The sequence below is a fragment of the Staphylococcus sp. Marseille-Q1834 genome (assembly GCF_916858875.1).
In the GTDB taxonomy this organism is placed as follows: domain Bacteria; phylum Bacillota; class Bacilli; order Staphylococcales; family Staphylococcaceae; genus Staphylococcus; species Staphylococcus pragensis.
Map to the genome: position 1 here is coordinate 230,687 of NZ_CAKASN010000002.1, position 115,343 is coordinate 346,029.

General features: G+C 31.8%; 120 protein-coding genes, 1 other RNA gene, 1 pseudogene and 2 riboswitches (2 of these 124 running past the window's edge). Of the genes and pseudogenes, 15 read left to right on the forward strand and 107 right to left on the reverse strand.

Annotation, left to right across the window (positions count from 1 at the left end; translation table 11 throughout):
* The 21 genes and pseudogenes from LIX58_RS10230 to LIX58_RS10330 all read right to left on the reverse strand — a co-directional run.
* Positions 1–741, reverse strand: the 5' portion of a protein-coding gene (locus LIX58_RS10230) for a VOC family protein (protein ID WP_154836802.1). It extends 66 nt beyond the left edge of the window; the window shows 741 of its 807 coding nt (coding positions 1–741); its start codon is at positions 739–741; the stop codon falls past the left edge of the window.
* A gap of 670 nt (positions 742–1,411) precedes the next feature.
* Positions 1,412–2,692 (reverse strand): dihydrolipoyllysine-residue succinyltransferase, encoded by a 1,281-nt coding sequence (gene sucB / locus LIX58_RS10235; protein WP_126566859.1) that lies wholly within the window; start codon positions 2,690–2,692, stop codon positions 1,412–1,414.
* Between the two features lie 11 nt (positions 2,693–2,703).
* Complete coding sequence (locus tag LIX58_RS10240) at positions 2,704–5,511, reverse strand: 2-oxoglutarate dehydrogenase E1 component (RefSeq protein ID WP_154836804.1); 2,808 nt, start codon at positions 5,509–5,511, stop codon at positions 2,704–2,706.
* 345 nt (positions 5,512–5,856) lie between these two features.
* The gene (locus LIX58_RS10245) at positions 5,857–7,218 is read right to left on the reverse strand and encodes a HAMP domain-containing histidine kinase (RefSeq protein ID WP_154836806.1); all 1,362 of its coding nucleotides are present in this window, start codon (positions 7,216–7,218) and stop codon (positions 5,857–5,859) included.
* The gene (locus LIX58_RS10250) at positions 7,215–7,874 is read right to left on the reverse strand and encodes a response regulator transcription factor (protein WP_226386312.1); all 660 of its coding nucleotides are present in this window, start codon (positions 7,872–7,874) and stop codon (positions 7,215–7,217) included. Before LIX58_RS10250 ends, LIX58_RS10245 begins: the two co-directional genes overlap by 4 nt.
* Positions 7,875–8,090: 216 nt before the next feature.
* Positions 8,091–8,200: pseudogene (locus LIX58_RS10255) on the reverse strand (hypothetical protein); the annotation flags it as partial.
* Positions 8,201–8,404: 204 nt separating this feature from the next.
* Positions 8,405–9,028, reverse strand: coding sequence for a phosphatase PAP2 family protein (locus LIX58_RS10260; protein ID WP_126566863.1), 624 nt, complete (start codon positions 9,026–9,028; stop codon positions 8,405–8,407).
* A gap of 18 nt (positions 9,029–9,046) precedes the next feature.
* Positions 9,047–10,114: an undecaprenyldiphospho-muramoylpentapeptide beta-N-acetylglucosaminyltransferase gene (locus LIX58_RS10265; RefSeq protein ID WP_226386313.1), complete on the reverse strand. Its 1,068-nt coding sequence runs from the start codon at positions 10,112–10,114 to the stop codon at positions 9,047–9,049.
* A gap of 18 nt (positions 10,115–10,132) precedes the next feature.
* Positions 10,133–10,639, reverse strand: coding sequence for a GNAT family N-acetyltransferase (locus LIX58_RS10270; protein ID WP_126566865.1), 507 nt, complete (start codon positions 10,637–10,639; stop codon positions 10,133–10,135).
* 15 nt (positions 10,640–10,654) lie between these two features.
* The gene (locus tag LIX58_RS10275; protein WP_154836811.1) at positions 10,655–12,127 is read right to left on the reverse strand and encodes a S41 family peptidase; all 1,473 of its coding nucleotides are present in this window, start codon (positions 12,125–12,127) and stop codon (positions 10,655–10,657) included.
* Positions 12,128–12,308: 181 nt separating this feature from the next.
* The gene (locus LIX58_RS10280; RefSeq protein WP_103298404.1) at positions 12,309–12,530 is read right to left on the reverse strand and encodes a YozE family protein; all 222 of its coding nucleotides are present in this window, start codon (positions 12,528–12,530) and stop codon (positions 12,309–12,311) included.
* On the reverse strand, positions 12,530–13,030 hold the full coding sequence (locus tag LIX58_RS10285; RefSeq protein WP_126566867.1) for a PTS glucose transporter subunit IIA: 501 nt from the start codon (positions 13,028–13,030) through the stop codon (positions 12,530–12,532). Before LIX58_RS10285 ends, LIX58_RS10280 begins: the two co-directional genes overlap by 1 nt.
* A 15-nt stretch (positions 13,031–13,045) precedes the next feature.
* Positions 13,046–13,474 (reverse strand): peptide-methionine (R)-S-oxide reductase MsrB, encoded by a 429-nt coding sequence (gene msrB / locus LIX58_RS10290; protein ID WP_154836812.1) that lies wholly within the window; start codon positions 13,472–13,474, stop codon positions 13,046–13,048.
* Entirely contained in the window at positions 13,467–13,994 is a 528-nt protein-coding gene (msrA, locus tag LIX58_RS10295) for a peptide-methionine (S)-S-oxide reductase MsrA (protein WP_154836814.1), read from the reverse strand. The genes msrB and msrA overlap by 8 nt, the downstream gene beginning before the upstream one ends.
* Before the next feature lie 85 nt (positions 13,995–14,079).
* Positions 14,080–14,919: a fatty acid kinase binding subunit FakB2 gene (gene fakB2, locus LIX58_RS10300; protein WP_226386314.1), complete on the reverse strand. Its 840-nt coding sequence runs from the start codon at positions 14,917–14,919 to the stop codon at positions 14,080–14,082.
* Positions 14,920–14,940: 21 nt separating this feature from the next.
* Positions 14,941–15,426 (reverse strand): dihydrofolate reductase, encoded by a 486-nt coding sequence (locus tag LIX58_RS10305; protein ID WP_126566871.1) that lies wholly within the window; start codon positions 15,424–15,426, stop codon positions 14,941–14,943.
* Between the two features lie 126 nt (positions 15,427–15,552).
* Positions 15,553–16,509: a thymidylate synthase gene (locus LIX58_RS10310; RefSeq protein WP_126566872.1), complete on the reverse strand. Its 957-nt coding sequence runs from the start codon at positions 16,507–16,509 to the stop codon at positions 15,553–15,555.
* A 228-nt stretch (positions 16,510–16,737) separates the two neighbouring features.
* A complete protein-coding gene (gene brxA, locus LIX58_RS10315; RefSeq protein ID WP_126566873.1) occupies positions 16,738–17,172 on the reverse strand; it encodes a bacilliredoxin BrxA in 435 nt (144 codons plus the stop codon).
* Between the two features lie 38 nt (positions 17,173–17,210).
* Positions 17,211–18,326 (reverse strand): conserved virulence factor C family protein, encoded by a 1,116-nt coding sequence (locus LIX58_RS10320; protein ID WP_154836818.1) that lies wholly within the window; start codon positions 18,324–18,326, stop codon positions 17,211–17,213.
* A 27-nt stretch (positions 18,327–18,353) separates the two neighbouring features.
* Positions 18,354–18,605, reverse strand: a complete 252-nt coding sequence (locus LIX58_RS10325; protein WP_126566875.1) for a NifU N-terminal domain-containing protein — start codon at positions 18,603–18,605, stop codon at positions 18,354–18,356.
* Between the two features lie 175 nt (positions 18,606–18,780).
* Positions 18,781–18,975, reverse strand: a complete 195-nt coding sequence (locus tag LIX58_RS10330) for a zinc-finger domain-containing protein (RefSeq protein WP_126566876.1) — start codon at positions 18,973–18,975, stop codon at positions 18,781–18,783.
* Positions 18,976–19,173: 198 nt separating this feature from the next.
* Between LIX58_RS10330 and LIX58_RS10335 the strand changes: the two genes are divergently transcribed.
* Entirely contained in the window at positions 19,174–19,878 is a 705-nt protein-coding gene (locus LIX58_RS10335; RefSeq protein ID WP_126566877.1) for a queuosine precursor transporter, read from the forward strand.
* A gap of 177 nt (positions 19,879–20,055) precedes the next feature.
* Positions 20,056–20,454: a ribonuclease HI family protein gene (locus LIX58_RS10340; protein WP_126566878.1), complete on the forward strand. Its 399-nt coding sequence runs from the start codon at positions 20,056–20,058 to the stop codon at positions 20,452–20,454.
* Positions 20,455–20,541: 87 nt separating this feature from the next.
* Here the strand turns inward: LIX58_RS10340 and LIX58_RS10345 are convergent, their stop codons facing one another.
* From LIX58_RS10345 to LIX58_RS10380, 8 genes are all read right to left on the reverse strand, one after another.
* Positions 20,542–21,420, reverse strand: a complete 879-nt coding sequence (locus LIX58_RS10345; RefSeq protein ID WP_154836822.1) for a 5'-3' exonuclease — start codon at positions 21,418–21,420, stop codon at positions 20,542–20,544.
* 16 nt (positions 21,421–21,436) lie between these two features.
* Positions 21,437–24,883, reverse strand: coding sequence for a dynamin family protein (locus LIX58_RS10350; protein WP_154836824.1), 3,447 nt, complete (start codon positions 24,881–24,883; stop codon positions 21,437–21,439).
* Between the two features lie 173 nt (positions 24,884–25,056).
* Positions 25,057–25,695, reverse strand: coding sequence for an SDR family oxidoreductase (locus LIX58_RS10355; RefSeq protein WP_126566881.1), 639 nt, complete (start codon positions 25,693–25,695; stop codon positions 25,057–25,059).
* A gap of 198 nt (positions 25,696–25,893) precedes the next feature.
* Positions 25,894–27,027, reverse strand: coding sequence for a THUMP domain-containing class I SAM-dependent RNA methyltransferase (locus LIX58_RS10360; RefSeq protein ID WP_226386315.1), 1,134 nt, complete (start codon positions 27,025–27,027; stop codon positions 25,894–25,896).
* Positions 27,028–27,157: 130 nt separating this feature from the next.
* Positions 27,158–27,541: RNase P RNA component class B (gene rnpB / locus LIX58_RS10365), an RNA gene on the reverse strand.
* Positions 27,542–27,654: 113 nt separating this feature from the next.
* Positions 27,655–27,990 (reverse strand): cell division regulator GpsB, encoded by a 336-nt coding sequence (gene gpsB / locus LIX58_RS10370; protein WP_126566883.1) that lies wholly within the window; start codon positions 27,988–27,990, stop codon positions 27,655–27,657.
* A gap of 10 nt (positions 27,991–28,000) precedes the next feature.
* Positions 28,001–28,564: a DUF1273 domain-containing protein gene (locus LIX58_RS10375; RefSeq protein WP_413470818.1), complete on the reverse strand. Its 564-nt coding sequence runs from the start codon at positions 28,562–28,564 to the stop codon at positions 28,001–28,003.
* A 13-nt stretch (positions 28,565–28,577) separates the two neighbouring features.
* Positions 28,578–28,913 (reverse strand): DUF1798 family protein, encoded by a 336-nt coding sequence (locus tag LIX58_RS10380; RefSeq protein WP_226386316.1) that lies wholly within the window; start codon positions 28,911–28,913, stop codon positions 28,578–28,580.
* A gap of 305 nt (positions 28,914–29,218) precedes the next feature.
* On the opposite strand from LIX58_RS10380, the gene recU reads away from it, so the two are divergent.
* Together recU and LIX58_RS10390 are read left to right on the forward strand one after the other, a co-directional pair.
* Positions 29,219–29,845, forward strand: coding sequence for a Holliday junction resolvase RecU (gene recU / locus LIX58_RS10385; RefSeq protein ID WP_126566886.1), 627 nt, complete (start codon positions 29,219–29,221; stop codon positions 29,843–29,845).
* Positions 29,842–32,124: a transglycosylase domain-containing protein gene (locus LIX58_RS10390; protein WP_154836832.1), complete on the forward strand. Its 2,283-nt coding sequence runs from the start codon at positions 29,842–29,844 to the stop codon at positions 32,122–32,124. Before recU ends, LIX58_RS10390 begins: the two co-directional genes overlap by 4 nt.
* A gap of 102 nt (positions 32,125–32,226) precedes the next feature.
* Here the strand turns inward: LIX58_RS10390 and LIX58_RS10395 are convergent, their stop codons facing one another.
* From LIX58_RS10395 to cmk, 25 genes are all read right to left on the reverse strand, one after another.
* Complete coding sequence (locus LIX58_RS10395) at positions 32,227–32,550, reverse strand: YpoC family protein (protein WP_154836834.1); 324 nt, start codon at positions 32,548–32,550, stop codon at positions 32,227–32,229.
* Between the two features lie 19 nt (positions 32,551–32,569).
* On the reverse strand, positions 32,570–33,214 hold the full coding sequence (gene nth / locus LIX58_RS10400; protein ID WP_154836836.1) for an endonuclease III: 645 nt from the start codon (positions 33,212–33,214) through the stop codon (positions 32,570–32,572).
* On the reverse strand, positions 33,204–33,890 hold the full coding sequence (locus LIX58_RS10405; RefSeq protein WP_154836838.1) for a DnaD domain-containing protein: 687 nt from the start codon (positions 33,888–33,890) through the stop codon (positions 33,204–33,206). Before LIX58_RS10405 ends, nth begins: the two co-directional genes overlap by 11 nt.
* A gap of 93 nt (positions 33,891–33,983) precedes the next feature.
* Positions 33,984–35,276 (reverse strand): asparagine--tRNA ligase, encoded by a 1,293-nt coding sequence (asnS, locus tag LIX58_RS10410; protein ID WP_154836840.1) that lies wholly within the window; start codon positions 35,274–35,276, stop codon positions 33,984–33,986.
* A gap of 111 nt (positions 35,277–35,387) precedes the next feature.
* Positions 35,388–38,090 (reverse strand): helicase C-terminal domain-containing protein, encoded by a 2,703-nt coding sequence (locus LIX58_RS10415; protein WP_226386317.1) that lies wholly within the window; start codon positions 38,088–38,090, stop codon positions 35,388–35,390.
* Between the two features lie 31 nt (positions 38,091–38,121).
* Positions 38,122–39,093 carry a biotin--[acetyl-CoA-carboxylase] ligase gene (locus LIX58_RS10420; RefSeq protein ID WP_154836844.1) on the reverse strand — a complete coding sequence of 324 codons (972 nt, stop codon included), beginning with the start codon at positions 39,091–39,093 and terminating at the stop codon, positions 38,122–38,124.
* Positions 39,080–40,282 (reverse strand): CCA tRNA nucleotidyltransferase, encoded by a 1,203-nt coding sequence (locus LIX58_RS10425; protein WP_154836846.1) that lies wholly within the window; start codon positions 40,280–40,282, stop codon positions 39,080–39,082. The genes LIX58_RS10420 and LIX58_RS10425 overlap by 14 nt, the downstream gene beginning before the upstream one ends.
* Before the next feature lies 1 nt (position 40,283).
* Positions 40,284–41,414 carry an N-acetyl-alpha-D-glucosaminyl L-malate synthase BshA gene (bshA, locus tag LIX58_RS10430; RefSeq protein WP_126566895.1) on the reverse strand — a complete coding sequence of 377 codons (1,131 nt, stop codon included), beginning with the start codon at positions 41,412–41,414 and terminating at the stop codon, positions 40,284–40,286.
* A gap of 32 nt (positions 41,415–41,446) precedes the next feature.
* Positions 41,447–41,764: a nucleotide pyrophosphohydrolase gene (locus LIX58_RS10435; protein ID WP_126566896.1), complete on the reverse strand. Its 318-nt coding sequence runs from the start codon at positions 41,762–41,764 to the stop codon at positions 41,447–41,449.
* 190 nt (positions 41,765–41,954) lie between these two features.
* Positions 41,955–42,656: a zinc metallopeptidase gene (locus LIX58_RS10440; protein ID WP_126566897.1), complete on the reverse strand. Its 702-nt coding sequence runs from the start codon at positions 42,654–42,656 to the stop codon at positions 41,955–41,957.
* 26 nt (positions 42,657–42,682) lie between these two features.
* Complete coding sequence (locus LIX58_RS10445; protein ID WP_154836849.1) at positions 42,683–43,300, reverse strand: DUF1405 domain-containing protein; 618 nt, start codon at positions 43,298–43,300, stop codon at positions 42,683–42,685.
* Between the two features lie 6 nt (positions 43,301–43,306).
* Positions 43,307–43,867, reverse strand: coding sequence for a YpiB family protein (locus LIX58_RS10450; RefSeq protein WP_154836851.1), 561 nt, complete (start codon positions 43,865–43,867; stop codon positions 43,307–43,309).
* A gap of 14 nt (positions 43,868–43,881) precedes the next feature.
* Positions 43,882–45,126 (reverse strand): tetratricopeptide repeat protein, encoded by a 1,245-nt coding sequence (locus LIX58_RS10455; protein ID WP_126566900.1) that lies wholly within the window; start codon positions 45,124–45,126, stop codon positions 43,882–43,884.
* Positions 45,127–45,132: 6 nt separating this feature from the next.
* Entirely contained in the window at positions 45,133–46,431 is a 1,299-nt protein-coding gene (aroA, locus tag LIX58_RS10460; protein WP_154836853.1) for a 3-phosphoshikimate 1-carboxyvinyltransferase, read from the reverse strand.
* 9 nt (positions 46,432–46,440) lie between these two features.
* Positions 46,441–47,505 (reverse strand): 3-dehydroquinate synthase, encoded by a 1,065-nt coding sequence (gene aroB / locus LIX58_RS10465; RefSeq protein WP_126566902.1) that lies wholly within the window; start codon positions 47,503–47,505, stop codon positions 46,441–46,443.
* Positions 47,506–47,540: 35 nt separating this feature from the next.
* Entirely contained in the window at positions 47,541–48,707 is a 1,167-nt protein-coding gene (gene aroC / locus LIX58_RS10470; protein WP_226386318.1) for a chorismate synthase, read from the reverse strand.
* A 205-nt stretch (positions 48,708–48,912) separates the two neighbouring features.
* Positions 48,913–49,362 (reverse strand): nucleoside-diphosphate kinase, encoded by a 450-nt coding sequence (gene ndk / locus LIX58_RS10475; RefSeq protein WP_126566904.1) that lies wholly within the window; start codon positions 49,360–49,362, stop codon positions 48,913–48,915.
* A 159-nt stretch (positions 49,363–49,521) separates the two neighbouring features.
* Positions 49,522–50,478: a polyprenyl synthetase family protein gene (locus LIX58_RS10480; protein WP_126566905.1), complete on the reverse strand. Its 957-nt coding sequence runs from the start codon at positions 50,476–50,478 to the stop codon at positions 49,522–49,524.
* A gap of 12 nt (positions 50,479–50,490) precedes the next feature.
* A complete protein-coding gene (locus LIX58_RS10485) occupies positions 50,491–51,210 on the reverse strand; it encodes a demethylmenaquinone methyltransferase (protein ID WP_154836855.1) in 720 nt (239 codons plus the stop codon).
* 11 nt (positions 51,211–51,221) lie between these two features.
* Positions 51,222–51,791: a heptaprenyl pyrophosphate synthase subunit A gene (locus LIX58_RS10490; protein ID WP_154836857.1), complete on the reverse strand. Its 570-nt coding sequence runs from the start codon at positions 51,789–51,791 to the stop codon at positions 51,222–51,224.
* A 224-nt stretch (positions 51,792–52,015) separates the two neighbouring features.
* Positions 52,016–52,288: an HU family DNA-binding protein gene (locus LIX58_RS10495; RefSeq protein ID WP_103298232.1), complete on the reverse strand. Its 273-nt coding sequence runs from the start codon at positions 52,286–52,288 to the stop codon at positions 52,016–52,018.
* 170 nt (positions 52,289–52,458) lie between these two features.
* On the reverse strand, positions 52,459–53,457 hold the full coding sequence (locus LIX58_RS10500) for an NAD(P)H-dependent glycerol-3-phosphate dehydrogenase (RefSeq protein WP_126566908.1): 999 nt from the start codon (positions 53,455–53,457) through the stop codon (positions 52,459–52,461).
* Between the two features lie 15 nt (positions 53,458–53,472).
* Positions 53,473–54,783: a ribosome biogenesis GTPase Der gene (gene der, locus LIX58_RS10505; protein ID WP_154836859.1), complete on the reverse strand. Its 1,311-nt coding sequence runs from the start codon at positions 54,781–54,783 to the stop codon at positions 53,473–53,475.
* A gap of 213 nt (positions 54,784–54,996) precedes the next feature.
* The gene (rpsA, locus tag LIX58_RS10510; RefSeq protein ID WP_226386319.1) at positions 54,997–56,175 is read right to left on the reverse strand and encodes a 30S ribosomal protein S1; all 1,179 of its coding nucleotides are present in this window, start codon (positions 56,173–56,175) and stop codon (positions 54,997–54,999) included.
* Between the two features lie 309 nt (positions 56,176–56,484).
* Positions 56,485–57,147, reverse strand: coding sequence for a (d)CMP kinase (gene cmk / locus LIX58_RS10515; protein WP_154836861.1), 663 nt, complete (start codon positions 57,145–57,147; stop codon positions 56,485–56,487).
* Between the two features lie 76 nt (positions 57,148–57,223).
* Here cmk and LIX58_RS10520 point away from each other — a divergent pair, with 76 nt between their 5' ends.
* Entirely contained in the window at positions 57,224–58,192 is a 969-nt protein-coding gene (locus LIX58_RS10520; RefSeq protein WP_126566912.1) for an asparaginase, read from the forward strand.
* A 56-nt stretch (positions 58,193–58,248) separates the two neighbouring features.
* Here the strand turns inward: LIX58_RS10520 and ypdA are convergent, their stop codons facing one another.
* The 4 genes from ypdA to LIX58_RS10540 form a co-directional block, all read right to left on the reverse strand.
* Entirely contained in the window at positions 58,249–59,235 is a 987-nt protein-coding gene (gene ypdA, locus LIX58_RS10525) for a bacillithiol disulfide reductase YpdA (protein ID WP_126566913.1), read from the reverse strand.
* A gap of 285 nt (positions 59,236–59,520) precedes the next feature.
* Positions 59,521–61,161, reverse strand: coding sequence for an elastin-binding protein EbpS (gene ebpS, locus LIX58_RS10530; RefSeq protein WP_154836863.1), 1,641 nt, complete (start codon positions 61,159–61,161; stop codon positions 59,521–59,523).
* 148 nt (positions 61,162–61,309) lie between these two features.
* Positions 61,310–62,689, reverse strand: a complete 1,380-nt coding sequence (locus LIX58_RS10535; protein WP_154836865.1) for a RecQ family ATP-dependent DNA helicase — start codon at positions 62,687–62,689, stop codon at positions 61,310–61,312.
* On the reverse strand, positions 62,676–63,635 hold the full coding sequence (locus LIX58_RS10540; RefSeq protein ID WP_154836867.1) for a helix-turn-helix domain-containing protein: 960 nt from the start codon (positions 63,633–63,635) through the stop codon (positions 62,676–62,678). Before LIX58_RS10540 ends, LIX58_RS10535 begins: the two co-directional genes overlap by 14 nt.
* Before the next feature lie 109 nt (positions 63,636–63,744).
* Between LIX58_RS10540 and LIX58_RS10545 the strand changes: the two genes are divergently transcribed.
* Positions 63,745–63,993: a ferredoxin gene (locus LIX58_RS10545; protein ID WP_002449743.1), complete on the forward strand. Its 249-nt coding sequence runs from the start codon at positions 63,745–63,747 to the stop codon at positions 63,991–63,993.
* Positions 63,994–64,160: 167 nt separating this feature from the next.
* On the opposite strand, the gene LIX58_RS10550 is transcribed toward LIX58_RS10545, so the two are convergent.
* The 6 genes from LIX58_RS10550 to LIX58_RS10575 all read right to left on the reverse strand — a co-directional run bounded on the left by LIX58_RS10550 (position 64,161) and on the right by LIX58_RS10575 (position 69,631).
* A complete protein-coding gene (locus LIX58_RS10550; protein ID WP_126566917.1) occupies positions 64,161–64,706 on the reverse strand; it encodes an ECF transporter S component in 546 nt (181 codons plus the stop codon).
* A 64-nt stretch (positions 64,707–64,770) separates the two neighbouring features.
* Positions 64,771–64,897, reverse strand: a riboswitch (FMN riboswitch).
* 128 nt (positions 64,898–65,025) lie between these two features.
* Complete coding sequence (locus LIX58_RS10555) at positions 65,026–66,780, reverse strand: ATP-binding protein (protein ID WP_154836869.1); 1,755 nt, start codon at positions 66,778–66,780, stop codon at positions 65,026–65,028.
* Complete coding sequence (locus LIX58_RS10560) at positions 66,761–67,486, reverse strand: response regulator (RefSeq protein ID WP_126566919.1); 726 nt, start codon at positions 67,484–67,486, stop codon at positions 66,761–66,763. Before LIX58_RS10560 ends, LIX58_RS10555 begins: the two co-directional genes overlap by 20 nt.
* A 147-nt stretch (positions 67,487–67,633) precedes the next feature.
* Positions 67,634–68,371, reverse strand: coding sequence for a pseudouridine synthase (locus LIX58_RS10565; protein ID WP_154836871.1), 738 nt, complete (start codon positions 68,369–68,371; stop codon positions 67,634–67,636).
* Positions 68,368–68,907, reverse strand: a complete 540-nt coding sequence (scpB, locus tag LIX58_RS10570) for an SMC-Scp complex subunit ScpB (protein WP_126566921.1) — start codon at positions 68,905–68,907, stop codon at positions 68,368–68,370. The genes LIX58_RS10565 and scpB overlap by 4 nt, the downstream gene beginning before the upstream one ends.
* Positions 68,900–69,631 (reverse strand): segregation and condensation protein A, encoded by a 732-nt coding sequence (locus tag LIX58_RS10575; RefSeq protein WP_154836873.1) that lies wholly within the window; start codon positions 69,629–69,631, stop codon positions 68,900–68,902. Before LIX58_RS10575 ends, scpB begins: the two co-directional genes overlap by 8 nt.
* Positions 69,632–69,725: 94 nt before the next feature.
* Here LIX58_RS10575 and LIX58_RS10580 point away from each other — a divergent pair, with 94 nt between their 5' ends.
* Positions 69,726–70,232 carry a DUF309 domain-containing protein gene (locus LIX58_RS10580; protein ID WP_126566923.1) on the forward strand — a complete coding sequence of 169 codons (507 nt, stop codon included), beginning with the start codon at positions 69,726–69,728 and terminating at the stop codon, positions 70,230–70,232.
* Positions 70,233–70,476: 244 nt separating this feature from the next.
* On the opposite strand, the gene xerD is transcribed toward LIX58_RS10580, so the two are convergent.
* From xerD to LIX58_RS10595, 3 genes are all read right to left on the reverse strand, one after another.
* The gene (gene xerD / locus LIX58_RS10585) at positions 70,477–71,364 is read right to left on the reverse strand and encodes a site-specific tyrosine recombinase XerD (protein WP_126566924.1); all 888 of its coding nucleotides are present in this window, start codon (positions 71,362–71,364) and stop codon (positions 70,477–70,479) included.
* A 93-nt stretch (positions 71,365–71,457) separates the two neighbouring features.
* A complete protein-coding gene (locus LIX58_RS10590; RefSeq protein ID WP_154836875.1) occupies positions 71,458–71,904 on the reverse strand; it encodes a Fur family transcriptional regulator in 447 nt (148 codons plus the stop codon).
* A 104-nt stretch (positions 71,905–72,008) separates the two neighbouring features.
* Positions 72,009–72,551 (reverse strand): NUDIX domain-containing protein, encoded by a 543-nt coding sequence (locus tag LIX58_RS10595; protein WP_126566926.1) that lies wholly within the window; start codon positions 72,549–72,551, stop codon positions 72,009–72,011.
* 81 nt (positions 72,552–72,632) lie between these two features.
* Between LIX58_RS10595 and LIX58_RS10600 the strand changes: the two genes are divergently transcribed.
* Positions 72,633–73,547: an aldo/keto reductase gene (locus tag LIX58_RS10600; protein WP_126566927.1), complete on the forward strand. Its 915-nt coding sequence runs from the start codon at positions 72,633–72,635 to the stop codon at positions 73,545–73,547.
* Between the two features lie 57 nt (positions 73,548–73,604).
* Here LIX58_RS10600 and LIX58_RS10605 read toward each other — a convergent pair whose 3' ends face one another.
* The gene (locus LIX58_RS10605) at positions 73,605–73,847 is read right to left on the reverse strand and encodes a hypothetical protein (protein WP_126566928.1); all 243 of its coding nucleotides are present in this window, start codon (positions 73,845–73,847) and stop codon (positions 73,605–73,607) included.
* Positions 73,848–73,869: 22 nt separating this feature from the next.
* The gene (locus LIX58_RS10610) at positions 73,870–74,625 is read right to left on the reverse strand and encodes an SDR family NAD(P)-dependent oxidoreductase (RefSeq protein WP_154836879.1); all 756 of its coding nucleotides are present in this window, start codon (positions 74,623–74,625) and stop codon (positions 73,870–73,872) included.
* A gap of 317 nt (positions 74,626–74,942) precedes the next feature.
* Here LIX58_RS10610 and proC point away from each other — a divergent pair, with 317 nt between their 5' ends.
* A complete protein-coding gene (gene proC / locus LIX58_RS10615; RefSeq protein ID WP_126566930.1) occupies positions 74,943–75,758 on the forward strand; it encodes a pyrroline-5-carboxylate reductase in 816 nt (271 codons plus the stop codon).
* Positions 75,759–75,823: 65 nt separating this feature from the next.
* Here proC and rnz read toward each other — a convergent pair whose 3' ends face one another.
* Positions 75,824–76,744, reverse strand: coding sequence for a ribonuclease Z (gene rnz / locus LIX58_RS10620; RefSeq protein WP_154836881.1), 921 nt, complete (start codon positions 76,742–76,744; stop codon positions 75,824–75,826).
* 247 nt (positions 76,745–76,991) lie between these two features.
* On the opposite strand from rnz, the gene zwf reads away from it, so the two are divergent.
* Positions 76,992–78,479 carry a glucose-6-phosphate dehydrogenase gene (zwf, locus tag LIX58_RS10625; RefSeq protein ID WP_226386320.1) on the forward strand — a complete coding sequence of 496 codons (1,488 nt, stop codon included), beginning with the start codon at positions 76,992–76,994 and terminating at the stop codon, positions 78,477–78,479.
* Between the two features lie 184 nt (positions 78,480–78,663).
* On the forward strand, positions 78,664–79,527 hold the full coding sequence (locus tag LIX58_RS10630; protein WP_126566933.1) for an AraC family transcriptional regulator: 864 nt from the start codon (positions 78,664–78,666) through the stop codon (positions 79,525–79,527).
* A gap of 194 nt (positions 79,528–79,721) precedes the next feature.
* On the opposite strand, the gene LIX58_RS10635 is transcribed toward LIX58_RS10630, so the two are convergent.
* From LIX58_RS10635 to LIX58_RS10655, 5 genes are all read right to left on the reverse strand, one after another.
* Entirely contained in the window at positions 79,722–79,823 is a 102-nt protein-coding gene (locus tag LIX58_RS10635) for a type I toxin-antitoxin system Fst family toxin (RefSeq protein ID WP_126566934.1), read from the reverse strand.
* Between the two features lie 192 nt (positions 79,824–80,015).
* The gene (locus LIX58_RS10640) at positions 80,016–81,662 is read right to left on the reverse strand and encodes a glycoside hydrolase family 13 protein (protein WP_154836885.1); all 1,647 of its coding nucleotides are present in this window, start codon (positions 81,660–81,662) and stop codon (positions 80,016–80,018) included.
* Positions 81,662–82,687 carry a LacI family DNA-binding transcriptional regulator gene (locus LIX58_RS10645; protein ID WP_154836887.1) on the reverse strand — a complete coding sequence of 342 codons (1,026 nt, stop codon included), beginning with the start codon at positions 82,685–82,687 and terminating at the stop codon, positions 81,662–81,664. Before LIX58_RS10645 ends, LIX58_RS10640 begins: the two co-directional genes overlap by 1 nt.
* Before the next feature lie 192 nt (positions 82,688–82,879).
* Entirely contained in the window at positions 82,880–84,286 is a 1,407-nt protein-coding gene (gene gndA / locus LIX58_RS10650) for an NADP-dependent phosphogluconate dehydrogenase (protein WP_154836889.1), read from the reverse strand.
* 76 nt (positions 84,287–84,362) lie between these two features.
* Positions 84,363–85,487, reverse strand: coding sequence for a M20/M25/M40 family metallo-hydrolase (locus LIX58_RS10655; RefSeq protein WP_154836891.1), 1,125 nt, complete (start codon positions 85,485–85,487; stop codon positions 84,363–84,365).
* A 158-nt stretch (positions 85,488–85,645) separates the two neighbouring features.
* Between LIX58_RS10655 and prli42 the strand changes: the two genes are divergently transcribed.
* On the forward strand, positions 85,646–85,741 hold the full coding sequence (gene prli42, locus LIX58_RS10660) for a stressosome-associated protein Prli42 (protein ID WP_160148974.1): 96 nt from the start codon (positions 85,646–85,648) through the stop codon (positions 85,739–85,741).
* 100 nt (positions 85,742–85,841) lie between these two features.
* Here prli42 and LIX58_RS10665 read toward each other — a convergent pair whose 3' ends face one another.
* The 17 genes from LIX58_RS10665 to LIX58_RS10745 all read right to left on the reverse strand — a co-directional run bounded on the left by LIX58_RS10665 (position 85,842) and on the right by LIX58_RS10745 (position 101,640).
* Positions 85,842–86,819, reverse strand: coding sequence for an aromatic acid exporter family protein (locus LIX58_RS10665; protein ID WP_126566939.1), 978 nt, complete (start codon positions 86,817–86,819; stop codon positions 85,842–85,844).
* A 13-nt stretch (positions 86,820–86,832) separates the two neighbouring features.
* Positions 86,833–87,270 carry a bacilliredoxin BrxB gene (brxB, locus tag LIX58_RS10670; RefSeq protein WP_154836893.1) on the reverse strand — a complete coding sequence of 146 codons (438 nt, stop codon included), beginning with the start codon at positions 87,268–87,270 and terminating at the stop codon, positions 86,833–86,835.
* 103 nt (positions 87,271–87,373) lie between these two features.
* Positions 87,374–88,687: a dihydrolipoamide acetyltransferase family protein gene (locus tag LIX58_RS10675; protein ID WP_126566941.1), complete on the reverse strand. Its 1,314-nt coding sequence runs from the start codon at positions 88,685–88,687 to the stop codon at positions 87,374–87,376.
* Positions 88,688–88,699: 12 nt separating this feature from the next.
* Positions 88,700–89,683: an alpha-ketoacid dehydrogenase subunit beta gene (locus LIX58_RS10680; protein WP_154836895.1), complete on the reverse strand. Its 984-nt coding sequence runs from the start codon at positions 89,681–89,683 to the stop codon at positions 88,700–88,702.
* Positions 89,676–90,677: a thiamine pyrophosphate-dependent dehydrogenase E1 component subunit alpha gene (locus LIX58_RS10685; protein ID WP_154836897.1), complete on the reverse strand. Its 1,002-nt coding sequence runs from the start codon at positions 90,675–90,677 to the stop codon at positions 89,676–89,678. The genes LIX58_RS10680 and LIX58_RS10685 overlap by 8 nt, the downstream gene beginning before the upstream one ends.
* A 17-nt stretch (positions 90,678–90,694) precedes the next feature.
* Positions 90,695–92,119 carry a dihydrolipoyl dehydrogenase gene (gene lpdA / locus LIX58_RS10690; protein ID WP_154836899.1) on the reverse strand — a complete coding sequence of 475 codons (1,425 nt, stop codon included), beginning with the start codon at positions 92,117–92,119 and terminating at the stop codon, positions 90,695–90,697.
* A 144-nt stretch (positions 92,120–92,263) separates the two neighbouring features.
* Complete coding sequence (gene recN / locus LIX58_RS10695; RefSeq protein WP_154836901.1) at positions 92,264–93,940, reverse strand: DNA repair protein RecN; 1,677 nt, start codon at positions 93,938–93,940, stop codon at positions 92,264–92,266.
* 15 nt (positions 93,941–93,955) lie between these two features.
* Entirely contained in the window at positions 93,956–94,408 is a 453-nt protein-coding gene (gene ahrC, locus LIX58_RS10700) for a transcriptional regulator AhrC/ArgR (protein WP_103297133.1), read from the reverse strand.
* A 284-nt stretch (positions 94,409–94,692) separates the two neighbouring features.
* Positions 94,693–95,574, reverse strand: a complete 882-nt coding sequence (locus LIX58_RS10705) for a polyprenyl synthetase family protein (RefSeq protein WP_126566946.1) — start codon at positions 95,572–95,574, stop codon at positions 94,693–94,695.
* Positions 95,567–95,782, reverse strand: a complete 216-nt coding sequence (locus LIX58_RS10710) for an exodeoxyribonuclease VII small subunit (RefSeq protein ID WP_126566947.1) — start codon at positions 95,780–95,782, stop codon at positions 95,567–95,569. Before LIX58_RS10710 ends, LIX58_RS10705 begins: the two co-directional genes overlap by 8 nt.
* Entirely contained in the window at positions 95,775–97,112 is a 1,338-nt protein-coding gene (gene xseA, locus LIX58_RS10715) for an exodeoxyribonuclease VII large subunit (RefSeq protein WP_154838496.1), read from the reverse strand. The genes LIX58_RS10710 and xseA overlap by 8 nt, the downstream gene beginning before the upstream one ends.
* 15 nt (positions 97,113–97,127) lie before the next feature.
* Positions 97,128–97,517 (reverse strand): transcription antitermination factor NusB, encoded by a 390-nt coding sequence (gene nusB, locus LIX58_RS10720; RefSeq protein ID WP_126566949.1) that lies wholly within the window; start codon positions 97,515–97,517, stop codon positions 97,128–97,130.
* A gap of 32 nt (positions 97,518–97,549) precedes the next feature.
* Positions 97,550–97,909, reverse strand: a complete 360-nt coding sequence (locus LIX58_RS10725) for an Asp23/Gls24 family envelope stress response protein (RefSeq protein ID WP_103297138.1) — start codon at positions 97,907–97,909, stop codon at positions 97,550–97,552.
* Between the two features lie 13 nt (positions 97,910–97,922).
* Positions 97,923–99,278 (reverse strand): acetyl-CoA carboxylase biotin carboxylase subunit, encoded by a 1,356-nt coding sequence (accC, locus tag LIX58_RS10730; protein ID WP_126566950.1) that lies wholly within the window; start codon positions 99,276–99,278, stop codon positions 97,923–97,925.
* The gene (accB, locus tag LIX58_RS10735; protein ID WP_154838495.1) at positions 99,278–99,763 is read right to left on the reverse strand and encodes an acetyl-CoA carboxylase biotin carboxyl carrier protein; all 486 of its coding nucleotides are present in this window, start codon (positions 99,761–99,763) and stop codon (positions 99,278–99,280) included. The genes accC and accB overlap by 1 nt, the downstream gene beginning before the upstream one ends.
* A 233-nt stretch (positions 99,764–99,996) precedes the next feature.
* Positions 99,997–100,554 (reverse strand): elongation factor P, encoded by a 558-nt coding sequence (efp, locus tag LIX58_RS10740; protein WP_103297141.1) that lies wholly within the window; start codon positions 100,552–100,554, stop codon positions 99,997–99,999.
* Positions 100,555–100,578: 24 nt separating this feature from the next.
* Positions 100,579–101,640 (reverse strand): M24 family metallopeptidase, encoded by a 1,062-nt coding sequence (locus tag LIX58_RS10745; RefSeq protein ID WP_126566952.1) that lies wholly within the window; start codon positions 101,638–101,640, stop codon positions 100,579–100,581.
* A gap of 102 nt (positions 101,641–101,742) precedes the next feature.
* Between LIX58_RS10745 and LIX58_RS10750 the strand changes: the two genes are divergently transcribed.
* Together LIX58_RS10750 and LIX58_RS10755 are read left to right on the forward strand one after the other, a co-directional pair.
* Positions 101,743–102,330 carry a hypothetical protein gene (locus tag LIX58_RS10750; RefSeq protein ID WP_126566953.1) on the forward strand — a complete coding sequence of 196 codons (588 nt, stop codon included), beginning with the start codon at positions 101,743–101,745 and terminating at the stop codon, positions 102,328–102,330.
* Between the two features lie 11 nt (positions 102,331–102,341).
* On the forward strand, positions 102,342–102,557 hold the full coding sequence (locus tag LIX58_RS10755; protein ID WP_126566954.1) for an SA1362 family protein: 216 nt from the start codon (positions 102,342–102,344) through the stop codon (positions 102,555–102,557).
* Between the two features lie 45 nt (positions 102,558–102,602).
* On the opposite strand, the gene LIX58_RS10760 is transcribed toward LIX58_RS10755, so the two are convergent.
* Entirely contained in the window at positions 102,603–103,919 is a 1,317-nt protein-coding gene (locus tag LIX58_RS10760) for an ISL3 family transposase (protein WP_226386239.1), read from the reverse strand.
* Between the two features lie 236 nt (positions 103,920–104,155).
* A complete protein-coding gene (locus tag LIX58_RS10765; protein WP_154837613.1) occupies positions 104,156–104,986 on the reverse strand; it encodes a biotin/lipoate A/B protein ligase family protein in 831 nt (276 codons plus the stop codon).
* 156 nt (positions 104,987–105,142) lie between these two features.
* Here LIX58_RS10765 and LIX58_RS10770 point away from each other — a divergent pair, with 156 nt between their 5' ends.
* Positions 105,143–105,529, forward strand: a complete 387-nt coding sequence (locus tag LIX58_RS10770) for a rhodanese-like domain-containing protein (protein WP_126566956.1) — start codon at positions 105,143–105,145, stop codon at positions 105,527–105,529.
* Positions 105,530–105,670: 141 nt separating this feature from the next.
* Here the strand turns inward: LIX58_RS10770 and gcvPB are convergent, their stop codons facing one another.
* From gcvPB to LIX58_RS10835, 13 genes are all read right to left on the reverse strand, one after another.
* Positions 105,671–107,149, reverse strand: coding sequence for an aminomethyl-transferring glycine dehydrogenase subunit GcvPB (gcvPB, locus tag LIX58_RS10775; RefSeq protein WP_126566957.1), 1,479 nt, complete (start codon positions 107,147–107,149; stop codon positions 105,671–105,673).
* Positions 107,136–108,488: an aminomethyl-transferring glycine dehydrogenase subunit GcvPA gene (gene gcvPA / locus LIX58_RS10780; protein ID WP_126566958.1), complete on the reverse strand. Its 1,353-nt coding sequence runs from the start codon at positions 108,486–108,488 to the stop codon at positions 107,136–107,138. The genes gcvPB and gcvPA overlap by 14 nt, the downstream gene beginning before the upstream one ends.
* Before the next feature lie 16 nt (positions 108,489–108,504).
* On the reverse strand, positions 108,505–109,596 hold the full coding sequence (gcvT, locus tag LIX58_RS10785) for a glycine cleavage system aminomethyltransferase GcvT (RefSeq protein ID WP_154837609.1): 1,092 nt from the start codon (positions 109,594–109,596) through the stop codon (positions 108,505–108,507).
* 77 nt (positions 109,597–109,673) lie between these two features.
* Positions 109,674–109,810, reverse strand: a riboswitch (glycine riboswitch).
* A complete protein-coding gene (locus LIX58_RS10790; RefSeq protein WP_126567129.1) occupies positions 109,807–110,325 on the reverse strand; it encodes a shikimate kinase in 519 nt (172 codons plus the stop codon). Its footprint overlaps the riboswitch before it by 4 nt.
* A 158-nt stretch (positions 110,326–110,483) precedes the next feature.
* Positions 110,484–110,912: a hypothetical protein gene (locus LIX58_RS10795; RefSeq protein WP_154837607.1), complete on the reverse strand. Its 429-nt coding sequence runs from the start codon at positions 110,910–110,912 to the stop codon at positions 110,484–110,486.
* On the reverse strand, positions 110,899–111,192 hold the full coding sequence (locus tag LIX58_RS10800; protein ID WP_126566962.1) for a hypothetical protein: 294 nt from the start codon (positions 111,190–111,192) through the stop codon (positions 110,899–110,901). The genes LIX58_RS10795 and LIX58_RS10800 overlap by 14 nt, the downstream gene beginning before the upstream one ends.
* Positions 111,179–111,616, reverse strand: a complete 438-nt coding sequence (comGD, locus tag LIX58_RS10805; RefSeq protein WP_226386321.1) for a competence type IV pilus minor pilin ComGD — start codon at positions 111,614–111,616, stop codon at positions 111,179–111,181. The genes LIX58_RS10800 and comGD overlap by 14 nt, the downstream gene beginning before the upstream one ends.
* Entirely contained in the window at positions 111,606–111,926 is a 321-nt protein-coding gene (gene comGC, locus LIX58_RS10810; protein WP_154837603.1) for a competence type IV pilus major pilin ComGC, read from the reverse strand. The genes comGD and comGC overlap by 11 nt, the downstream gene beginning before the upstream one ends.
* Positions 111,927–111,941: 15 nt before the next feature.
* Positions 111,942–113,000, reverse strand: coding sequence for a competence type IV pilus assembly protein ComGB (comGB, locus tag LIX58_RS10815; protein WP_154837601.1), 1,059 nt, complete (start codon positions 112,998–113,000; stop codon positions 111,942–111,944).
* Positions 112,972–113,946, reverse strand: coding sequence for a competence type IV pilus ATPase ComGA (comGA, locus tag LIX58_RS10820; protein WP_126566966.1), 975 nt, complete (start codon positions 113,944–113,946; stop codon positions 112,972–112,974). The genes comGB and comGA overlap by 29 nt, the downstream gene beginning before the upstream one ends.
* Positions 113,947–113,997: 51 nt before the next feature.
* Positions 113,998–114,624: an MBL fold metallo-hydrolase gene (locus LIX58_RS10825; RefSeq protein ID WP_226386322.1), complete on the reverse strand. Its 627-nt coding sequence runs from the start codon at positions 114,622–114,624 to the stop codon at positions 113,998–114,000.
* A gap of 1 nt (position 114,625) precedes the next feature.
* Positions 114,626–114,949 carry an MTH1187 family thiamine-binding protein gene (locus LIX58_RS10830; protein WP_103298547.1) on the reverse strand — a complete coding sequence of 108 codons (324 nt, stop codon included), beginning with the start codon at positions 114,947–114,949 and terminating at the stop codon, positions 114,626–114,628.
* Positions 114,949–115,343, reverse strand: the end of a protein-coding gene (locus tag LIX58_RS10835) for an ROK family glucokinase (RefSeq protein WP_154837597.1). Its footprint extends 592 nt past the window's final position; the window shows 395 of its 987 coding nt (coding positions 593–987); its start codon lies beyond the right edge, outside the window; it ends in the stop codon at positions 114,949–114,951. Before LIX58_RS10835 ends, LIX58_RS10830 begins: the two co-directional genes overlap by 1 nt.

The following is a 115,343-nucleotide window of genomic DNA, read 5'->3' on the forward strand; positions in this document are numbered from 1 at the left end:
ACCTTGATTTAACATTTGATAAGGGATTCCAATTTCATCTAACTCTTTTTTAGCATTTTCAAAATCCTCAGATGAATTAGCGCTAAATTCAACTTGTTCAACGATACCTTCCTCAACCATTTCTATTTCTTCTTTAGGTTGATATAAGTGGATTTCGCCGCCTAGACCACCTTCACCGATTTTAAATACTTGAATAACTTGGTTTGGAAACTCAGTAGATTCATATTCTGCATAATGTACTAAATTGAATACATTTTTAAAAATAGAAGCTGTCACAGGCATTTCATTTACTTTAATAATGATTGGCCCTAGACCTTGTAATTGATGAAGTGGATTAACTGAACTTTCAAATGTCGGCGTACCTAAGCCAATTCCAGTATTGTGCTCATTTGAATAAATATCAAAAATTTGTTGATTAGTGTCTTTGAAACTAAAATGTTTGTTGCCGTTTAACTCGGTTATTGAACTATATTCAATATCGTTATCTTTTAAGATTTGTTGATATTCTTCAAGACCTGCATCAGATGGAGTTCTTAATCCTACACTAGAAATGTGTTGGTTTTGATATGTTTCATTTGGAACTTCAACAAAATGTATACGAGTTCCTGGGCTTAAATCTGCATCACCAAATCGTAAAGCTTGATTTTTAGATGCAACATTAAGACCTAAGATATCTTTAAATAATTTCTTTGTGTTAGAAAGATCACTTGTCCCTAATGTGACACTTCTAAGTCCGCTCATTAACTGACACCCCTATATTTATCTTTTCTCAATTATTATAACGTATTTTTCATGCGAATTATATGATGAACTATTGGAGATTACTATTTATATCGTTTACTATTAAGACGAACTTTATATATTAATTAAACATATTTAGTTCGATAATTTAAAATCATTAGAAAATATAAATTCAGCATTTTACCACTCCCCTACCCTTTAAAATATAGAGAGGGGAGTTTATTTTTATAAAAAGTATATATTTATTTGGTTAGAGTTTTTGGTAGATAAGTTCGTTTTTTAGATGTTTTCGAGAATTATCAACATTGATTACATTTTAATATGCAATCAAAAATATATGATTACTACAATTAATGAATTGATTTACTTGCAAGTATATATTTTTTAAATAGTCACATTCTATGTCTTTATTTGCACTTATATACTTTGAATTTATTAACGTTCTTATGCTTTGACAGACCTTTCATTTAACCTTTAATGCCATGATTATTATAAATCAGAGTAATACGCTTATTGACGTAAAAATGCTGCACCTTAATTAAACAAGCCTATTTTAACTTAAATAAGCTCAAGTGACGTCTCTAATGATTTTCGCCTCTTCCAACCAAAAAAATACAACGACGATAAACGCCGTTGTATTAAATATTTACGAGGTTGTATTCCTTTGTGATTAGCTTTCTAGTAATAGATCTTCTGGACTTTCGATAAGTTCTTTAATTGTTTTTAAGAATCCTACTGCTTCTTTACCGTCGATAATTCTGTGGTCGTAACTTAATGCAATATACATCATTGGTCTGTTCTCAATTGTGTCTTTATCAATCGCGATTGGACGAGTGATAATTGAGTGCATACCTAAAATAGCAGCTTGATTACCATTGATAATTGGTGTACTCATCATTGAACCGAAGATACCACCATTAGTGATTGTGAATGAGCCATTAACCATGTCATCTAAACCAAGTTTTTTCTCACGTGCTTTTACTGCTAAGTCAGCGATTGCTCTTTCAATTTCAGCAAAGTTCTTTTTATCGCAATCTCTTACAAATGGTACTAATAAACCATCGTCAGTTGAAACGGCTACGCCGATATCATAATATTGTTTAGTAATCATATCGTCGCCATCAATTTCAGCGTTTACTTCTGGATATTTCTTCAATGCTGCCACAGCTGCTTTAGTGAAGAATGACATAAAGCCTAATTTTGTACCATCATGATCTTTGATAAATTGTTCTTTTTTACGTTTACGTAGTTCCATAACATTTGTCATGTCTACTTCATTAAATGTAGTTAACATTGCTGTGTTATTAGATACTTCTAATAATTTTTTAGCAGCTGTTTTCTTTCTACGTGACATTTTTTCACGAATAACTGGTTTATTTGGTGTGCTTGATGATTTTTTAGTTTCTTGTGGTTTACTATCTTGTGAAGATTGAGTAGCTTGAGATTGACTTGCTTTTTGGCTATTATCAACATCTTCTTTACGTACTACATCATTACCTTTACCAGAAACTGAACTTAAATCTACACCGTTCTCACGAGCATGACGACGTGCAGATGGTGTTGCATTAACACGCTGGTTATTAGATGAAGATTGTTCTGATTCATTTAAGCTAGTTGAAGGTGCTTCTGTTTCTTTACCTTCGTTTTTCTCAACGTTTTCATCTTTTTGATCTTCAGTCGATTGTTCATTACTGCTGCTAGAAGCGTTATTTCCGCTACCTTCTCCAACTGTTGCAATAACTTGACCTACTTCAACTGTATCGCCTTCAGAAGCAAGTTGTTCTTGTAGAACACCTTCTTCTTCAGATACAACTTCAACATTAACTTTATCAGTTTCTAATTCAAGAATGGCTTCACCTTTTTCAACGCTGTCACCTACGTTTTTTAACCATTCTGCAATAGTACCCTCTGTAATAGATTCTGCTAATTCTGGAACTTTTACCTCTGCCATATTATTTCCCCCTAGTTATTTTGAGTGCTACTTTCAATAATTTTATTTTGAACAAGTTTATGAATTTCTCCATCACCTTCAGCTGGTGCTGCACGTTGAATTCTGCCATGATAACTTAAATTATATTCATTACCTACAAGAGATTTTAAGTATGGATATACAAATAACCAAGCACCTTGGTTTTTAGGTTCTTCTTGAACCCATGAAACAGTTTCAAGATTAGGTAATCCATTTAATACTTCTCTAATTTCTTCTTCAGGGAATGGATATAATCTTTCCACAGCCACTAGTAAAATAGATTCGTTAGGATTTTTAGCTAAATGTTCTTTTAAATCAATAAACATTTTTCCTGAAGCTAGAATAACTTTAGTCACTTTATCTTTTTCAGCTTCATCTACAAGGATTGGTTTAAATCCACCAGATGTAAATTTTTCAATTGGTTGAGCAACAGTTTTGTTTCTCAACAAGCTTTTTGGTGACATAATAATTAAAGGTCTCATAGCTTCTGTGCCTAAACTTTTAGCTTGTGCTCTTAATAAATGGAAGTAGTTACTTGAACTTGATAAGTTAACCACTGTACTATTATTTTCAGCTGCTAATTGTAAAAATCTTTCAAGTCGTGCTGAAGAGTGCTCAGCACCTTGACCTTCAAACGCATGTGGTAAGAATAGTGTTAAACCGGTTCTTTCACCCCATTTAGCACGGCCAGAAGACATGAAGTTATCAAATATCATTTGAGCCATGTTCGAGAAGTCACCATATTGAGCTTCCCAAATATTCATGCTTTCTTTGTTCTCAACGTTGTAGCCATATTCAAAGCCAACAACAGCTGCTTCAGATAATGGACTATTGTGAACTTCAAATGTAGCTTTTTGATCAGGAACATGATGTAAAGGTGTGTAAACATCTCCATTTTCCTCATCATGTAAAACAGCATGTCTATGACTAAATGTACCTCTTTCACTGTCTTGTCCAGTTAAACGAACTGAGATACCGTCTTGAACAATTGTTGCAAATGCAAGTTGTTCTGCTTGTGCCCAATCCACTAAACCGTCTTCTTTTTCGAATGGTTCTCTACGTTTTTCAAGCACTTTATCTAGCTTTTTCAACACATGGAAATCTTCTGGATAAGTTAACATCGCATCATTAATTTCTTTCAGATGATCGAATGTGAAGTCCTTATCATCGCTTTGTAAAGGTTGTTGTAAAGATTCAGGTTTTTCCATATCAGGATTATCCATTTTATCGGCTTTATCAATTTTATCTTGAGCTGAACGCATAGATTTTTGGACATTATCCATAATTTCATTCATTTGCTCTTTGTTAATAACGCCTTCATCTACTAGTTTGTTACCATAAATAATTTCAACAGAATCATGTTTACGAATATTTTGATATGGAACAGGGTTTGTAATTGATGGTTCATCCATTTCGTTATGCCCGTAACGACGATAACCTACTAAATCAATTACGAAGTCTTTGTGGAATTCTTTTCTGAAATCCATTGCGATATCAATTGCTTCAATTGTTGCTTCTACATTATCAGCATTAACATGTAAGATAGGCACATCATAACCTTTAGCAATATCAGAAGAATATGTTGTAGAACGACCATCAACTGGTTCAGTTGTAAAACCAATACGGTTATTCGTAATGATATGTAAGGCGCCTCCTGTAGAATAGCCATCTAAATTACTTAAATTCATTGTTTCGAAATTGATACCTTGACCTGGGTAAGCTGCATCACCATGGACTATGATAGGCATAGCTTTATGGAAGTCAGTAGAAGGACCACCATTATGATGAGTATCATCTTGAGCAGCACGTGTTTTTCCAATAACAACTGGCGCTACAATTTCTAAATGACTTGGGTTGTTTGCAAGTGAAATGCGTTGTTCTATACCATAAGAAGAAGTTGTTTTAACGCCACCTAAGTGATATTTAACGTCACCTGTCCAACCAGAAGTTAATTCTAAGCTTCCATCTTCAGGTAAAAACTTCATTGGATCAGTGTGCATGAATTCTGAAATCATCATTTCGTATGGTTTTTCTAATACATGAGTTAAGACATTTAAACGTCCACGATGGGCCATGCCGATTTGAATATTCTGAATTTCTACTTCTGCAGCACGTTTTAGAGTATGTTGTAACATAGGCACTAATGTGTCTACACCTTCGATTGAGAAACGTTTTGCCCCTACGAAGTTTTTATGTAGATACTTTTCAAAGCCTTCAACATGTGCTAGTGTTTCGAATAATTTTTTCTTTTCATCATTATTAATATTTGCTTTATAAGGTGTTTCAATTCGACGTTTTAACCATGTACGCTCTTTATTGTTGTTAATATGGTTATATTCGAATGCAATAGGTCCCTTATAGCGCTTTTCCATACGCTCAATTGCTTCATATGCATTGTCATAAATATCACTAAAATGTTCAGAAACAATGCCAGCAGAAATTTGTTCTAATGTTGCTTTATCTAAATTAAAATCCTCAATAGTTAATTTAGGAACATTAGTTCTTTCAGGAGCATTTACAGGGTAAATATCGGCCTTAAGGTGACCATATTGTCTAATATTATCGATTAAGCGCATGATACGTTTGATAGTACTATCATCCGCTGAAGAACCACTCCCTTTTGTGGTAGGTTTAGCCTCGATATTAGCTTCACCATTTTTTATTGTACTAAAAAGAACTTGTAAATCATCAGATACAGAAGAAGGGTCTTGTAGATAATCATCATATAAATCTAACATAAGACCTAAATTTGCACCAAAGTTTACAGGAGCTTCCGTAACATCCTTGTTATCCTTTGCCATAGTATACCCTCCACAAAATAGTTAAACCGCTTACAGAATAATCATAGCATTATTTAACACTTTGATAAAGCCTATTGACTGAATATTATGTAAAAGGATGAAGAATAAAAATAAGTTTTGCAAAAAAGGTTTTTTTGTATCGTAATTTATATCATTTAAAGCTTTTTTTGGAGATAATTTCTTCCAAATGAGTCTTTATTCTAGAGTACTGTTTAGTAAACTTCTTAAGCGATAACGTTATTTTTAAAGTCTTGAATTAAAAAAAGACTAAGATTGAACAAAACATAGTTCAATCCTAGTCATCTGCGATTATTTTTCTAATTAAAATGTAGTGAGCCAATTTTATTATTTAAAGATTATTTTAAAAGTAGTATATTGATTTACTTTACTATCAACCATTATATAGCCACTATATTGTTGCACAATCTTTTCGGCTATAGAGAGACCTAGACCATTACCTCCTTGGCTTCTAGCTCTCGATTTATCAACTCGATAAAAGCGATCAAATATAAATTCTTGGTCTTCTTTAGGAATACCCATACCGTGATCTGTTATTTCAATACTTATTTGTTTATTTCGAAGTTGAGTTTTTATAATGATATGTTTGTTTTCTTTATCATATTTCATCGCATTGTCGATAAAAATTAAAAGTAATTGTTCGAATTGATGGCGATTAATATGCAAGTTTAACGGTTTATTTGCTAAATGAACATCAAAATGATAATCGGGATGTAATTGCTGTAATGATTTAACTCTTGAACGAATTTCTTCGTTAATGTCAACGTCTTCACTTTCTAATGCTTGTATATTCACTTTATCTTTCGTTAAAAGTAATAACTCTTCCACGAGTTTTGTAATACGATTCATTTCTTCTAATGAAATATTTAATGATTCCTCTAATACTTCTGGGTCTTTTTTTCCCCAACGCTTAATTAAATTTAAATGTCCTTGAATAATTTGAAGCGGTGTCCGCAATTCATGTGAAGCATCTTCTACAAATTGTCGTTGTTGATTAAATGACTCTTCAATTTGAAACATCATATCGTTAAACGTTTCAATTAAATTATCGGTTTCTTCATAATTAGTATTGAGCTCTAACTTATTTTGGAATCCATCGCGTCGTATTTGAATCATTTTATTAGACATTCTTATTAACGGCTTGGTTATTTGTCTTGAAATGATATAACTAATTCCACCAGTAATTACTGTTGCTACTACTCCAAACATAATAGCTACTATATAAAGGGAACGTACGACATTATTATATCCCTCAAGTGAATGAACTAAAACGATAAACCCTTGGAAATTACGACTTTGAATAGGTTCAGTCATGATAAGAAATTGTCTACCATTATACTTTTTAACTTTTACGCGTTCAATATTTGCTAAATCAAATTGTGGTTTAATATGCATACTACTCTCATTTGAAGTATGCATGATTTCTTTACCATTTTGATTGTATACTACAACTTCTTCAAAATTTTCTAAAGATGCACTTAAATCTAGAGGTGAAATATGTTCCATAGAGCGTGTTTGAATTAAATTAACAATTTCACTAGAGCTATGCTCGGCTTCATCAATTTCTCCCTTACGCAATGTGTCTTTCAGAAAGAAAATAGTCATTGAGCAAAATAAAAGGATGGTCGTAAACACAATAAGTGTCGTAATTGTCATCCATTTATATTGTAAAGTACGTTTTTTTATCATCGGATCACATACCCTACACCACGTACAGTTTCAATTGTTTTCTCTTTACCAAATGGCTTTAATTTATTTCTTAAATAGCGAATATAAACATCTACCACATTCGTTTCTACTTCGCTATCATACCCCCATACATGATCTAAAATTTGTTCTCTTTGTAATACATGATTACGGTTTGTCGCTAATACGTATAATAGATCATATTCTGTCTTCGTTAAATCAAGTTGTTCACCATTAACGGTAACTTTGAATGCATCGATATCAATTTTAATACCATTGATGTCGATAATATCTTTTTGGGGTTGGCGACGTAATACTGCACGAATTCTAGCGAATAACTCTTCTATTTCAAATGGTTTTACAATATAATCATCAGCACCATAGTCTAATCCAGTCACCTTATCATACGTATCACTTTTGGCTGTAATAATAATAATAGGCGTAGTCTGTTCTTGACGCACACGGCGACATATTTCAAGACCGTTAATATTAGGAAGCATTAAATCTAAAATAATTAAATCATAACTATTGTTTAATGCTTTGTTTAAACCAGCTTGCCCTTCATATTCAATATCCACGTTATAATTATCGTGGGTTAATTCTAATTCAAGGAATCGAGCTAAATTTTGTTCATCCTCTACTATTAATATATCTGTCAATGGTTGCACCTCTTTTTTTGAAAATAAGCTAACAAATACGTTTAATAATTTAAAATTAATTTCCGCTAATTATGGCCAATTAGCCCTTTATAATATAAGTAATATTTTATCATAGTATATCTCTAAATAAGCATACAAGTATGTTAAAGCAAAGTAAGATGGATGAATTTTTGACTTAACATTAAACGCTTCAAAATAAATCTAAATTTTTCACATTTCTAATTGACAATGATTATCAGTCGTGTATAATAATAGTTGAAAATGATTATCAATACCGACTAAGACAATTCCCCCCACATATATTTCGTTCTTACAGGGTTGATCATTTTCGAGTTATTCCCCTTTTATATGCCCGTAAAAGACTAACGTTGAAGTTTTAAAATTAGCTTAAACGTTTTAATTAAAGCAGTGAATCTAATGCCGAGGTTCACTGCTTTCTTTTTTGGTTATTTCTCACTTACCTCATTTTCCTAAAAAGAAAAGAGAAACAGGCTTCAAATATGAATACTCTGCTTCTCTTATGAAAAATATTAATATGAAGTTGGATATAGTTGTTTCTTCAAAATTAATGTTGATAAAACAATACAGAAAGCGCCGCCAATAATGCCAGCAATAACATCAGTAGGATAATGCACGCCTAAATACACTCTTGAAATTGAAATTAACAGAATGAATAAGGCACATAGTCCGATGATAATGCCTTTATTAGAACCAGACATACTTCGATTAGCAATAAACATTGCACTTCCGAAAAATGACGTTGAACCCATGGCATGTCCACTAGGGAAACTAAAACCACTGATATCAATTAAACGTAATAATGTTGGACGTTCACGGTCAAAGATGTTCTTTAATACAGGGTTTAGAATGCCTGATAGTGCCATAACAATTGCAAAAAATAATGCTTCAATTTTACAGCGTTTAAGCATTAAATAAGCTACAAACATTAATGATAAACAAACCATGGCCCACACTTCTCCAATTTTAGTTGCGCCTAGCAAAATTGAAGTTGTTATAAAACTTTCTGATGAATAAATAAATTCATATACTTCTGTATCAATCCATTTACCTAATCTTGATTCATGGAAAAAAGCGATAATTCCAAAGATTAGAGTGAAAACTATGAGTAATGTAATGCGCTTTGCACGATTCATCAAGTATGCCTCCTGTATTTATAAAGCGTCGTTCAAGATTTTATCAAACAAATCTTCTCTAGTATAACTTTCATTATACGTTTCCATTTGTTTAATGATACTGTCACGTTGATTTTCAATATCTTTTAATTGTTCTAAAAGTTTAACTTGAGTAAGCTGATCTTCAGGAATTGTTCTGCCATAACCTTTAGATTCAAAGTTTTTAGCATTATCTATTTGGTCGCCACGAGATTGATCTAATCCTAATGGGATTAAAAGCATTGGAATACGTAACGTTAAAAATTCATAAATAGCATTTGATCCAGCTCGACTTACTACGGTATCCGTAATAGCAAGTAAGTCAGTAAGTTCCTCTTTCACAAATTCGTATTGTACATATCCACTCTTATTAATAGAGTGATCGATTAAACCATGACCTGTAAGATGAATGATTTGATAATCTTGAAGCAGTGCTTCTAAATTTTCACGAATCGCATCGTTTAACTTTTTGCTACCTAAACTTCCACCCATTGCAAGTAAGACTTTCTTAGAATTGTTAAAGCCTGTAAGTTGATAACCACGTTCTTTGTTACCTTCTTTTAAGTCTGCACGTATTGTTGCACCTACAAAATCTGCTTTGTCTTTAGGAAGATAATTTAAAGTGTCCTCGAATGTTGTGTAGATTTTTTTAGCAAATTTTAAAGATATCTTATTTGCTAAACCAGGTGTTAAATCTGACTCATGAATAATTGTTGGGATTTTTAATGAACGAGCGGCTATTACTACTGGAACAGAAACAAATCCCCCTTTAGAAAATAGTAAATCTGGCTTCTCTTTTTTTAATACTTTACGTGCATCAAGAACGCCTTTTAATACTTTGAATACATCTTTAGCATTTTCAAAAGATAAATATCTACGTAACTTACCACTTGATATTGGATAATATTTAATCTCAGATAATTGAGATTCAATCATTTCACGTTCAATGCCGTTTTTAGATCCAATGTAAAATGCCGTGTGACCTTTTTCAATAGCAGTCGGAATGAGACTTAGATTTACGGACACATGTCCGACTGTGCCGCCACCAGTAAATGCTATTTTAGTCATAGTTATTAACCTCTATTCTTATATGTTTTTATAGTATGCATAGAATGGTGCACCTCTATCAAAGGGATGATAGTCTATTTCTGCCTCGCCAACTTTTTCGAACCCAAACTTCTCAAATAAGCCTTGTGCAGGTTTATTAAGCGCAAACGTATCAGTTAATATAACATGTACGTCGTGATCTTCAGCAAGTTGAACAGCGAAGTCAAATAATTCAGTAGCTGCACCTTTATAATTTTTTGACCCAGCTAATCTGTGGATGACATAAGCACCTTCTCTATCAACTGGCCATTCTAAATCATCATACCATTCTGATTGTTGTTGGTCGACCACTATAAAACCGTAAATTGAATTCTCTTCTTCTAATACATAAAGCGTTTCAGTATCAATATCTTCTTCAAAATGTTCGGCAATAGGATATTTGTCATCCCATTGATTATTATCTTGTTCTTGCATTAATTGTTTTGCTTCTTCAACTAATGTCTCGATTTGATTTATATCTTCTTTTTTACCTAATCTAATTGTCATTTTCAAAACACCTCTTTATTTTAGTTTATCCAATAATTTATCTAATACTGTATCTTCTTTATTAGATTTTTCAACTAATAACTGCGTGAATTTGTCGTTCGTTTTAGCATCAAATTTACCAGTAGTAGGTAAATGATTATCAGATTGAAATGCTTTAAGTTTAGTAGATAAATCTGAGTCAAATTGATTTGATTCGTCATTTATTTTATAGCCTAAAGCATTTAAACCAATCTTAATTGATTTAACATTTTTATTATTATCTCCTACTGAATATGTTTTATCAGTTGGAATGACACTAATAGATTGATACTTAGGAGATGCTATTTTAACATCTGGTTCGATACCTTTACCATGAATGTAGTGGCCATCTGGAGTTAACCATTTCATTTGAGTATATTTTAATAATGAACCATCACTAAATTCACGAGTTGTTTGTACTATACCTTTACCAAACGTTTTTGAACCATAAACTTTTACTTTATGATGATCTTTCAGAGCTCCTGTAAATACTTCTGAGGCACTTGCTGAGCCTTCATTTACTAAAATGCTCACTTTCATATCTTTTGCTTCTTTTAAAGCGTCATTCGATGTCGTAATTGATTCTTTATCATTACCTTTCTCAAGTTGAACAACAGTTTGTCCTTTATCGATAAAGATATTAGCCATTTTAACGGCTTCATCTAATAAGCCACCCGGATTATTACGTAAATCAAGTACAATACTGCGAACACCTTCTTTATGTGCTTTAAGTACTGCAGCTTTTAATTCGCCAGCCGTATTTTCTTGGAATTTATTAATGGTCAAAATACCGATACCATCTTTTTTCTTATATTCTACGCTTTTGACATGGATTTTTTTTCGTTTAATATCTATATCTTTTTCTTGAGATCCACGTTTAATAGTAAGTGTTACTGTGGTACCTTCTTTACCACGCACCTTTTTGACTACTTCATCTAAAGGTTTGCCTTCAACAGAATGTCCATTTATTTTAGTTACAACATCTTTCGGTTGTATTCCTGCTTTTTCAGCAGGAGAATCTTTAATAGGACTTGTAATCATAATTTCTTTGTCTTTCTTCTGCATTTCTGCCCCGATACCTACGAAGTCACCTGAAACATCTTCGTTAAAACTTTTAGTTTCTTCTTTAGTCATGTATTCAGAATATGGATCTTTTAATTCTTTAACCATACCGTCGATGGCTGCTTCTGTTAATTTATTAGATTGTTGTTTTTTATAATAATCATTATTTAAAGTCTTATAGGCGTATTCAATTTTTTTCATTTCTTTACGTTCGTCTTTAGTCAAACCACTCAATTTGTGATTGATTCCAATCGTCGCAGCAACAGTTAATGCTGCAGTGAAAATAATAGCTAGCAGTAAGATAAGAATAAATTGCCAAATCTTTAAGTGTACTTTTTTAGGAGATGACACTTCTTCATTTTGATTAGAAGACAATCGCTCATCATGCTTATCTGTATTATGATTCATTCAAACACTTCCTCTATTACTTCATATGTATTTACTCTTTATTTTGAAAAGATATTACTAGTATGTCTTTATTTATAGTTAAACGCAAATTAGAAGACTATTTATAGTTTAAAGTAATAAAGCGGGAGAGAAATCAATCTTTTGTTAAAAAGATTTCCTCGTCCCGCCCTAGCAAGAATAATTAAAATTTCAACCATTCTGTATATTCTTCATATAAATCGTCAAATACTGACATTGGTACTGTAATATCACTTTGCATCTCAATATAATCAGATAGTGTATTAAAGTCGCTTTCATGTTTAGGAAAAGCTAAATCATTAAAAATTTCTTCAGCTAATTCGCCTTTACTATCTTTTCTTCCTCTGACAGTAAGTGCAAATTGGTAAAAAGAATGATTCTTCATTAGCTCATAGTCACATCAATGACTTTTGTTTCGCCTTTAACTACTGCTTGAACATCATCGAAATGAATTGATTCAGTTTGATCTGAATTAGTAATAATAATTGGTGAGATGACATCTTTAGCATTTTTTCTGATATATTCTAAATCAAATTTTAATAATGGGTCGCCAACTTTTACTGTATCGCCACTATTTACTAAAATTTCAAAGCCTTGACCATCAAGTTGGACAGTATCTAAACCAATGTGTACTAAAAGTTCAAGACCATTATCAGCTTTCAACCCAATAGCGTGTTTTGTAGGAAAGACATTATCTACTTTACCTTCGATTGGTGATACTACTTCACCTTCAGAAGGATTAATACCAAAACCTTCACCCATCATTTTTTGTGCAAATACAGGATCTGGAATATCTTCGATTTTTACATATTCACCTGTAAGTGGTGCATAAATTTCAGTTTCTTTATTAACTTCTTTACCTTTACCAAATAATTTTTTAAACATATTTATTCACTCCTATTATTTTTCAAAATGTGGAATTAAATCGCCATATCCAAGCTCTTCTAATTTCTCATAAGGTATGAACTGAATTGCAGCTGAATTAATACAATATCGTAAACCGCCACTTTCTTTAGGACCATCGTTAAACACATGCCCTAAATGACTATTTGCTTCTTCAGATCTTACTTCCGTTCTAACCATACCAAATGTTTTATCAACGAGTTCAATGATTTCATCATCGTCAATTGCTTTAGAAAAACTTGGCCATCCACAATTGGACTCAAATTTTTCTTCAGATGTAAATAATGGCTTACCTGAAATTTTATCAACGTAAATTCCTTTATCAAAATGATTCCAGTATTCATTTTGAAATGGAGGCTCAGTACCATTTTCTTGTGTTACTAAGTATTCCATATCATTTAGTTCATTTTTATTTTTTTTAATCATTTTTTGACCCCCAATGCGATTCAATAAAAGCTTTTCTACCTGATCCACGTTGGTACTGTTCGTAGTGCATAGGGTTTTTCTTATAATAATCTTGATGATAATCCTCTGCTGGATAAAAATTCTTATAAGGAAGCACAGGAGTAATGACAGGTTTTTTAAAAATACCTTGTTCATTTAACTGTTGAATTTTTAATTCAGCAGCTTGTTTTTGTTTCTCATCATGATAAAAGATTGCAGGTTCATAGCTTTCGCCTCTATCAAAGAATTGACCACTATTATCAGTAGGATCAAATGTTTTAAAATAAACATCTAATATATTTTCAAAAGATGTAATTTCAGGATTGTAAGTGATTTGTACAGCTTCTCTATGGCCTGTTTCATTCGTACAAACTTGTTCATATGTGGGATTCTCTACGTCACCGCCACTATAACCTGAAACTACACTTTCAATACCTGGATATGAAGTGAATGGTTTAACCATGCACCAAAAGCATCCTCCAGCAAATGTTGCGTATGCCATTTAATTACCTCCTTTGTCATTATTTAAATTTACGCTAATATGCGTATATTTTAAAGTGATTTACTTATTCAGCACTTAAAATATATTAATGACGAACAACGACTAGCCCTATTGCCCCTTGTCCAGTATGAGTCGAAATAACTGGTGTTGTGACATTTACATCATATTCTTGAGGACCAAAAGCATCATCAAATTGTGATTTTAATTTTTCGACAAAATCAATCACATTAGCGTGCGCGACACCAATAGATTTAATTTTATGTTTGTCAATAAATTCTGAAATTTCTTTTTTTAAATATTGAATACTTGAGTTTTGTGTACGTGCATTATGCACCATTTCTAAATAGCCATCTTCTAGCGTACCGATAGGCTTGATTTTCATAATATTTCCAATAAACCCTTTTGTCTTACTAATACGTCCACCTTTGATTAATTGATTAAGTTGACCTATAACTACAAATAATTTTGTATTTTTTTGTACTTCTTTAAGGCTCTCAACTATTTCAAACGAAGATAGATTAGTATTAACTAATTCAACTAATTTTTGAATTTGATAACCAAGACCAAATGAAATTGATTTTGAATCAATGACAGTTATATTGGCATCTACCATTTCACTTGCTTGTAGTGCAGTTTGGTAAGTTCCGCTTAGCCCAGATGACATGTGTATACTAAAAATTTCTACATCATCTTTCGATAAAGTTTCATATAGTTCGATAAACTTCCCAATTGGCGGTTGACTCGTCTTAACATCGGCGTCATCTTCGATATGTTGTATATATTCTTCAGATGTAATGTCTAATTGATCGACATAAGATTTGCCATCAATCGTTACACTTAAAGGAATGACGTGGATATCATGTTTTTTTAAATAATCTTGTGATAAGTCTGACGTAGAATCCGTCACTATAATTTGTTTTGTCATAAGTACCTCCATTAAATCACTTTACTTATTATGTTTACGAACTAAATGTAGAAATGTATGTGGAATTGTATTTTTCTCATCTAATTCCCCTTCTACAGAAGATTCAACTTCCCAATCTTCAAATGTATATTCAGGGAAAAATGTATCTCCTTGATGTTTCCCTTCTACTACAGTGATATACATATCATCTACTTTATCAATCATTTCTTCAAACAATGATTGACCTCCAAAGATGAATACGTGGCCTTCTAAATCATATATTTCGTCGAAAGAGTGTATAACATCTACGCCATCTGCATGAAATGAAGTGTCACGTGTCAATACAACATTTCGTCTGTTTGGTAATGGTTTACCGATTGAGTCATATGTTCTTCTTCCCATAACTAAAGTGTTACCTGTTGAAAGTTTCTTAACATGCTTTAAATCATTGGGTAAGTACCAAGGTAAGTCATTGTTATAACCAATAACACGTTGTTGATCGTGTGCTACTAAAATTGATAAAGTCATCATTTTCCCTCCGTTATTTATTTAAGAAAAATTTTTGATTTTTTATTAAGTAATTCAATTAAATATAGATTGAAATGTCTATATAAGGTTACTTCATTTTCAAATAAATAGTAAATCGGAATAGCTTTATACTGCAATAGGTGCTTTGATTGCAGGATGTGATTGATAATCTATTAATTCAAGGTCTTCATAATTTATATCGAAAATCGAAGCGTTAGAATTTATTTGTAATGTGGGAGGCGTATAGCTCTCTCTAGATAATTGCGTTTGAATAGCATCAATATGATTTGAATAAATATGTGCATCTCCAAATGTATGGACAAATTCGCCTACTTCAAGGCCACATTCTTTAGCAATAAGGTGTGTTAATAAGGCGTAGCTAGCAATGTTAAAAGGCACACCTAAGAAAATGTCTGCACTACGTTGATATAATTGGCAACTTAATTTACCGTCTTGTACATAAAATTGAAACATTGTATGACAAGGTGGCAAAGCCATTGAATCGATTTCAGCAGGATTCCATGCAGATACAATGTGACGTCGTGAGTTAGGATTATCTTTGATTTGTTGGATCACTGTTTTTAATTGATCAAAGTGATTCCCTTCTTTATCTACCCAATCACGCCATTGTTTACCATAAACATTTCCTAAATCGCCATACTTTTGAGCGAAACTATCATCATTTAAGATGCGTTGTTTAAATTTGGCCATTTCTTCTTTATACAGTTCATTAAAATTAGAATCTTCTAAAGCTCTATGACCAAAATTGGTCATATCTGGTCCATCATAATCTTCAGATTGAATATATTTTTCAAAAGCCCATTCATTCCAAATATTATTGTTATATTTTAATAAATATTGAATATTTGTATCGCCTTTAATAAACCACAATAATTCAGTAGCTACTAATTTGAATGATACTTTTTTTGTAGTTAAAAGTGGGAATCCTTTTGATAAATCAAATCGTAGTTGATGACCAAATTTTGAAATTGTACCTGTGTGTGTTCGATCATCGCGTTCATTACCTATTTTTAAGATTTCTTCGCATAAGCTGTGATACGCTGAATCAAAGGGGTTTAACATAGTGTCATCTCCTAAATGTATATATTAACTATTATTATACTAGAAAATGAATGGTTATTAAATTATCTATAATAGAGTTCCTCAGTTTTTCAGAATTTTAATCATGAATAGAGGCCAATCTTTAAATATTAAACTAGCAAAATAAAAATAAAACCTATAATAAACTCTTTGAAAAAATCAATTAGCTATTATAGGTTTTAAAAATTTATATTTAAAGATTAACTTTGTTTAGCAATTTTCATCAAAAGCGTCTTTAATGTCCATGCAAATATCTTGAATATCACGGCCTTCAATATGTTCACGTGGAATAAAGTGTTTCAATTCAGTACCTTTAAATAATGCGTATGAAGGACTTGATGGTACTTGTTGAATATATTCACGCATTGTTTGTGTTGCTTCTTTATCTTGTCCAGCAAATACAGTGATTTTATTTGTAGGTTTTTTATCATTTTGTTCTGCTACGGCAACAGCTGCTGGTCTAGCTAAGCCAGCTGCACAACCGCAAGTAGAGTTGATAACAACGAATGTTGTATCGTTATCGTCCACATTATTCATATAGTTTGATACTGCTTCACTTGTTTCTAAACTTTCAAAACCATTCTCAGTAAGTTCAGCACGCATTTGTTGTGCTAATTCTTTCATATATTGTTCATATGGATTCATAGTAAATACACTCCTAATTTAAGTATTTAAATTATTGTTTATTTATCACGATTGGCAATTTGTTTCCAAACTGAGCCAAGTGCTTCGTCTCCCTTTTCAATACGAGAGATAGCCATTTCAATTTGTAATTTAACTTCATATGCGGGATCATCAACATGTGCTTTTAAGCTTGGAAGTTGATCTTCGCCACCTTCGTCAAATAAGAACATAGCTGCACGCCAACGTACAATTTTTTGTGGGTCATCTAGGGCTTTTTCCATTTCTGGTAAAGCTTCTTTATACCCTAAATCACTCAGACAATCTCCTGCTGTACGTCTGACAGCTGGACTTTTATCTTTAAGACCTTCATAAAGATATGAAAGTACAGCTTTATCATTTATCATGCCAAGTAAAACAATTGATTCTCTTCTTAGAGCCACTTTTTCTTCCTGTAAAGCAAGTTGTAGAATCGGTAAATCTTCAATTTTAGGCGTTGGAAATTCTTTTAGCATACGTAAGCGAGCTTTCCAATCTTCGGTTTGACGATATTCTTCTATTGTAATGTGTTTGTATTGTGACTGTGGAACAACTACTGTTTCTGTTGATAAAGCTGCTTGCGTTAACTCTTTCAATCTTTGCTCTGGATACATCGCAAGAATTTCTTCAACTACTTCATCCATAATCTCATCAAGCTCACCATAACGAATACCTAAATCACGCCATTTACGTAAAAAAACGACATTCTCTCCATCTTTTTGAGCACTTAACATACTATCTACGAATATATCAGGAAGTTGCTGGCGTTTTTCTTGATCAGAAGTAGTTAATTTGATTTGATATGGAATGTCTTTAAAGGTTAATACTTCTGCTTTTACTTCACCGAAATGATCATCAACTTGAGATTGAACCACAGTGTCATCTTCATTACTTAGCGTGGAAGTGATGAGAGGCAATACATTTTCCCAATTAGCACGTGGTTCTTTATCTATAGCTAAAAAGTCCATAACATAGAAGATAGATTTAACGCCTTCTAATGCTAATAAATCATTTATAAATTTTGGATTTGATTCTTTAACTTCTGTATAAGTATTAGATTGATTATCTGATCTTTTTTCAGTTAATACTACTTTCATAGTATTTGGACTAGGTGTTGGTTCAACTCTCAAAATCTCCATTTAAAAATCTCCCCTCTTAATTATGAATTAATTGAAAGTGGATTGAATTTGAGGTAATAAATCATTCCAATTAGCATCTTCTTCTTTATCAACAGAAATAAAGTCCATGACATAAAAAATAGACTTTACCCCATCAATTTCAAATAATCGATTGATAAAATCAGGTTGTCCATCTTTAGCTGATGTAAATGTATTAGATTGATTATCTGATCTTTTTTCATCTAAATTAATCTTCATTGTATTATAATTTGGTGTTTCTTCGATTGATACAATTTGCATAATACGATTGCCTCCTATTATAGACTGTCGCCTCATCCTTCACTCTTTATCAATTTATACGCAACTGGATTCCCTACGCATAGTAAAAACTCTCGTCATTGCGTATCATTTTCTCTTCAATTGATAAGGAGGTCTGGCAGTCTAAATACTTTGATATATTGTCTTAAGACACTTCTTATTGAAGTTCATTTCCTAATTGCTTAATTTGTTTACCAATTGAACACTCTGAGATACAAAAGTGATGAGCTTGTGTTTTACCCTCAGTTTTTCTAATGTGCGTTTTAAGTAAACATTTATCACAATAAGTATTCATTAAGTCATCAATTTTTTGAATTGCATTTTGTTCGGAATGCGTAAGAATGCTAGTCACTCCTTATTTCAGTTATTATCTGATAATAATCATGGAGTTATTATAACTTAAATTAAAGTAATTTTGAAATAATCGATTTACTCATAAATTTATAAAATTTCTAACTCCTATTGCAACTATTGTATTTTTACTATAAAATGTATAAGTTGTTTTTGCGGTTTCTAAACACCCGCATTATCAAAATTTAGGAGGATAATCATGTTTAATGAAATTTTTGGAGTAGCAACATTTTTTGTTACTTTTATTTTAATGGTCGTCATGTTTCGTTGTTTTGGTAAACAAGGCTTAATAGCTTGGGTAGCTATAGGTACAATCATTGCTAACATCCAGGTTATTAAAACTGTAGATATCTTTGGAATATCTGCTACTTTAGGGAATGTTATGTTTGCTTCAATTTATTTGGCTACAGATATTTTAAATGATATCTATGGTCGTAAAGTAGCTAAACGTGCTGTATGGTTAGGCTTTTCATCAACATTAGTTATGATTATTGTAATGCAAATGTCATTACATTTTATTCCAGCTCCTGAAGATGTAGCTCAAAAATCATTAGCAACTATCTTTGATTTAGTACCACGTATAGCTCTTGGCTCAATTTTAGCTTATATTATTGGTCAACATGTCGATGTATTTATCTTTTCAATGATTAAAAAAATCTTTAGTTCAGATAAAACATTTATTATACGAGCATACGGTAGTACAATGTTAAGTTCAATTATTGATACAGCTTTATTTGTAGCTATCGCATTTGTTGGTACATTACCTATTGCCGTAGTGTTTGAAGTATTTATAACAACTTATTTACTTAAACTAATGTCAACTGTATTTAATGTTCCATTTGGATATATCGCTAAATCGATGTATCGCAAGGGAAAAATTCATAAATTAGATGAGGGTTATTAATTCATTGAATAGCATAGAAGAGGTTTGGACAGAATACTACTTTTGGAACATCGTTTCTTAGTTTAAAGTAGATATTCTTTATGTCTTAGACCTTTTCTCATGCTATTCTCTTTTTTTAGAATTTGATAGTATAGTATTGAAATAGTAAGTTTATTTTATTTGAAAAGGTGTTATAAAATGGCGAAAATATATTTTGATGCTGCATCAAATGGAAATCCAGGTCAAAGCACGTGTGGCATAGTAATTAAAGAAGAGAATGAAAAATTTACTTTTACACATGATTTAGGTGAATTAGATAATCATAGTGCAGAGTGGGCTGCTTTGATACATGCTTTAGAACATGCTAGAGAATTAAACGTTAATAATGCCCTGTTATACACAGATTCTAAATTAATTGAAGATAGCGTTAATCAAGGTTATGTAAAAAATATCCGTTTTAAACCTTATTTTGAAAATATGGAAATTTTAGAACAAAGCTTTGAATTATTATTTGTAAAATGGGTTCCTCGCGATCAAAATAAAGAAGCAAATCAATTAGCACAACAATATCTTTATAAATTAAGTAAAAAGAAATAGTTAATCAAAAATAAATCCTTGAGATTAGGAAAGATTACTCTTAAATTAGTGAAAATTGAATCTTCCTTATATCTCAAGGATTTTTAATTATAGTTTAGAAGAAATATACTTACCTGACACGTATAGCTCATGCTCGTTACAAATAGATAATACATGATTGAGTGAATGAGCATATTCCATGTCGTCATATAAAGAAGCTATGTCGAGTGGAACCTCTGTATGGATTTCTGCTAGTTGTTTGGATAGTAGTAAATTTGCTTCATCATTTTTAATTTTCTTTTGTTGTCCTGGTGTTAATTCATCGATATGCTGAAGGACATTTTCAACACTATCATAAGCTTGAATCAATTTAATTGCTGTTTTCTCGCCTATTCCTTTTACACCTGGATAACCGTCTGCACTATCTCCCATAAAAGCTTTAATATCTATTAATTGAAGTGGATTTAATTGATATTCTTCATTGAAACGGTCTAGCGTATAACGATTATATATATTGAATCCCTTTTTAATGAGCCATACCTCTACATTACGATTAATACACTGAAAGATATCCTTATCTCCAGTGATAATGTGCACCTCACTGTCTTGAGAATAAGCTTTAGCTAATGTACCGATAACATCATCAGCCTCATAATTGACCATTCCGACGTTAATGAAACCGAATTGCTCAGAAATTTCTTTTACATAATCAAATTGAGGAATAAGCTCATCTGGAGGTGCTGGACGATTTTGTTTATATGAATCATACATTTCATTTCTGAAAGTTGATTGCCCCATATCCCAACACACTGCTACATGTGTAGGATTGATATCGTGAATAGCACTAAAAATATGCCTTACAAATCCTTGTATACCATTTGTAGGTATGCCTTTTGAATTATACATAAATTGATTGTGTAAACTTGTAGCATAAAAATGTCTAAATAATAGCGCCATGCCATCTACTAGTAGGACACGTGATGTCATAAATAGTGCCTTCTTTCTATTTTAAAAGTACTTTCAGTTTTGAGTTTACTGATTTTAATTGTTCTATAAGTGTTTCATCCATAGTAAATGATAATAAATCATCTATTTGTTGTTGTATATCATTTTCTAAATGATTGAACGTAGTTTCAGCTTCTTTAGTTAATGTTGAAACGTAAGAAATAAGTGCTTGTCTTAATTCGCTCAATTGATTTTGCAATAATTCTAGTGTATTAGAACTAATCATTTCCTGTATTTCTCTTTGAGAGTTAGGATTTAATATTTTACGCTTAGTCAATTGTTTAGGCAAAGCTACTACCATATCATTAATATCAATTCTTAAGAAAGCCGTATCCGTAAAATGAGGTTTAATATTAAATTCAGGATAAATCAACACATGTAATTGATTTAACTTTTGAATGACAGGTGCAATTTGTTCATTGAGTTGTCGGTTATAATATTTTTTTATACGTTCTACTAAAAGACTTTGTTCAAGATATAGACGTTGATGGATTTGATCTAAAAATGTTTTTGATGAAAGTTTCTTTTCTTCATTAAAATCATTATTTTGCGTCATTTGACTATTAAATACACTTTTAACATCATCTAATAATTGTAACTTTAAGCGTCCATTTAAGTGATAAATTTGGTCTTCAACTTCATTATTAGTATGTTGCTCACTTGTCATTAACAATTGATTTGAAAGACGTTGTTCATGTTGATAAGATTTGAGTTTATCTTGACGTTCACTGATTAGTGATTGATTTGTTTGGAATTCTTCTATCATTTGATCGAATGATTGACTCATTTGTTCAAATTGTTTAATCATTTGTTGCTCTAAAATAGTATTTGATTCTACTTCGACAAAATGTTGAATACTTTCTCGTAACTGTGCGATACCATCATCATGATCTTTAAGTGCACGTCTACTTGAGACACCAAATATCTCAGAGTTTAAATTAACTTGGTTTAAAGCATCAGCCACGTAATCTTTCACAGCTTTAATATCTTCTTCATTTTCCGCTAAATCAATAGCGTTAATAACCATTTTAAACGCTTGATTTTCATTTAATTGATTCATATCTTTCATATGTTCAATGAAAGCTTTGTCATTATCTGTAAATGAATGGTTAAAGTAACTTACATATAATATTAAATCTGAAGATGTTAAAATTTGTTCAGTTTCATTGGTATGACGTTGATTATTTGAATGTAAACCAAGAGAATCAACGATAATTTTACCTTTTAACCAGTTTAGAGGTAAGTTAATATGAACAGTTTTAACAAAAGTAGCGTATTCGTCTTCGGCACTCCATTTTTTTATATCTTCTTGAGAAATTTCATGCGTCATTGCTTCAGTAATCATTTCTTGATAAAGTGCATAATGTTTTTCAACTGAATTAACAAAAGCTAATTGATTTTTTTCTAACTGTTGTTTTAATGAAGTAATATCACTATTAATAAATTCCTCTAAAGAATTAAAAGTAATATTATGATATTCAATAAGTTGATTTAACTCGTCTAATAATTGTTCTTGTGTTTTCAATGTAATTTTACTATCTTCACCATATGACAATTCTGTAGTAGCTGCAGTTGTTGGATTCGGAGAACTAACTAAATATTGCCCACCAAGTAAAGCATTAATTAAACTACTTTTACCTGCACTAAATGTACCAAAAACACCAATTTTCACTATTTTATTATCTAAACGAGTTAAAGTATCTTGAATGTCTTTTTTCGTTCTATCAAATAGTGGTACTGGTTCAACTAATTCTAGAGCTTGTTTAATATCAATTTCACTCGCAGTGAATTGTTGAGTTGCCTCATTTTCATCTAACTGACCTTCGTTTGTTTCGCCTTGAGCCATATTTTTAAGCTGGTAGTTAGCTTCAGTTCGCCCTATCAACTTATCCAAAGAATCTTCCATGTGAATATAATAATGACGATAATTCTCAGTCGTTAAAGATTCCTTCAAATTCTTTAATTCTAAGAATCGTTCATAGACTTGCATATCTTCATCTTCTGTATTGTTTAAACCGGTAGCTTGTGTGTTGTTAATTGTTTTATCAAATAATGGATTAGATTCTTTCTCAACATAAGTGTTAATAGCTTTTTTAACTTCATCACTAAATGTTAATACATAGGTATTACTAATACTTGTTTGCGGTTGATATAAATTTGAGATTAATTCACTACGCATTTCGTAATGTTGATTTAAAATTTCTTGGTTAACGTCACTATTATTAATAAAGCGTGTTAAGAATGACATGTCTTCTCGTAAAGGTTGACGAATTTGTTGATTTACTTTGTCTTGTAATTTTTCTGTTACTAGTGCTAAGCGTTGTTCTTGCTCTTCTAATTTCTTTTTCTTTTTATTTAAAAGACCGCCTACTTTAAAGTCAGAAGACATACTTTCAAGATAATGTCGAATATCTTCACGCATATCATGTGTCATAATATATGCATTCTCAAGAATATCTTTACGTTTTTGTTTTAAAAAGCTTAATAATTGTTCAGGATTATTTAATAAACGTGCTTCCTTACTAACGGCTTGATTCTGTTGGAATTTTGAATAAGCTTGTTCAAACTCGTCTTCATTAATATTTAATTCCTCAAGAATGTCTTGTATCTCATTTTGAATATAACCAAGTTGTGCATCTGTGATAAATTTAACCGTGCGTTCCACGTATTCTTCAATAGGCTCACGATGGTTGTCTTTATCAACTAAGTAGTCAGAAAGTTGATTGATTTCATTTTCAGGATGATCGAATTTAGACACGTAGAAGATTTTAGTCAATTTAATATCCCAATCTGCAATTGATTTATTCACTCTTTCTTTAAAAGTAGCAAAAGAAATTTCGTCTTCATTATGTTTATCAATTTGATTAATAATAAAAATAACAGGAATGCCAACATCATTCATGCGCTTCATAAATTGAAAATTAAGCGCTGACTGCACGTGGTTATAATCCACCGTATAAAACAAAATATTACTTGTATACATGAATTGTTCAGTCGTTGTCTGATGTGTAGCTACGTTTGAATCGACGCCAGGCGTATCTTGTAAAGTAAATCCATTATGGAACTTTGAAGAAGGAAATTTAATTTCTACGGACTCGACATCAACATTTAGTCGGTTCATTTGTTTTACTTCATCATATGTTTTTAGTTTTGTGTATTGTTGATGTTCTAGATTAGCAATAATCTCTTCTTTATCTGAAACAGAAACGATAGCTGTATTACTTGTTGTAGGTACTGGAGAACTGGGTAAAATATTCTGTTCAAGTAATAAGTTAATCAGAGTAGATTTACCAGCAGAAAAATGTCCAACGAAAGAAGCGGTATATTGGTTCAAATAGACTTTTTTAATAACTTGATTGATTGTATGTACTAATGCCGTGTTGTTAGATTTTTCAACTTCTTTTTTTAATTTATATAAAATATCTAATTGTTCAGTGTTCGCCATGCCTAATCCCCTTTATTTCAAGCGTTCTATAAATAATAAAAAAGTAAGGTTATAAATCATCTAAGAATTATAACCCTATTAATAGAAAGTGATAGCAAAAGTTAATCAATACTTTTGAAATCATTTATTAAATTTTATCACACTCATAAATTTTAAAAAATATAAATAGAACTTTAATTAAACCACGCTGGCTTATCTCCATCGGTATTTGGTTTATTAACACCTATATTGTCTCTTGAATAAAGTTCAGGATTTTTAGCTATACGCACAGCTAAATTAGCAATACTACGTCTTGATACTTCTGTACCTTTAAATTCAGTATTTTTAGATGTAACTTCATAATCTGATTCATTTTTAAATGTTAACCAAGCTGGGCGAATAATTGTGTAATCTAAATCTGAAGCTTCAATGATATCAGCAGCTTTGCGATATTTATCTAATTTCTCACCAAATTGTTCTTTGTTAAATTCATTAAATTTTGTTGGTAACTCATTATAAATTCCTGGCGCTGCAATGAAAATTAAGCGTTTAACGCCTTTTTTATTCATTGCCTTAACGATAGCATCAGCTTCAATATCTAATGAACCAGATAAACTAGCGAAGACGACATCCACTTTATTTAATGCTTTTTCTAAGTCTTCTTCATTTTTCGCGTCCCCTTCAAATACTGTAATACGATTAGATGCATAATCAGGAATACGATGTGCATTTCTTAAGAATAAATCCACATTAAATGATGTATCTTCTAAAAATATTTTAGTTGCCTCAATAGAAACTTTACCATTTGCGCCTATAATTAAAACAGTTTGCATATTTCTCTCTCCTCACTAAGATGTAATTAATATGTATGTAGTTAAAACACTCTTATTATCACTTTACATTAGTCATAATAAGAGCGCTAATAAATTGTTTAAATTAATTAAATTTTTTCTAATATGTTAAAGAAAATTTACAAATTTAATAAAAACTAAACTTGAAAAATTTGTTATTTATATTTATGAAAGTAATTATTATTTTTTTGCAGGTTTTTGACCCCAGTATTGATAATAAGTACATTCAATATAACCATTAAATAATTTGCGTCGTTTAGTTGCTTTTTTATCAACAAGATATTCAAATTCTTTATTGCTAGTCAAAATATAAGCAGATAAATAAGGATGTTGTTTCATTAATTTTCCGATATAGCGATACATCTCTTCAACTTCATCTCTATCACCAATACGTTCTCCATAAGGTGGATTACCTACTAGAGCAACTGGCGCTTCTGTATCAATAGTTAATGTATTTACATCTTTGACACTGAACTGAATAATATCTCCTAGACCTACTTCTTCTGCATTACGTTTAGCTATTTCAACCATTTCAGGATCAATGTCAGAAGCAAAGACTTGGATTTCTTTATCATAATCAGCTTGTTTATCAGCTTCATCTCGCATTTCATCGTAAATGTTTGGAGGCATAATGTTCCATTCTTCAGAAACGAAATCACGGTTAAATCCTGGTGCGATATTCTGAGCAATTAAACATGCTTCAATGGCAACAGTTCCTGAACCACAGAATGGATCAATGAATGGCGTATCGCCTTTCCAATTGGCAAGTCTTACTAAACATGCTGCTAATGTTTCTTTAATTGGTGCTTCACCCTGAGCAATACGATAGCCACGTCTATTTAGTCCTGAACCTGATGTGTCAATCGTAAGTAAGACATTATCTTTTAGAATAGCTACTTCTACAGGATATTTAGCGCCACTTTCATTTAACCAGCCTTTTTCGTTATAAGCATGCTTTAAGCGTTCAACAATCGCTTTTTTAGTAATAGCTTGGCAGTCTGGCACACTGTAAAGAGTAGATTTAACGCTTCGTCCTTGTACAGGAAATTGACCTTCTTTATCAATAATATCCTCCCACGGTAAAGCTTTCGTTTTCTCAAACAATTCATCAAATGTTTTAGCATTAAATCGCCCTACGACAATTTTAAGTCGATCAGCAGTTCGTAACCATAAGTTACATTTAACAATAGCCTTTGCATCTCCTTCGAAAAAGATACGACCATTTTCTACTTGTGTTTCATAGCCAAGTTCTTGGATTTCTTTTGCAACGACTGCTTCTAAACCCATTGGACATACTGCTAATAATTGGAACATTGGTTTGTCTCCTTTGTCAATATTGTTATGTTATATGTTAACAGAATTTAAATTATATATGTATCAGTATTAATTGGAAAAATGAAAAAAGCTCTCCATCAAATGGGAGAGCTAAACTAGTCAATGATATTTCTGTAAGCCATGTTCTGTACCGTTGTACTCATAACGTACACTAGTTGTACTGGTACTCTGGTGGTAACCATCTGTCTACATATCTTTATTATGCGAATAAAGACGTCTCGTTTATACGTTGAATTCCGCTAAACAAGTGCTCCTACCTAATTTGGATTGCTCACTCGAGGGGTTTACCGCGTTCCACCTTTTATATTTCTATAAAAGCTACGTCACTGTGGCACTTTCAAACTATTCTAGCCATATCTAAAGACTTAGGCTATTTCGTTGCCGTCAAATTAATGCCTTGATTTATTGTTTCATCAAGCACGAACACTACAGTCATCTCAGACTGTGTGAGCATGGACTTTCCTCTATATTTCTATAGCGATTACCCAAAATATCACTTTTGCGATTATAACATAAATTTAAAAACTATAACAGATATTTTTACTTTTAAAACATATAATACATACTAGCAAGTTTGCTTGTACTTACAATGATTAATCTTAATGATTATTTGCCAAATACGGCTTTTTCAAGATTTGAAATTCTTTTTAGAATATCTACATTATTCGATGAACTTGAATTGTTTGAAGAGAATGATTTGTTATCAGAAGGTCTAGATGTCGCTACTCGTAATCTTAAATCTTCTACTTCTTTTTTTAGTTTGTTATTTTCTTCAGATAATTTAACTACTTCGTTATTTAAGTCAGCCATTTTTTGATAATCAGTAATGATATCGTCTAAAAAAGCATCCACTTCCTCACGGCGATAACCGCGTGCCATCGTTTTTTCAAAGTCTTTTTCATAAATATCTTTTGCTGAAAGCTTTAAAGAAACATCTGCCATTTTTTCCACCTCATTCGAAACTTTGATCTTGTTCCCACTGTAAATCATTTATAAAAGCAGTGAGTTCATCAAATGCAACAATATCACAAGTATAGTTCGTTTTATCCATAAAATCAACTAACATCCTCTTGAAGAACTTGGGGCTCCCCTCTTGTTCATCATCATAAATTAATAAGGTCATGTCTGTATGATCTAGCATAAATTGATCTGTTTGTTTAAATTGATAAGGCCCTTCATATTCAGTGTGATGGACACTCTCAAGAAAGTCTGCTTTTTCTACAATAGCATTGTACTTCGTTTGATTGACTTCATTCCATTTCGACGTATGTCCATAAAATGGAGTAATTATCCCGAGTTTCAATTCGGGATAAGTTTGTTTTAAATCTAGCACAACATCAGCTGTCCAAAGTTCAATTCCAATTTGACCTTGAATTAATACCCATTCAAGACCTTCATCGATATATTGTAATAACTTATGTTTAATGAATGCTTTCAAATATTCCACTTCAGGCATATCATCTTTAAAAATGTTTAACTCGAAAGATTTGTATCCCGTAACATATAACGTCTTCAAAGTATACATCACTCTATTCTTTAGTGTATTCAAGTAAATAGTTTAAGTCATAATTAACGGCTTTAAATTTTTCTGTAAAAAGTTTTCTACTTGTTCTATGGAAATGACAATCTACTGATAATTCTTTGATATTGTTTACCAATAAATCGAATTTTCGTTCATTCATATAAGCCAATTGTATAATGTCATCTTTATGTTGTATTAGCTCGTTTAATATACCATCAATATAATGAGCATATGGAACAACCTTCTGATAAAAGTCAAAATCTTCACTTGTTGTTTTAACTTCATTATATTGTGTTTCAATATATTGAAGTTCTTTCAATAGTTCTTTTACAACTTTCTCCATAAAGATGCCTCCTACACTGATTTAATGTATCACAATTCATTTCTACCGTCATGTAGTAGTAAACAAACGAAAGTTTAACATTTTCTAGAATTCTTTCATTATTGTAATGTTACGCAGACCTTATAAATTGAGTCATATATTGTTTTCACAGTTAAAGAACGTTAAAATAGAGGAGGTTAATAATGAACTTTCATTATTTTCTAAATTAGTTTGTTATATAGTAATCGCATAAAAAGTACATTGATATAGATTAGTACATCTAGATATTTTATAGTTGCTATTAATGAACTAGCGTGGTGAATACTATGAATTATCCTAACGGGAAACCTTTCAAGGGAAATAAGACTAACGTCGGAAGTCATTCACGTCCCTCTTATAGTAAAATAGAATATGGTGGACGAGGTATGTCCCTTGAAAAAGATATTGAACTATCTAACGATTATTATTTAAATCATGGAAAGGCTGTTATACATAAAAAACCTACACCAATCCAAATCGTTAATGTTCACTATCCTAAACGAAGTAAAGCAGTGATTAATGAAGCTTACTTTCGTACCCCTTCTACAACTGATTATAATGGCGTTTATAATGGCTATTATATTGATTTTGAAGCAAAGGAAACTAAAAACAAAACTTCTTTTCCTTTAAATAATATTCATGATCATCAAGTCGAACATATGAAGAATACATTTCTTCAGAAAGGAATTGTATTTTTATTAATAAGATTTAAAATGCTTGATGAAGTATATCTTTTGCCTTTTTCTAAATTTCAACCTTTTTGGAAAAGATATAAAAATGAAATAAAAAAATCAATAACAGTTGAAGAAATAAGAAAAAATAGTTACTATATTCCTTATCAGTATCAACCAAGATTAGATTACCTCAAGGCTGTTGATAAGTTGATATTAGATGAAAGTGAGGACCGCGTATGACGGAAAACAAAGGATCTTCTCAACCCAATAAAGGGAAAAATGGGAAATCCAAAGAAAAAAAGAATAGAAATGTAAAACGAACGATTATCAAGATTATAGGCTTTTTATTAATCGCCTTTTTCATCTTAGTTTTACTCGGTATTTTATTATTTGCATATTATGCTTGGAAAGCACCAGCATTTAATGAATCTAAACTCCAAGATCCTAAACCAGCCGAAATTTATGATAGGAATGGCGAACTGGTTAAAAAATTGGATAATGGTGCTAGAAGAGAACATGTTGATTTAAAAGATGTTCCTAAAAATATGAAAAATGCCGTGCTAGCAACTGAAGATAACCGTTTCTATGATCATGGTGCCTTAGACTACAAACGTTTATTAGGTGCTGTTGGTAAGAACTTAACTGGTGGATTTGGTTCTCAAGGTGCTTCAACGTTAACTCAACAAGTAGTTAAACGTTCATTCTTAACTGAGAAAAAATCTATCGGACGTAAAGCACAAGAAGCTTACTTATCATATCGTCTGGAGCAAGAATACAGTAAAGATGAAATTTTCCAAATGTATTTAAATAAAATTTATTACTCTGATGGCGTTTATGGTGTTAAAGCTGCAGCTAAATATTATTTCGATAAAGATTTGAAAGACTTAAATTTAGCTGAAGAAGCATACTTAGCTGGCTTACCTCAGGTTCCTAACCTTTATAATATTTACGATAATCCTAAACAGGCTGAAAGTCGTAAAGAAACTGTTTTATATTTAATGCACTATCATCATAGAATTACAGATAAGGAATACCAAGAAGCTAAAAAGACTTCATTAGAAGATAACTTAGTGAAACGTTCTACTAAAGAACGTCAAATTGGTTCAACTGATGAAGATCCAGAATACGATTCTTATGTTAACTTTGTAAAAGCTGAATTAATGAATAATAAACGCTTTAAAGATAAAAACTTAAGTGAGTTATTACAAAGTGGCATTAAAATCTACACTGATATGGATAAAGATGTTCAAAAAACATTACAAGATCGTATTAATAACGGTAATTACTATAAAAATGATGACCAACAAGTTGGTGCAACAATTCTTGATAGTAAAACCGGTGGCATTGTAGCCATTTCTGGTGGACGTAACTTCAAAGACGTAGTTGACCGAAATGCAGCAACAGATGCTCACTTAACTGGTTCATCACTAAAACCATTCTTAGCATATGGTCCAGCCATTGAAAATATGCAATGGGCAACAAATCATGCTATCCAAGATGAATCAAGTTATCAAATTGATGGTGGTACTTTCCGAAACTATGATAGTCAAGGACATGGTACAGTATCTGCATATGATGCATTAAGACAAAGTTTCAACATTCCAGCGTTAAAAACTTGGCAAGAAGCTCAATCTAAAGGTGGCAAAGATTCAGTAAAAGACTTTGCTTCTAAAGTAGGTTTAGATTATCAAAATGATCTTGGCCCATCAGATATCTTAGGTGGTGGCGCTTCAGAGTTCTCACCTACTCAATTAGCTTCAGCATTTGCTTCAATTGCGAATGGTGGTACTTATAACAACGCACATTCAATTCAAAAAGTTGTTACTTCTGATGGTGACACTGTTGAATTCGATCACACAAGCCATAAAGCTATGAAAGATTATACATCTTACATGTTAGCTGAAATGTTAACTGGTACATTTAAACCTTATGGTTCAGCTTATGGTCATGGCGTTTCAGGTGTAACAATGGGTGCTAAAACTGGTACAAGTACGTATGGTGCAGAAATTAACCAACAATATAACTTGCCAGATAACGCTGCGAAAGACGTTTGGATAAACGGTTTTACACCTAAATACACAATGTCTATTTGGATGGGATTCAGCCAAATTAAAGAAGGCGGAGCTAACTCATTCTTAGGTCACTCTGAACAAGAATACCCTCAATTCTTATATGAGGACGTTATGTCTGACATTACTTCAAGTAATGATGGTGACTTCAAGAAACCTGATTCAGTTGTTGGCTCTAAAGCAAGTGATTTATCTGTAAGTGGTCACCCTGACAACAACACTACTACTCGTGAGGTTTACGGTAGTAACGGTTCTAGTGACGGCTCATCAAAAAAATCTAGCTCATCTACTGAATCGTCTAATGAGTCTTCAGAGAACTCAAATGACTCTGGAAACACTGGCAATACTGGAAACGGTGTAAACAATAATTCAACACAACAGAATAATACAAATGCTAATAACAATAATAATGGAAATACGATTTCTAACATTTTTAATTTCAATAGATAATCGCATAGAAGTTTAATCCGTTGTTAGTAAGTTGAATAATTATAATAAAAGGCTGGGCAATTTGCCCAGCCTTTTTACTATAATAATTTAAATATTTGAGGTTTAGCGTCGTTTTCTAATTTGATACGATGCATTCATTTTAATAAGTTCAACTTTTAATGTCTTCATTTGACTATAACCCATAAAGTGATATTTTCTAGCTAACATATAATTATATCGTTCTTCAAAATTCATAGGTACTACTGGATAATTCTCAAGATGACGTAAATCTATCTCCTCTACTTCATTAATTTGTTTAAAGAAATCAATGATTAATGTAAAGTACTGATCGATTACAGGTTTAGCTTCAGACGAATTAAGTGCCCTTTTACTTGCAAACTGATTTAATTCTTCCTCTAAAGGTTCAAAATCATGTTTAGTAATCATATTATCAAGCTTCCTTTTATTATGCTTTCATTCGCTTTTGTCCTTCTCTACAATCTTCTAATAAAGGACAAATCTCACACTTTGGTTTACGAGCAATACAATGGTAACGCCCAAAGAAGATGAGTTGATGGTGACTTTTACTCCATCTCTCCTTAGGAATAATGCTGCACAATCTATCCTCGACTTGAGTAACATTATCTTTCCATCTATTAATGCCTAAACGTTTAGATACACGTTCTACATGAGTATCCACTGCTAATGAAGGTTCTCCAAATGCTACACTCATCACTACATTGGCGGTTTTACGTCCTACTCCTGCTAGGCTTTCAAGTTCTTTATGTGTATGTGGCACTTCTCCATCAAATTTTTCAAGTAAAGATTCACATAACTTTTTAATATTCTTTGATTTATTTCGATATAAACCAATTGAACGAATATCTTCTTGTAACTCTTCTATATCGACTTTCACATAGTCTTCAGGTGTTTTATATTTTTTGAAAAGTGAACGTGTAACTTTATTAACTAAATTATCTGTACACTGAGCGGATAACAAAACAGCGATAGTAAGTTCAAATGCATTATCATGTTTTAATTCACATTCCGCGTCAGGAAACATATCAGCTATTACATCTATCATTTCAAGTGCTTTTTTCTTACTTATCATCTAATTTCTCTCCATTTAACCAATCAAATTTCGGTACATGTTTAACAGTATGAGTCATTTTAGGTTTGTTAAATTGTTCTCTTATTTTTTTAGATTCATCTATCGTTGTGACGTTATTCTTTTTCCAATTTAATAAGATGCGATCTACGTATTTAAAGCTAAGTTTGTCATGGCTATAAGCTTCATCTAATGCTGAACGAATTAATGCAAAATCATGTTGATCTACATCAATCCATTGATTCAATGTCTCAACTTCATAAGGAGACAAAGGTCTAGCGAATAATTGTTCAATATATTGGAATAAATCTTTAAATTGTTGTTGAGAATTTGATTGTTTATTATCGACTTCATCTTGAGCTAAGATGTGACTCAATTTCTCATAAAATCCGTCCAAATTCATATATTCGGTAAATTTACCTTCTTCATCTTTTTTTACTTGGAGTTCTAACAAGTCTCTTTGAATTAAATTTTGAATAATAGAAGTAACTTCTCTAGGTTCCATTGTTGAACCCTTTTTCAGAAAGTCTATAGAAGGTTGTTTATTTGAAGTTTCTGAGGCATAGATAAGTTTAATCAATATGATTAAATCTTTCTCGGACATACCTAATTCTGAATAATGATCTAAAAGCTCACGTCTCACGACGACAGGTCGTGTTTTAAGTTGAAACTTGTCCAAGTGAAATACCTCCTTTTTAAAAGTTGAAAAAGCGTCCAGTCAAATAGAGATGACTGGACGACATTTATATATGTGTTTCTGACTGTAGGCGACTTATGGATATAAACGATTTAATAAACGTGGGAATGGAGACGTTTCTCTAACGTGTTCCACACCTGAAATCCAAGCTACAGTACGTTCTAAACCTAATCCGAAACCACTGTGTGGCACGCTACCATAGCGACGTAAATCTAAATAATAGCTATAGCTTTCTTCATCTAATTGATGTTCATTAATACGTTGCTCTAATAAATCTAAGTCATTGATACGTTCTGAACCACCTATGATTTCACCATATCCTTCTGGTGCAATTAAGTCTGCACATAACACAGTGTCTTCATTCTCAGGATTTGGTTGCATATAGAAAGGTTTAATCTTAGTTGGATAATTAGTAATAAATACTGGTAAGTCATAATGATTAGCAATTGCTGTTTCATGAGGCGCACCAAAGTCTTCGCCCCATTCAATATCATCAAAACCTTCTTCTTTTAAGAATTTGATAGCATCATCATAAGAAATGCGTGGGAACGGTGTTGCCACTTTTTCTAGTTTACTTGTATCTCTATCTAATGCTTTTAATTCTAATTTACAGTTTTTAAGTACTGATTGCACGATATGTGCCACATATTGTTCTTGTACTTCTAAACTTTCTTCATGATTAGTGAACGCCATTTCAGGTTCAATCATCCAGAACTCGATTAAATGACGACGTGTTTTTGATTTTTCTGCTCTAAAAGTAGGACCAAATGAAAATACACGACCATGTGCCATTGCGGCAGCTTCCATGTATAGTTGTCCACTTTGAGATAAGAAAGCATCCTCATCAAAATATTTAGTATGGAATAGCTCACTTGTACCCTCAGGTGCACTTGCAGTTAAAATCGGTGGGTCAATTTTAGTGAAGCCATTTTCATTAAAGAATTCATAAGTGGCTCTAATGATTTCATTTCTGATTTTCATTACAGCATGTTGTTTTTTAGAACGTAACCATAAATGACGGTGATCCATTAAAAATTCAGTACCGTGATTTTTAGGTGTGATTGGATAGTCATGTGCTTCGTGAATAACTTCGATTGATTTCACTTGCATTTCATATCCTAAATCTGAGCGATTATCCTCAGTAATAACGCCTGTCACGTATAATGATGATTCTTGAGTGATTTCTTTAGCAAGTTTGAATGTGTCTTCATCAACTTCTGATTTGACAACTACACCTTGCATAAAGCCACTGCCATCACGTAATTGTAAGAATGCAATTTTACCGCTAGAGCGTTTGTTTGTTAACCAAGCACCAATAGTTACTTCTTGGTTAAGATGCTGTTTAGCTTGTTTGATAGTTGTTTTCATAACTAGTCTCCTATTTGAATTTTCTATTTATATAATCCTTTATTATTTTAACAAAATAGAAAGTGAAGTTCTAGCACATGGCTAGCTTGCGTTACGGATATTCTTCTCTTCCTATTTATTTTTATCTATATTTCGTTGGATTTTTTGTAACAATTTACTGAACTGTTGTATATCCCCTTTTTTCTGCACATAGTTCTCCAATGTTTGAGCAAAGAAAGATTGATAATTACTGTTCACAAGACGATCATCAAAAGAAACAATTAGCCCTTTGTCATCTTCTTTACGGATTAAACGACCTAGGCCTTGTCTAAAACGGGTCACGGCATCTGGTAAAACGTAATCTTTAAATGTGGAATCAAATTCTGAATCCATCAACCAATGTTTCGTATTGTATTTATTCATGAATGGCAATTTAGCTATCATGACACATTTAATACCGTTAGATTGATAATCAAATCCTTCAAAGAATGTAGATGTTCCTAAAAGAATTGATTTATCAAAATTATTAAATTGTTGTACGATCTTATAGTTTTGATTTTGTTGTTGCGTCAAAATAACGTAATCTTCAAAAGTTGGTAATTCATTTAATAATTCTTGAACCATATACATCATGCGATAACTTGTAAAAAGAACAAGACATTTAGACTCTGTAATAGAAACATACTCTTCAAGATAATCCACTATTGAAGCTACATAATCATCAATATTTTTATAATTATAAGACACTACATCGCTCGGTATATAGATGTTTGTGTTCTTTTTATTAGTTAAGGTTGACTGTACTTCATAAGTATTAAACTGTATTTCTTCATTAAACCAATTTTTAAATGCATCAAAGGAATGATTAAACGTTAACGTGCCTGAAATAAATGTTAAAGAATTAAATTTATCTAGTACTTGTGTTGTGAGAACGTCTTTTACAGCATAATCTTTTACAATTAATCGAATAGTTGATTTTTGAGATATATTTTTAATAGAAATATAAGCTGTATGATTATTTTTTAAGCTTTGCTCAATATTTCTGTAACTGTCATTGATATATAATAATTGCTTACGTATAGATTTAATGGTTTTATGCGTCATGCCATTGAAAAATTCCAAAGTTTTATTAATTTTATCTACAATCAAATGTAAATCTTTAAGTATCTGCGTTTTATCAAAATCAAATACATAATGATAACGATGCACTTCATCATCATGAACATCAGATGATTGTATGATTTTAAAGATATTATTAAATAAAACTTCATTTAAATCATGAATCTCACTAATATTACTTTTTAGCCCAAAGACATCAATTGGTGCAATGTCTAATCGCTCTAAAATACGTTGTTGTTCTAGTTGATCTACTGCTTTTAATAGTTTTTCATTTTCATTTTTACCTATTAATCCAAGTTGATACTTCAAATCTGAGTAGTTAAGTTCATTCGTCACTTGGTTAAGTGCATAATCCGGTAAACGATGGGCTTCATCTATAATGCAATCATCAAATAATTGATAGATTGAATTCTCTTGATCAGAATGTATTAAATGTGCATGGTTTGTTATACCGATTTGTATATTCTGAGCATTGCGCTTAATGTAATTATAATAATGAATATCATGTCTTACAGGCACATATGTTTCAACCTTTTGTTCAAAATACATTTTTTGGCCACCTTTAAGGTTCAATTCTTGAATATCCCCTGTCGCTGTTTCAGTGATCCAAATAAGTAACTGCATTTTTAAAATATTCACTTCATAGTTAGAAGTATCATCTTTTAAAATTTGGCTAATTAAGCCTAACGAAATATAATCACTTTTACTTTTAATTAAAGCTGCATTAATTTTAAAATTTAAAGCTTCATTCAAACTTGGTATATCTTTTTGAAGTAATTGATTTTGAAGCAATTTAGTATTTGTTGAAATCATAACGTGACGGCCAGTTTCTATATTGTACATTAAAGCTGCCAATAAATAAGCAAGTGACTTACCACTACCTAATGGCGCTTCTATCATCGCTTTGTCACTATGCATTAATTGTTCCAAAATAATTTCAGACAAATAAAGCTGCTGTGGACGATAAGTAAGATTTAAAGCTTCGGTTACTTTAGTATAAAGTTGTTTTAAAGAACCATTAAAGTGAGTTTGCGGTGCCTTTAAATCACTTTGTTTTTTATAAATAATCTGTTCGAATTGATCAAATTGTACATCTAATTCAATTTGTTTATGTTGACGAACCATTTCGAATAAAACGTTAAATAAGTCATACTTAAGGTTTTTACTTAAATAATAAAGTTGTTTAAGTGTATCTAGGGGAAGTTGCTCAAATTTTTTAAAGGCTTTTATCATTAAGTATGCCGTGGTCGTCGCGTCTTCATCCGCTCTATGTGCGTTTGCAAGTGGAATATTGTGAGAATTTGCCAACTCACTTAGCTGATAGCTCTTATCAGTAGGAAAGACAATTTTGAACAATTCTAACGTATCTATCACTTTTTTAGGCGTATACGTGATACCACTTTTTTCAAAGGCCTTTTTAATAAAATTAAGATCGAAATCTACATTATGTGCTACGAACACACAATCTTTTAACTGATTAAAAATTTCATCTGCAATTTCATGGAAATATGGTGCTTCTTCTAACATCGTTTCTTCAATAGAAGTCAATGCTTGGATGAATGGCGGTATTTCTAAATCAGTACGTATCATTGAATGATAAGTTCCAGATATTTTATTATCACGAACGAATGTAATACCAATTTGTATAATTTCATCATAGTCAAGTTGATTACCGGTCGTCTCTAAATCAACTACCGCAAAACTTGTGTTTGCCATTTATATCTCTCCTTATTCCCATGTCTTATACTTATATATCTATATCTGCGCTTATTAAACGTCTGACTTCGTTGTTTTCGTCTTTCACCATTAAGAAACCATCTTGGTCTATATCAATCGCTTCTCCTATAAATTGAGTGTCATTTTCAGTGAATCGCAACTTACGATGCCAGATGTTTGAAGCTTCGATATATTCTTCTCTAATTTCACTGAATGGTTGATTTAAAAATTGAGTATAGCGTTTTTCAATCTCATTAATTAATGTTATTAAAAAACGATATCTATCTATTTTTTCATCACTATGTAAGCGAATACTTGTTGCTCTATGTTCAATCTCTTTTCCGAAATCTTCTTTATCGTGATTAATATTAATGCCTATGCCACAAATAATTGCTTCAATAGCATCGTAGTTCGCTACCATTTCAGTTAAAAAACCACATACTTTTTTATTGTTAATATAAATATCATTAGGCCATTTAATCGCTACTTTATCATTAGAGAACATTTGGATGGCATCTCTAATGCCTAATGCGATAAATAAATTAAATTTCGGAATCATTGAAAATGGCACATTAGGTCTTAAAACTAATGACATCCATAATCCTTTACCTTTTGATGACGCCCAGTTTCGATTAAATCTACCACGTCCTTGTGTTTGTTCCTCACTAAGTATCATCATTGAGTCTTCATAGTTTACTAAAGTTTGCTTAGCAATCGTTTGTGTCGATTCAACAGAATCATACACTTCTACAGTAGAAATGAGATTCTGTTGTTCTAACAAATTAGTTACAATGCCACTATACCATTGATTAGGTAATGCATTTAGTTTATGACCTTTTTGATTAATAGATTTAATATCGAAACCTTCTATTTTTAATTGATCAATAATTTTTTTTACTGCGGCTCTAGAAATTTGTAATTGATCTGCGATATATTGACCTGAAATATATTCAGATTGGTTTTTATATAGCATTGCTATAACATCTTGACTATATTTTGACATTGTCATCCACCCACTTCAAAATTTCATCTTTAGTATTTTGAACTTTACCAGTAACAACTGCGCCTTCTACTTTACGAAGTAATTCTTTTAACCATGGTCCACTCTTCTTTTGAAAATGATTTAACAAGTCGCCACCATTAATATTCATATCTTTACGAGTTTGAATAGGAAGTTGATTCGCTATTTCATTAATTGTTTGTTCGTTAATAATTAATGGTGAAGCCGTTGCTAAGCTATTAGCATGAAGTATAGACTGAATGTTAAGTACTTCTTGTATATTTGTCTTACCATAATCGTACACACATAGTTTCAAATCGTCTTTATTATTGATTTGTGGCAATACTGTCATTATTTTTGAATAAAGTTGAATATCTGATTTTTCTTTATTACTAATTTTTAATTTTGATAATGACGTTTGAGGTTGACATTTAGTTATAATGATAGCTAGCCACATTTCAAATCTGATCGGCGTCTCTATTTTGACTTGATTCATATCTATATCTTTGAAAAAAGGAACATGCGCAAATAAGCCTAATGTTAATAAATTACTGTAACTTTCCCCAACATTTTGGCCACTTATTAATTTCTTTAATTCGACTACAATACGTTCAATTGATAAGTGTTCTATATCTTCAATTTGCTCTTGCATAGCAATATAGGTCATTTTGTCTATTATAAAATCTAATTGTGATTGAAAGCGTAGCCCTCTAAGAATGCGTAAAGCATCTTCGCTAAAACGCTCTTGTGCATCTCCAACTGTTCGAATAAGTCTATGATTGATATCATCTTGTCCTTCAAAATAGTCATAAAGTTTATAATTTTTATCCATAGCGATAGCATTAATTGTAAAATCTCGACGTTGAACGTCTTTATATAAATCACGAACAAAATATACTTCACTTGGTCTACGGTGATCTACATAGTCTGATTCTGCTCTAAACGTAGTCACTTCATAGTTATCACCTTGATAGACTACGTTGACTGTCCCGTGTTCTCTACCAATAGGAATTGTATGGTCAAACATATCTTCTATTTCATCAGGTGTAGCACTAGTGGTGATGTCAATATCATGAACTGCTCTATCCATAATATAATCTCTCACTGAACCTCCAACGAAATAAGCCTCAAAGTCATTTTTTTCAATTGTATCTAAAATAGGCAACGCCTTTTCAAATAATTCAATACCCATATTATGCCTCTTCTTTGTTTAACATTTTTTTATAATAATATTCATATTGATCCGTAATTAAATCTGAAGCAAAGCGTTCTTCAATATCCTTTAGCATATTAGATTGTAATTTATTATAAAGTGATGGATTAGTTAATAATTCTAAAGCATAATTACTAGCACTTTCACTATCGCCGACATCTACAATGAAACCTGTTTCTTCATGTTTTATTACTTCTTTAATACCACCAGCATTAGAACCAATAGGTACTACACCTGTCTTCATAGCTTCAAGTAGTGTCAGACCAAAGCTTTCTTTTTCACTTAGTAATAATACTAAATCTGACATTTGATAAAATTCACTTACTTGATCTTGTTTGCCTAAAAATAAAACATACTCTTCAATATCAAGTTCTCTAGCTTTCTTTCTCATATCGAGTAATTCAGGTCCATCACCTAATAAAATAAGCTTACTTGGTAACTTTGCATGTACTTTTGCAAACGTTTCTAATATCGTATCTATACGTTTTACTCTTCTAAAATTAGATACATGAATTAAAACTTTCTCTTCAGGTTTTATGCCATACATTTCTTTTAGTTTTGTTTCGCGACGTGTTGGGAATTCATTTTCACGGACAAAATTATAAATAGGTACAATTTCTTTCTCTGTTTCAATAATATCTTTAGTCTGCTTTGCTAATGAATGGCTTACGCTCGTTACAATATCGCTTTGTTCAATACCAAATTTAATTGCTCCTTTGAGTGAATGATCATAGCCTAGAACTGTTATATCTGTGCCATGTAATGTGGTCATAATCTTAATATCTCTACCTGACATTTGACGGGCTAGAATACCACACACTGCATGAGGCACTGCGTAATGCATATGTAAGATATCTAAATCATACTCTTTGATCACATCAGAAATCTTTGTACTTAGCGTAATGTCATAAGGGGGATATTGAAAAACAGCGTATTGATTAACTTCAACTTGATGAAATCTAATATTTGGTAAAGGTTTACGAATTCTAAATGGAATGTTTGAAGTAATAAAGTGGACCTCATGCCCTCTTTCAGCCATTTTAATCCCTAATTCGGTCGCTATAATCCCGGAACCACCCATTGAAGGGTAACAAGTTATACCTATTTTCATAAGGCAATTCCCGTCCTTTCTATTTGTATCGTTTATTTACGCTCGAAACGATCTTTATCTCGTGTATTGAACTTGTACATTGTCTCGTTAAAACTTTCAGTCATATCAATATCTAATGAGTTGGCGATGCAAAGTAATACGAATAAATTATCGCCAAGTTCTGCTTTGATTGTATTTTCTGCTTCGGAGTCTTTCTTTTTCTTTTCACCATGATAGTGATTAATCTCTCTTGCTAGTTCGCCTACTTCTTCAGTTAAACGAGCAAGGTTAGCCAATGGGGAGAAATACCCTGCTTTAAATTGTCCGATATAGTCATCGACTTCATTTTGCATATCTTTCATTGATTTCATAACTAAACTCCTTTGCAAATGATTCTAATATAGTATATATCATATTAAACAATCATGCATTTTATGAATATGGAAAACATCAATTAATTTAAATTGCTAGTTGAAAGTAGATTTATATAAATGAGTCATATCAATTTTAATAAAAAAACTGGCATTTACTCTTATGAGTAAATACCAGCTTGAAAATGACTTAGTTATTATCGCTTGCTTTTGCCATTAAGATAATTCTTACAAGCTCAGCAACAGCTGTAGCAGTTGCTGCAACATATGTCATAGCAGCAGCAGATAATACTTTTTTCGCATGTTTATATTCTTTTTCATTCACAATATTTAAAGCAGTAATTTGTTTCATTGCTCTTGAACTTGCATCGAATTCAACAGGTAATGTAACAATAGAGAAAAGCACCGCTAATGATAATAATCCAGCGCCAATCCATAATGCTGTTGAACCAAATGCACTACCCATAGCTGTTAAGATAACACCTAGCATGACAATCATATAACTAAGTGAACTACCTAAGTTTGCTAAAGGCACTAATGCAGTTCTAAAACGTAAGAATGCATAACCTTGAGCATGCTGAATAGCGTGTCCAACTTCATGGGCTGCAATAGCTGTTCCAGCTACTGATGGTCTATCAAAGTTTGCCGGAGATAAACAAACAACTTTTTTATTAGGATCATAGTGGTCAGTTAAAAAGCCTTCACCTTTCACGACATCCACATCATGAATGCCATTGGCACGTAGAATTTCTTCAGCTACTTCGCGACCTGTTTTACCACTTGTTGATCTAACTTGTGAATATTTTTCATAATTTGATTTAACTTTGTGTTGTGCCCACATAGGAATGAGCATAATAATGACGATATATATTATATAAGACACTATTGACAATAATTCCACTCTCCTTTAATAACATTTTACTGGCTATTACCTTCATAATCAAATAATTTAAACTTTGATACAAATTGTAAATAATAATACATTATGATAGCTAGTATGCTCAATATAAATGCAATATACCCTACCATAGCCGTATGAGCAGCAATAAAATTATAATATGGATATTTGCCAAGAACATAGTCAATATAATCATTGTTGAATATACATATGATAGCTATAAATAACCCATGCATTGATATAGTAAATCTAGGATAGAAATATAAAGCTTCTATAGCCATAATACCGTGACTCATAATAAGAAAGATATTCATAATCGTTATATCATGAGCATAATAAATCATTATTACATTCATAATGACAGCCCACAGTCCGTATTTAACTAAAGTAACAAATGCTAATGCTTCTATAATTGAATTACGCTTATTGACAAGTAAGCCAATGATAGCGACACATAAAAATAACGAAGCAATTGGACTATCTGGAATGAATGGCAAAAAATACCATGGCGCTTTATTTAATTGATCACTATACCATATAAAGCCATATATCGTTCCACCAAAGTTACAAATGAGTAAAAACATCAAACAAGTACGATGAAAGAGTGTTAACTCCCAAAATTGTTTTAAATTAAGCATACATAATTAATCCTTTGATGATAAATAATGACGACGTGCTTTCAAATTATTTAGAATTTGAGTCAATTGATAAAATTGTTCTCGGTCATTCATTTGTAAACTTAAATCTATATTCACTTGTAATTGTTCTAATAAAGAATTTTCTTTATAAGTATCTAATATAAGATGATGAATATTTTCTAAATAAGATGCATAATGTGTTGAATGAATTAACTGTTGGATAATTAAATCATTGAACTTAGCATCAGGATAGTGCGCTTCATCAAAATGAATAAAAATATCAAAAGAAATAGCCTGATTTGTAATATAAGTGAATATCTCATTTGTATTAATTAGAATTCGATTATTTTTCGTTAGTTTTATAGCTGAAGCATTGGCGTATTTCAAACCTATTTCAAGTGTTGTATGATCTGCAATCCTACGATTAACGAAATGAATATTCTGTAAGCTTTTGGGTGATGCTTTTAAAAAGTTCAACAGCCAGACGCTAATCCTTGATTTAAAATGATAATGAAACAAAGCATATTCAATATAGCTTTGTTTCATACTGGTAAGTGTATGTTCCAAGAGGATCACCTACTTTAATAATCCAATCGGTTTGCTTCTTCGTGCCATGTTTCATTACTAGGATCAATTTCTAACAATTGATTTAGTATAGATTTTGCTTCTTCTTTATGACCAATTTCAGTTAAATAGAAATAATAGTCACTTAAGAAAGCACTTTGTGATTTCATTGTTGGATAAGCAAGTTCAAAGAAATGTTGCGCTTCTTTGTCTCGCTCTTCTTCTCCATAGGCATGAGCTAAATGCCACATAAATACCGGGTCTAAATCTTCCTCGTCCACGTAAGATAATAATTCAATAATTGCTTCATAATCTTCTTCATTACGGAACAAGTCACTTAAGATTAATAGTGGTTCATGATAGGCATTATCTACTTCAAGTGCTTGTTTAAGCAATGCGACACCTTCATTTGCATCACCATGTTCTATTTCTAGACTACCTGTTGAGACCATCAACTCTTTATAGAATTGATTTAAGCGTAAACCTTCTTTGCCGGTTTCAATCGCATCGGCATAATTCTTTTCATTCTCATATAAAGATTGTAAATAGAAGTATCCTTGAATAAAATCAGGATCTTTAGATAATAATGTCGTCATAATTTTAATCGCTTCTTGAGTGATATCATTCTTTTCATAAGCGATTGATTTTTTAAAGAAGTCTTCCGATGTCATTTCATCTTCATTTATTTCATCGAATAAATTAATGGCATCACTATAATTCCCACTTTGTAAAGCACAATCAGCCATGCGTGCGAATAAATTAACACCATTGACTTCATATTCGCCTGTATCTAAAACAACTTCATATTCACGAGTTGCACGTAAATATTGACCATCAAAGTACAGTAGTTCAGCTAAAGCGAAATGAATAATTGGATCATTAGGTTCAAGTTCGCGCGCTTCAATAAGCTTATCAATGGCCACTTCTATCATATTAATTTGTTGGTAAAGATCAGCTTCAAGCATTAGTTTTTCAGTAGAAAGCTCAACTTGACTTAAATATTCTAATGCTTCGTCTGTTTGATTCTCAGACATAAGTCCTTCAATAAAATAAATTAATAATTCACTTTCATCAGGATACTTATGATAAAGTGTTCTAAATACTTCTAGCCCTTGAGGTGTTAAACCGAAATTATATAAGGTTTCACCTAAGATGAATAAAGCATCGTCATTATTTGAATTTAATGCTTCATTGACACGTGTATCTAAGTTATCTAATTTTTGAAGATTGATATCGTCTATTAATTTATAGATATCCTCCATAGTGTACTATCCCTCATTTTCTAAAAGCTTTAATTTAGGCAAGAAACCTGGGAATGATACGTTAACTGCATCAAATTGACGGATTGTGATTGGTTCGCTACTTAATAATCCTGCTATAGCAAGCATCATACCTATACGATGATCCGTTAAACTATCAACAGTAGCAGGTGTCGTAAATTCAGATGGATGGATAATGAGCCCATCTGCGGTAGGTTGAAGTTCAAAACCTAATAATCCGAGCATATCAGCAGTTGTATCAATTCGATTTGTTTCTTTAACTTTTAATTCCTCTGCATCTTTTATGATACTAGTTCCTGTTGCTTGAGTACATAATAGTGCAATAATAGGTAATTCATCAATTGCTTTAGGGACTATATCCCCCTCTATATGCACTGGCTTTAAGTTTGGTGTATAAGTAATTCTAATAGACGCAGTAGGTTCAGAAGTTTGTGTAATATTAAATAATTCAATATTACCGCCCATTTGTTCAACGATGTCTATAATACCTGAACGTGTAGGATTTATGCCAACATTATGAATTGTAATGTCACTGCCTGGCGTAATTAATGCAGCTACAATAAAGAAAGCTGCTGATGAGATATCTCCTGGTACGTAGAAATCTCTTGGTTTGATGTTTTGAAGTGCGTTCGGTTCAAGTTTAATCGTCTTATCATCGACAGTAATAGGAATATTGTAATGTTCGAACATCGTTTCTGTGTGATTACGACTTATATCTAATTCAGTAATAATAGTCGTATCTTTAGCAAATAAACTTGCTAATAATATAGCACTTTTAACTTGCGCACTTGCTACTTCCATTTGGTAAGTAATACCTTTAATTGAAGCGGGTTCAATCACTAATGGTGTGTAATTGTTATCTATGCCACGAATATTTGCGCCCATGAGACGAAGCGGTTTCAATACACGACTCATCGGGCGTGTGCCAATAGATTTATCTCCAGATAATACGCACTCAATACCTAATCCACTCAGCAAACCAGCGAGTAACCGTGTTGTAGTTCCAGAATTTCCAGTATACAACGTTTGATGAGGCGTTTTAAAGTTCTCATATCCTGGTGAATCCACGATAATTTTATCATCTGTAATAGTAATATCAACACCGAGTAATTTGAAGATTTCTGCTGTACGTTGACAGTCTTCACCTAATAAAGGTTTGTGAATGACAGATTTACCTTTTGCTAAAGAAGATAACATAATTGCTCTATGAGTCATTGATTTATCTCCAGGCACTTCAATTTCACCTTTTAAAGGTCCATGTATATCTATAACTTGTTCATTTGCCATATTTTTCACCTACTTTGCTAAAGATTGTAATTCATTGAAAGCATTCATTAACACATCTTTACTCACATGATGAACAGAGGGTTTACCTATGGTTTCAAGTAGCACCATTTGAATACCTTCACCATTATTCTTCTTGTCAGTTAGCATGTAATTATATAAATCTTCGAAATCTAAATCATTAATAATAGTGACAGGATAATGCAGTTGATTAATATAATCCCAATAATGTTGAATATCGAAATCAGCATTGAGCATCGCATTAGATACAATAAATTGATATATCATTCCTATCATAATAGCGTGACCATGAGGAATTTTATGCTTATATTCAACTGCGTGACCAAACGTATGTCCTAAATTTAGATATTTGCGCATGTTTTGTTCTTTTTCATCTTTAATAATAATATTTAATTTCGTTTTAATACCTTTAAATATAAATTGATCTATTTCTTTGAGTGACTGCAATTTCTCTTTGTTTGAAAAGTGCTTTTCAATATCGTCTACTGCCACTTGTCCTGTTAATAGCGCATGTTTATATACTTCAGCATAACCGCTTAATATCTCTTCATATGGTAACGTTTGTAAGAAATCTAAATCATAAATAACAGCCTTTGGTCTATAAAATGAGCCAATAAGGTTTTTCCCATGTGAAGAATTAATGCCTACTTTACCACCAACACTTGAATCGTGCGCCAGTATAGTTGTTGGTACCTGGATAAAATCTACACCTCTTAAAAGCGTAGATGCAAGAAATCCAGTGAAATCACCAGTTGCTCCACCACCGATTGCTACTAAACATGTATTTCTGGTAAGTTGATAGCCTAATAATTTTTCAATTACTTCATAATAATGGTGGAAGGTTTTCATTTTCTCACCAGCAGGTACAGTTAATTTGAAAATATTAGATTGCGTAAGTAAAGATTCAAATTTACTTTTGAAATTAAAATCTACATACTCGTCAATAATAAGAAAAACTTTATCATATTCTTGTATATAGTCTGTTAAATAATCAAATGCATGATGTTCAACGATAATAGGATAATTATTATTAGGATATGTCGTTTGTAATTGCATAAAAAGACCTCGATTCTTACAAATAAATAATATTATTAAAATTCAATATTAAGTTTTCTACGCTCTGAAATTTGTTCTTTTAATTGATCGATATGATTTGATTGAAACTCTTCAAGTAATGCTTTAGCAACTTCAAATGCAACTACATGTTCACAAACCACGCTAGCTGCAGGTACTGCACAACTATCAGAGCGTTCAATTGTAGCTTTAAAATCTTCTTTCGTGTTAATATCTACTGAATTTAAAGGTTTATAGAGTGTTGGAATAGGTTTCATTACACCATTAACAATAATCGGCATACCATTTGTCATACCCCCTTCAAATCCACCTAAGTGATTTGAACCTCTGTAAAAACCTTTTTCAGAATCATATAAAATTTCATCTTGAATTTCACTGCCTGGTTTTTCAGCTGCTTTAAAACCTTCACCAAAGCTAACCCCTTTAAAGGCATTAATACTTACGACGCCTTGAGCAATACGACCATCCAATTTACGGTCATAATGCACATAGCTTCCTACACCGATAGGCATATTTTCTACCATAACTTGCACAACACCACCGATAGAGTCACCTTCTTTTTTAGCTTCATCTATCTTATCGCGCATTTTTTGAGCAATAGTATCGTCGATGACACGAACATCATTTTTATCAATGTTTTGTTTGAAAGTTTCCTCATCATATAATCCTTCGTCTTTAACCCCACCTATTTCAACTACACGACTATATGTATGAACATCTAATTGTTGTAGTAAAATTTTAGCAACAGCTCCTACAGCTACACGGGCAGCTGTTTCTCTTGCAGAAGATCGTTCTAAAACATTTCTTAAGTCACGATGATTATATTTCATACCACCAATCAAATCAGCGTGACCTGGACGTGGTTTAGTAATAGTACGTTTCATATTTTGTCGTTCTTCATCGCTAATAGGCTCAATGCCCATAATATTTCTCCAATGCGTAAAATCATCATTTTTAACTACTATTGTAACGGGACTACATAATGTGTAACCGTTTCTTACGCCAGAGACAATCTCGACAGCGTCTTTTTCAATTTGCATTCGACGGCCTCTGCCATAACCACCTTGTCGTTTAAACATTTCTTTATTAATATCTTCAGCTTTGATTTCTAAATTTGCAGGTACACCTTCAATAATTACTGTTAATTGAGGACCATGTGATTCTCCTGATGTTAAATATCTCATGAGAAAACGCTCCTTTCCTTTACTACGTTAAATTGTAATATGTGTTATCATATCATATTCACAGTTAGAACATAACTAATGTTTTAGATATTGAATGAATTTGTGTGAATATTTAAATAACTTATGGTTCAATATATTCCAAAAAAATAAGAGTAACACTCTCTAAAGGCGCGCTACTCTTATCTTTAAAATTTATATTTAGAAATTATTCATATAACCAAGTATCTCTAGTTGCTTCATAATCACTTAATTCTTCTTCTTTGAACCATAAACCAATTTCACGTGTTGCAGACTCAACTGAATCAGAACCATGAATCACATTTCTACCTACTGTTAAGCCTAAATCTCCTCTAATAGAACCTGGTGTTGCTTCAGAAGGATTTGTTTTACCAATGATATGTCGAGATACGTCTACTGCATCTTCCCCTTCAACTACCATTGCAAAAACGGGTGCTGATGTAATAAATGAGATTAATTTATTATAGAAAGGTTTATCTTTATGCTCAGCATAATGTTCTTCCGCTAATGATTGAGGTACTGTCATTAATTTAGCTCCAACCAATTTTAGCCCTTTACGCTCAATACGCGTGATAATTTCTCCAATTAAATTACGTTGTACCGCATCCGGCTTAATCATTAAAAAAGTTCTTTCCATTGTGGTTCCCCCTATGTTTTAGACATAAAAATTTTTTGAAAATTAGATTACTTTATTTGTACCATTTATGTATAAAAACTTGTTTTTTAATAAAAAACAACCTGCTACTTCTTAATAGTAACAGGTTGATAAAGCGCTTTCAATATATTTTCATACTCATTATACATTTCGTGATCCCATTTTTTTAATAAGTTTAATAAATAAATTTTGTGCATTTGATTCATTCAATTGATCAATTAAATTGAGTGCTTTTTTTAAGTATTTATCACTGATTTCTTTAGATTGTTGAATACTATCAGATTCTCTAATACGAGAAATAATCGGAGAGAACTCTTCAGAATTCGTTTGATGGTTTAAAGCTGCAATTTGTTGTTTAAATGTTGGGTCTTTTCGCATTTCTAATAATACTGGTAACGTAATATGACCATTCATTAAATCACTGCCTACTGGTTTACCTAGTTTCTTTTCCGTGCTAGTGAAATCCAATATATCATCGACAATTTGAAAGCTCATTCCAATATAATGTCCAATCATTTTCAATTTGTAAATCGTTTCATCATCAGCTTCAGACGTAATTGCTCCTACTTCAGTAGCAAGTTGAATCAATAATGCAGTTTTACGATTGATACGTCGTAAATAGTTTGTAATAGTTTGATTACTGTTAAATTGATCTTGAAATTGGAAAAGTTCTCCTTTACATACGTCTACAATTGCATTAGATATAATATGATGTACGCGATTATCTTGTATTTCAGAAAGATGTTGTAGACCTAAAGCTAATAAGAAATTACCTGTTAAAATCGCAGTAGTAGTATCCCATTTTTTTACAATAGTTAATCGGCCACGGCGTTTATCACTTTTATCAATGACATCATCATGAACAAGTGTAGCCATATGAATTAATTCTAACGCTACAGCTACACGGTAAGTATCTTCAGTATTCTTTTTTGGGCCAAATTGACTACTCAATATAACAAATGCCGGTCTTACACGTTTACCACCTGACGATAGTAAATGGAAAGTTGCTTCTTGTAATACTGAATCATTGCTTTTGATAGCATGTTGAAGCCGTTTCTCTACATTCTTAATTTCACTATTCATGTTTAACTTTGCCACGTTAATCACCTTTTATTTTGTAGAACTTTTTTGTTTATAGCCTAGGTGCATTGCAGCAACGCCCCCTGTGAAGCTACGGACTTTGATATTGTTAAAACCAGCTTGTTCAAATAGACGTTTTAATTTTTGTTTATCAGGAAAATTAAACGTCGATTGTTGTAGCCATTCATATTCTTCTTTAGATTTGGCAAATAATTTACCGAAGATAGGCATTACAAATTTAAAATATAATTTGTACACTTGTTTGAACACAGGCATCGTAGGTTGACTTGTTTCTAGACATACAACCATGCCACCTGGTTTAAGCACTCTGTTCATTTCTTTTAATGCAACTAAATAATCAGGTACATTACGTAAACCGAAACCAATAGTTACATAATCAAATGAATTATCCTCAAATGGTAAATCCATAGCATCACCATGAACTAAATGAATATTATCCATTGATTTTGTTTTCTCTTTACCTACTTCAAGCATATTTTCACTAAAGTCTAAACCAGTCACTTCGCCATTAGGTCCAACTGCTTTACTTAACGCAATCGTCCAATCTGCAGTACCACAGCAGACGTCAAGTGCCTTACTATTGGCTTTTACGTTCATATCTTTCATTACGCGTTTGCGCCAAACTTTATGTTGCTCGAAACTAATAATATTATTTAATCGATCATATTTTTTTGAAATATTTTGAAACACTGTATGGACTTGTTCTTTATTTGCTTTATTTTCAGCCATTTATAATACCTCTACTTTTTTTCTATATAGCTTTGTTTAATTGATTTAAAAAATTGGTCTACTTCATTTTCAGTATACATCTTTAAATATGAAGGATAATACGATTCCACATTTTCAAATAAAGAATGGAAAATATCAATTTCTGATATTGATTGATTGCTAAAATGTGAAAGCGTAATAATAGGGAAAATAGTTTCTATTTTAATTATTGCTTCATAAATATCTTGTACTTCTAGGGATTGATGATGTAATGAAGATTTTAGTTCATTAGATTTAACAATTGCCTGACTAATAGCTAATTGAAATGCAGAATCATCAATTTCAGCTAATAATGTGTAAAAATGAGCACTTAATAAATCCCCAATTAATATAGATTTCTTAGATAATTTATTATGTGAAATTTCATCAAGATGTTTCATTGAAGTATCGATAGTGAGGCAAGCGAGTTTAGCATTCTCTGGGATATCGTAGCTATCTAATAAATCACTTAAATTACTATTAATATGAATTGATTCATAGTCAGTGATTCCCATAAGCCTTTGATCAATTTGTCTATTTAATATGCTTAATGTTCGTTCCATGTTCACACCTCACGTTATTATCACTATACATCTTAACATTATATCTATAAAAATAAAATATAGCGACTTCACAGGAATAAAACTTTATGAATAAACATCTTTTATATAGAAATATTCATGTATGAAATGTATTAAAATGATCAAGTTTTAATATGTATATACAGATATCTTTAAAAGAATTATATGTATAAATAAAAAAGCCCTCGAAGGGCTTTTTAAGTAAATTATTTTACAGCATCTTTTAATGCTTTACCAGCTTTGAATGCTGGAACTTTACTTGCAGGAATTTCGATTTCTTTACCTGTTTGAGGGTTACGTCCTTTACGTGCAGCACGTTCACGTACCTCAAAGTTTCCGAAACCAATTAATTGAACTTTTTCACCTTTAGAAAGTGAGCCTTGGATTGATTCGAAAACAGCGTCTACAGCTGCACCAGCTTCTTTTTTAGTTAAATCAGCTTGTTCAGCAACCGCGTTGATTAAATCAGTTTTATTCATTATGAATTCACCTCCAGATGAATGATAATGATATCTTTTTATATCATTATGCTATGACTTTAACACAAGAATTGGCATTACCGCAACGATTTAAACGCTCAAAACACTGAAATATCAGCTTTTATACACTCAATTCAAAGAAATTTTACAATAAAGTGTAATTTAACACCTTATTCAGCTTTTTTATCGCGTCCCATTAAATCTTTAACGCTATCTTTTACAGGTTTATTTTCAAATAAAACCTTATATAAAGCATTAGTAATAGGCATGTCAACATGTTGTTCTTTAGCTAGATGGTAAACTGAATTAGTCGTATAAATTCCTTCTACAACCATATTCATTTCACTAAGCGCTTCTTCAGTCGTCTGGCCTTTCCCTAATTTATAGCCAAGCGTAAAATTACGAGAATGTGTAGAAGTACAAGTTACAATTAAATCTCCAATACCGCCTAAACCTAAAAACGTCATTGGATCGGCACCCAACTTTTCCCCTAATCTACTAATCTCAGCTAAACCTCTAGTCATTAAAGCTGCTTTAGCATTATCTCCGTAGCCCATACCGGCTACAATTCCACTAGCTACAGCAATAATATTTTTTAAAGCGCCACCTAATTCTACACCTACTAGATCATTGTTTGTATATACACGTAAATAATCGTTCATGAATAAATCTTGGATAAGCTTACTAATTTTTTCATCTTTAGAAGAAGCAGCTACAGTTGTTGGTTGTTTAATAACAACTTCTTCGGCATGGCTAGGACCAGATAGTACGCCAATACCTCCATTGTGGTTTTCTGAAATTGAGTCTTCAATCATTTCAGAAACACGTTTGAAAGTATCATTTTCTATACCTTTAGCAACATGAATAAAAATCTTCTTTGAATCAATAAGTTGATCAATTTGACTTGTAATTTCTCTAATTGCTTTTGTAGGGAGAGCGATTAAATAGATATCAGTAAAATCTACAGCCTCTTTAATATCAGAAGTTGCTCGAATACCTTCATCCAGTTTAGCTTCTTTTAAATATCGTTTATTTTGATGATGTTTATTTAGTTCATCAACACTTTCTTCATTCTTCCCCCACATTAAAACAGTGTGACCATTTTCAGCTAGTACATTAGCGAGTGCAGTACCAAAGCTTCCCATACCAAAAACAGTAATCTTAGTCATAGTGAAATCTCCTTTTTAATTTCTTCTACGTGGAATGATGTGAATTGGTGTACCTTCAAATCCGAACGCATTTCTGATTTGGTTTTCAAGATAACGTTTATAAGAAAAATGCATTAATTCAACATCATTAACAAAAACAACAAACGTTGGAGGTTCAATAGCAACTTGAGTTGTATAGAATACATTCAATCTGCGACCTTTATCCGTTGGCGTAGGATTCATTGAGATCGCATCCGTTACTACTTCATTAAGTGTAGAACTTTGAACACGTTTTTTATGATTTTCACTTGCCTCGTTAATATAAGGGAATAACGTACGTAAACGTGTTCTTTCTTTCGCAGATACAAAGGCGATTTGAGCATAATCTAAGAATTGAAATTGATTACGGACGTCATCCGCAAATTTTTTCATCGTATTACTATCTTTTTCAACAGTATCCCATTTATTAACGACAATAACGATAGCTTTACCTTCTTCATGGGCATAACCAGCTACACGTTTATCTTGTTCAATAATACCTTCTTCAGCATCAATTACGATTAATACAACATTAGAGCGTTCAATAGCTTTAAGTGCACGCAATACTGAATATTTCTCAGTTGATTCGTATACTTTCCCTTTTTTACGCATACCAGCTGTATCTATCAAGACATAATCTTGGCCATCATAGCTATACTCAGTATCTACAGCGTCTCGAGTTGTACCTGCAACATTAGAAACAATAACACGTTCTTCGCCTAATATCGCATTGACTAAACTTGATTTCCCTACATTCGGACGTCCAATAATTGATAAGCGAATTGTATCTTCGTCATAAGGTTCTTCCGTATCTTCTTTAAAATGTTTCACCACTTCATCTAGTAAATCCCCTAGTCCTAATCCGTGAGAACCAGAAATTGGATAAGGATCGCCAAATCCTAATGAGTAGAAATCAAAAATATCATTTCGCATTTCAGGATTATCGACTTTATTAACCGCCAATACTACTGGCTTTTTAGATTTATATAACATTTGAGCGACCATTTCATCACTTTGCGTTAAACCTTCACGTACATTAACCATAAAGATAATAACGTCAGCTTCATCAATGGCAATTTCTGCTTGTGCTCTAATTTGGGTTTGAAAAGGCGCATCACCAATTTCAATACCACCTGTATCAATAATATTAAATTCATGTGTTAACCATTCACCTGATGAGTAGATACGATCACGAGTGACACCAGGTGTATCTTCAACGATTGATACACGCTCACCTACTACTCTATTAAATATTGTAGATTTCCCTACGTTTGGTCTACCTACAATAGCTACAATAGGTTTCGTCATAAGCTAACTTCCTCTCTATCTAAAATCTATATAATTTTATCATATGACTTACTGATTTAAAACTAACTATATAACGTCTATCTTTAAATTCTTTTCTGATATGCTCATCTATGTTTATCCTTAACATAAATTATCCACTTAATATAAAAAAATCCCAATTAAAGGGATTAAACTTTAATTGGGAGATACATTAGTTAAAATTTAAATGTCATATTAGAATTTTAAATCTTTAAATTTGTCACCGAAAACGTCCCCTAATGTTGGGTTATCGTCATCAGTATCATTGCTTAAATAACTTTGAGTTGTAGCTTCATCGCTTTCGATTAAATCTCCTTTAGGTAAAGTAGCTTTAATTGATAAAGAAATACGTTCATTTTCTTCATCAATACCTAAAATTTTAACGTTTACTTGTTGACCTGGTTCTAAAACCTCACCTGGCGTACCGATATGTTTATGGTCGATTTCAGAAATATGAACAAGACCTTGTACACCTGGAGCAATTTCCACAAATGCACCGAAGTTTGCTAAACGAACGACTTTACCTTCGATAACATCATCTTCATGGAATTCACCTTTAATACGTTCAAATGGAGTTGGGAGCGTATCTTTGATTGATAATGAAATACGTTCAGAATCTTTTTCAACAGATTTTACTTTAACATCTACTTCTTGACCTACAGAAACAACATCTTCTGGAGAATCAACATGCTCATGAGAAAGTTCTGAAACGTGAACTAAACCATCTACGCCACCAATATCCACAAATGTACCAAAGTTAGTTAAGCGAGCAACTTTACCTTTAATAACATCGCCTTCATTAAGTGACTCTAATAATGAAGCTTTTTTAACATCGTTTTCAGCTTGCTCTACAGCTTTACGGCTTAAAATGACTCTATTATTTTCTGGGTCTAATTCTTCAACTTTAATGCGAATTGTTTGTCCCTCAAATACAGAGAAATCTTCAATGAAATCAGTTGAAATTAGAGAAGCAGGTACGAAACCTCTTTGACCAACGTCAACAACTAATCCACCTTTAACTACTTCAGTAACTTTAGCTTCAATCACTTCATCATTATCAAGTTTTTCTTGTAAATATTCATATGATTTTTCAGTTTCAAGTTGACGTTTTGATAAGATATATGCACCAGAGTCATTTTCTTCATCAATTTCAATTTTAGTAACATATGCTTCAACCTCATCGCCTTCTTTAACCACTTCATTAGGGTTCTCGATGTGATGAGTTGAAAGTTGGCTAATTGGAATAATACCATTATATTTAGCACCATCAATATGCACTACAACTTGTTTGTCTTCAACTTGTTGAACCTTTCCAGTGACTTTGTCACCTTCTTTAATATCATTAATCATTGATTCATTGAATTCTTCAGTCATCTTGTTTGCCTCCTTATACACTACATAACTATAACATCTTATAAACTAACAGAATTGTCAAGAAATTCCCCTTTAGTTTCATAAGTTTTTAAAAAAGATATCAATTTTTAAAATTATTTAATGTTGAGCAATCAGTTATTTGTATTATTGATTATTAATAATAATTTTTCATCAATATGATATATTTTAGGTTATAGTTATTTATCATTTTCTTTCTCATTAATAATTATATAAGACAAAAAAAGCTATTTAAAATAATTCGCATTATCCATAATGAATAACACGAATTAATTTAAATAGCTGTGTATATTATTTTCTTAAATTGTTTACCATTGTCATGATTTCATTAGTAACTTCTTCGATGGTTTTACTAGTTGTATCAAGAGTAATTGCATCATCAGCTTTTCTTAACGGTGAAATTTCACGGTTCATATCATAGTGATCTCTGTCAGCAATTTCCTGTTTTAACTGTTCTAATTTTGAAGGTATGCCGCGCTCCTCATTTTCTTTTTGACGTCTTTCAGCACGTTCTTCAACAGATGCAATCATGTACACTTTTAATTCGGCATCAGGAAGGACTACTGTACCAATATCTCTTCCATCCATTACGATACCTTTCTTAGCTGCTAAATCTTTTTGTTTTTCAACCGCAAAAGTTCGAACGGGTTCTTTAGATGCAACATAAGATACATTTTGTGTGACATCATTTTCACGTAAATAGTCAGTAACATCTTGATTATCTAGTATAATACGTTGTCCTTTAGCATCATCATATTTTAATTCTAACGTAGTGTTATTAACAAGTTTTTGAAAATCTTCCGGACGTTGTTGTTGTAAGTATTTATAAGTAATAGCACGATACATTGCTCCAGTATCCACATATATCATTGATAATTTACTAGCTACTCGTCTAGCGATGGTACTTTTACCTGCAGCTGCAGGGCCGTCCAATGCAATATTAATTGACTCCATGATTATTTTTCCTTCCTTGTTGTTTTATTTGTATTATTTTATCATAAATATGTAAATTAAAAATAGGAGGAATTTAATGAAACATCTTCTTGTTATCCATACAGGCGGGACGATTAGCATGTCTCAAAATCAATTTAGTCAAGTAGTGACTAATGAGGTAAATCCCATCTCATTACATAAAGATATTATTAATGAATATGCTCATGTAAATGAAGTTCATCCATTTAATATTCCCTCTCCACATATTACAATTCAACATATTATTGAACTACGTAATACCATACTACAGTCTTCTAAAGAGAATATATATGATGGTTTTGTCATTACACATGGCACTGATACGTTGGAGGAAACAGCGTATTTATTAGATTTACTTATTAACATCAAACAACCAATTGTTATTACTGGTGCGATGAGATCTTCAAATGAAATTGGTGCAGATGGCTTATATAATTTTATTTCTGCTATAAGAGTAGCCTCATCGGATGAAGCTCGTGAAAATGGTGTAATGGTAGTATTCAATGATGAAATACATACGGCTAGAAATGTTACTAAAACACACACATCGAACATTAATACATTTCAAAGTCCTAATCAAGGACCATTAGGTATTCTGACTAAAGATAATATTCATTTTTATAGTCGTCCGTATCAACAACAGGCGTTGAAAATGATTGATACAGAAAAAAATGTGCCACTTTTAAAGGCCTATATGGGTATGCAAAGTGATGTTTTAAAATTTTATGCAGAGCGACAAGTGGATGGAATAGTTATTGAAGCGCTTGGACAAGGAAATTTGCCACCAAGTTGCCTAGAAGGTATCGAGGCTTGTTTGAATAATAATATCCCTATCGTTATTGTATCGCGTTCATTTAATGGAATAGTTAGTCCAGTATACGCTTATGAAGGTGGCGGATATTACTTATCTAAAAAAGGATTAATCTTTTCAAATGGTTTAAATGGTCCTAAAGCAAGATTGAAATTATTGGTCGGTTTAAGTAATGATATGAACTTAGAAACGCTAGAAACTTATTTTGAACAGTAATTTATAAATTAAAAGCGGAACAGACAATGATATCTGTTCCGCTTTTGTTGCTTTGTTTAGCTTTCAAGTGGCGTTTGTTTTTTACTTAATATACTTTGAGTAATAATACCGCCGTGATATTTCCCATTTTCAATGAAAATAGAGTTATTGTCATTTCCAGCAGCAATAACCCCCGCTATATAACAATTCTCAACATTTGTTTCAAACGTTTCTTTGTTATGAACAGGCGCGGTACCAAATTCATTTGTATTAATTTCAATGCCGATAGAACGTAAGAATTCATAATCTGGATGATAGCCTATCATCGCAAACACATAATCATTTGGAATTTCAATTGTTTTACCATTTTTTTCATAGATAACGCTATCTTCAGTAATTTCAATTACGTTTGCATTAAATTCCATTGTAATCTTTTCATGATTTACTAATGATTCAAAGTTCGGTAAAATCCATGGTTTAATAGCTGCTGAATAGCGATCTCCTCTATAAAGTACGGTCACTTTAGCGCCTGCTTTTTCTAATTCAAGTGCGGCATCAACTGCAGAGTTTTTACCGCCAATCACTGTTACATGTTGATTGAAGTATGGATGTGCTTCTTTAAAATAATGTTGAACTTTAGGTAAATCTGCGCCTTTAACTTCCAACGTATTGTGTTGACCGTAATACCCAGTTGCAACAGTTAAAAATTTACATTCATAGACGTCTTTAGTAGTAGTAATCGTAAATTTGTTATCGATTTTTTTAACAGTTAAAACTTCTTCGAAAGCGTTAACTCTTAAATTATGGTGTTTAACTACCTCTCTATAATATACAAGAGCTTGATTTCGACGTGGCTTACTTTCTTCAACGATAAAAGGTATATCGCCAATACTTAATTTATCACTTGAAGAGAAGAACGTTTGGTGTGTTGGATATTTATAAATTGCATCCACTATATTACCTTTCTCTATTACAAGTGTTTCAATACCCTTTTTCTTTTGCTCGATTGCAGCGCTTAAACCGCATGGGCCTCCACCGATAATAATACTCTCAACGATTTGCATGTTTTTGGCCTCCTTTAATCACCAATATATTATAGCAGTTAAGTCCCTTTTTCTAAATAGAAAAACATTTACAAGTTATAAGATAGTAAATTAATAAAGCAAACAATAAAATAGGAGCAGAACAGAAATTAAAATAATTTCATCGTCCTGCCCTAGGGATGACTAGATATGAGAAAAGATGAATTTAAGCGCATTTTCATATCAATCAGCTACTGCCAAATGTAAAAAAGACTGGGACAATTAATAATTGTCCCAGCCTGTTCTCTAGAATTAATTTTAAATAGCTTATTGAGGAATAACTAATTTTTCACCGTTAGTGATATTGTTACTTGTTAAACCATTAGCTTGTTTAATTTTATTTACATTTTCAATTGTACCTTGACCATAATATTGAATAGCAATACGGTATAAGTTTTCATTACCTGATACTACGTGTGTTTGTTGACCAGCAGTAGCATTATTTGATTGATTGTTATTACCATTTGAATTTTGGCTATTATTTTGAGTAGCCTGTGAATTACCATTGTTATTATCGCTATTACTATTATTATCAGAAGAGTTATTTGAACTATTTTCTGAAGAAGATGCACTATTATTTTCATTTGTTGTTGCGCCAGTTGAAGCACTGTTATCTTTGTCTTTAGCTGCGCTGTTTTCAGAAGATTTATCTTCAGTTGTCGCATTTTCATCAGATTTATTATCATTTACATTTGATTTTTCGTTTGATTCGCTTGATTTATCGGCTTTATTATCTTCAGTAGTTTTATCTTTTGAGTTATCTTTTTCATCAGATTTTTGTGAAGTTTGCTCTGTAGTATTCTCTTCTTTAGTGCCATCCTTATCTTTATTATCATTATTTAAATACATACCAATGAAGATAGCTAAAGCAGCTAAAATTAATAACAATGCAAGTAATGGTAATAAAATACCCATTAATCCACGTTTTTTCTTACCATCGTGAGCTTGGAAGCTATCATGATTATCATATCTATCATTATCACGATAATCGTCACGGTGGTTACGTGATTCATTATGATGGTCATCACGTGTATTATGATGATCTAAGTCATTATCTTTAGAATGGTGTTTTTTATTTTTAGAAGCAGCTACACCTGCAGCTCCAGCAGCTCCGGCAGCACCTGCACCAATTGCAGCTTTTTTGCCTTTACTATGTTTTTTATGGTTGTCACGTGCACGATTTGTATCGTCATCATATTTATCATTATCACGATCACGAGAATTTCTATCATTATCTAAGTGATCTCTGTCATCGCGATAATCTTTTCTGTTATCACGAGAATCTACACGATTGTTTTTACGATTTTTCTTCTTATTTTTATTATGACCCGCAGCAGCTCCGGCAGCTCCAGCACCACCAGCAATTGCAGCATCTTTACCGTTAACTAAGCGATCATCTTGATCATGTTCAAGATTTTCATCATGACGTTGATCTCTTCTGATATCTCTACCATCTCTACGATTTCTGTAACCATCTTCTTCTTGATCAAAATCACGATGACGACGGTCATTATCATTTAAACGGTCATTTTCAAAATCATCTTCGAAGTCATCATAATTGTTAGAACGTCTATCGTTATTACGATGATTTCTGTTTGAATAATCTGATTTATTTTCAAAGCGATCATTATGTACGTCTTCAAAAGCTTCTTCATCGTAACGATCGTCTAATGACCCTTCATTGTTGTAGTCATTTGGTTGGTCATCAAATTTCTTACTACGATTTGTTGCTTGATTACGTCTTCTTTGACGTCTTTGTGCATTTCTTGGTGGAAATTGTTGGTCTGATTGATTATCAAATTCATCGATAGTTTCATCAGAGTTGTGATTTGTATGTTCGAATTGATCGTCTGAATCAATTGATTGACGATTTTTTTCGAAGTCATCTCTAAAATTATTTTTAGACATGGCTAACATCCTTTCTTAATTAATTATTTAATTGTCACATACTTTATACCCTTGAATATAGCAAATATGTATCATTTTTAACATTTTTTATAAAACATTTGGTGATTTAATTATATCCTGTATAAAATATCATAGTAAAGAAAAGCACCTAATATTTGAATAAATTTTTAAGTTTTTCATTATAACTAAATTTTCTCTTTACTTTTTTTCTATTAAAACAATTTAGAGAAGTTAAGTTAGAATCAATATCGCAACATTGGTTAGGCTTAGCAGGTACTTCTCCAAAGAACTCAAGTAAGTAACTTCTTCGACATTGATCGAGACTTGTATAACCAATCATGCGTTGATAGCCTAGCTTTTTACGGATTAATGATGTTTTAAATATTTTTTTAAGCTGTATAATTGAATATCTTTGGCGCAAAACGTCTAATATCTCTTGTTTATTAGGAGGTAAAAAGGCACCTAAATCATAGGCTTCTACATCTTCAGCTAAAATCGCATCATTAAATAGCAGCGTTTCAAGAATAAAACTATCATCAGGTTGGAAAAGACTAATGGCTTGACTTTGTTTTCCGTCTCTTCCTGCTCTACCGATTTCCTGTAAATAATTTGATGGACTCGTGGATAAGTGAAAATGAATTACAGTGCGAATGTCCTTTTTATTTACTCCCATTCCAAAAGCACTTGTTGCAACAATGACAGGAATAAAATTATTAATAAATTGTTGTTGCACAGTATGACGTTCTTGATAAGATAAATCACCATGATAAATTCCAGTTAGATAACCTTTTTTATAAATGAGATTAGCCAGTTCGAAACACATTTTCTTAGATGAAACATAAATAATTGTAGGTCCTGAAGTTTCCAAGAATTCGAGCAACCAAGTGATTTTGTCATCATCACTTTCAAAATTGATGTGAGAAAATGAAATATTATCTCTATTCATGGTAGTTTTGATAGTTTTAAACTTAATTTTTAAAATTGTTTCTAAATCTTCTGGGAGATGTGGTGGTGCTGTAGCTGTGAGCGCTAATATGGTTGCAGATTTGAAAAACTGTGTAATCTGTCCTACTAACGCATAATGTGGACGAAAATCATATCCCCATTCAGATAAACAGTGTGCTTCATCTAATACAATTAATCCAAAATTGATTTGATTGATAAGCTCAAAATGATTAGATTGTAATAAAAATTCTGGACTTAAAAATATAAAGCGACTTTTCTTTAATAAGTTGATATTTTCCTTTTTTTCTTGCTCTTCCATACCAGAATGAATATAGCTGACATGCTTTTCACCTTGTGCTTTCAGTTGCATGACTTGGTCATCCATTAATGATATTAAGGGAGAAATAATAAGCGTAGGCTGTTGTTTCATATAAGTTGGAAATTGGTAACATAAACTTTTACCACTACCAGTTGGTAGAACGCCTAGCGTGTGTTGGCCATTAAGAATGCTTTCAATTATTTCACGTTGCCCTGGATTAAAAGCGTCATACCCAAACCATTCTTTAAGCTTATCTTCCAACATTAATATCACCTCTTTCGATACCTACAATAATTAATTTGATTTGAAAATATGATAATTGCTTGAATTGATTTTTATATATTTTCAAACGTTCCCCTCTATTATTAACGTAAAATTTTTCAAAATCATAAATGAAATGTTCATCAACATAATCAGTATACTCATGGAAATAGCCTTTAATGAATAACTCCAATACATGATCTTCTATAGTATTCACTTTCACATTTTGTATTACAGCAACTTCATCCATTGTGATCCCTCGAAGCAATTGCTTTTGTGATAATGCCGTTTTATTTAATAACGGAGGTAATATAATTAACTTAGAAAGTATTGGAAATTGGTCCTTTTGTTCGAGGGCATACATCATTTCCACTAAATCGTTAAGTTCTAATGTAAATAAATCCGTTATAGGAATATCTTCAATTAGACTCACTTGTTGACGCGTATACATTTGCTCATCAAAACCTTGTAAGTAATAATGGATATAACAGCAATTGTCATTTTGAGTATAAATAGTATGAAATAATTGTGATAATTCTTCTTGGAAATCTTCAATTAACTCATGATTTATAATATCTAAATAAACCTGTTTCACGCGTTGTTGAACTTTTAATTGCTGGGAAATAGGAATAAAATTCAGCTCATTATTAAGATAATGAGTGATAGATTGAACTAATAATTGAATACAACTATAAGTATTGATTAAACTATCATATGTAAATCTTGTATGAATTTTAAGTTGAATTTGATTACTTTCATTATTTTGAACATATCGCTCAAAAGACGGATATTTTAATTTAGGAAAACTGTGATATAATGATAAAAGTTGTTGAGAACAAGCATCAAAAAATGTTTGATGTGATTTTTTTCCGCATAATATATTGTAAATACTTTTATCAGTTTTATAATTAAATGTGTGTCTATACGCATATGAAAAGATATCGTACATAGGTGAATCCTCACTTTATGAAACTTATAAATTAGAAATTAAATTAATCGATGTCTGAATTATCATTTGTTATACTAGTGTAGCATTTTTATCAAAGGAGGCGAAAAAATTGGCAAAGTATACAATCGTTGATATGGATACCTGTATAGCTTGTGGTGCATGTGGCGCAGCAGCACCAGATATTTATGATTATGACGACGAAGGTATTGCTTTCGTAATCCTTGATGATAATCAAGGTACTGCAGAAGTACCAGAAGAATTATATGAAGATATGGAAGACGCTCTTGAAGGTTGTCCAACAGATTCAATTAAAATTGAAGAGGAACCATTCGATGGCGATGCATTAAAATTTGAATAGTAAGTTAAATTTGATTATATCACTATATTATATAGATAGCCGACAAAGTTGCATGCTTTGTCGGTTTTATTTTTTATTTCGAAATGCCTTGAGTATAAATTAGGCACGAAATTGAAAAAGACTGGAACCTTAGTGAGTCCAGTCTCGATTTCAAATAAATTCATATTCTATTTAAGAACTCTTTTTAAACGTTGATATAAAAGTATAAAAATAATAGAAATGATAATTCCTTTAATGATGTTGAAAGGAATGATTCCAGATAAAATTATAATTTTTAAATTGGTAAAGACATCGCCTAAGTTAAAAATCATGCCATATAAAGGTAATAAGACGAAGTAATTTAAAATACTTAGAACAACTGTCATAACAATCGTACCTACCGCTAAACCAATGACTAAGGAACGATTAGAATGAGAGAATTTTTTCTTACTAACATAATAAGCAGATAATAAGAAACTTACACCAGCTAAAAAGTTAGCAACGGGCCCTACAGGATCTCCCATATTAAAAATAAAATTTAATATATTTTTTACTAAAGCTACTATGACACCTGCTAAGGGGCCAAATGTAAATGTAGCTAATAATGTTGGTACATCACTAAAGTCTAATGTTAAGTATGGTGGTAAAAAAGGCAATGGAAATTTTATAAATGTTAATATAAATGCAATTGCGCTTAACATACTTATAGTAATGAGGCGTTTATTTTGTTGCATATTCAATTTTCTCCTTCCATTCATCTTGCATAGAATAGGAGGATAATTTTGCACAACAAAAAACCTCCATCTTCTCCCATCCAGACTATACTGTCGGCTTCAGATTTACACTGAATCAGCCACTTCAAAGAAGCGGGTCGCAGGCTTATTTTACTGCCGGTCGGGACTCTCACCCTACCCCGAAGATGAATTTCGTATTTATTAATTTAAATTAAATATTACATTAAGGAAAAAGTTTGTGCAATACTCATGCTCAATTCAAAATAAAATTCCCACTTAATCTTTTAGTTTTTAAAGATTAAGTGGGTCAAAGTAATGATTATTCAGGTTTAGGTAATTTAATAATAAAAGTTGTTCCCTTACCTAATGTACTTTCTACGGAAATATTACCACCATGTTCTTCGATAATCATTTTACAAATGAATAATCCTAAACCAGTACCTTGTTTACCACGTGTTCTTGAGGCTTCTACTTTATAAAACCTATCAAAGACTAAATCAAGATGTTCAGGTGCAATACCGCTACCAGTATCCTTTACATACAGAATTTGATAATTATCATCTTCTGAAGTCATGATACTGATTTTGTCACCCGGTTTAGTATAACGCGTCGCATTATCAATCAAATTAGTAAGTACTTGATCAATACGATCAGCATCATATTCCCATGGTGTCTCATCCACATTTGGAAGTAAATTCATATCAATTTCTAAATCATGGGCTTGTTGTCTATATTTCATTTGAATTTTAGATAGCAAGGGCTTAATAGGCTGAACTTCTTTATTTACAGTTAAACCTTCAGCATCCATACGAGCTACATTGAGTAATTCATTAACAAGACGATTCAATCGTTTTGTTTCATCTAATACAATTGATAGAGAATCTCTGATCTCCTCAGGTTCTGTTACGATACCGTCTACAATAGACTCAGTGTAACCCTGTAATAAAGAGATAGGTGTACGTAATTCATGAGATACATTAGCAATGAAATCTTTTTTCATTTGATCGAGATTGTGCTCATTGGTCATATCTCTAATAATAACTACAATGCCACTGCGTCCATCTTGTTGAATACGAGGAATATAGCTCATAATAAATACGTAAAATTTACCATTAAATTCATAACCTTGGAATTCAGTAGTTTTTGAAGTAAATGTTATTTCAATTTGTTTCTCAATTTTTTTATAGGTCGTTTTATCAATAGTTGGGATAATGTCATCTGCCATTTTATTAGATAAGATGACTTCCCTATTATCATTAATTCCTAATACGCCCTCTACCATTGAATTAATTAAGCTATCACGAATATTTCTTTGAGTTGAAATAGCTTCAATATGCTCTTGAATCTCATAGCTCATATTGTTAAAAGTTCGTGATAATTCTCCGATTTCATCTTTTGTTGATACAGTCGTCTTTTGAGAATAATCTCCTTTTGACACGTTAAATGCTTGTGTGCGCAATTGTCGTAAAGGTTTAGTAATTTTATTTGATAAGAAGAAAGCAAACACAGTTGAAGTTGCCAAGAAAATAATGGCAGTAATTAAAATAATAATGGTAATCGCATTATTAGTATCTTCAATTGTTTTTAAATCTTGATAAATAAACACGCCACTGTATTTGGAGTTACTATGATCTTGTGGTTGCATTGGATAACCTAATAATATATATGAACGTGAGTTTCCTTTATGATTAATTGTAACGTTCTGAGTAGCGGACTCGCCTTTAGTAAAAACTTTATTAAAATGACTATCATTATGAATTTCTTTCAACATTTTATTTTTCAATGGGGTATTTGTTGTTTCAGCGTCCATACTCTTATCTGCCATAATAATTACGCCACCAGACCCATCGATAAGTTGTTGGCTGTGTTCAATGGCTAACTGCTTATTGTCTGCATGCTCTACTAAATGACTGATTCTAGAGGCATCAGATCTGATTTCGTTTTCCGTTTGCTGAGTATAATAATATTGAATAAATGTGATTAAGGCAGCACTCAATAAAATTAAAACTGTCGTTACTATAAGAATTATAGTTAACCACAGTTTTATAACTACACTATTTAGTCGGTTCGTCACTTGTTTTAACCTCAAATTTATAACCAACGCCCCAAACGGTTTGAATCATATGAGCAGCATCTGCAGAAACGCGATTTAGTTTTTCTCTTAAACGTTTTACGTGAGTATCAACAGTTCTTAAATCTCCATAAAATTCATAATGCCAAACCTCTTTAAGAAGTTGTTCACGATCAAATACTTTATTAGGTGTTTTAGCTAAATAGATAAGCAATTCATATTCTTTAGGCGTTAAATTAACTTGTTGGTTATCGGCTAACACTCTATGAGCGTCATTATCAATAACTAAGTGATTAAACTCAATAATATCTCTTGCGTGAGGTTCACTTTGTTCAGGTTTAGAAGATTGAGTTCTGCGCAATAATGCTTTAACTCTTAATACAACTTCTCTTGGAGAGAATGGTTTAACGATATAATCATCAGCCCCTGATTCAAAGCCTTCAACCCTATTCGTTTCTTCTCCTTTAGCTGTAAGCATAATAATAGGTGTATCTTTATGCTCACGCAATTTAGATGCCATTTCAATTCCATCCATTTCTGGAAGCATCAAGTCCAATAGAATGCACGCATAGTCATTTTCCATAGCAAGATTATATGCCTCTCGACCATCACTTGCTTCATGAATAGTAAACGATTCTCTTTCCAAATAGAGTTTCAATAATCTTCTAATTCTATCTTCATCGTCTACAATTAAAATTTCATTCGTCATTTTGCTCTACCTCCTACACATGCTCTTACTCTTCATATTATAGCACATAGACCTATTCAAATCTTTAATTTGTCCCTATATTGTGAAAAAAATATCAAATGAAATTTTGCGTAATTAATTTCATTTGATATTTGAATTAACGATATTTTATTTTCCGTTTTCAGCCATATGTCTTAATACTTTTACTTCATGAGGAGTTAAAACTCTACCTTCACCTGCGTTTAAACCTTTTAAATTTAAGTTTCCAAATTCAATTCTAGTTAATTTATCAACTTTATGGCCGAAGTGTTCGAACATACGTCTTACTTGTCTATTACGTCCTTCACTAATAGTAATTTCTACAAGCGTAGTATTCTTTTCTTTATCTTGTTTCTTGACTTTGACTTGTGCTGGTTGTGTGAAACCATCTTCAAGTTCAATACCATGTTCTAATGCTTTAACTTCTTCTCGCATAAGGTAACCTTTTAATTTGGCTACATATTTTTTTTGAATGTGATATCTTGGGTGTGTCATTAAGTTAGTGAATTCTCCATCATTTGTTAGTAATAACAACCCAGATGTATCATAATCTAATCGCCCAACTGGATATATACGTGTTTCTAAATCATCAAAGTAATCAGTGACTACTGTACGCCCTCTATCATCTGAGACGCTTGTGATAACTTGAGTGGGCTTATAAAATAAAATATACATTTTATCTTCTTGTTCAATTTTTATACCTTCAACTTCAACTGTGTCTGACGGTTTCACTTTTGTTCCAAGCTCAGTCACTACTTGCCCATTAACTTTTACTTTTCCTTCTGCAATTAAAGTTTCAGCTTTTCTGCGTGACGTATAACCACTATTAGCAATTCTTTTCTGTAATCTTTCTAATTCTTTGCTCATTTTGAGTCTCCTTTTTGGTTTATAAGGTTACTGAAGAAATCTTCCATTTCTTCTTCATCTTCTTCAGTAGTTGGTAAATCTTCAATTTTTTCAATTCCAAATACATTTAAAAATAGATCAGTCGTATTTAAAAGATGGCTTCGCGATTGTTCATTATCCTTAGCTTCAATTAATCCACGTGCGATGAGCGTACGAACTGCTCCATCTGAATTGATTCCTCTAATTAATTCTATATCACTTCTAGTTAAAGGTTGATTATATGCAATAATGGATAAAGTTTCCATGGCAGCTTGTGAAAGTTTCATGTTAGATTTTTGTTCAACCAACTGTTCTATATATGAAGCGGCTTCTTTTTTTGATGTTAAAATGTAAATGTTTCCGTACTTTTGAATAGCAAGTCCTTCTGACTGATAAGATTCAATAAGGTCGGATAAAGCTTTTAAATCGATATCTAATATTTCAGCTAGTTGAGTTGCTTCTAAACCTTCATCACCTACTGTATATAATAGTGCTTCTAAAATACCTATATTATCCAATGTTGAAATTCACTCCTCTAACGATGTTTATATCATCAAAACTTTTAGACTGTTCTAAGTTGATTAAACCAGCTTTTGACATTTCTAAAATAGCTAAAAAATGAGTCACTACGTGTTCAATAGGCTCATGAAATGTAAATAAGCTAAAGAAGTTGAATGATGATTTACTGCGCAATTGATGTGTTACCTTTTCAGTAGCTTGTTGAATGGTAAAAGACTCTTTTGTAATTTCCACAGTTTTTGGTGTATTTAAAGCCACTCTATTTTTAACACGTTGATAAGCTACAATTAAATCAGTTAAATCTATCGTTTGGTTACTATCCCAAGTTGTGTCTTTTTCAAGATGTGATAAATCAGTAGGATGTTTAGTAAAGTATAATTCACGTTCTTCTTTTTTGGCATTTAATAACATTGTATATTCTTTATAATTTTGATATTCAATTAATCTCCCTACTAAGTCTTCTCGGGGGTCTTCTTCTAACTCATCTACCGTTGCATGTTGAGGTAATAATAATTTACTTTTAATCATTAGTAGTTCCGAAGCCATAACTAAATATTCACTGGCCAAATTGATTTCTAGTTGTTTCATTGCATGTACATATTGCATATATTGTTCAGTTAGGGCTTTCATTGGTATATCATAAATATCAATTTCGTACTTTTGTATCAAATGTAATAATAAATCTAGAGGGCCATTAAAGGCATCTAACTTAACTTCATACATAATTATCGTCCTTATATTAATTCTGTGTCGTGCATAATTTACTAAAGTATTATAGCATGAATATCATAAACATTTAAATTGAGGTTGAAGTGGAATGGAACGAGCATTAATCGATTTTTATTATCAATTTCATAAGCATCAACATTATTTTTTATGCCATGATATTTTAGAAGATGCTTGGAAAGCTAATCCCCATTTTTCTAAAAATGATGCTATTGTAAGTCTTATATTATTTACTACTGCTATGTATCATTATAGAAGAGAAAATTACATTGGAGCATTGAAAAGCTGTAAAAAGGCATTTGTTACATTTCAAAATGCTAAGGACAAATCGAGTGTGGGTCTATATGAAAATAGTTATAAAGCTTTATTGAATACTCAAATCGAAAAAATAACACTACACAAACAATTCACTCCTGTAAAATTGCCTATTAACAAGCAATTTGAAGATAACATTTATACAGAAATGCCAGATTATGAATTTAACGAATTTGTAATCAAAGATGATTACATCGTACATCATCACCTGCTTAGAGATCGAAGTGAAGTGATTGCTGCTCGACAACAAGCCCTTCTAGATAAGAAAAATAACATGTCATGAAATATGACTTATAAAGAAAAGTACGGAAGTTTTCATCGGTAAAATGAGTTGAATCATGTGAAGATTTTTGTATTTAAAGTACTGCGTTAGTTTGGTTCAATGATGTTTATTAAATTCTTCGAAAGTGACCTATATTTCAAAGTATAATAATGTCTAATTATAAAAGAAGCCAGTGAATGACTTGAAAAATCATTTACTGGCTATACTTCTAGGTATTATGTCCTAAATTCTTATAATTATAAATTTAAGCTCTTGGATGGAATTGGTTATACATTTGACGTATTTGAGATTTAGAAACGTGCGTATAAAGTTGAGTAGTTGAAATATCTGAATGACCTAACATTTCTTGTACTGCACGTAAATCAGCACCATTTTCAAGTAAATGTGTAGCAAAAGAATGACGAAGTGTGTGTGGTGTTAAAGTTTTATTGATGTTGGCTTTTAAGCCATACTGTTTAATCATTTTCCAAATACCTTGGCGTGTCAATGGTCGGCCATGCATATTGAGAAATAATACATTAGTAATTGTCTTTTTCAATAATAGAGGACGCACTTTTTCTAAATAAGTATCTAAAAATTCAATAACTGTATCACCTAAAGGTATAATTCTTTCTTTATTCCCTTTTCCAAACACTCTGACAAATCCCATAATTAAATTAATATCTTCAATTTCTATATTAATTAATTCTGATACACGCATGCCTGTAGCATATAAAAGCTCTAAAATTGTGCGGTCGCGATAACCATTATTTTTATTTAAATCAGGTGTTTCAAGAAGTTGAACAACTTCTTCTACTTCTAACACATCGGGTAGTTTCTTCTCATATTTAGGTGTCTCAATCAGTACTGTAGGATCTTTAGCGGCATATTTTTCACGTAATGCAAATTGATGAAAACTTCGAATTGTTGAGATAAAACGAGCAATTGATTTCGAAGACGCACCTTCGTCAATAAAATGGCCGAGGCATTCTTGAATAACTTGACGGTCAATAAAATCAATATGTGCAATTTTATGTTCTTTCATATAAGCTTCATATTTAGCTAAATCTCTTCTATAGGCACCGATTGTATTCTCACTTAAACCTTTTTCAATCTGTATAAATTTCAAATATTCTTCAATAATCGTATTCATATTTCCACCTTCATTGATATAGAAAAATGGAGTGAAACAAATTCTAAGTGCTTGTTTCACTCCGACGTCTAAAATTGTTTTAAATTAGCTAAATTATTTACCTTTAGCTTGGCACTCGGCACAGACGCCATGAAATGTTAATCTATGGTCTAAAATTCTAAAATTATATTCTGATTCAACACGTTCTTCTACTTTAGGTAATAAGTCTTCATGAATTTCATCTACTTTACCACATTCCATACATACAAGATGGTGATGAAAATGTTTTGCGCCTTCTTTTCTTAAATCAAAGCGTGCTACCCCATCGCCGAAATTAATTTTATCTACAACTTTTAATTCGGCTAATAATTCAAGTGTTCTATAAACAGTGGCTAGTCCAATTTCTGGTGCTTTATCTTTAACTTTTAAATAGACATCTTCAGCACTAAGATGATCTTTTTCATTTTCAATTAGAACACGAACCGTTGCCTCACGTTGAGGTGTTAATTTGTAAGATGATTGTTGTAATTGTTGTTTTACTCTGTTTAATCGTTCTTCCATGGGAGCGACACTCCTCTATTAATAATTATAATCATTTTAAAGTGATAATATCTCACATACTAAATTAACAATATTCTCAATAAAAGGCAAGCTTTAAACGGTTGTTATTTAGAATGATTATAATTTAATAATATATACTGTAGGCCAATAATTGTTTTAGCATCTTCGATTTCGTCGCTATCAAGTAAGTCTTTGATTTTATCAATTGGCACTTTGTGAAGCTCTACAAATTCATCATCATCTAAGTTCATTTCCCCTTCACTTAAGTTATCTGAGAAATAGATTGATAGTTTTTCATTAGAAAAGCCAGGTGATCCATACATATGAGTAATGAAGTTTAAATCATTAGCAATATAACCTGTTTCTTCTTCTAATTCACGTTTAGCTGCTTCTTCTCTTTCTTCATCCTCTTCAAGTTTACCGGCTGGAATTTCAAGTAATGGTTTTTCAACAGGTTTACGGTATTGTTTGACTAAGAGGACTTCATTTTCAGGAGTAATTGCACAAACAGCTACTGCCCCATTATGATTAACAATTTCCCTTTTTGATGTTTTACCATCTGGTAGTTCTACATCATGAATTTCTAAGTCAATAATTTTACCATTATAAATTACCGTTCTATCAAATGTTTTTTCATTAAATTCCACTATATTCACGTCCCTTTTAATTCTTAATATAAATTGATAAGATGAATGCGTTACCTAAAGTGTATCGAAAGGAGATTGGACATGCAAAAGAATATATTAAAAAGCGGCATAGAAATTTCGGAATTAGGTTTGGGATGTATGAGTTTAGGTACAAACTATCAAGAAGCTGAACCCATTATTGAAACTGCGATTGAAGAGGGTATCACTTATTTTGATACTGCAGATATTTATGATCGCGGTGTAAATGAAGACATAGTTGGAAAAGCTTTAAAGAAATATCAAAATCGAGATGACATCGTTATTGGTACAAAAGTGGGAAACCGTCCAACTGAGGATGGTGGTACAACTTGGGATCCTTCAAAAAAATATATAAAAGAAAGCGTTAAGGGTTCTTTACAACGTCTTGGTTTAGATCATTTAGATTTATATCAATTACATGGTGGAACAATTGAGGATCCTTTAGATGAGACAATCAGTGCTTTTAATGAACTTAAGCAAGAAGGGATTATTAGAGCATATGGTATTTCTTCAATTCGTCCAAATGTGATTGATTATTATTTAAAACATAGTGAGATTGAAACAATTATGTCTCAATTCAATTTAATTGATAATCGCCCAGAAAAATTACTTAATGACATACACGCTCATCACGTAAAAGTTTTAGCACGTGGTCCTGTATTTAAAGGGTTACTTACTTCAAAAAGCGTAGATGTTTTAGATAAGAAGTTTAAAGATGGCATATTCGATTATGACTACCATGAGTTAGGCGAAACAATTGCTTCAATCAAAGAAGTCGAAAGTAATTTAAGTGCCCTTTCTTTTGAATATTTAACTTCTCACGATGCACTTGGTTCAATTATAGTCGGTGCTAGTTCTGTAGAACAATTGAAAGACAATGTTGAAAATTATAAAAAAACAGTAAGTCTTGATCGTATTAAGGCAGCACGTGAACGTGTGAAAAATTTAGAGTATACACAACATTTAAATACTAAGTAAAATTATTTAAAAATCGGAGTAGCAATACGCTGAATACGAATATGCTATTCCGATTTTTTAATATTGTTTTAAATAGTGATATAGTCCCTCATCAGATAGCCCTTTTATTGAAACATTCATTATTTCTCCTCTTAAAACTAGCTCATGAAATTTAAATTCAATAAATTCTTGTTCACTACTTTCTAAAGAATTATAGTATGAATTTCCTAATAAATCTTTAAGTTGAAAAGAAGTTTGTGGTGTCATAGGTTGCAAGTTTTCAACAGCATATTTGACATGTTTATTCACACAACAAATCATCATTATTCCACCTTTGTTCTTGTTAAATTTTATTTTTAAATAAAGGAGTCAACCATTGTTCAAGTGTTCTTGGAGCCAATTGGTAAATTTTTAACAAGTGATACATCCACTTTGGTTGATTAATTTCTTTTTTTCTTTTAATGATGCCTTCTATAATATCTTTAGCTAATTGTTGAGGGTCAATCATGATTGACTCATATGTTTGCGCATATTTTAAACTTGGGTCAGCCTTTTCGTGGAAAGGCGTTTTAATTGGTCCAGGATTCACCGCCATAAAATGAAATTGAGATTCCTCGATACGTAAAGCATTTAAAATAGCATTAAGGGCAGCTTTAGAAGCACCATAATGTGCTGCATTGGCTTGTGTAACGAAAGCGGCCTGACTTGAAATGCCTACGATAGTAGCTTTGTTTGAAAAGTAAGGTCGTAAAATATTGTAGAGTAAATTGAAACTAATCAAGTTTACGTCGTATGTTTCAATCATTTCTTCTGCAGTATGATGTGCAACCGATTTGAAATAGCCTAACCCTGAACTGTAAATAAGTCCATTAATTGGAGTGTTAATGTTAGAGGCGACGTTAGCAATGGCTTCCCTATCTTGTAAATCACAGTGAATCATAGACACTTTTGATTGATAAGGACCAAATTGAATATTATTAAACTTTGTTTTATTTCGTGCTATTACTGTAACATATGCACCTTTTTTTAATAACTGTTTCACTATTTCTAAACCTAGACCACTAGTGCCTCCAGTAACAATATAATGATGACCAATCATATCTCTTCGAACCCCTTTATAAACTTTGTTACTATAGTAACTTATTTTTAATTATTTATAAATGAATAGAAAGTTTAATATGTACTTATTTTTCAATAAAAAACTAAGTTTCTGTAATTAAGAGTTTATGCTGAGAATCAACTGGGATGAAGCTCATGTGTTTAGAAACACTAATTTTTTTAAAATTCAAAATATTTTGAGGATCACCTGAGCTGAAGCTCATGCGTATAGAAGCACTAAATTTTTAAAATTAAAAATAAGTGCCTCTTATATGTTACTATAGTGGTATAAAATGATTAGTGAGGGTGATGTTGTTAATGAAATTAGTATTTTATGGTGCTGGTAATATGGCACAAGCGATTTTTAAAGGAATTATTAATTCTAAAACGCTTAATTCCAATGATATTTATCTAACTAATAAGTCAAATGAAGAAAGACTTAAACAATTTGCTGAAGAGTTAGGTGTGGAATACAGTTATGATGATGAAGCGTTATTAAAAGATGCGGATTATGTATTTTTAGGAACTAAACCTTATGATTTTGAAGAAGTCGCAAAACGTATTCAACCGCATATTACGGATGAAAATCGATTTATTTCCATTATGGCTGGTTTACCAATTAACTATATTCATGAACAACTTCAAGTAACAAATCCTATTGCGCGTATTATGCCTAATACTAATGCTCAAGTTGGACATTCAGTAACGGGAATTAGCTTTTCAGGAAACTTTGGACCTAAATCTAAAGATGAAGTCATTGAATTAGTAAATGCGTTTGGTTCTGTCATTGAAGTTGACGAAGATCACTTACACCAAGTAACAGCTATTACTGGAAGCGGTCCTGCTTTCCTATATCATGTATTTGAACAATATGTTAAAGCTGGTACTGAATTAGGTCTTGAAAAAGGTCAAGTCGAAGAATCAATCAAAAACTTAATTATTGGTACAAGTAAAATGATAGAACGTTCTGATTTAAGCATGGAACAATTACGTAAAAACATCACTTCTAAAGGTGGTACAACTCAAGCAGGTTTAAATGCCTTAGCACAACACGATATTAAAGGCATATTTGAAGATTGCTTAAACGCTGCCGTTGAAAGAAGTATAGAACTTTCAAAAAGTGAAGATAATTAATACTAAATTTTTATTTAAAAAACCCTATCCGCTTTGATTATGTGGATAGGGTTCTAATTTAATAATTAAATTTTATAAGTTTCGAAGTCTTTAACGAACTCGAAGTTTGGTGTATCTTCAAGTTGTTTTAATTCATTTTTTATTTTATCGATATCTTCATAATTATAACGATTGCTTAGATGTGTAATTAGGCTTTTGCTTACATTAGCTTGTTTAATTAAGCCAAAAACATCATCAATATGGCTATGGTGATAATTGTTTGCTAACGTTTTATCCCCTTCTATATAGGTCGCTTCATGAATCATTACCTCTGCATCTTGTGCAATTATCATTTCATTCTTACAAGGCTTAGTATCACCAAAAATAGATATAATCGGTCCAGGTTTGGCAGGTCCTTTGAAATCATCAGAATTAAATACTTGTCCATTATGTTCGAAAGTATCATACATTTTAACTTCTTGATATTTAGGCCCTGGTTCTAATCCGATTGCTTTTAATGCTTGAACGTCAATTGTGCCAGGTGTTGTTGGGGATTCAATACGATAACCATAAGAAGGTATGCCATGATTTAATAACTTAGCTGATACCGAAAAACCTTTATGATGATATGTAAAATTGTTATCAATCTCAATAAATGTAGTTGGATAATTTAAATGAGATTCTGATAACTTAAGTGAAGATTCAATGTAAGCTCGTATACCCTTGGGTCCAATGATAGTTAGTGGCTTATCTTCTCCACCTTGGAATGAACGACTAGTCAATAATCCAGGTAAGCCAAAAATGTGATCGCCGTGCATATGCGTGATAAATATATGATCCACTTTACCTAGCTTAATTGAATGATGTAAGATTTGATGTTGAGTCCCTTCGCCTACATCAAAAAGCCAAATCGCATTTGAATATGGTTCAAGATTTAAAGCGATGGATTGCGTGTTTCTTTCTTTAGTTGGTAAACCCGCACTCGTCCCGAAAAATGTAACTTCCATGCATATGCCTCCTTTTTCTTCAATATATTTTATCATATGTAGAAGTGATTGTTATAATGAGAAATAAAATAAATAAAATTGAAACGATTTAAGGTATAATGGTATTTATATTATATTAAATTGCGCATTATTCGTTTTGGATGTAAATTTGAATTATAGGACATCTGAAAGGCAAAAATGTAGGAACTACTAATAATTTATTTTATAATAAATAAATCATAGCAATTAAAGAATTGAGGTTTTGAACTTGAGTAAACAAACGAAACACATCCCTTGTTTAATTACTATCTTCGGTGCTACTGGAGATTTAAGTCATAGAAAGTTATTTCCGTCATTATTCCACTTATTCCAACAAGATAATTTAGATGAACACATTGCTATTATAGGAATTGGACGTCGAGATTACACGAATGAAATTTTCCGTGAACAAGTGAAAGCATCTATTGAATCACATGTTGAAGATACTACTCAAATTGATAAATTTATGGAACATGTTTATTATTTCAAACATGATGTTAGTGATGAACAAAGTTATCATGATTTATTAGATTTTTCTAATCAGTTAGATACTCAATATCAATTAAAAGGTAATCGCCTATTCTACTTAGCGATGGCACCTCAATTCTTTGGTATTATTTCTGATTACTTAAAATCATCTGGTCTTACTGAAACAAATGGCTTTAAACGTCTGGTGATTGAAAAACCATTTGGTAGCGACTTAAAATCAGCTGAACAATTAAATAATCAACTTCGTCAATCATTTAAGGAAGAAGAAATATATCGTATTGACCACTATCTTGGTAAAGATATGGTACAAAATATTGAAGTATTACGTTTTGCTAATGCCATGTTCGAACCATTATGGAATAATAAATATATTTCTAATATACAAGTTACATCTTCTGAAATACTCGGTGTCGAAGATCGTGGTGGCTACTATGAATCAAGCGGTGCATTAAAAGACATGGTACAAAACCATATGTTACAAATGGTCGCTTTATTAGCAATGGAAGCCCCTATCAGTCTCAAAAGTGAAGATATCCGTGCTGAAAAAGTTAAAGTATTAAAATCACTTAGACAATTAAAACCTGAAGAAGTGAAAAAGAACTTTGTTCGTGGTCAGTATGATAGAGGCTATATTAACGGTGAAGAAGTTAAAGCGTATCGTGAAGAAGACCGCGTAGCTGAAGATTCAAATACACCTACATTCGTTTCAGGTCGTTTAACTATTGATAATTTCCGTTGGGCAGGTGTGCCATTCTATATTCGAACTGGTAAACGTATGAAATCTAAAACAATTCAAGTTGTAGTAGAGTTCAAAGAAGTTCCTATGAATTTATATTATCAAACTGATAAATTGCTTGATTCTAATTTATTAGTGATCAATATTCAACCAAATGAAGGTATCTCACTTCATTTAAATGCTAAGAAAAATATTCAAGGCATTGATACTGAACCTGTACAATTATCATATGCATTAAGTGCACAGGATAAAATGAATACCGTTGACGCATATGAAAATCTATTGTTTGACTGCCTTAAAGGTGACGCGACTAACTTTACTCATTGGGAAGAATTAAAATCAACTTGGAAATTTGTTGATATCATTCAAGATGAATGGACAATGAATGAACCTTCATGTTTCCCTAATTATCAATCTGGTACTAATGGTCCATTGGAAAGTGATTTATTGTTAAGTCGTGACGGAAATCATTGGTGGGACGACATTCAATAAAACGTATATAGTTCATGAGGAGGACAAATATGAGTTTGAATCTAAATGATTTAAACTCATATTCTGTCCTTCTTCCATTATTTTTTGAAAAAGTTATTAAATATAGCACACGTTAAGATGTATATTTTTATAAAATAAGGTAAAATATGTATTAATTGATTGTAAAATTATTGGAGTGAAAGTTTTGGACGTTATCAAGCAGATACAACAGGCAATCGTATATATTGAGGATCGTTTATTAGAGCCGTTTAATTTGCAAGATTTAAGTGATTACGTTGGTCTTTCTCCTTACCATCTAGATCAATCATTTAAAATGATTGTAGGACAATCACCAGAGAGTTATGCACATGCTAGAAAAATGACTGTAGCTGCTAGAGAAATGATGCTTAGCGCTTCAAGATTAGTTGATGTAGCTAAAAAGTACAATTATGCAAGTTCAAATGAATTTGCTAATGATTTTAGTGATTTTCATGGTATCTCACCTATTCAAGCATCTGCTAAAAAAGATGAGTTAAAATTGCAAGAACGATTGTATATTAAATTAACGACTACTGAACGTGCACCTTATCCATATAGATTAGATACTACTGATGATATACCATTAGTTGGATATGCTCGATTTGTTGAAGCGGATAACTTATCTAACCCCTTTAAAGTTCCTGATTTTTTAGAAGATTTATTCAACGATGGTAGATTAAAAGAATTGAAAAGATATAATAATATAAGCCCTTATGAAGTATTTGTCATTACTTGCCCGTTAGATGAAGGTGTAGAAATATTTGTTGGCGTCCCAAGTGAACGCTATCCAGCACATTTAGAAAGTAGATTGTTACCGGGTAGACATTATGCTAAATTCAATTTAAAAGGCGAAATTGATTATGCAGTTAATGAAGCTTGGTATTATATAGAATCAAGTTTGCAACTCACTTTACCCTATGAACGAGACAGCTTGTATGTTGAAATTTATCCTTTTGATTTCTCATTTGAGGACCCATTCACTAAAATTCAACTTTGGTTACCTATTAAACAAGAAAATTACGATATATAAATTATTAAATAAAATAAGTGCGATTAATGAGCTGATAACTAGAGCGCATTAATCGCTTTTTTTAGGTAAATATTTTTGCAATATTCTACGCTCTAGTGCTATAATGCAATTAACAAGAGCTTCGTGCATTTTATGCACCAATCCCCTCACTATTGCGAGTAGTGAGGGGATTTTTTACTGGTGTGGCTTGTCGCCTATTTTTTCTTATTATTGCGTGTACGTAGCCATTGCGCAAATAACGCAACAATACAACCACTTATGGCTGTGGTCGTGATGTGAACAAGAGCTTCGACCATCTTATATGCACCCCCTCTCTGCGTCTAAATTGACGCCTGAGAGATAGGCGACTTTATTATTATATCATCTCTAATTATTAAGTAATAGATAACTTTCTCTATAGAAGATGACCTTCCTTAATTGTTACAATACTTTAAGAAAATGAAACGAGGTGAAGATAATATTTAAATTGTCTTCACCTCGTATGCATATTATATTTCAGCTACAAAAGCTTCAAACGGTTTGAGAGATGTTACGTCTAACGGACTATCATAGTTGTGTAGTTTAATTGCTTCACTACCTACCTCAAATGGTAGTGATAATTGTGCAGATTTATCTGTTAAATTCCCTGCCACAACTACTGTTTTACCATCTAATTTACGCGTATAAGCAAATACATTTTCATTTTCTGCATCAACTAAGTCAAATTGTCCATAAGTATAAATATCGTTTGATTTCTTCAATTGAATTAATTTTTTATAAAAATTAAGTACTGATTTTTCATCTTCCAATTGTTGTGCTACATTGATGTCTTTATAGTTCGGATTGACTGGGAACCAAGGTGTACCTTTAGTAAAGCCTCCATTTATAGAATCATTCCATTGCATTGGAGTACGCGAATTATCACGATTTTCCATTTTATACTTATCTAATAATTGGTTAGTGTCTCCACCTTGTTCTTTTACAATTTGGTACTCGTTTTTAACTGCCACGTCATTAAAGGTTTCGATACTTTCAAATGGATAATTTGTCATACCAATTTCTTGTCCTTGATAAATAAATGGCGTTCCTTGTTGAAGGAAATAAACTATTGCATGACTAGTAGCAGATTCATACCAGTATTCTTTATCATTACCCCATGTAGAAACTCTACGTGGCTGATCGTGATTTTCAATAAATAAAGCATTCCAACCGACACCTTCTAGTCTTTTTTGCCAACGATTTAACACATCTTTATACGCTTTAACATCGAATTGTGAGTCGCCTGTACTCCATAAACCTAAATGTTCAAATTGGAAAATCATATTAAACTTACCTTTATCTTCTCCAACCCACTCTTCTGCATTATCAGGATTGACGCCATTCGCCTCTCCTACAGTCATAATGTCATACTTAGAAAGAGATTCATCTTTCATTTCTTGTAACCATTCTTGAATACCTGGTTGATTCATATCTACATCAAATGCTGGTGCATATTTTTTCCCCTCAGGTACTGGTAAATCTCCGGCTTCGAACGTTTTTTTAATATGCGTAATGGCATCTACTCGGAAGCCATCAATTCCTTTTTCAAACCACCAATTCATCATATCAAATACTGCTTTACGTACTTCTGGATTATCCCAGTTTAAATCAGGTTGTTTTTTACTAAATAAGTGGAAGTAATATTGATCTGTGACTTCATCAAATTGCCAAGTTGACCCATTAAAGATGCTTTCCCAATTATTAGGTTCAGAGCCATCAGGTTTAGGATCTGCCCAAATATACCAATCTCGTTTAGGATTATCTTTGCTTGATTTCGACTCAATAAACCAAGGGTGTTCATCTGACGTATGATTTACAACTAAATCTAAGATGAGTTTCATGCCTCTCTCATGGACGCCTTCTAATAAGCGGTCGAAATCTTCCATTGTGCCAAATTCATCCATAATTTCTTGATAATCACTAATGTCATAACCATTATCATCGTTAGGCGATTGATACATAGGACTTAGCCAAATCACATCTATTCCCAAGTCTTTTAAGTAATCTAACTTTTCAATAACGCCTGGTAAATCACCTATTCCGTCATTATTACTATCTTTGAAACTTCTTGGGTAAACTTGATACGCTACTGCTTCTTTCCACCAATTTTTAGTCATTATTGATTCTCCTTTGTCAACTTTTTAGTAGATTGTCTAATTTCTAAATGTGTTTCTATTTCTTTTTCTGAAAATGACACAGGTAACCCTTTTAATAGATTAATGATTGTTGCGCCAGCTTCTTTACCTAACAAATCAGGGTTAATGCAGACGCTAGTTTGTGGCGGTGCTGCATTTTCAGTCAAATAAGAAGTATTAAAAGTACAGGTTTGAATAGTATTAGGTACATTAAAGTGATAATCATATAAAATACTAAGTACTTGAAGGTTTAACATTGCATCAGAAGTAATAAGCGCAGTAGGTTTAAGCGAATGATTATTAATGCAATAATGTTCAATAATCTTATTTATTGAATGTCGAGACGTTGCCTCTTCAACTGCATATTGGATTGTAAAATCCTCACAAATATTTCTAAAGCCATCTTCTCTATCTTTAGTCACAGCAAAATCTCCTGGCTCTCTAAGAAAAAGGATGTATCTATGACCTAAATTATACAAATACTGTGTTAATAGTTCAGCGGCCTTAATATTATTGTTGTCAATATGAATGACATCATTATAATTAAGAGGTTTACCAACCACGATATAAGGAAGACTTTGCTCATGAAGTAGTTTCTCAATTTCATCATTCTCTTTAGAATATAAGAGTATAAAACCATCTACACTTCGCGATTGAATCATTTGTTTAACTTCAATAAATAGCTCATTTGAATGTTCAGATACCGTCATTTTGGTTGAATAGCCGTGACGATTACATTCTTGATGAATGCCATTAAGCACATCACTATTAAAAGGATTTTGCCTCACATTGGAGGATGAACTTTTAATAATTAAACCAATTGTTAAAGTTTTGTTTGTAATTAATGTGCGAGCAGCTTGATTAGGACTATAGCCTAATTTGTCCATAGCTTCTCTAACTCTGTTCGCAGTTGCTTCAGTAATCTTAGGGTTATTCCGAATCACTCTTGAAACGGTCGATATTGATACATTCGCCTCAGAAGCTACATCTTTAATGGTTGTCTTCATTCATAAAAAACCACACTTTCTTTTAAAAATAGGTAAGCGCTTACAACAAGCTATATCTCTATCTTAAAAATATATGAATAAGAAGTCAACGATTTTGTGCAAACGATTGCACAATATTTGCAAAAAAATGAAGTAGTAACATAAATAGCTACTACTCCATGAAAATATACTGTTTTTTAGTTTTGAAAAGGTTTATTCTTCTACCCATTGAGTATGGAATACGCCTTCTTTATCTTTACGTTCATAAGTGTGAGCGCCGAAATAGTCACGTTGAGCTTGAATTAAGTTAGCTGGTAAATCTTCTGAACGGTAACTATCATAATAGTTTACACTTGCAGAGAAACCAGGTGTTGGTACACCATTACGAACACCAGTCGCAACAACATCTCTTAACGCATCTTGATATTCAGTAACAATACCTTTGAAGTATGGATCTAATAAAAGATTTTGTAATTTTGCATTATTATCATAAGCGTCTTTAATTTTTTGTAAGAATTGTGCACGGATGATACAACCTTCACGCCAAATCATAGCAAGGTCACCTAATTTAAGGTTCCATTCATTTTCCTCACTTGCTTTACGCATTTGAGCAAACCCTTGAGCATATGAGCAGATTTTACTCATGTATAAAGCTTTGCGAATTTTTTCTAAGAAGTCTTCTTTATTACCGTCGAATTTAACTTCAGGGCCGTTTAACTCTTTAGATGCATTAACACGTTCTTGTTTAATTGAAGAAATGAAACGTGCAAATACAGATTCAGTAATAATTGTTAAAGGAATACCTAATTCTAATGCGTTGATTGAAGTCCATTTACCAGTACCTTTTTGACCAGCTGTATCAAGAATTTTTTCAACTAAAGCTTCATTATTTTCATCTAGTTTAGTGAAAATGTCACCAGTGATTTCAATTAAGTAACTTTCTAATTCACCAGCGTTCCATTCTTTGAAAGTTTTAGAGATTTCTTCGTGAGACATACCTAATAAATCTTTCATCATTGCATAACTTTCAGCAATTAATTGCATGTCTGCATATTCGATACCATTATGCACCATTTTTACGTAATGACCTGCACCATTAGGACCAATGTATTCTACGCATGAAGCGCCATCTTTAGCTTTAGCAGCGATAGCATCTAAAATATCACTTACTTTATTGTAAGCAGCTTCTTGACCACCTGGCATTAATGAAGGACCAGTAAGCGCACCAACTTCACCGCCAGATACACCCATTCCAATAAAGTTAATACCACTTTCTGCTAACGCTTTGTTACGACGAATAGTATCTTGATAATTTGTATTTCCGCCATCAATTAAAATATCATCATCATCTAATAAAGGTAATAAGCTGTCAATTGTTGCATCAGTAGCTGGACCAGCTTTAACCATTAATAAAATTTTACGTGGTTTCTCTAATGAATTAACAAATTCTTCTAAAGAATATGTTGGATGAATTTGTTTACCTTCTGATTCTTTCACCATTTCATCCGTTTTTTCACTTGAACGGTTATATACTGATACACTGTAACCACGTGATTCAATATTCCATGCTAGGTTTTTACCCATTACAGCTAATCCTACTACACCTATTTGTTGAGTCATATTACTTACCTCTCTCATTCGATTTTTTCAATAGTATTGTATCACAAAACATGAAAAGACTTCACTAAACTAATAACTATTCACTGACTAATTCAATGATTTTTAATAACTGTTGTGCCAATTGATTTAAAGACTCCACAGCAATACGTTCAGAAGTAGTATGAATATGCTCATACCCTACGCCAAGGATGACTGTTGGAATACCAAATGTATTAATGATACTTCCATCTGAACCACCACCAGCAATAACAGTATTACCACTAAGTCCTAGTGCATGAGCACTGTTAATTGCATATTGAGTCACTTGATTGTCATCTTCAATTTTAAAGCCTGGATAACTTTTTTCTATTTCTACTTTAGCTTGACCGCCTAATTCTTGAGCAGTTGTTTCAAATACTTCTTTCATATGAGCAACTTGTTTATCAATACTTTCATCATTATGAGAGCGTGCTTCAGCTTCAATAATCACTTCATCAGCTACTATATTAGTGGCTGATCCACCATGGAATTTACCAATATTGGCCGTTGTGTAATCATCAATTTGACCTAAACTCATTTTGCTAATCGCTTTAGCTGCAATGTTGATTGCACTGATACCTTCATTAGGTGTACTCGCATGTGCAGTTTTACCAAGAATAGTTGTTTTTAATACCATTTGTGTCGGCGCACCTACTACAGTAGTACCAACAGGTTGACTCGCATCCACTGCATAACCAAATTGAGCATCAAGCATGGATGGATCTAATTCTTTAGCGCCTTTTAATCCAGATTCCTCTCCAACAGTAATCACAAATTGAATTTGTCCATGAGGAATATTATTTTCTTTTAATACTTCTATCGCTTCAATAATAGCCGCTAAACCAGCTTTATCATCTGAACCAAGAACAGTTGTACCATCAGAATAAATATAACCATCATCTTTAACTTGAGGTTTCACATCAATACCTGGAACAACAGTATCCATATGACTAGTAAAATAAATATTCGAAACATCTTCTTTAGTCGTTGTGCTTGGTAATGTACAAATTAAATTATTAGCACCTAACCACTCTTTCTCAGAAGCATTATCTTCTTTTACTTCCAAACCTAAATCTTCAAATCTTTGTTTTAAAATGGGTTGAATGACTTCTTCATGACCCGTTTCAGAATTAATTTGAACTAATTCTAAAAATGTATTTAATAAGCGTTGACTGTTTACCATGCGTAAAAACCCCTTTCTCATATAATTATTATTTTAACTGACTTTCATCAATATCAAAAATAAATTGATTGCCATTTGTATTAAAATCATTTAAGGTTAATTTATATACTATAATTAAAGATTTTAAGTAGGAACTTGAAATTTAAGGAGCGGCTAAGTTGAATAATAAAGTTTTAAAAGTGATTATTATCATAATGTTAATTGCTGTTGTAGCAGCTTTACTACTTACAAGTTTAGTACCATTAATGCATTAATGCACTAATAATCTTAAGTATGAATTAAAGGGTGAAATGTTAAACTTCAACATTTCACCCCTTATTTTTAAATATGTGAACAATCAAATCATTAATTCATTTATATCTCACTGTGTAATCTTAATGAACCGAATTGAGACTTGATATTCAAATATTCTTCTAATTCATTAAGAATTTGCATCATACTTGCGCGTGATTTTAAAGATTGATGTGTTTTTGGTAAAGGCAATTCATCTAGGGATAAGCGTATTTCATATAAAGAATGCAACCTTAGAGCTGTATAATCATTACTATTTACATTTTCACCAATTTCCCCCAACAAATTAGCTATATCTTCAATTAATGGATCATCTACTGTAATCTGATGGATTAAAGGTTGGATTCTACGTAAGAGTTCAAGTTGTTCCTCTCTCATATCAAAGTAATGATAATACGAATTTTCATTACGACCAAAGTGATTTTTTACATCTCTAAAAGCAATTGATTTAGCTTTTCGAATATCTAGTTGTATCTTGTCGAAAGAAATAGCAAAATCATTATTATAATGGGTACAAGCTTCACTATAGGATTTGAATATTTTCTTAAATCCTGATTCCACTTCTCTTTTAAAATCAAGTAATTTCTTATCTAGACTAGGCATGATTAAGTTCATGATAAATGCAATTCCTAAGCCAATAGTCAATAGGAGTAGTTCATTGATGATTAGATGTAGATTAATTGTTTTTGCATTAAATACATGTAGCAATATTACACAACTCGTCACAACGCCCTCTTGAACGTTTAGCATAACGGTTAATGGAATAAATAATAAGACGATTAAACCAAGTACTACTGCATTTTGACCTAATAAACTAAATATAAATGAGCCAACTAATAGGACCAAAACGCAAGATACAACGCGTGATACAATGGCTTGTACAGAATGTACTTTAGTGTGTTTAATACATAAAACAATAAGGATAGCGCTTGAAGCATAATTATCAAGCCCTATCCATTTCGCTAAGATAACGCCTAGCGTTATCCCTACCGCAGTTTTAAGAGTTCTAAATCCAATCTTATAAGGATTTAACTTTAACATGGGTAGGTTCCTCTTATCTTTCTTCGCAATATTTTTCGAAAAGATTTTGAAGTTGGTTAATAACATCCATGACATCATGGCCTTCAATTTGATGACGTTCAATCATTTCAGTAATTTTACCATCTTTAACTAGAGCAAAAGATGGGCTTGAAGGTGCATAACCTTCAAAATAATCTCGTGCTTGTTGTGTTGCTTCTTTATCTTGGCCAGCAAATACTGTTACTAATCTATCTGGTAATTTATCATAATGTAATGCATGGCTTGCAGCAGGACGTGCGATACCACCTGCACAGCCACATACAGAGTTAACCATAACTAAAGATGTACCGTTTTGTTGTAATACTTTATCCACTTCTTTAGCAGTAGTTAATTGCTCATAACCTGCAGATTCAATTTCATTACGCGCTTGCTCTACTACGCCATTCATATATAAATCAAAATTTAAATCCATGAGAATCACCTTTCTATCATTTCTTTAGTTATTGTCATTTTACTAATTTAACAATCAGAGTTCAAATAGCTTGTCTAATAGTTATAAAACGTCTTCATTAAAATTAATAGATATTAGTATTATCTACGGAATAATTCTCAATGCGTTGTTTAACTTGAGACATAAAACGACCTGTTTGTACGCCATCAAGAATTCGATGGTCAATAGAGATACATAAATTCACCATGCTTCTAATCGCTATCATATCATCAATAACGACTGGTCGTTTTACAATTGATTCTACTTGTAAGATAGCTGCTTGAGGATGATTAATAATACCCATTGATGACACAGAGCCGAATGTTCCAGTATTATTAACTGTAAATGTACCGCCTGACATGTCTTCTTGAGTTAATTTACCATTGCGTGCTTTAAGCGCTAATTCATTAACTTCTCTTGCAATACCTTTTATAGATTTTTCATCTGCATTTTTAATGACAGGAACGTATAACTTATCTTCATCAGCTACCGCAATAGAAATATTGATATCTTTATGCAATACAATCTCGTTGCCATCCCAACTACTATTTAAGAGTGGATTAGCTTTAAGCGCTTCAGCTACTGCTTTTACGAAGAAAGCAAAATATGTTAAGTTATATCCTTCATTTTCTTTAAAACTATTTTTGTGATAATTTCTCGTTTTTACTAGATTAGTAGCATCTACTTCAACCATCATCCAACCATGTGGAATTTCAGTAACACTTGTAACCATATTTTGTGCAATCGCTTTACGTACACCTTTTACTGGAATTACCTGGTCATGTAGATTTGATGATTGTGAGGTAACTGGGATATTTTGAGTTTTTACTTCATCTTTAGGCGTAGATGACTGTGTTTGTTGAGAAGCATTGTTTTGGCCTGATTTAATATAAGCTTCAATATCCTTTTTAGTAACCCTATTTTCAAAGCCAGTACCAGGAACTAATGATAAATCTATGTTATTTTCTGAAGCAATTTTAAATACTACTGGAGAAAAACGGCCATTATTTTTTGGTGTAGATGATTGAGACTGAGATTGTAACGATTGTTGAGACATATTTGTGTTATTGTACTGATCGCTAATTTCATTATTGATAGAAAGTTGATCATCACCACTTAAATTCATATTAAGTTGTTGGTCTTCATTATCATTTGATTCTGATTCATTTGCACTTTCAATTTTGCAAATAACATGATTAATCTCAACTGTTTCACCTTCATTGACACATAGCTCGGTAATGATACCTGAACTAGTCGAAGGTACTTCTGCAGTTACTTTATCAGTGACTACTTCACATAGTGGCTCATATTCATCAACATGGTCTCCTACAGAAACTAACCATTGTTCAATCGTACCTTCGTGTACACTTTCCCCTAATTTTGGCATTTTAATATCCATAATATTGCCTCCTTAAAATTGTGCAAGTTTGCGCATTTTATCTAAGATTTTGTCAGGGTTCATCATTACTTCATTTTCAAGATTAGGTGAAAAAGGCATTGAAGGCACGTCAGGTCCAGCAAGACGCATAATTGGCGCATCTAGATCAAATAAACAGTTTTCAGCAATAATAGCTGCAACTTCTGACATAATGCTACCTTCAAGATTATCCTCTGTAACAAGTAAAATTTTGCCATTATTTTTAGCTCTTTCAATAATTGTTTGTTTGTCTAAAGGATAAACGGTACGTAAATCTACAACTTCTACACTAATACCATCTGCAGCTAAAATATCTGCAGCTTGAAGACAGTAGTTGACGCATAAGCCATATGTAAACACAGTAATATCTTCACCTTCACGTTTAACATCTGCTTTTCCTAATGGAACAGTATAATATTCTTCTGGTACTTCCTCTTTTAGGAAGCGATATGCTTTCTTATGCTCGAAGAATAACACTGGATCATTAGATTCGATAGATGATAATAGTAATCCTTTTGCATCATATGGTGAAGATGGAATAACAATTGTTAATCCAGGTGTAGAGGCAAAAATACTTTCTACACTTTGTGAATGATATAAACCACCATGGACGCCACCGCCGAATGGTGCTCTTATCGTTAGAGGACATTGCCAATCATTATTTGAACGATATCGCATTTTAGCAGCTTCACTAATGATTTGGTTCACTGCAGGTAGAATAAAATCAGCAAATTGAATCTCTGCGATTGGACGTTTTCCTAACATTGCAGCTCCTATAGCAGTACCAATGATGTTTGATTCAGCTAACGGTGTATCTATGACGCGTTCGACGCCATATTTCTCTTGTAAACCACGAGTTGCGCCAAATACGCCACCTTTACGTCCTACATCTTCGCCTAGAATGAAGACATTTTTGTCTTGTTCCATTGCTAAATCTTGTGCCTGTTGAATGGCTTCTATATAGCTCATTTTAGTCATTAGTTATACCTCCTTCAGGGTCATATACAAATTGATACGCTTCGTTTACTGAAGGATAAGGTGCTTGCTCCGCATCTTTAGTCGCCTTATTTACGATCGCTTTATGCTCTTCTTCAACTTCACTCAACCATTCTTCATCAATAATGCCTTGTTCTAGTAAATAGTCTTTAAATTTTAAATTGCAATCTAATGTTTTTAGAGATTCACGTTCTTCTTTAGTACGGTATGTATCGTCATCATCTGAAGAATGAGGTGTCATACGACTAGTAATGGCTTCAATTAGCGTTGCTCCTTCTCCATTTAGAGCTCTTTCTCTAGCATCTTTCATTGCTTTATACATAGCAATTGGATCATTGCCATCAACGGTTTCACCATAAATGCCATAACCAGTAGCTCTATCAGATAAGTTTTCTGCAGCATATTGTAAAGAATCTGGTACAGAAATTGCATATTTATTATTTATAATGACACAAACAAATGGTAATTTATGAACACCTGCGAAGTTTAGACCTTCATGGAAATCACCTTGGTTTGAACTACCTTCACCTACAGTTGCTGTAGCTATATTTGCTTTTCCATCCATTTTTAAAGCTAAAGCAGCTCCTACTGAATGTGGGATTTGCGTTGCTACCGGAGAACTTTGAGATAATATACCTTTTTCACGGTGACTAAAATGTGACGGCATTTGTTTACCACCAGAATTAATATCATCTTTTTTACCAAATGAAGCTAGCAATGTATCATAAGGTGTAATACCCATATAAGTGACAAATGCTAAATCTCTATAGTATGGTGACGAGATATCTCCTTCTTGCATGGCATAAGCCATACCAATTTGCGTTGCTTCTTGACCTTGCCCACTTACAACAAAAGGTATTTTACCTGCACGGTTAAGCAACCATAATCTTTCGTCTACTTTTCTTCCTAAATCCATCCATTTATAAATTTGTTTGAGGTCTTCTTCTGTAAGGCCGACAGATTTATAATCAATCATCCTATATTTCCTCCCTGTTAAACATGAATTGCTCTATTTTCTATTTTTAATCCTAATTCCATTAATACTTCAGATATGGAAGGATGCGCATGTGTGGTTAGACCTAATTCTAATGCAGAACCGTTCATAAACTGTAATAGCGCTACTTCGTTTATTAATTCAGAAGCATGTGGTCCTATCATACTTAAACCGATAATTTCCTCACTATCTTGATTAATGACAACCTCACAAAATCCTCGTTGCTTTGCATCTTCCTCGATAACTGCTTTTCCTATTGCGTTAAATGGTGCTTTATATGTACGTGTATTGATTCCTTGAGATTTTGCCATTTCATTATTTAACCCAATGGATGCAATTTCAGGATATGTATATACACATTTAGGCATTAAATCATAATCTAACGGTATTGGTGATGAACTGAACATATGTTCAACTGCAACCACACCTTCTTTTGATGCGACATGTGCAAGCTGTAATTTTCCGATACAATCACCAGCAGCATAGATATGTGCATCTTCTGTTTGTTGAAAATGATTAACCTTGATATAACCAGCATCATCAGTTTTTATTTTTGTATTATTTAAGCCAATGTCAAACGTATTGGGCATACGTCCTATAGCTATTAATACTTTTTCAGCTTCAACTAATTGGTCATTATTCACTGTTATGGATACGTTGTCTTCACTCTTCAAAATTGAAGATTCATCTAATTGACAATTCTCAAAAAAAGTTACGCCTCTTTGCTCTAAACTATCTTTAAGAAATTTTACGATTTGACTACTTTCCGTCGGCAATATGCGTTCATTTGCTTCAATTACAGAAACTTTTACGCCTAAATCAATTAAAAGTGAAGCAAATTCAAGACCAATTACGCCTCCGCCAATAATCGCTATACTATGAGGTAATTTTGTCATCTCTAATAATTCATTGCTAGAAATAACATATTCTTTATCAAAGTCTAAGAATGGCAATGGTTTAGGGCTTGTTCCAGTAGCAATTAACACATATTGATTTGGTAATAAATCAGACGCTCCATCACTGTATTCCACTGATATTGTACCACTTTGTGGAGAAAAGATTGAAGTGCCCATTATGCGTCCAGTACCATTGTATACATCAATATGATTTCTTTGCATTAATGCATTTACACCTTTATACATTTGTTCAACAATCTCAGTTTTTCTTGACATCATTGTTGAAAAATCAATCGTAAAGTCGCCCACGTTGACACCAAAGCTTGAAGCTTCTTTAACTGTGCGTGTCACTTCGGCCGATTTTAATAATGCTTTAGTTGGGATACAACCTTTGTGTAAACATGTTCCACCTAGCAAAGATTGTTCAACGATAGCTACTGTTTTGCCTAATTGTGAGGCACGAATTGCTGCTACATAACCTGCAGTTCCTCCGCCTAACACGACAAGATCATATTGTTTTTCAGACATGTTCTTACTCCTAACTTGTCTAAACTTAGATAGAGAGCGTGAAACAATTCAGTTCACACCCTCTTGTAAGTCAAAATTATTTATACTTAGTTATTTTACATCAAATTGATAAATTCTGAAAATAATTCTCACTACTCTCAACAACTATTTTCTACGATTTTGTTCAATCATTTCCTTAGCATTTTCACGCGTTAAATCAGTTACGCTTGCACCTGAAATCATTCTAGCGATTTCGTCTATTTTATCGCCATCTTCGAGTTCTTTCACTTGGGTAGTTGTACGATCTTCATTAGACGCTTTACTAATTAACAAATGATGGTCACTCATAGAGGCAACTTGAGGTAAATGTGAGATACAAATAACTTGAATATATTGGGCTATATCACGCATTTTTTCAGCCATTTTTTGGGCTGCTTGGCCTGATACTCCAGAATCAACCTCATCAAATAAAATTGCAGTTTGACCTCTTGATTGAACAAAGATACTTTTTAGAGCTAACATAATACGCGACAGTTCCCCACCTGATGCTATTTTGTTTAGACTCTTGAGTGGTTCACCTTTATTTGGACTAATTAAGAACTCTACAAATTCTATACCTTCTAGGGTTGGTTTATCTAAAGGTTGGAAAGATATTTCTAAATTTGCATCTTTCATTTGCAGATTTTGAATTTCTTTGACAATGTGATCTCTTAATTCACGTGCAACTTTCCGACGTTCTTTAGAAAGTGCTTTACCAACGTTAAGTACTTCTTTATAAAGTTGAGAAATTTCTTCTTTTAGCTGAGAAGTACTTTCCTCATAATTTTCAATTTTAGAAATTTCACTTTCAAGTTTATCTTGATAAGTGATTAATTCACTAATATCCTTTCCATATTTACGTTTAAGGTTATTTAGTAAATTCATTCTAGATTCAAGTTCATTTAAAACTTGCTCATCGAATTCTGTATTCGACATTTCATCATAAAGCTCATGCTTAGCATCTTCTAAAGTATAGTAGAATTGATCGACATCTTCTTTCAATTTATTGTATTTATTTGGAAGGATATCGTTAATAGCCTGTAAGTGATTACTAAATTCATATAGCCTATCAGTAATAGCATGTTCATCAGTTAAAGCGACATGAGCATTGTTTAATGCCAAACTTAATTTTTCAGAGTTTTGAATACGACGTATGTCAGCTTCAAGTTGTTCCGTTTCGCCTTCTTTTAAAGAAGCCTCTTTTAATTCTTCAAATTGAAATTTCATCAAATCTAAACGTTGTAATAAAGCTTGGTCTGCCGATTCAAGTTCTTCTAATTCTTTCGTTTTATTTTTATATTCATTAAAGAGATTATGATATTTTTCTTTAATATCTAAATATTTGTCTTCAGCATAGTCATCCAATAATTGCAGATGATATTTTTGTTTTAATAATACTTGCGTTTCATGTTGCCCATGTATATCTAAAAGCTCTTGCATTACTTTACGCAAGTCTTGAAGGGTAACAGTTTGATTGTTGATTTTACATATACTTTTCCCCGAACTAAAAATTTCTCTCTTAACTAGTAGAAAGTCTTCATCAATGTCGATATCTAAGCTTTTAAGAACGGATATAGCATCTTTACTATTATCGATATCAAATATACCTTCAATAATCGCTTTCTTTTCTCCATGCCTTACATAGTCTGATGAAGCACGCATACCAATCAATTGTCCGATTGCATCAATAATAATTGATTTACCAGAACCAGTCTCCCCACTTAATACAGTTAAACCGTCTGAAAATTGGATTTCTAGTTCATCAATGATGGCAAATTGTTTTATTGATAAGGTTTGTAACATGAATTCATCGCATCCTTATAATAAATTAAAAATTCTAGTTTTAATTGTATTACTTGCTTCTTCATCTTTACAAATTAAAAGACAAGTATCATCACCACAAATTGTTCCTAATACTTCATCCCAATCAATTTGGTCAAGAATAGCACCGATAGATTGAGCATTTCCAGGAAGTGTTTTTAGAACAAGTAAGTTTCCTGTACCTTCAATATTAACAAATGAATCCATTAAATAACGGCCCAGTTTTTCAAGTGGGTGATATTTACGATCATTCGGTAAACTATAAACATATTGACCTGAAGGTGTAGGTACTTTAATTAGTTGTAGTTCTTTTATATCTCGTGAAACGGTTGCTTGTGTAACATTTAAATCATATTCATTAAGACGTTTAACTAGTTCATCTTGTGTTTCAATCTGTTCACTTGAGATAATTTCTCGGATTTTTATATGTCTCACTGATTTTTTAGCCATTGTGAACACTCCTAGTTTCGAATATTTATACAATGATTTTAACACAACCCCTTTGGAACTACTACTAAAGTTAACTACTTAGAAAGGTTGTCATATCAGATATTTAAGGTTAAATTTTAAAATGATATGTAGTCAAAAGAATTTATTTATTACATCTAAATGTATAAATTTATACATATTAAAACAATATTAACTTTAATCTGGAGTAAATCTATCTTTTTAAATTTAAAAATCCTTCTAAGTATGATACTCAGAAGGATTAATTTAAAATAATATTTTGTTATTTAGTGATCTCTATTATAAAATAATTCAACTATGTCTAATAAAGGTGTAACATCATAATGAGTGTTAAGTGGATTTAGCGCTTCAATCGCTGCATTTCTGTGCCATTCTAATTTTTCTTCGGCGCCCTTTTTTCCTAGTAAAGAAACATAAGTACTTTTATGATTTTCTAAATCACTACCCACTTTCTTGCCTAGCTTTTGTTCGTCTCCATAGATATCTAATAAGTCATCTTTAATTTGGAACATTAAACCTAAATTATCACTGAATTTTTCTAAGGCTTTTGAAATATTCTCATCCACCTCAGCAATATCAGCCGCGCTTAAAATAGCAAACTGTAATAATGCCCCTGTTTTGGCTCTGTGAATTTGCTCTAATGTAGTTAAATCTACTGAACTATCTTCACTATCCATGTCTAATGTTTGACCACCAACCATTCCTAAATGACCACTATCGTGAGCTAAACGAGAAATCACTTTTACTTTTACCTCAGGTTTAAGTAATTGATCATTTGCTACGACTTCAAATGCTTTAGTTAGTAATGCATCACCAGCAAGTATAGCTTTCCAATCACCATATACCTTATGATTTGTAAGTTTACCTCGTCTGTAATCATCATTATCCATGGCAGGTAAGTCATCATGAACAAGCGAATAAGTATGAATCATTTCAAGGGCTAATGCTGTTTGAAGCCCTTTATTATAGTCTTCGTTTAAAACATTGAGCGTTAATAATACTAGTAATGGTCGAATTCGTTTGCCACCAGCATTTAGAGAATAACGCATACTTTCTTCTAAATTAGTATTAAGTGATGAATCTCCAACTGTTTCATTAAGTAATGTATTAATTTGTTCAATTAATTCATTTGTTGATAATTTACTCATTATCGGCACCCTCTGTTTCATCTTTGATTAATTGATTCACTTTAGTTTCAGCATCTTTTAAAGTCGTTTCGCAAGCAGCAGATAATTTCATTCCACGTTGGTATAGGTTTAATGATTCTTCTAATGATACTGTTTCATTATCTAATTTTTGAACGATATTTTCTAACTCTTGCATCATTTCTTCAAAACTTTGTTGTTCTTTACTCATCTTTACACCTAACTTTCTTAACAGTAGCATTAACGCTACCATCTTTCATAGATAATGTAATCTCGTCATTTTCTTTTAAATCATGTGTACTTGTTATGACTTTATCATTTTTATTAACGATTGTATAACCTCTTAACATGATGTTTGTAGGACTTAAATTATTAAGTTGTTCTATTTTATTTTGTAATTTAACTCTACTATTTTCAATGGTTTGATTGGTTACATTGATTAAACGATAACGATGACTAGAAACAGTCTTTTGATTTTGTAAAATAGTTCGATTGAAATTTTTTAAATTAAAATGGTTTTGCAATAATTTAACGTTATTTTTCTTACTTTCAATACTTAATAAAAGTTTTTGTTTTAATTGTTTCTCTAAATCATCTCTTCGTTGAATTTGTTGGTCATATAATAATGAGGGTTGCTTAAATTTGTAATATGACGCTAAATAATCTAAATGTTTATGTTGCTTTTCAACGTACTGCTTAATAAATTTTGTTAGTGAGAATTGATACTGCTTAATTTGTTGCAATAACTCATATTGATCTGGTGTAGCAATTACTGCCGCTTGAGTAGGTGTAGCAGCTCTGACATCGGCTACAAAGTCACTCAACGTAAAATCAGTCTCATGGCCAACTGCTAATATGATAGGTGTTTGACAATTGAAAATAGCTCTAACAACATCTTCTTCATTAAAATTCCATAAATCTTCTATAGAACCCCCGCCACGGCCCAAAATAATAGTATCCACATTCAAACTATCTGCATATTGGATTTTTTCAATAATATCATTTTTAGCTTGGGCCCCTTGTACTAGTGTGCTAATCGAGATTTTCTCTACTAAAGGGTAACGACTATTAATCGTGGAATGAATATCACGAATTGCTGCACCTGTACTTGCAGTTAAAATTGCTATTTTTTTAGGGTACTTAGGTATGGCTTTTTTATATTCTTTATTGAAAAAGCCTTCTTTAGCTAACTTTTGCTTAAGTTCTTCTAGCTTTTGGTAGAGATTACCAATACCATCAAGTTCCATTTTATTAACGTAAATTTGATAATTACCTCGACGTTCATATACTGAAACTCTAGCTTCTAGTAATACTTCATCGCCTTCTTTTGGAACAAATGTAAGTTGTGAAGCATTTCCTTTGAACATCATTGCACTAATAACACTATCTTTATCTTTTACATTAAAATACAAATGGCCACTTGAGTGTTTTTTAAAATTTGATAATTCACCTTTAAGAAGTACAGATTGTAAATGTGGATCTTGATCAAATTTATATTTAATATATTTAGTTAAAGTTGAAACACTTAGATATTCAGACATAGACATCACTCAATACTATTTTTTTATATTGCTTAATACACCATTGATAAATTTATAATGATTATCATCACTAAATTGTTTAGTAAGTTCGACTGCTTCGTTAATAATTACTTTTGAAGGGGTTTCACTATGAAGAAGTTCAAAAGTAGCCATTCGTAAAATAATACGGTCACTTTTCAATAAACGCTGGATTGACCAATCTTTGAGTTTAGGTTCGATTGTTTCATCAAGCACTGGCTCGTGATCTTTGACACCAGTAACTAACCAATGAATAAAATCAAAATCTAAATCAGGGTAATCATCTTTAATAAAATTAATCGCCTCATTGATAGTCAAATCTGTATCTTTCATTTCTAATTGAAATAATGTTTGAAATGCTTGTTTTCTAGATTCTTTACGACTCATAACAAACTCCTTATTTTAATATTTGTTCTAATCTATTCAGCAGTAATATGCATGATATGAATGTTAATCTCTTTTGGTTCAATAGCAGTCATAGTTTTAATAGAATTGAAAATATTTGCTTGGATTTTACTTGCAAATTTAGAGATTTTAACGCCGTGTTTAATCGAACAGTATACGTCAATGTGAATACCATCATCTTTTGCTTCAATTTTTAAATTTTTACTTAAATTCTTTCTACTAATTTTTTCTAAGTTAGTGTTATTTAAGTCGGCGAAGTGTCCAGTTACACCTTCAATCTCAGATACTGCGATGCTCGCAATAACAGAGATAACTTCAGGCGCTATTTCAACTTTACCTAAATTAGAATTTGAATAATCTGCTACTTTTACCATTTGATGTAACCTCCTACTCAGTATCATCCATAATATTATACTTTTCTAAGAAATTTGTATTAAAACTACCACTTCTGAAAATATCGTTATTCATTAATTTTAAATGGAATGGAATGGTTGTATCAATTCCTAAAATTAAATACTCACTTAATGCTCTAATACCAGTCATAATCGCTTCATCCCTAGTTGGTTCATGAACGATTAATTTAGCTACCATTGAATCATAATATGGAGGTATAGTGTAATTTGTATAACATGCTGACTCAATTCTCACCCCATATCCACCTGGCGCTATATATTGTGTGATTTTACCTGGAGAAGGCATAAAGTTTTTAAATGGATTCTCAGCATTAATTCTATATTCTATGGCATGACCATTAATTGAAATATCTTCTTGTTTATAAGGTAATGGTTCTCCCATAGCTACTTTTAATTGAAGTTTAACTAGGTCGATACCTGTTACCATTTCAGTTACTGGATGCTCTACTTGAATACGCGTATTCATTTCCATAAAGTAGAATTTATCATCATTTAAATCATAAATAAATTCAATTGTGCCTGCATTTTCATAGTTAACTGCTTTAGCAGCTCTGACTGCGGCATCTCCCATTTCTTGACGTGTTTTTTCAGAAAGAATTGGAGAAGGAGCTTCTTCTACTAACTTCTGCATACGTCTTTGAATTGTACAATCACGTTCACCCAAATGAATCACATTACCAAATTGGTCACCAATCACTTGAATTTCAATGTGGCGGAAATTTTCGATGAATTTTTCAAGATATAATCCACCATTTCCAAATGCAGTTTCGGCTTCTTGTTGTGTCATGCGGAAACCATTTTCTAATTCTTTCTCATTACGAGCGACACGAATTCCTTTACCGCCGCCTCCAGCAGTAGCTTTAATAATTACTGGATAGCCAATGTCGTTAGCAATTTTTTTAGCATCACTTATTGTTTCAACTAAACCATCGCTTCCAGGTACAACTGGAACGTTTGCTGCTATCATTTCCGCTTTAGCTACATCTTTAATTCCCATTTTTTGAATAGATTCATAGCTAGGCCCAATAAACTTCAATTGACATGCTTCACATAATTCAGCGAAATCGCCATTTTCAGCTAAAAATCCATAACCAGGATGAACGCCGTCACAACCTGTAGATGTTGCTATAGATAAGATATTAGGAATATTTAAATATGAATCTTTAGACTGTGTAGGACCGACGCAATATGCTTCATCAGCAATTTGAGTATGTAGCGCGTCTTTATCTCCTTCAGAATAGATTGCAACAGTTTGAATACCTAAATCATGACATGCTCTAATAATTCTAACCGCTATTTCTCCACGGTTAGCAATTAATACTTTTTTCATTATTTCACCTTAAATAACGGTTGGCCATACTCTACCATTTGTCCGTCTTCTACTAATATTTCTACGATTTCACCAGAAATTTCTGCTTGTATTTCATTAAATAATTTCATAGCTTCTAAAATACAAACTGTTGAATCATCCGATACTTTATCGCCTACTTTAACATATGCATCCTCTTCAGGTGATGGTGATTTATAAAACGTACCGACCATAGGTGCATTAATTGTTTGGTAGTTGTCATCTACATCAGAAACACTCTCAGAATTACTTGATGGTACAGTTTCTGTTGATGATTGTGGTTGAGAAGCTGTAGGTTGTGGTGCAACTACAGATGGTTGCGGTTGTGCGTATTGAGGTGTAATAATTTCAGTTTCTTTTTGTTTCTTTAAATTAACTACGCTACCTTTATTATCTTCAATATTAATTTCAGTTAAGCTTGATTGATCAAGAATTTCGATTAATTCTTTTATTTCTTTAAAATTCATAAGTGGATAACTCCTTGACTTAGTTTTCATCTACCAATCTATTTTACTTGACTGTTTCAACCAATTCAAGCATGTGTCGTTTTCAATTCAAACGCTTAGTAATAATTTATATTATTTTCTTGTTTGAAAATGAAATCCAAGTACGTTTTTGTATTCATTGACTACTTTTTAGAAATTAAAAAACTCTAAGACAATGCTTATGTCTTAGAGTTTATATAACATATAGTTAACGATTAACCTCTTGAAATATAGCTACCATCACTCGTATTGATTACTAAAATGTCGCCTTCATTTACGAATAAAGGTACATTTAAAGTGTAACCTGTTTCAACTGTAGCAGATTTAGTAGCACCAGTTGCAGTATCACCTTTAATACCAGGTTCTGTTTCAGTAACTTCTAATTCAACAGTTTTTGGTAATTCAACTCCAATTGTTTCACCTTCGTATGATTGGATTTGAACTTCCATGTTAGCTTTTAAGAATTTTAATTCGTCTTTTAAGTAATCTCCTGATAACTCAGTTTGATCAAATGTTTCATTATCCATGAATACGTGATTGTCACCATCAGCATATAAGTATTGCATACGACGGTTTTCAATCATAGCTTGTTCTACTTTTTCACCAGCTCTAAAAGTTTTTTCTTGAATAGCGCCAGTTCTTAAATTACGTAATTTAGAACGTACAAAGGCAGAACCTTTACCTGGTTTTACGTGTTGGAAATCAATAACTTTCCAAATACCATTATCTACAGAAATAGTTAAACCTGTTTTAAAATCATTAACCGAAATCATTCAGTTTCCTCCTCAATTATACGCTTACTCTAAAATAATAAGGTCTTTCGTACATTTAGTAAAGACTTCACAGCCATTTTCAGTGATTAAAATGTCATCTTCAATACGTACCCCACCAAGACCGTCGACATAAATACCTGGTTCAATAGTAACACAGTTATTTACTTCTATTGTACCATTTGCATTTTTAGATAATAGTGGGCCTTCATGAATTTCTAAACCAATCCCATGCCCTAAGGAATGTCCGAATTCTGCACCATAACCATGTGCTACGATATAGTCTCTAGATAATGCATCAGCTTCTTTTACGCTCATACCAGATTTAATTTCGTTAATGGCTTTAATTTGAGATTTAAGTACGATATCGTAAATTTCTTTTAATTGAGCATCAGGTTCACCTATAGCGAAAGTACGCGTGATATCAGAACAGTAACCTCTATAATATGCGCCAAAATCTAAAGTAATCATATCTCCACGTTCAATCACTTTATCGCTAGCTACACCATGAGGTAAAGCGCCTCTATATCCTGACGCTACAATGGTGTCAAATGATGGACCGTCAGCACCTAATTCTAACATTTTACTTTCTAATAATGCTTTTACTTCTCTTTCAGTCATACCAACTTTAACTGTTTTTAAAAGATAATCATAAGTGTCATCAACAATTTTAGCGGCAACTTTTATTTTTTCGATTTCTTCAGGTGTTTTAATTTCTCTAATTTGTTCAATTCTATTTCCAATACTAATTAATTGGGCAGAAGCTTGATTAAGAATTTGATATGTATCATAACTAACTAAATGACCTTCGAATCCTACTTTTTGAAAATTTCGACTATTTATGATTGAAATAATCTCGTCATTAATGCTTCCACTTCTATTGATAATGTCAAAATTAACAGCTTGATTAGTCGCTTGCTCTATATAGCGGAAATCTGTAATAAGTTTGTTCTCTTTTTTCGAAATGACAAGTGCACCACTTGTTCCCGTGAATTCAGAAACATATCTACGGTTATAATCTGATAAAATCACTACAGCGTCTAAATCTTGTTTGTTAAGTAAGTCGTGAATTTTCGCTATTTTATCCATATTGTTCACCTCTTGTATAACGTTTGTACATTTTAATTATTTACATTAAAATGATATCATACTTGTTTTCGAATAAATAGATTTTGATTTAGGGAGATTTACATGAAAAAACTAATAATGATTATAGGAGCTTCGTGTTTGCTAGTTGGCTGTGGCACTCAGAACTTAGGTCCTTTAGAAGAAAAAACAACTAAATTAAGAGATGATAACCACAACTTGAAACTCGATATTCAACAACTAAATCAAGATATCAGTGACCAAAAATCACAGCTAAATGCTTTAAATAATGATAAGAAAAACGTTTCGCAAACTGTAGATAATAATAATGAAACAGAATTTTTAAACGCTAGTTCTCAATACTATCAAGATATTGCAAAAGTTATTGGGAATTTTAATAAGCTTGATTTAACTAAAAAGAAAAAAGAAGATAAAAATCAAAATTTAGAGAAATTAAATTCTCTTTCTAATGATATTGATAATGCATATAGTAAATATAAAGGTTCAGTATCTAAAAAGAAAATGAGTGACAAAAACGAAAGTACGGATAAAAATATTAAACAGATAAATAAAAATATTCAATCTGCTTTTAAAGATATTAAAAACGGATATGAATCTAATGATACGGATAAATTAAATCAAGGACGCACTAAATTATCACAAATCAATCTATCTAGTAATTCTGGATCATAGGAGTTTTTTAATTGAAAAATGTAATATTTTATATTGTTTTAGCGATTGCAGCGATTGGATTAATTTTAAATCTAAATGTATTCTTAGTGTCATTTGTTAAATCAATTTTCACTCTTTTTATTATTGCAGTAATCATTTATCTTATTTATTACTTCTTCTTTCTTACTGAAGATCAAAGAAAATATAGAAAAGCAGTAAGAAAGTATAAACGACGCAATCGTAAATAACTAGGGCTCTACGTCAAATCGGACTGATGAGTCCTAATATTGAGATTAAGCAACCTTAGGTTGTTTAATCTCTTTTTTTGTTGTTGAGGCAAATAGTCGCGAAGTTATAATAATTCGATTACGTAAATTATCATAATTTCTATAACCAAAAGATACCCTTTTAATGAGTTTGATTTTATTATTAATTCCTTCTAACGGACCGTTGGTCAGGTTAGAATATATCATGGAGTTTTCAATGAAAGCTGTTAATCTTCTTAAAGTTCTAATGACTGGACGTAATCTAGGACACACATCTGAAAGATGAATAGAAAAGAGTTTATGAGTAAATTTCTCTATTTGGTTTTCTTTTAATAATCGTCTTAGCTCATGAACGTAGTGATATGTATTAAATAATTCAACGTCTACACTTAATAAGTAATTCATAATTCCTTTTTCGGTTTTCCACTCTTTAAATAAACGAACTTTACGATAATTAAATGCCTCTAGCGTTTCAAAAGGTTTAAGAAATAGTTTCCAATAACTTTTATATTTATTGTAAAGCGGTCTATTAGAGGTTCTATAACAATTCATTATATGAACTCTAGACATATTTAACGCTCGATTTAAAGATTGAACAATATGGAAACGATCAATAATAATCTTCGCATTAGGAAATAATTGTTTGATTAGCGACATATAGGGTTCATACATATCAATCGTTACAGTTTTGACTTTTTGTCTTAGTTTCAAAGAATAACGATAAAAATGATCTTTCAGCGATTTTAACTTACGATCCGCTACCACATCTACGATGCGGTGTGATACAGCATCTGCATAAATAAAACTCATTTTTCCAATTACATTTTTAACACTTTTAAATTCGTCCATCATTAAGTGTTCAGGTAAAGCATCAAAAGAAGACTGACCTACGTCGCTTGCCGCTTGATTAATCACTCTAGATACAGTCATTGATGATACTAAGCATGACTTAGCGATAGATTTTTGAGAGCGGTATTCTTGTACTTTATCTAAAACTGCAAGTTTTGTTTTGTTAGAAATAAAACAATAATCGTCGACAATATTAGATTTAGCAGTAAAATAACTATCACATGTTTTACAATAAAATCTTTGTTTTTGAAGCTTTAAATAAGCAGGTATTTCCATAATTTTAAGTAAAGTAATCGTTGAAGTTTTCTTCCCATTTTTCACTATAGAGAAATTTTCGTTTTTAGTTAAACAGTTTTCACAATGTGTAGGTTGATAAGTAAGCTCTGCATAGTAAAACAAACTCTTTCGTCCTTTATATTTTTTCTCAGTCACTTCATCTGAAAAATTTAGATTTTTATCTTTAATTCTTAATGTATTTAATATAGACTTACACATAGGCGCATTACCTTTCTTTTTTATTTGGTGTGGTAGCTAATAATTATAGAGGTAATTGCGCTATTTTTGTATTCAAAACATAAAAATTGGACTGATGATTTTTAGTCATCAGTCCAATTTATTATAGAGCCATAACTAGAATTATAAAAGAGGCTGAATCATTAATGTAAATCTAATTAGGCAATACTACTTCATCCTTGCCTTTAAGCTTTACAATGGTCAGCCTCTTTTTTTAATTATTTTTTATATAACCATTCATCTGAACGATATTTTTCTTCAAGTTCTTTGACTTCTGCTAATTGTGCATCAGTTAAAGTTAAAGGTTTAAAGTCGATGTCTAAGCCCTTTTTAAACCCTTCTTCAAACGCTTTTTCCATTTCTTCAATTGTGATACGACGATCAGAAATGTCATTGATTGCGACAGCTTTGTCTACAAACGCTTTTTTCATTTTATCTTTTAAACGATCATTTTTGAAAATGAACATATCAAATAATTCATCTACATCTACATCTTGAAGTAAAGAACCGTGTTGTAATATAACGCCTTTTTGACGAGTTTGAGCACTACCTGCAATCTTACGTCCTTCAACTACTAACTCATACCAACTTGGCGCATCAAAACAAACTGCACTTCTAGGTTGTTTTAATTTTTCTCTTTCTTCTTTTGAGCGTGGTATAGCGAAATAAGCATCAAATCCTAAAATTTTAAATCCTTCTAAAAGACCTTCTGAAATAACTCGGTAAGCTTCTGTTACTGTAGATGGCATATCAGGATGAGACTCTGGAACGATAACACTATATGTTAATTCTTTATCATGTAACACACCTCGTCCGCCTGTTTGACGTCGCACTAAGCCAAATCCTTTTTCTTTAACTTTCTCAATATCTATTTCTTTTGTTAATCTTTGAAAATATCCTACTGATAATGTAGCGGGATCCCATGTATAAAATCTTATTACTGGATCAATTTCTCCGCGAGAAACAAAATTTAATAGAGCTTCGTCCATAGCCATATTATAGTAAGGATTATGACTTCCTGTATTAATAAAGTTCCATGTTTCAGTCATAAAAAAACTCCAATCACAACTTTTTATTTATTTATAAATCGTATATATAAATTAGTATTAAATTAAATAAAGCCATAATTAGACAATAAAAAAATTTTGATAAATTGTGCTAACAGCCTTATAATTATAATATCGGTTAATTAGGGAGGATGCAATATGAATGTATCTTTGATTATAGCATTGGTTATTATAGTCTTAATTATTCTTTACATGTTAGGAAATTGGTTTATCAATAAACGTGCTGTGACAGAATTAGAACAAAATGAATTTCATAAAGGCTTAAGAAAAGCTCAAGTCATTGATGTACGAGAAAAAGTTGATTATGATTATGGTCATATTAATGGCGCACGTAATATTCCAATCTCAATGTTTAGCCAAAGATTCCAAGGTCTACGAAAAGATCAACCTATTTATCTTTGTGATGCTAACGGCATTGCTAGTTATCGTGCAGCACGTATCCTTAAAAAGAATGGCTATAAAGATATTTACATGCTCAAAGGCGGATATAAAAAATGGACTGGTAAGATTAAAACTAAAAAATAGTTAATTGCCAGAACCATTATTAAACTCTTAGAGAAAAGCTCTAAGAGTTTTTCTTTTGCTATTTATAGATATAATTATGAAATGAATACCAAAAAATGACAGGCACAACTGTATTGTGCCTGTCTTAATATTTACAATGAATTATTGTTTTTCATCATGTAATTTTTCAAATTTTAATACTGGTTTACGAGCAGCCGTAGTTTCATCTAATCTATCAATAATAGTAGTATGAGGCGCTTCTAAAACGGTATCAGGGTTATTTTCAGCTTCATCAGCAATTTGTAACATTGCATCAATGAAGTAATCTAATGTTTCTTTAGATTCAGTTTCAGTAGGCTCAATCATCATACCTTCTTCAACGTTTAATGGGAAGTAAATTGTTGGTGGATGAACACCAAAGTCTAATAAACGTTTAGCCATATCTAATGTACGAACACCATGTTCTTTTTGTTTAGAACCGCTAAGTACGAATTCATGTTTACAATATTGATCATAAGGAATTTCGTAACGCTCTTTTAAGCGTGCTTTAATATAGTTCGCATTAAGTACTGCAGCTTCAGATACTTCTCTTAAACCTTCAGCACCCATTGTTCTAATATAAGTGTATGCTCTTAAATAGATTCCAAAGTTACCATAGAATGGTTTAACACGGCCAATAGAATTTTCAATATCATTGTCATATTTGAAAGTATCGCCATCTTTAACAACCATTGGTTTAGGAAGATAGCTTGCTAATTCTTTTTTAACTCCTACTGGACCTGAACCAGGACCACCGCCACCGTGTGGGCCAGTGAATGTTTTGTGTAAGTTTAAGTGCACAGCGTCAAATCCCATATCGCCAGGACGTACTTTATCCATAATTGCGTTTAAGTTTGCGCCATCATAGTATAATAAGCCGCCTGCTTCATGAACGATTTCACGGATTTCCATAATATTTTTTTCGAAAATACCTAAAGTATTAGGGTTAGTTAACATGATCGCTGCTGTGTTTTCATTTACAACACGTTTTAAGTCTTCAATATCAACTTCCCCACGTTCATTTGATTTTACAGTTACTGATTTAAAGCCTGCAAATGAAGCTGACGCTGGGTTAGTACCGTGTGCTGAGTCAGGTACGATTACTTCGTCACGATGACCTTCACCATTAGCAATATGATATGCTTTAAAGATCATTAATGCAGTCCACTCACCATGTGCACCAGCTGCAGGTTGTAAAGTAACTTCATCCATACCTGTAATTTCTTTTAACTCTTCTTGTAAGCTATAAATAATTTCAAGAGAACCTTGTACTTGTTCTTCTTCTTGTAATGGATGAGATTCAGCGAATCCTGGAATACGTGCTACTCTCTCATTAATTTTTGGATTGTATTTCATTGTACATGATCCTAGTGGATAGAAACCAGAATCTACACCAAAGTTTTTATTTGAAAGTTCTGTGTAATGACGTACTAAATCTAATTCAGCTACTTCTGGAAATTCTGCTTTATCTTTACGGATGAATTTATCATCTAAGATGCTTTCGACAGAATCACCTTTAATATCGCTTTGAGGTAATGAGTATGCATATCTACCTGCTCTAGATCTTTCGAAAATTAATGGACTTGATTTACTTACTACCATTTAGCTCACCAGCTTTCTTAACAAATGTATCTATTTCATCTTTTGTTCTTAATTCAGTAACAGCTACTAACATATGATTTTCAAAGTCACTAGATGCTTCACCTAAATCAAAACCACCAATGAAGCCTTCTTCAGCTAATTGCTTGTTCACTTCTTTGATTGGTTTATCAAATTTAACAACAAATTCATTAAATGATGTTCCATCTAATACTTCGAAACCATTTTCTTTAAATTGATTTTTTGCATAATTAGCGTGTTCTAAGTTTTGAACTGCAATATCATAAACACCTTGTTTACCAAGAGCAGACATAGCAATTGATGAAGCTAAAGCATTAAGAGCTTGGTTTGAACAAATATTTGAAGTCGCTTTGTCACGACGAATATGTTGTTCACGAGCTTGTAATGTTAATACAAAACCTCTGTTACCTTCATCATCTTGAGTTTCACCAACTAATCTACCAGGTACTTTACGCATTAATTTTTTAGTAGTAGCGAAATAACCACAGTGTGGTCCACCAAATTGTGTTGGAATACCGAATGGTTGAGTATCACCTACTACGATATCTGCGCCAAATGAACCTGGAGGAGTTAATAAACCTAAAGCTAATGGGTTAGCATATACGATAAATAAAGCTTTTTTATCTTCAATAAATGAATGAATTTTTTCTAAATCTTCAATTGAACCATAGAAGTTTGGATATTGAACAGCTACAGCTGCTGTTTCATCATCCACAGCTTGTTCTAATTTTTCTAAATCAGTGATTGTACCATCTAAATCAACTTCTACAATTTCAAATTCTTCACGAACTTTTACATAAGTTTTAAGTACTTGTAATGCTTGATAGTGAAGACCTTTTGAAACGACGATTTTGTTCTTTTTAGTATGGTTGAAAGCTAAGATACAAGCTTCAGCAAAACTAGTAATACCATCATACATTGAAGAGTTAGCTACATCCATATTAGTTAATTCACAAATTAACGTTTGGAATTCAAAAATAGCTTGTAATTCACCTTGAGAAATTTCAGGTTGGTAAGGTGTATACGCTGTATAGAACTCTGAGCGTGAAATCATTGCATCTACTACTGCAGGCGCATAATGATCATATACACCAGCACCTAAGAATGATGCATGTGTTTCTTTAGTAATATTTTTATTAGCTACTCTGTTTAATCTTTTTAATAAAGTAGTTTCAGCTTCACCACTAGCGATATTTAAATCCCTGTTTAATAAAATATCTTCTGGTACATCACCAAATAATTCATTAATAGAATTAGCACCAATAGTCTCTAACATTTCTTTCTTATCTTTTTCAGTTAATGGTATATAACGATGACTCACAATACACACCCCTTAATTATTTTTCGATTTGATTTTTCTTAACGATTTTAGCTTTAAGCTGTCTTTTACGCACTTGAACTAGTAATTCTCTTCCCATTTCAAATTCATCACGTTTAATAATTGCCAATGCAATTGATTTACCTGATGAAGGTGATTGAGTTCCAGATGTAACTTCCCCAATTTGATTACCATCTAGATCTAATACTGGGTAACCTGTTCTTGCGATACCTTTTTCAAGTAATTCTAAACCAACAGTTCTACGTTCAGAACCATTTTCTTTTTGATCTTTTAATACTGATTTACCAATGAAATCTTCTTCGATTAATGGTTTAGCAGCAAAAGCGATGCCACCTTCATATGGTGTGATAGATTCAGTAAGATCTTGACCATGTAAAGGTAATCCAGCTTCAAGTCTTAATGTATCTCTTGCGCCTAATCCGCAAGGAACTACGTCATGTGAAGTAAAGCCGTTCCAAATATCTACCGTATCTCCTGCATCACAATAGATTTCAAAGCCATCTTCACCAGTGTAACCTGATTGAGATAAAATAACATTTTTACCAAATAAAGTAACACCTTGTTTAAAATCAAATGGTTTCATTTCACTTACATCAACATCAACTAATTCACTAACTAAATCTCTAGCTTTAGGACCTTGAACAGCTAATTGACCATATTGATCAGAAACATTTGATACTTCAACATCAAAGTTAGCTGATTGTTTTTGAATCCAAGCAAAGTCTTTATCAGTGTTAGCAGCATTAACAATTAATAAATAATCGTTTTCGCCTACTTTATATGTTACTAAATCATCAATGATACCGCCTTCTTCATTACATAAAGCAGTATATTGTGCTTTAGTTTCAGTTAAATTATTAGTATCGTTTGATAATAAGTATTGGACAAATTTACTAGCATCATTACCTTTAATTGAGATTTCTCCCATGTGGCTTACATCGAACATACCTACATTATATCTAACTGCATTATGTTCTTCTTTGATACTTGTAAACTGAACAGGCATAGCCCATCCACCGAATTCTACTATTTTAGCACCACTGTCTACATAATTTTGATACAATGGTGTTTTTTTTAATTCGCTTGTCATTTGAAAACCCCCTATAATTTTTATAAAAAAACAGAGTAGCAAATTGCTACCCTGTTTATACACTTAATCCAGGAATGCGTAACAGTATTATCCTTTTGCCTGAGAGTTTCGTATTTATACTTGCACCTTCGGCGATAAAGAAAAATCACAGTGTAATCTATTACACTTATATAAGACACATATGATTATCAATATTCTCTCTAATACTGATCAACCGCAAGATAGATGATTTATGATAGAATCATAAATTTCTTTGATTGTTTTTTCACTATTCACTTTCATGAATGCGATTTCATTATATCTTGAAACCCTTGATAAATACAAGTTTTTTAACTGATTTTTAGTCTTATTTTTAGCATTAGGTCTATGAGGGTCATTTTCAATTCGTCGATGAATAGTCTCAATGGTGCAATCCAACCATATGACATTTTTAATTTGCTTTAAGAGGTTTAAAGAATCAACGTTTTCTATTACGCCTCCGCCAGTAGAAATTACATCATATTTCGATATACATTGTTTTAAATATTTATATTCTAAATTTCTAAAACCACTTTCTCCTATTTGTTCAAATATTTTTGGAATAGTTTTATTCTCTTTTATTTCAATATAAGCATCTAAATCAATAAAAGTTAATTGCTTTTCTAGTGAAAGAAATTCACCAATAGTACTTTTTCCTGTTCCCATAAAGCCAATAAATATTATAGGTAATTGTTTAGCGTTCAGTTGAATCACCTTTTTCTAATTTTTCAATAATAACATGATCATAATAATGACTTATATTATGAATTGTCTTCAATTTTATACTAAATTGTGTAGTATAAAAAGTAATTATTGATAAATAAATAATAAATAAAAATAACGTATAACTACTAATAAAGGCTTTAGTATTAAATGTAAAATTCTTTCTCATAATTTATCGTTTCATCTCCAATTTTTAATGTAACTTTGATTATTTTTGAGTTAATAGATTTAGTTTTGAAATCTATAACGTTATTTAATAGAGTAATATTTCCTCGTCCATTATTTTCATAAATCAATTTCGAATTTTTATATTTTATGTAGCCTTTCCCCTCTTTTTCTTGTACTAATATAGTGTTTTTATTAATTATTTGGAAAGAAGTATTAGATTTATTTGATAAGTGACTTACATCGGATAGAAAAAAAGTATACTCAGTTTGGTAGTTCTCATATGATTCATGGAGATAAAATTGAGTAAGTTTTAACATTTGGGGAATTAAACTTAATACTAATAGCGTTATTAAAAGAGATAAAAGCATTTCAATAAAGGTAAAAGCTTTTAAATTAAAATTTGACACAAACTTTATTCTTTTCAATAACTTTATAATTACAAATCGAAGCTTTATTGAGTTTAATATGATAAACACCTAAATCAATACCCCTTCTCAATTCTTTAATATTGTAATGATTAATGCTAGTTATAATAGCTTGCTTCATTTCTAAATATTCATATTGTTCTCTAAGAGAAAGATTTAATTGTGATAATAAAGGGATAAAAATAGTAGAAATTATAATTATAATAAGAAAAGAGAAAAGGCTATCTGCTAAAATACTTGCTCTTTTGTTAAATTGATACATATCTTATTCTCCCTTTATCGATATGAAATATGATTTTATATAAACGCTCATTTATATTTAACACAAACGATCCAAAATTATTTATTCTCCCATCTTTATCAAAAGTTATTTTTTTAATTTTAGAGATGGATTTGACTTTACCACTTCGAATTTTAAAATTATAATGTAATCCTTTTTCTTCTACTACATTTATAATTGAAGAATTTTCCGTTAACGCAAGAGTGATAGATTGATTATCACCTATTGCTTTAGACTTGTAATAGTCAAATTGAGAAATAAGTTGATTTAAGCTTAATTCATCACTAAGAATAGAAAATTTATTTTCTTTAGAAATGGCTAAACTTATATTTAATAAGATAACTAGTATTAAAAGAGTTAATAAACTTTCTATCATAGTAAATCCGCTGAATAATTTAACTTGCAATAGCTTCACCATTGTTGATCGTAATTGTTTCTCCAGATTTACATGATTTTTGGCCTTCTTTGATATATCCGTCTGTTACTAAGTCATCAATACTATTAGGTGCTCTATTATTTTTAAGTGTATAAGCTTCAATTTGACTATTGACCATTTTCACTTGAGCATCACAGCCAGTTGATTGTATGTGAGCTGTTTGTTTAGCAATATTTGGAATAATTAAAATTAATAAAACGCTAATAATAAGTAATACAAGTAACATTTCAATAAGTGTAAAAGCTTTTAAACTTTTTAATTTTTGTACATAATTTTTCATACTATCGCCTCTTCGTTATTTAATGTTTTGCATAAGTTGAAACATAGGGAGCATAATGACTAGATATAAACTAATAATAAAAAAACCCAAAAATAAAAAAACAACTGGCTGAATAATTTTTGAATGTTTCAAAGCTTTATTTTGAATTCTTTGAATTAATATTTGGCTATATAATTTTAGTTCCACGTCTAATTTTCCACTCTTTTCGCCCTGTTGAATAAATTTGATTAAGTCATCTTGGAAACATTGTTGCGCCCTCAAACTTTCTGCTAAACTAATCCCATTATTTGAATTCGTTAATAAAGCTTTACCTAAATAATTTAAAAATGAATTATTTTTTTGACTAACATAAATTGAAACAATACTTTGTAAAGTAATTCCATTTTTATAAAACAATGACAGTTCACTAGCGATTTGATATGTTTTAAATAATTTATAATAACCTTTAAATATGGGTATTTGAGTTAACAATTTAACCTTTCTATCAACACTAATATTAGCTTGTATGATGAGTAAAATCGTAAATATAAAAAGTGAAAGTGATAAGATAATCATAATTAAAGTTGGTAAAGCAGAAATAGTTTGGGTGAGAAATTTTTGAAAGAAGGAAAGATTTACATCCATTGTGGCGTACAATTGTTCAAATTGAGGAAGTACTGTATAGTTCAATATAGTTATCATACCAATAAAGATGACTATTAAAACTATGGGATATTGTATTGACTTTATGATTTGTTGCTTAGCATTCAAGTTTGTTTTTAAGTAGTTTATTGATTCTTGAAGAGAATCTTCTATATTACCGAATTTTTGTGCGAAATAAATTTGCGTAATGATTGATTGAGGATAGCCAATCAAATTTAAAACTTCATCACAAGCCATTCCATTTTTAATATTGTCTATTATTTTGCTACTTAACGTTTTGTCCCTATATTTGAAGTACAGATTTATAAAATTGAAACATTCAAATAAAGTAAATCCACTTTTTAATAAACTATTTAAATTCTCAAGGAGCATAATTTGGTGAATTGTGTTCAAATTTCTTTTTTTATAAGTATTTATCTGCAGTTTCTTCACATATTGTGCCCTCTTTCGACATAAGTAATAACTTATCTTTTAAATGATTAAAGTTCTTAGGTAACGTATGATTATGTTCAAAAAAGTATTGTATTTGATTATTATTTATTAATTCGCAAACAAGTTGCCGTTGGTTAGATAATGTAGTTATTAGCCGTTGATTAGATATTAAATTTATAGCTTGTGAAATTTCTTGTATACTGATACCCATCTCTAATAAACGTAATATCGCTCCCTTACAATTACTTGAGTGCATTGTTGATAAAACTAAATGCCCACTTAAACTAGCTTGAATAACACATTTTGCAACTTCTGCATCTCTAATTTCTCCTATCAAAATGACATCTGGATCACATCTTAATATAGCTTTAAAAGAGCTTATATAATCGATACCAGCTTTTTTATTAATTGAAACTTGAGTAATACCTTTGAGTATTTGTTCAACAGGATTTTCAATAGTAATCACATTTAAATTCAGTTTCTCATAGGCATATAAAACCATTTGATACATTAACGTGCTTTTTCCAGATCCAGTAGGTCCTGTAAATAAAATTAAGCCTTGCTTTTTATTCATTAAATGTTTGAAATCCTTAAAATCTTTATATTCTTTTTTAGATTGAAAATATTGAGGTATGATTCTGATAACACAACTTTCTATTCCTAATGATAGAGGTAATGTAGAAATCCTTAAATAATATAATCCTTTCGCTTGATACGTATAACGACCACTTTGAGCAATTTGTTGAGTTGACACATCTAATCCTGCTTGAAATTTCATGTAAACTAATAATTTCTGATAAATACTTAATTTAAAAGTTTCATATAATTCGAGATTGTCATTTACTCTAAATTTGATATATACTTCATCTTCAGCAGGAATAAAATGAATATCGCTTGCATTTTTACTAATAGCTTTGTTTACAATTTCTTTAAATAATATCTTCAAAAAATCACCTCCTACATTATTAAACGTAGGAGGTGAAGAAATTACTTTATTTTATTGTCCATTCAAGTAAGGATTTAATTGTTCATCATCAACTGTTGTATATTGACCGTGACCTGGGAATAATGGTAAGTCCCCTTCTAATTCAAATAATTTATCTTTAATTGAATCTACTAAGGTTTCATAATCGCCTCTATATAAGTCTGTTCGACCAATTCCATTATTAAATAGTGTGTCACCTACTACGGCAAAATCATCAAATACATACGTTAAACTGCCTGGAGAATGTCCAGGTGTATGAAGGACTTTCATATTAAAGTTGCCAATAGTAAAGTCGCCCTCATCTAATGAATTAGGTTTTGCTTTACTTGTGATTAAAGGCATACCATATTGTTTAAATTTAGCTGCTCCATTTTTTTCTGGGTCAGTTAAAAAGTCAAATTCTTCTTTATGTATGTAGAGAGGTACATCATATTTTTCTAATACGGCATCAAGTGCACCAATATGATCAAAATGAGCGTGCGTTAATAAAATAGCTTTCAATGGTTTATTAATCTCATTTAATTTTTTAAAGATTTTATCAGGTTCACCTGCAGGGTCAATTAATAAAACACTTTCGTCATTTTCAATAAAATAAGCATTTGTATCTACTAAGCCTAAAGTTAAATTTGAAATTCTCATTTTACTCACCTTGTCCATCTATATGTTTTTGAACTGATTTTAACTTATCGTTCATTTTACGAGATTTATCTCTTCTATCATCAATACGTAAGTTAGTACAAACTCTATCTAATCCTTTATCAAATGGAAGTTCATGTATAGCTTGAACAACTTCAAATAAGTCTTTTAGATCTCCTTCAATCAATGTATTCATAGGGGTTAATTGATAATCAATTTTACCTTCTTTTTTGAATTCTTCTAATTTCATTTGAATTTCAGCAATATATTTACTTACACTTGGCCCATTTGTGCCAACAGGAATAATAACTACATCAACGATAGCCATTATTTTACACCATCCTTTTCTAATATATAAGTTTTAATTAATCCAGCTGCCCCTGTAATACCTGCATCGTTACCAAGTTTAGCTTGAACAATTTCAGTATCCTTCTGTGCAGGGGTAAAAGTTAAATTATGATATTCAGTTTTAATATTTTCAATTAAAATTAATCCGGCTGTAGACATTCCGCCACCAAGTACAATGTATTTAGGGTTGCTAGTGGCACTAATAATACTACATAAGTATGCAATATGGTTAGCAACTCTTTCAGTAATAAAGATACAGAATTGATCTCCAGCTTTAGCAGCATCAAAAACTGCTTTTGCAGTAACTTTATTTTCCTTAATTAAAGGTAAAATAGAAGATTTAAAGGTTAATTTAGGATAATAAAAATTAACCA

Coding starts and splice junctions, on each gene's coding strand:
- sucB (WP_126566859.1), bottom strand. CDS start 2,692: ATGGCAGAGGTAAAAGTTCCAGAATTAGCAGAATCTATTACAGAGGGT.
- LIX58_RS10240 (WP_154836804.1), bottom strand. CDS start 5,511: ATGGCAAAGGATAACAAGGATGTTACGGAAGCTCCTGTAAACTTTGGT.
- LIX58_RS10245 (WP_154836806.1), bottom strand. CDS start 7,218: ATGATAAAAAAACGTACTTTACAATATAAATGGATGACAATTACGACA.
- LIX58_RS10260 (WP_126566863.1), bottom strand. CDS start 9,028: ATGAATCGTGCAAAGCGCATTACATTACTCATAGTTTTCACTCTAATC.
- LIX58_RS10265 (WP_226386313.1), bottom strand. CDS start 10,114: ATGACTAAAATAGCATTTACTGGTGGCGGCACAGTCGGACATGTGTCC.
- LIX58_RS10270 (WP_126566865.1), bottom strand. CDS start 10,639: ATGACAATTAGATTAGGTAAAAAAGAAGATATAAATCAAATCGAGACA.
- LIX58_RS10275 (WP_154836811.1), bottom strand. CDS start 12,127: ATGAATCATAATACAGATAAGCATGATGAGCGATTGTCTTCTAATCAA.
- LIX58_RS10280 (WP_103298404.1), bottom strand. CDS start 12,530: ATGAAGAATCATTCTTTTTACCAATTTGCACTTACTGTCAGAGGAAGA.
- LIX58_RS10285 (WP_126566867.1), bottom strand. CDS start 13,030: ATGTTTAAAAAATTATTTGGTAAAGGTAAAGAAGTTAATAAAGAAACT.
- msrB (WP_154836812.1), bottom strand. CDS start 13,474: ATGATTAAAAAAAATAAAAATGAACTAAATGATATGGAATACTTAGTA.
- msrA (WP_154836814.1), bottom strand. CDS start 13,994: ATGGCATACGCAACATTTGCTGGAGGATGCTTTTGGTGCATGGTTAAA.
- fakB2 (WP_226386314.1), bottom strand. CDS start 14,919: ATGACAAAACAAATTATAGTGACGGATTCTACGTCAGACTTATCACAA.
- LIX58_RS10305 (WP_126566871.1), bottom strand. CDS start 15,426: ATGACTTTATCAATTTTAGTAGCACACGATCAACAACGTGTTATTGGT.
- LIX58_RS10310 (WP_126566872.1), bottom strand. CDS start 16,509: ATGTTAAACCCCTTTGATTCAGCGTATCACAGCTTATGCGAAGAAATC.
- brxA (WP_126566873.1), bottom strand. CDS start 17,172: ATGAATCCATATGAACAATATATGAAAGAATTAGCACAACAAATGCGT.
- LIX58_RS10320 (WP_154836818.1), bottom strand. CDS start 18,326: ATGGAGATTTTGAGAGTTGAACCAACACCTAGTCCAAATACTATGAAA.
- LIX58_RS10325 (WP_126566875.1), bottom strand. CDS start 18,605: ATGCAAATTGTATCAATCGAAGAAACACCAAATTATAATACAATGAAG.
- LIX58_RS10335 (WP_126566877.1), top strand. CDS start 19,174: ATGTTTAATGAAATTTTTGGAGTAGCAACATTTTTTGTTACTTTTATT.
- LIX58_RS10340 (WP_126566878.1), top strand. CDS start 20,056: ATGGCGAAAATATATTTTGATGCTGCATCAAATGGAAATCCAGGTCAA.
- LIX58_RS10345 (WP_154836822.1), bottom strand. CDS start 21,420: ATGACATCACGTGTCCTACTAGTAGATGGCATGGCGCTATTATTTAGA.
- LIX58_RS10350 (WP_154836824.1), bottom strand. CDS start 24,883: ATGGCGAACACTGAACAATTAGATATTTTATATAAATTAAAAAAAGAA.
- LIX58_RS10355 (WP_126566881.1), bottom strand. CDS start 25,695: ATGCAAACTGTTTTAATTATAGGCGCAAATGGTAAAGTTTCTATTGAG.
- LIX58_RS10360 (WP_226386315.1), bottom strand. CDS start 27,027: ATGTTCCAATTATTAGCAGTATGTCCAATGGGTTTAGAAGCAGTCGTT.
- gpsB (WP_126566883.1), bottom strand. CDS start 27,990: ATGGCAGATGTTTCTTTAAAGCTTTCAGCAAAAGATATTTATGAAAAA.
- LIX58_RS10380 (WP_226386316.1), bottom strand. CDS start 28,913: ATGGAGAAAGTTGTAAAAGAACTATTGAAAGAACTTCAATATATTGAA.
- recU (WP_126566886.1), top strand. CDS start 29,219: ATGAATTATCCTAACGGGAAACCTTTCAAGGGAAATAAGACTAACGTC.
- LIX58_RS10390 (WP_154836832.1), top strand. CDS start 29,842: ATGACGGAAAACAAAGGATCTTCTCAACCCAATAAAGGGAAAAATGGG.
- LIX58_RS10395 (WP_154836834.1), bottom strand. CDS start 32,550: ATGATTACTAAACATGATTTTGAACCTTTAGAGGAAGAATTAAATCAG.
- nth (WP_154836836.1), bottom strand. CDS start 33,214: ATGATAAGTAAGAAAAAAGCACTTGAAATGATAGATGTAATAGCTGAT.
- asnS (WP_154836840.1), bottom strand. CDS start 35,276: ATGAAAACAACTATCAAACAAGCTAAACAGCATCTTAACCAAGAAGTA.
- LIX58_RS10415 (WP_226386317.1), bottom strand. CDS start 38,090: ATGGCAAACACAAGTTTTGCGGTAGTTGATTTAGAGACGACCGGTAAT.
- LIX58_RS10420 (WP_154836844.1), bottom strand. CDS start 39,093: ATGTCAAAATATAGTCAAGATGTTATAGCAATGCTATATAAAAACCAA.
- LIX58_RS10425 (WP_154836846.1), bottom strand. CDS start 40,282: ATGGGTATTGAATTATTTGAAAAGGCGTTGCCTATTTTAGATACAATT.
- bshA (WP_126566895.1), bottom strand. CDS start 41,414: ATGAAAATAGGTATAACTTGTTACCCTTCAATGGGTGGTTCCGGGATT.
- LIX58_RS10435 (WP_126566896.1), bottom strand. CDS start 41,764: ATGAAATCAATGAAAGATATGCAAAATGAAGTCGATGACTATATCGGA.
- LIX58_RS10445 (WP_154836849.1), bottom strand. CDS start 43,300: ATGCTTAATTTAAAACAATTTTGGGAGTTAACACTCTTTCATCGTACT.
- LIX58_RS10455 (WP_126566900.1), bottom strand. CDS start 45,126: ATGGAGGATATCTATAAATTAATAGACGATATCAATCTTCAAAAATTA.
- aroA (WP_154836853.1), bottom strand. CDS start 46,431: ATGGCAAATGAACAAGTTATAGATATACATGGACCTTTAAAAGGTGAA.
- aroB (WP_126566902.1), bottom strand. CDS start 47,505: ATGCAATTACAAACGACATATCCTAATAATAATTATCCTATTATCGTT.
- aroC (WP_226386318.1), bottom strand. CDS start 48,707: ATGAGATATTTAACATCAGGAGAATCACATGGTCCTCAATTAACAGTA.
- ndk (WP_126566904.1), bottom strand. CDS start 49,362: ATGGAAAGAACTTTTTTAATGATTAAGCCGGATGCGGTACAACGTAAT.
- LIX58_RS10485 (WP_154836855.1), bottom strand. CDS start 51,210: ATGGCTGAAAATAAAGCAAATAAAGAACAAGTCCATACAGTGTTTCAA.
- LIX58_RS10490 (WP_154836857.1), bottom strand. CDS start 51,791: ATGGAACGAACATTAAGCATATTAAATAGACAAATTGATCAAAGGCTT.
- LIX58_RS10495 (WP_103298232.1), bottom strand. CDS start 52,288: ATGAATAAAACTGATTTAATCAACGCGGTTGCTGAACAAGCTGATTTA.
- LIX58_RS10500 (WP_126566908.1), bottom strand. CDS start 53,457: ATGACTAAGATTACTGTTTTTGGTATGGGAAGCTTTGGTACTGCACTC.
- der (WP_154836859.1), bottom strand. CDS start 54,783: ATGACGAAACCTATTGTAGCTATTGTAGGTAGACCAAACGTAGGGAAA.
- rpsA (WP_226386319.1), bottom strand. CDS start 56,175: ATGACTGAAGAATTCAATGAATCAATGATTAATGATATTAAAGAAGGT.
- cmk (WP_154836861.1), bottom strand. CDS start 57,147: ATGGAGTCAATTAATATTGCATTGGACGGCCCTGCAGCTGCAGGTAAA.
- LIX58_RS10520 (WP_126566912.1), top strand. CDS start 57,224: ATGAAACATCTTCTTGTTATCCATACAGGCGGGACGATTAGCATGTCT.
- ypdA (WP_126566913.1), bottom strand. CDS start 59,235: ATGCAAATCGTTGAGAGTATTATTATCGGTGGAGGCCCATGCGGTTTA.
- ebpS (WP_154836863.1), bottom strand. CDS start 61,161: ATGTCTAAAAATAATTTTAGAGATGACTTCGAAAAAAATCGTCAATCA.
- LIX58_RS10535 (WP_154836865.1), bottom strand. CDS start 62,689: ATGTTGGAAGATAAGCTTAAAGAATGGTTTGGGTATGACGCTTTTAAT.
- LIX58_RS10540 (WP_154836867.1), bottom strand. CDS start 63,635: ATGTACGATATCTTTTCATATGCGTATAGACACACATTTAATTATAAA.
- LIX58_RS10550 (WP_126566917.1), bottom strand. CDS start 64,706: ATGCAACAAAATAAACGCCTCATTACTATAAGTATGTTAAGCGCAATT.
- LIX58_RS10560 (WP_126566919.1), bottom strand. CDS start 67,486: ATGACGAATGAAATTTTAATTGTAGACGATGAAGATAGAATTAGAAGA.
- LIX58_RS10565 (WP_154836871.1), bottom strand. CDS start 68,371: ATGAGCAAAGAATTAGAAAGATTACAGAAAAGAATTGCTAATAGTGGT.
- LIX58_RS10575 (WP_154836873.1), bottom strand. CDS start 69,631: ATGTATGAAGTTAAGTTAGATGCCTTTAATGGCCCTCTAGATTTATTA.
- LIX58_RS10580 (WP_126566923.1), top strand. CDS start 69,726: ATGGAACGAGCATTAATCGATTTTTATTATCAATTTCATAAGCATCAA.
- xerD (WP_126566924.1), bottom strand. CDS start 71,364: ATGAATACGATTATTGAAGAATATTTGAAATTTATACAGATTGAAAAA.
- LIX58_RS10590 (WP_154836875.1), bottom strand. CDS start 71,904: ATGGAAGAACGATTAAACAGAGTAAAACAACAATTACAACAATCATCT.
- LIX58_RS10600 (WP_126566927.1), top strand. CDS start 72,633: ATGCAAAAGAATATATTAAAAAGCGGCATAGAAATTTCGGAATTAGGT.
- LIX58_RS10605 (WP_126566928.1), bottom strand. CDS start 73,847: ATGATTTGTTGTGTGAATAAACATGTCAAATATGCTGTTGAAAACTTG.
- LIX58_RS10610 (WP_154836879.1), bottom strand. CDS start 74,625: ATGATTGGTCATCATTATATTGTTACTGGAGGCACTAGTGGTCTAGGT.
- proC (WP_126566930.1), top strand. CDS start 74,943: ATGAAATTAGTATTTTATGGTGCTGGTAATATGGCACAAGCGATTTTT.
- rnz (WP_154836881.1), bottom strand. CDS start 76,744: ATGGAAGTTACATTTTTCGGGACGAGTGCGGGTTTACCAACTAAAGAA.
- LIX58_RS10635 (WP_126566934.1), bottom strand. CDS start 79,823: ATGGTCGAAGCTCTTGTTCACATCACGACCACAGCCATAAGTGGTTGT.
- LIX58_RS10640 (WP_154836885.1), bottom strand. CDS start 81,662: ATGACTAAAAATTGGTGGAAAGAAGCAGTAGCGTATCAAGTTTACCCA.
- LIX58_RS10645 (WP_154836887.1), bottom strand. CDS start 82,687: ATGAAGACAACCATTAAAGATGTAGCTTCTGAGGCGAATGTATCAATA.
- gndA (WP_154836889.1), bottom strand. CDS start 84,286: ATGACTCAACAAATAGGTGTAGTAGGATTAGCTGTAATGGGTAAAAAC.
- LIX58_RS10655 (WP_154836891.1), bottom strand. CDS start 85,487: ATGGTAAACAGTCAACGCTTATTAAATACATTTTTAGAATTAGTTCAA.
- LIX58_RS10665 (WP_126566939.1), bottom strand. CDS start 86,819: ATGTTAAAGTTAAATCCTTATAAGATTGGATTTAGAACTCTTAAAACT.
- brxB (WP_154836893.1), bottom strand. CDS start 87,270: ATGGATTTAAATTTTGATTTATATATGAATGGCGTAGTAGAGCAAGCG.
- LIX58_RS10675 (WP_126566941.1), bottom strand. CDS start 88,687: ATGGATATTAAAATGCCAAAATTAGGGGAAAGTGTACACGAAGGTACG.
- LIX58_RS10680 (WP_154836895.1), bottom strand. CDS start 89,683: ATGACTAAAATGAGCTATATAGAAGCCATTCAACAGGCACAAGATTTA.
- LIX58_RS10685 (WP_154836897.1), bottom strand. CDS start 90,677: ATGATTGATTATAAATCTGTCGGCCTTACAGAAGAAGACCTCAAACAA.
- lpdA (WP_154836899.1), bottom strand. CDS start 92,119: ATGTCTGAAAAACAATATGATCTTGTCGTGTTAGGCGGAGGAACTGCA.
- recN (WP_154836901.1), bottom strand. CDS start 93,940: ATGTTACAAACCTTATCAATAAAACAATTTGCCATCATTGATGAACTA.
- ahrC (WP_103297133.1), bottom strand. CDS start 94,408: ATGGCTAAAAAATCAGTGAGACATATAAAAATCCGAGAAATTATCTCA.
- LIX58_RS10705 (WP_126566946.1), bottom strand. CDS start 95,574: ATGAGTAAATTATCAACAAATGAATTAATTGAACAAATTAATACATTA.
- LIX58_RS10710 (WP_126566947.1), bottom strand. CDS start 95,782: ATGAGTAAAGAACAACAAAGTTTTGAAGAAATGATGCAAGAGTTAGAA.
- xseA (WP_154838496.1), bottom strand. CDS start 97,112: ATGTCTGAATATCTAAGTGTTTCAACTTTAACTAAATATATTAAATAT.
- nusB (WP_126566949.1), bottom strand. CDS start 97,517: ATGAGTCGTAAAGAATCTAGAAAACAAGCATTTCAAACATTATTTCAA.
- LIX58_RS10725 (WP_103297138.1), bottom strand. CDS start 97,909: ATGGTAAAAGTAGCAGATTATTCAAATTCTAATTTAGGTAAAGTTGAA.
- accC (WP_126566950.1), bottom strand. CDS start 99,278: ATGAAAAAAGTATTAATTGCTAACCGTGGAGAAATAGCGGTTAGAATT.
- accB (WP_154838495.1), bottom strand. CDS start 99,763: ATGAATTTTAAAGAAATAAAAGAATTAATCGAAATTCTTGATCAATCA.
- efp (WP_103297141.1), bottom strand. CDS start 100,554: ATGATTTCGGTTAATGATTTTAAAACAGGTTTAACTATTTCTGTAGAT.
- LIX58_RS10745 (WP_126566952.1), bottom strand. CDS start 101,640: ATGGATAAAATAGCGAAAATTCACGACTTACTTAACAAACAAGATTTA.
- LIX58_RS10750 (WP_126566953.1), top strand. CDS start 101,743: ATGAAAAAACTAATAATGATTATAGGAGCTTCGTGTTTGCTAGTTGGC.
- LIX58_RS10760 (WP_226386239.1), bottom strand. CDS start 103,919: ATGTGTAAGTCTATATTAAATACATTAAGAATTAAAGATAAAAATCTA.
- LIX58_RS10765 (WP_154837613.1), bottom strand. CDS start 104,986: ATGACTGAAACATGGAACTTTATTAATACAGGAAGTCATAATCCTTAC.
- LIX58_RS10770 (WP_126566956.1), top strand. CDS start 105,143: ATGAATGTATCTTTGATTATAGCATTGGTTATTATAGTCTTAATTATT.
- gcvPB (WP_126566957.1), bottom strand. CDS start 107,149: ATGGTAGTAAGTAAATCAAGTCCATTAATTTTCGAAAGATCTAGAGCA.
- gcvT (WP_154837609.1), bottom strand. CDS start 109,596: ATGACAAGCGAATTAAAAAAAACACCATTGTATCAAAATTATGTAGAC.
- LIX58_RS10800 (WP_126566962.1), bottom strand. CDS start 111,192: ATGTATCAATTTAACAAAAGAGCAAGTATTTTAGCAGATAGCCTTTTC.
- comGC (WP_154837603.1), bottom strand. CDS start 111,926: ATGAAAAATTATGTACAAAAATTAAAAAGTTTAAAAGCTTTTACACTT.
- LIX58_RS10825 (WP_226386322.1), bottom strand. CDS start 114,624: ATGAGAATTTCAAATTTAACTTTAGGCTTAGTAGATACAAATGCTTAT.
- LIX58_RS10830 (WP_103298547.1), bottom strand. CDS start 114,949: ATGGCTATCGTTGATGTAGTTATTATTCCTGTTGGCACAAATGGGCCA.